Annotated in this window: 93 protein-coding genes, 2 other RNA genes and 1 pseudogene (2 of these 96 cut by a window edge); 55 read left to right on the top strand and 41 right to left on the bottom strand. The window is 57.6% G+C overall.

Annotated features, from left to right (window positions below; translation table 11 throughout):
• On the top strand, positions 1-1,050 hold the 3' portion of the coding sequence (locus KUF73_RS01010; protein WP_218436187.1) for a DEAD/DEAH box helicase. The gene continues 1,644 nt to the left of window position 1, outside the view; the window shows 1,050 of its 2,694 coding nt (coding positions 1,645-2,694); its start codon lies beyond the left edge, outside the window; the stop codon is at positions 1,048-1,050.
• 113 nt (positions 1,051-1,163) lie between these two features.
• Here the strand turns inward: KUF73_RS01010 and KUF73_RS01005 are convergent, their stop codons facing one another.
• The 3 genes from KUF73_RS01005 to psrA all read right to left on the bottom strand — a co-directional run bounded on the left by KUF73_RS01005 (position 1,164) and on the right by psrA (position 3,790).
• The gene (locus KUF73_RS01005) at positions 1,164-1,901 is read right to left on the bottom strand and encodes an S-methyl-5'-thioinosine phosphorylase (protein WP_218436186.1); all 738 of its coding nucleotides are present in this window, start codon (positions 1,899-1,901) and stop codon (positions 1,164-1,166) included.
• Between the two features lie 12 nt (positions 1,902-1,913).
• Positions 1,914-2,912: a beta-N-acetylhexosaminidase gene (gene nagZ, locus KUF73_RS01000; protein WP_218436826.1), complete on the bottom strand. Its 999-nt coding sequence runs from the start codon at positions 2,910-2,912 to the stop codon at positions 1,914-1,916.
• 170 nt (positions 2,913-3,082) lie between these two features.
• Positions 3,083-3,790, bottom strand: a complete 708-nt coding sequence (gene psrA, locus KUF73_RS00995; protein ID WP_218436185.1) for a transcriptional regulator PsrA — start codon at positions 3,788-3,790, stop codon at positions 3,083-3,085.
• 229 nt (positions 3,791-4,019) lie between these two features.
• On the opposite strand from psrA, the gene lexA reads away from it, so the two are divergent.
• A complete protein-coding gene (gene lexA / locus KUF73_RS00990) occupies positions 4,020-4,628 on the top strand; it encodes a transcriptional repressor LexA (protein WP_218436184.1) in 609 nt (202 codons plus the stop codon).
• A gap of 10 nt (positions 4,629-4,638) precedes the next feature.
• On the top strand, positions 4,639-5,112 hold the full coding sequence (gene sulA, locus KUF73_RS00985; protein ID WP_218436183.1) for an SOS-induced cell division inhibitor SulA: 474 nt from the start codon (positions 4,639-4,641) through the stop codon (positions 5,110-5,112).
• Positions 5,113-5,205: 93 nt separating this feature from the next.
• On the opposite strand, the gene KUF73_RS00980 is transcribed toward sulA, so the two are convergent.
• The 7 genes from KUF73_RS00980 to KUF73_RS00950 all read right to left on the bottom strand — a co-directional run bounded on the left by KUF73_RS00980 (position 5,206) and on the right by KUF73_RS00950 (position 13,885).
• Positions 5,206-5,439: a hypothetical protein gene (locus KUF73_RS00980; protein WP_218436825.1), complete on the bottom strand. Its 234-nt coding sequence runs from the start codon at positions 5,437-5,439 to the stop codon at positions 5,206-5,208.
• A 152-nt stretch (positions 5,440-5,591) separates the two neighbouring features.
• Positions 5,592-6,116, bottom strand: coding sequence for a DUF6586 family protein (locus KUF73_RS00975; protein ID WP_218436182.1), 525 nt, complete (start codon positions 6,114-6,116; stop codon positions 5,592-5,594).
• Positions 6,117-6,402: 286 nt separating this feature from the next.
• Positions 6,403-9,030, bottom strand: coding sequence for a type I DNA topoisomerase (gene topA / locus KUF73_RS00970; protein WP_218436181.1), 2,628 nt, complete (start codon positions 9,028-9,030; stop codon positions 6,403-6,405).
• A 114-nt stretch (positions 9,031-9,144) separates the two neighbouring features.
• Positions 9,145-9,381, bottom strand: coding sequence for a DUF1653 domain-containing protein (locus KUF73_RS00965; RefSeq protein WP_218436180.1), 237 nt, complete (start codon positions 9,379-9,381; stop codon positions 9,145-9,147).
• 99 nt (positions 9,382-9,480) lie between these two features.
• Positions 9,481-10,656 carry an acetyl-CoA C-acyltransferase FadA gene (gene fadA / locus KUF73_RS00960; protein WP_218436179.1) on the bottom strand — a complete coding sequence of 392 codons (1,176 nt, stop codon included), beginning with the start codon at positions 10,654-10,656 and terminating at the stop codon, positions 9,481-9,483.
• A gap of 29 nt (positions 10,657-10,685) precedes the next feature.
• Entirely contained in the window at positions 10,686-12,833 is a 2,148-nt protein-coding gene (gene fadB / locus KUF73_RS00955) for a fatty acid oxidation complex subunit alpha FadB (RefSeq protein WP_218436178.1), read from the bottom strand.
• A 614-nt stretch (positions 12,834-13,447) separates the two neighbouring features.
• On the bottom strand, positions 13,448-13,885 hold the full coding sequence (locus KUF73_RS00950; RefSeq protein WP_218436177.1) for a hypothetical protein: 438 nt from the start codon (positions 13,883-13,885) through the stop codon (positions 13,448-13,450).
• A 104-nt stretch (positions 13,886-13,989) separates the two neighbouring features.
• Between KUF73_RS00950 and KUF73_RS00945 the strand changes: the two genes are divergently transcribed.
• The gene (locus KUF73_RS00945; RefSeq protein WP_218436176.1) at positions 13,990-14,430 is read left to right on the top strand and encodes a universal stress protein; all 441 of its coding nucleotides are present in this window, start codon (positions 13,990-13,992) and stop codon (positions 14,428-14,430) included.
• Positions 14,431-14,576: 146 nt separating this feature from the next.
• On the opposite strand, the gene KUF73_RS00940 is transcribed toward KUF73_RS00945, so the two are convergent.
• A complete protein-coding gene (locus KUF73_RS00940; protein WP_218436175.1) occupies positions 14,577-16,496 on the bottom strand; it encodes an ATP-binding cassette domain-containing protein in 1,920 nt (639 codons plus the stop codon).
• A 213-nt stretch (positions 16,497-16,709) separates the two neighbouring features.
• On the opposite strand from KUF73_RS00940, the gene KUF73_RS00935 reads away from it, so the two are divergent.
• Positions 16,710-18,638 (top strand): transglycosylase SLT domain-containing protein, encoded by a 1,929-nt coding sequence (locus KUF73_RS00935; RefSeq protein WP_218436174.1) that lies wholly within the window; start codon positions 16,710-16,712, stop codon positions 18,636-18,638.
• Between the two features lie 99 nt (positions 18,639-18,737).
• On the opposite strand, the gene KUF73_RS00930 is transcribed toward KUF73_RS00935, so the two are convergent.
• On the bottom strand, positions 18,738-20,516 hold the full coding sequence (locus tag KUF73_RS00930) for an ABC transporter transmembrane domain-containing protein (RefSeq protein ID WP_218436173.1): 1,779 nt from the start codon (positions 20,514-20,516) through the stop codon (positions 18,738-18,740).
• Between the two features lie 255 nt (positions 20,517-20,771).
• Between KUF73_RS00930 and KUF73_RS00925 the strand changes: the two genes are divergently transcribed.
• A complete protein-coding gene (locus KUF73_RS00925) occupies positions 20,772-20,951 on the top strand; it encodes a PA1571 family protein (protein ID WP_218436172.1) in 180 nt (59 codons plus the stop codon).
• 75 nt (positions 20,952-21,026) lie between these two features.
• On the opposite strand, the gene pdxB is transcribed toward KUF73_RS00925, so the two are convergent.
• Positions 21,027-22,169 (bottom strand): 4-phosphoerythronate dehydrogenase PdxB, encoded by a 1,143-nt coding sequence (gene pdxB / locus KUF73_RS00920; protein WP_218436171.1) that lies wholly within the window; start codon positions 22,167-22,169, stop codon positions 21,027-21,029.
• Between the two features lie 334 nt (positions 22,170-22,503).
• On the opposite strand from pdxB, the gene KUF73_RS00915 reads away from it, so the two are divergent.
• Positions 22,504-23,907 (top strand): MATE family efflux transporter, encoded by a 1,404-nt coding sequence (locus tag KUF73_RS00915; protein ID WP_218436170.1) that lies wholly within the window; start codon positions 22,504-22,506, stop codon positions 23,905-23,907.
• A 107-nt stretch (positions 23,908-24,014) separates the two neighbouring features.
• Here KUF73_RS00915 and tusA read toward each other — a convergent pair whose 3' ends face one another.
• The gene (gene tusA / locus KUF73_RS00910; RefSeq protein WP_218436169.1) at positions 24,015-24,266 is read right to left on the bottom strand and encodes a sulfurtransferase TusA; all 252 of its coding nucleotides are present in this window, start codon (positions 24,264-24,266) and stop codon (positions 24,015-24,017) included.
• 170 nt (positions 24,267-24,436) lie between these two features.
• Positions 24,437-25,510, bottom strand: a complete 1,074-nt coding sequence (gene rlmM / locus KUF73_RS00905; protein WP_218436168.1) for a 23S rRNA (cytidine(2498)-2'-O)-methyltransferase RlmM — start codon at positions 25,508-25,510, stop codon at positions 24,437-24,439.
• Positions 25,511-25,732: 222 nt separating this feature from the next.
• Between rlmM and acnA the strand changes: the two genes are divergently transcribed.
• Both acnA and KUF73_RS00895 read left to right on the top strand, forming a co-directional pair.
• Positions 25,733-28,474, top strand: coding sequence for an aconitate hydratase AcnA (gene acnA, locus KUF73_RS00900; protein ID WP_218436167.1), 2,742 nt, complete (start codon positions 25,733-25,735; stop codon positions 28,472-28,474).
• Between the two features lie 304 nt (positions 28,475-28,778).
• The gene (locus tag KUF73_RS00895) at positions 28,779-30,344 is read left to right on the top strand and encodes a PAS domain-containing methyl-accepting chemotaxis protein (RefSeq protein ID WP_218436166.1); all 1,566 of its coding nucleotides are present in this window, start codon (positions 28,779-28,781) and stop codon (positions 30,342-30,344) included.
• Positions 30,345-30,441: 97 nt separating this feature from the next.
• Here the strand turns inward: KUF73_RS00895 and KUF73_RS00890 are convergent, their stop codons facing one another.
• Positions 30,442-31,116: an alpha/beta family hydrolase gene (locus KUF73_RS00890; RefSeq protein ID WP_218436165.1), complete on the bottom strand. Its 675-nt coding sequence runs from the start codon at positions 31,114-31,116 to the stop codon at positions 30,442-30,444.
• A gap of 93 nt (positions 31,117-31,209) precedes the next feature.
• Here KUF73_RS00890 and ccoN (KUF73_RS00885) point away from each other — a divergent pair, with 93 nt between their 5' ends.
• The 19 genes from ccoN (KUF73_RS00885) to KUF73_RS00795 all read left to right on the top strand — a co-directional run bounded on the left by ccoN (KUF73_RS00885) (position 31,210) and on the right by KUF73_RS00795 (position 48,763).
• On the top strand, positions 31,210-32,634 hold the full coding sequence (gene ccoN / locus KUF73_RS00885; protein WP_218436164.1) for a cytochrome-c oxidase, cbb3-type subunit I: 1,425 nt from the start codon (positions 31,210-31,212) through the stop codon (positions 32,632-32,634).
• A gap of 10 nt (positions 32,635-32,644) precedes the next feature.
• A complete protein-coding gene (ccoO, locus tag KUF73_RS00880; protein ID WP_218436163.1) occupies positions 32,645-33,253 on the top strand; it encodes a cytochrome-c oxidase, cbb3-type subunit II in 609 nt (202 codons plus the stop codon).
• A gap of 3 nt (positions 33,254-33,256) precedes the next feature.
• Positions 33,257-33,469 (top strand): cbb3-type cytochrome c oxidase subunit 3, encoded by a 213-nt coding sequence (locus tag KUF73_RS00875; protein WP_218436162.1) that lies wholly within the window; start codon positions 33,257-33,259, stop codon positions 33,467-33,469.
• Entirely contained in the window at positions 33,466-34,419 is a 954-nt protein-coding gene (gene ccoP / locus KUF73_RS00870) for a cytochrome-c oxidase, cbb3-type subunit III (protein WP_218436161.1), read from the top strand. Before KUF73_RS00875 ends, ccoP (KUF73_RS00870) begins: the two co-directional genes overlap by 4 nt.
• A gap of 482 nt (positions 34,420-34,901) precedes the next feature.
• On the top strand, positions 34,902-36,344 hold the full coding sequence (ccoN, locus tag KUF73_RS00865) for a cytochrome-c oxidase, cbb3-type subunit I (protein WP_218436160.1): 1,443 nt from the start codon (positions 34,902-34,904) through the stop codon (positions 36,342-36,344).
• Positions 36,344-36,952: a cytochrome-c oxidase, cbb3-type subunit II gene (gene ccoO, locus KUF73_RS00860; protein ID WP_123425668.1), complete on the top strand. Its 609-nt coding sequence runs from the start codon at positions 36,344-36,346 to the stop codon at positions 36,950-36,952. Before ccoN (KUF73_RS00865) ends, ccoO (KUF73_RS00860) begins: the two co-directional genes overlap by 1 nt.
• 5 nt (positions 36,953-36,957) lie before the next feature.
• The gene (locus KUF73_RS00855; RefSeq protein ID WP_003175465.1) at positions 36,958-37,143 is read left to right on the top strand and encodes a CcoQ/FixQ family Cbb3-type cytochrome c oxidase assembly chaperone; all 186 of its coding nucleotides are present in this window, start codon (positions 36,958-36,960) and stop codon (positions 37,141-37,143) included.
• A complete protein-coding gene (gene ccoP / locus KUF73_RS00850; RefSeq protein ID WP_218436159.1) occupies positions 37,140-38,123 on the top strand; it encodes a cytochrome-c oxidase, cbb3-type subunit III in 984 nt (327 codons plus the stop codon). The genes KUF73_RS00855 and ccoP (KUF73_RS00850) overlap by 4 nt, the downstream gene beginning before the upstream one ends.
• A 211-nt stretch (positions 38,124-38,334) precedes the next feature.
• Positions 38,335-39,336, top strand: coding sequence for a metallophosphoesterase (locus KUF73_RS00845; RefSeq protein WP_256345262.1), 1,002 nt, complete (start codon positions 38,335-38,337; stop codon positions 39,334-39,336).
• A 97-nt stretch (positions 39,337-39,433) separates the two neighbouring features.
• Positions 39,434-39,688 carry a type II toxin-antitoxin system Phd/YefM family antitoxin gene (locus KUF73_RS00840; protein ID WP_218436158.1) on the top strand — a complete coding sequence of 85 codons (255 nt, stop codon included), beginning with the start codon at positions 39,434-39,436 and terminating at the stop codon, positions 39,686-39,688.
• Positions 39,688-40,098 carry a type II toxin-antitoxin system VapC family toxin gene (locus KUF73_RS00835; protein ID WP_218436157.1) on the top strand — a complete coding sequence of 137 codons (411 nt, stop codon included), beginning with the start codon at positions 39,688-39,690 and terminating at the stop codon, positions 40,096-40,098. Before KUF73_RS00840 ends, KUF73_RS00835 begins: the two co-directional genes overlap by 1 nt.
• A gap of 206 nt (positions 40,099-40,304) precedes the next feature.
• Positions 40,305-41,720 (top strand): cytochrome c oxidase accessory protein CcoG, encoded by a 1,416-nt coding sequence (ccoG, locus tag KUF73_RS00830; RefSeq protein ID WP_218436156.1) that lies wholly within the window; start codon positions 40,305-40,307, stop codon positions 41,718-41,720.
• 11 nt (positions 41,721-41,731) lie between these two features.
• Positions 41,732-42,271 (top strand): FixH family protein, encoded by a 540-nt coding sequence (locus tag KUF73_RS00825; protein WP_218436155.1) that lies wholly within the window; start codon positions 41,732-41,734, stop codon positions 42,269-42,271.
• 136 nt (positions 42,272-42,407) lie between these two features.
• Positions 42,408-44,858: a heavy metal translocating P-type ATPase gene (locus KUF73_RS00820; RefSeq protein WP_218436154.1), complete on the top strand. Its 2,451-nt coding sequence runs from the start codon at positions 42,408-42,410 to the stop codon at positions 44,856-44,858.
• Positions 44,859-44,880: 22 nt separating this feature from the next.
• Positions 44,881-45,099 (top strand): cbb3-type cytochrome oxidase assembly protein CcoS, encoded by a 219-nt coding sequence (gene ccoS / locus KUF73_RS00815; protein WP_218436153.1) that lies wholly within the window; start codon positions 44,881-44,883, stop codon positions 45,097-45,099.
• On the top strand, positions 45,092-45,775 hold the full coding sequence (locus KUF73_RS00810; RefSeq protein ID WP_218436152.1) for a sulfite exporter TauE/SafE family protein: 684 nt from the start codon (positions 45,092-45,094) through the stop codon (positions 45,773-45,775). The genes ccoS and KUF73_RS00810 overlap by 8 nt, the downstream gene beginning before the upstream one ends.
• A gap of 150 nt (positions 45,776-45,925) precedes the next feature.
• On the top strand, positions 45,926-47,308 hold the full coding sequence (hemN, locus tag KUF73_RS00805) for an oxygen-independent coproporphyrinogen III oxidase (RefSeq protein WP_218436823.1): 1,383 nt from the start codon (positions 45,926-45,928) through the stop codon (positions 47,306-47,308).
• Between the two features lie 91 nt (positions 47,309-47,399).
• Positions 47,400-48,134, top strand: coding sequence for a fumarate/nitrate reduction transcriptional regulator Fnr (gene fnr, locus KUF73_RS00800; RefSeq protein ID WP_218436151.1), 735 nt, complete (start codon positions 47,400-47,402; stop codon positions 48,132-48,134).
• Positions 48,135-48,214: 80 nt separating this feature from the next.
• Entirely contained in the window at positions 48,215-48,763 is a 549-nt protein-coding gene (locus tag KUF73_RS00795) for an adenine phosphoribosyltransferase (protein WP_218436150.1), read from the top strand.
• 90 nt (positions 48,764-48,853) lie between these two features.
• Here KUF73_RS00795 and KUF73_RS00790 read toward each other — a convergent pair whose 3' ends face one another.
• From KUF73_RS00790 to dnaX, 5 genes are all read right to left on the bottom strand, one after another.
• A complete protein-coding gene (locus KUF73_RS00790) occupies positions 48,854-50,002 on the bottom strand; it encodes an acyl-CoA dehydrogenase family protein (RefSeq protein ID WP_218436149.1) in 1,149 nt (382 codons plus the stop codon).
• A 149-nt stretch (positions 50,003-50,151) separates the two neighbouring features.
• On the bottom strand, positions 50,152-50,754 hold the full coding sequence (gene recR, locus KUF73_RS00785) for a recombination mediator RecR (protein ID WP_218436148.1): 603 nt from the start codon (positions 50,752-50,754) through the stop codon (positions 50,152-50,154).
• Positions 50,755-50,820: 66 nt separating this feature from the next.
• Complete coding sequence (locus KUF73_RS00780; protein WP_218436147.1) at positions 50,821-51,855, bottom strand: NADP-dependent oxidoreductase; 1,035 nt, start codon at positions 51,853-51,855, stop codon at positions 50,821-50,823.
• A gap of 267 nt (positions 51,856-52,122) precedes the next feature.
• On the bottom strand, positions 52,123-52,461 hold the full coding sequence (locus KUF73_RS00775; RefSeq protein WP_218436146.1) for a YbaB/EbfC family nucleoid-associated protein: 339 nt from the start codon (positions 52,459-52,461) through the stop codon (positions 52,123-52,125).
• A gap of 67 nt (positions 52,462-52,528) precedes the next feature.
• Positions 52,529-54,616, bottom strand: coding sequence for a DNA polymerase III subunit gamma/tau (dnaX, locus tag KUF73_RS00770; protein WP_218436145.1), 2,088 nt, complete (start codon positions 54,614-54,616; stop codon positions 52,529-52,531).
• A 135-nt stretch (positions 54,617-54,751) separates the two neighbouring features.
• On the opposite strand from dnaX, the gene KUF73_RS00765 reads away from it, so the two are divergent.
• Positions 54,752-55,504: an ABC transporter substrate-binding protein gene (locus tag KUF73_RS00765; protein WP_218436144.1), complete on the top strand. Its 753-nt coding sequence runs from the start codon at positions 54,752-54,754 to the stop codon at positions 55,502-55,504.
• A 113-nt stretch (positions 55,505-55,617) separates the two neighbouring features.
• Here the strand turns inward: KUF73_RS00765 and KUF73_RS00760 are convergent, their stop codons facing one another.
• Complete coding sequence (locus tag KUF73_RS00760) at positions 55,618-57,318, bottom strand: bifunctional diguanylate cyclase/phosphodiesterase (protein ID WP_218436143.1); 1,701 nt, start codon at positions 57,316-57,318, stop codon at positions 55,618-55,620.
• 288 nt (positions 57,319-57,606) lie between these two features.
• Here KUF73_RS00760 and KUF73_RS00755 point away from each other — a divergent pair, with 288 nt between their 5' ends.
• Positions 57,607-57,921: a helix-turn-helix domain-containing protein gene (locus tag KUF73_RS00755; protein ID WP_218436142.1), complete on the top strand. Its 315-nt coding sequence runs from the start codon at positions 57,607-57,609 to the stop codon at positions 57,919-57,921.
• Positions 57,922-58,097: 176 nt separating this feature from the next.
• On the opposite strand, the gene ffs (KUF73_RS00750) is transcribed toward KUF73_RS00755, so the two are convergent.
• An RNA gene (gene ffs, locus KUF73_RS00750) (signal recognition particle sRNA small type) lies at positions 58,098-58,194 on the bottom strand.
• A 123-nt stretch (positions 58,195-58,317) separates the two neighbouring features.
• Between ffs (KUF73_RS00750) and KUF73_RS00745 the strand changes: the two genes are divergently transcribed.
• From KUF73_RS00745 to KUF73_RS00735, 3 genes are all read left to right on the top strand, one after another.
• A complete protein-coding gene (locus KUF73_RS00745; protein ID WP_218436141.1) occupies positions 58,318-59,685 on the top strand; it encodes a site-specific integrase in 1,368 nt (455 codons plus the stop codon).
• Between the two features lie 358 nt (positions 59,686-60,043).
• Positions 60,044-61,591, top strand: a complete 1,548-nt coding sequence (locus KUF73_RS00740) for a DEAD/DEAH box helicase (RefSeq protein WP_218436140.1) — start codon at positions 60,044-60,046, stop codon at positions 61,589-61,591.
• A gap of 1,203 nt (positions 61,592-62,794) precedes the next feature.
• Entirely contained in the window at positions 62,795-63,160 is a 366-nt protein-coding gene (locus KUF73_RS00735) for a hypothetical protein (RefSeq protein WP_218436139.1), read from the top strand.
• Positions 63,161-63,239: 79 nt separating this feature from the next.
• On the opposite strand, the gene KUF73_RS00730 is transcribed toward KUF73_RS00735, so the two are convergent.
• The gene (locus KUF73_RS00730; RefSeq protein WP_218436138.1) at positions 63,240-64,211 is read right to left on the bottom strand and encodes an HNH endonuclease signature motif containing protein; all 972 of its coding nucleotides are present in this window, start codon (positions 64,209-64,211) and stop codon (positions 63,240-63,242) included.
• Positions 64,212-64,393: 182 nt separating this feature from the next.
• Between KUF73_RS00730 and KUF73_RS00725 the strand changes: the two genes are divergently transcribed.
• The 3 genes from KUF73_RS00725 to KUF73_RS00715 all read left to right on the top strand — a co-directional run bounded on the left by KUF73_RS00725 (position 64,394) and on the right by KUF73_RS00715 (position 67,442).
• On the top strand, positions 64,394-64,963 hold the full coding sequence (locus KUF73_RS00725) for a recombinase family protein (RefSeq protein ID WP_218436137.1): 570 nt from the start codon (positions 64,394-64,396) through the stop codon (positions 64,961-64,963).
• 269 nt (positions 64,964-65,232) lie between these two features.
• Positions 65,233-66,108, top strand: a complete 876-nt coding sequence (locus tag KUF73_RS00720) for a hypothetical protein (protein ID WP_218436136.1) — start codon at positions 65,233-65,235, stop codon at positions 66,106-66,108.
• 572 nt (positions 66,109-66,680) lie between these two features.
• Positions 66,681-67,442 carry a TIR domain-containing protein gene (locus tag KUF73_RS00715; protein WP_218436135.1) on the top strand — a complete coding sequence of 254 codons (762 nt, stop codon included), beginning with the start codon at positions 66,681-66,683 and terminating at the stop codon, positions 67,440-67,442.
• Positions 67,443-68,180: 738 nt separating this feature from the next.
• On the opposite strand, the gene KUF73_RS00710 is transcribed toward KUF73_RS00715, so the two are convergent.
• From KUF73_RS00710 to KUF73_RS00700, 3 genes are all read right to left on the bottom strand, one after another.
• The gene (locus KUF73_RS00710; RefSeq protein WP_218436134.1) at positions 68,181-69,368 is read right to left on the bottom strand and encodes a hypothetical protein; all 1,188 of its coding nucleotides are present in this window, start codon (positions 69,366-69,368) and stop codon (positions 68,181-68,183) included.
• Entirely contained in the window at positions 69,356-69,742 is a 387-nt protein-coding gene (locus KUF73_RS00705) for a hypothetical protein (RefSeq protein ID WP_218436133.1), read from the bottom strand. Before KUF73_RS00705 ends, KUF73_RS00710 begins: the two co-directional genes overlap by 13 nt.
• 908 nt (positions 69,743-70,650) lie before the next feature.
• Complete coding sequence (locus KUF73_RS00700; RefSeq protein ID WP_218436132.1) at positions 70,651-70,938, bottom strand: DUF3892 domain-containing protein; 288 nt, start codon at positions 70,936-70,938, stop codon at positions 70,651-70,653.
• Between the two features lie 131 nt (positions 70,939-71,069).
• Between KUF73_RS00700 and KUF73_RS00695 the strand changes: the two genes are divergently transcribed.
• On the top strand, positions 71,070-71,432 hold the full coding sequence (locus KUF73_RS00695) for a helix-turn-helix domain-containing protein (protein WP_218436131.1): 363 nt from the start codon (positions 71,070-71,072) through the stop codon (positions 71,430-71,432).
• Positions 71,432-72,310 carry an ImmA/IrrE family metallo-endopeptidase gene (locus tag KUF73_RS00690; RefSeq protein ID WP_218436130.1) on the top strand — a complete coding sequence of 293 codons (879 nt, stop codon included), beginning with the start codon at positions 71,432-71,434 and terminating at the stop codon, positions 72,308-72,310. The genes KUF73_RS00695 and KUF73_RS00690 overlap by 1 nt, the downstream gene beginning before the upstream one ends.
• A gap of 203 nt (positions 72,311-72,513) precedes the next feature.
• Here the strand turns inward: KUF73_RS00690 and KUF73_RS00685 are convergent, their stop codons facing one another.
• The 4 genes from KUF73_RS00685 to KUF73_RS00670 form a co-directional block, all read right to left on the bottom strand.
• The gene (locus tag KUF73_RS00685; RefSeq protein ID WP_218436129.1) at positions 72,514-73,161 is read right to left on the bottom strand and encodes an Eco29kI family restriction endonuclease; all 648 of its coding nucleotides are present in this window, start codon (positions 73,159-73,161) and stop codon (positions 72,514-72,516) included.
• Positions 73,158-74,369, bottom strand: a complete 1,212-nt coding sequence (locus KUF73_RS00680; RefSeq protein WP_218436128.1) for a DNA cytosine methyltransferase — start codon at positions 74,367-74,369, stop codon at positions 73,158-73,160. Before KUF73_RS00680 ends, KUF73_RS00685 begins: the two co-directional genes overlap by 4 nt.
• A complete protein-coding gene (locus KUF73_RS00675; protein ID WP_218436127.1) occupies positions 74,366-74,785 on the bottom strand; it encodes a very short patch repair endonuclease in 420 nt (139 codons plus the stop codon). The genes KUF73_RS00680 and KUF73_RS00675 overlap by 4 nt, the downstream gene beginning before the upstream one ends.
• 337 nt (positions 74,786-75,122) lie before the next feature.
• A complete protein-coding gene (locus tag KUF73_RS00670; protein WP_009043509.1) occupies positions 75,123-75,503 on the bottom strand; it encodes a hypothetical protein in 381 nt (126 codons plus the stop codon).
• A gap of 253 nt (positions 75,504-75,756) precedes the next feature.
• Between KUF73_RS00670 and KUF73_RS00665 the strand changes: the two genes are divergently transcribed.
• Positions 75,757-75,975, top strand: a complete 219-nt coding sequence (locus KUF73_RS00665) for a hypothetical protein (protein ID WP_218436126.1) — start codon at positions 75,757-75,759, stop codon at positions 75,973-75,975.
• 188 nt (positions 75,976-76,163) lie between these two features.
• Here KUF73_RS00665 and ffs (KUF73_RS00660) read toward each other — a convergent pair.
• The 6 genes from ffs (KUF73_RS00660) to KUF73_RS00635 form a co-directional block, all read right to left on the bottom strand.
• Positions 76,164-76,260, bottom strand: an RNA gene (gene ffs, locus KUF73_RS00660) — signal recognition particle sRNA small type.
• Positions 76,261-76,489: 229 nt separating this feature from the next.
• The gene (locus KUF73_RS00655) at positions 76,490-77,656 is read right to left on the bottom strand and encodes a putative zinc-binding metallopeptidase (RefSeq protein WP_218436125.1); all 1,167 of its coding nucleotides are present in this window, start codon (positions 77,654-77,656) and stop codon (positions 76,490-76,492) included.
• Positions 77,657-77,822: 166 nt separating this feature from the next.
• Entirely contained in the window at positions 77,823-80,180 is a 2,358-nt protein-coding gene (gene ligA / locus KUF73_RS00650; protein WP_218436124.1) for an NAD-dependent DNA ligase LigA, read from the bottom strand.
• A 141-nt stretch (positions 80,181-80,321) separates the two neighbouring features.
• Complete coding sequence (gene zipA / locus KUF73_RS00645; protein ID WP_218436123.1) at positions 80,322-81,176, bottom strand: cell division protein ZipA; 855 nt, start codon at positions 81,174-81,176, stop codon at positions 80,322-80,324.
• Between the two features lie 280 nt (positions 81,177-81,456).
• Positions 81,457-84,945, bottom strand: a complete 3,489-nt coding sequence (gene smc, locus KUF73_RS00640; RefSeq protein WP_218436122.1) for a chromosome segregation protein SMC — start codon at positions 84,943-84,945, stop codon at positions 81,457-81,459.
• Between the two features lie 3 nt (positions 84,946-84,948).
• Entirely contained in the window at positions 84,949-85,608 is a 660-nt protein-coding gene (locus tag KUF73_RS00635; protein ID WP_218436822.1) for a GntR family transcriptional regulator, read from the bottom strand.
• Between the two features lie 266 nt (positions 85,609-85,874).
• On the opposite strand from KUF73_RS00635, the gene xdhA reads away from it, so the two are divergent.
• The 4 genes from xdhA (at position 85,875) to guaD (ending at position 91,996) form a co-directional block, all read left to right on the top strand.
• Entirely contained in the window at positions 85,875-87,329 is a 1,455-nt protein-coding gene (gene xdhA / locus KUF73_RS00630) for a xanthine dehydrogenase small subunit (protein ID WP_218436121.1), read from the top strand.
• Positions 87,322-89,721 carry a xanthine dehydrogenase molybdopterin binding subunit gene (xdhB, locus tag KUF73_RS00625; protein ID WP_218436120.1) on the top strand — a complete coding sequence of 800 codons (2,400 nt, stop codon included), beginning with the start codon at positions 87,322-87,324 and terminating at the stop codon, positions 89,719-89,721. Before xdhA ends, xdhB begins: the two co-directional genes overlap by 8 nt.
• A 119-nt stretch (positions 89,722-89,840) precedes the next feature.
• On the top strand, positions 89,841-90,683 hold the full coding sequence (xdhC, locus tag KUF73_RS00620) for a xanthine dehydrogenase accessory protein XdhC (protein WP_218436119.1): 843 nt from the start codon (positions 89,841-89,843) through the stop codon (positions 90,681-90,683).
• Positions 90,684-90,691: 8 nt separating this feature from the next.
• Positions 90,692-91,996 carry a guanine deaminase gene (gene guaD, locus KUF73_RS00615; RefSeq protein WP_218436118.1) on the top strand — a complete coding sequence of 435 codons (1,305 nt, stop codon included), beginning with the start codon at positions 90,692-90,694 and terminating at the stop codon, positions 91,994-91,996.
• Between the two features lie 165 nt (positions 91,997-92,161).
• Here the strand turns inward: guaD and KUF73_RS00610 are convergent, their stop codons facing one another.
• Positions 92,162-92,926, bottom strand: a complete 765-nt coding sequence (locus KUF73_RS00610) for a GntR family transcriptional regulator (protein WP_218436117.1) — start codon at positions 92,924-92,926, stop codon at positions 92,162-92,164.
• Between the two features lie 326 nt (positions 92,927-93,252).
• Between KUF73_RS00610 and KUF73_RS00605 the strand changes: the two genes are divergently transcribed.
• The 5 genes from KUF73_RS00605 to dacB all read left to right on the top strand — a co-directional run bounded on the left by KUF73_RS00605 (position 93,253) and on the right by dacB (position 99,451).
• Positions 93,253-94,443 carry a benzoate/H(+) symporter BenE family transporter gene (locus KUF73_RS00605; RefSeq protein WP_218436116.1) on the top strand — a complete coding sequence of 397 codons (1,191 nt, stop codon included), beginning with the start codon at positions 93,253-93,255 and terminating at the stop codon, positions 94,441-94,443.
• Between the two features lie 187 nt (positions 94,444-94,630).
• A complete protein-coding gene (locus KUF73_RS00600) occupies positions 94,631-95,911 on the top strand; it encodes an OprD family outer membrane porin (protein WP_218436115.1) in 1,281 nt (426 codons plus the stop codon).
• A gap of 140 nt (positions 95,912-96,051) precedes the next feature.
• Complete coding sequence (locus tag KUF73_RS00595; protein WP_256345256.1) at positions 96,052-97,257, top strand: amidohydrolase family protein; 1,206 nt, start codon at positions 96,052-96,054, stop codon at positions 97,255-97,257.
• Between the two features lie 84 nt (positions 97,258-97,341).
• On the top strand, positions 97,342-97,686 hold the full coding sequence (locus KUF73_RS00590; protein WP_007896965.1) for a YggL family protein: 345 nt from the start codon (positions 97,342-97,344) through the stop codon (positions 97,684-97,686).
• Between the two features lie 304 nt (positions 97,687-97,990).
• Positions 97,991-99,451: a D-alanyl-D-alanine carboxypeptidase/D-alanyl-D-alanine-endopeptidase gene (dacB, locus tag KUF73_RS00585; RefSeq protein ID WP_218436114.1), complete on the top strand. Its 1,461-nt coding sequence runs from the start codon at positions 97,991-97,993 to the stop codon at positions 99,449-99,451.
• A gap of 105 nt (positions 99,452-99,556) precedes the next feature.
• Here dacB and KUF73_RS00580 read toward each other — a convergent pair whose 3' ends face one another.
• Both KUF73_RS00580 and rlmKL read right to left on the bottom strand, forming a co-directional pair.
• A complete protein-coding gene (locus tag KUF73_RS00580; protein ID WP_218436113.1) occupies positions 99,557-101,956 on the bottom strand; it encodes a GGDEF domain-containing protein in 2,400 nt (799 codons plus the stop codon).
• 197 nt (positions 101,957-102,153) lie between these two features.
• Positions 102,154-104,424: a bifunctional 23S rRNA (guanine(2069)-N(7))-methyltransferase RlmK/23S rRNA (guanine(2445)-N(2))-methyltransferase RlmL gene (gene rlmKL / locus KUF73_RS00575; RefSeq protein ID WP_218436112.1), complete on the bottom strand. Its 2,271-nt coding sequence runs from the start codon at positions 104,422-104,424 to the stop codon at positions 102,154-102,156.
• A 532-nt stretch (positions 104,425-104,956) separates the two neighbouring features.
• On the opposite strand from rlmKL, the gene rmf reads away from it, so the two are divergent.
• On the top strand, positions 104,957-105,172 hold the full coding sequence (gene rmf, locus KUF73_RS00570; protein ID WP_128607102.1) for a ribosome modulation factor: 216 nt from the start codon (positions 104,957-104,959) through the stop codon (positions 105,170-105,172).
• Between the two features lie 258 nt (positions 105,173-105,430).
• On the opposite strand, the gene KUF73_RS00565 is transcribed toward rmf, so the two are convergent.
• Complete coding sequence (locus KUF73_RS00565; RefSeq protein WP_218436111.1) at positions 105,431-106,450, bottom strand: quinone-dependent dihydroorotate dehydrogenase; 1,020 nt, start codon at positions 106,448-106,450, stop codon at positions 105,431-105,433.
• A gap of 229 nt (positions 106,451-106,679) precedes the next feature.
• Here KUF73_RS00565 and KUF73_RS00560 point away from each other — a divergent pair, with 229 nt between their 5' ends.
• From KUF73_RS00560 to KUF73_RS00535, 6 genes and pseudogenes are all read left to right on the top strand, one after another.
• A complete protein-coding gene (locus KUF73_RS00560; protein WP_218436110.1) occupies positions 106,680-107,891 on the top strand; it encodes a CmpA/NrtA family ABC transporter substrate-binding protein in 1,212 nt (403 codons plus the stop codon).
• A gap of 15 nt (positions 107,892-107,906) precedes the next feature.
• Entirely contained in the window at positions 107,907-108,482 is a 576-nt protein-coding gene (locus tag KUF73_RS00555) for an ANTAR domain-containing response regulator (RefSeq protein ID WP_218436109.1), read from the top strand.
• Positions 108,483-108,798: 316 nt separating this feature from the next.
• Complete coding sequence (locus tag KUF73_RS00550) at positions 108,799-110,010, top strand: NarK/NasA family nitrate transporter (protein WP_218436108.1); 1,212 nt, start codon at positions 108,799-108,801, stop codon at positions 110,008-110,010.
• 7 nt (positions 110,011-110,017) lie between these two features.
• Positions 110,018-111,688: a bifunctional protein-serine/threonine kinase/phosphatase gene (locus KUF73_RS00545; RefSeq protein WP_218436107.1), complete on the top strand. Its 1,671-nt coding sequence runs from the start codon at positions 110,018-110,020 to the stop codon at positions 111,686-111,688.
• 357 nt (positions 111,689-112,045) lie between these two features.
• Positions 112,046-113,278: pseudogene (locus KUF73_RS00540) on the top strand (NAD(P)/FAD-dependent oxidoreductase); the annotation flags it as partial.
• 23 nt (positions 113,279-113,301) lie between these two features.
• Positions 113,302-115,343: the 5' portion of a nitrate reductase gene (locus KUF73_RS00535; RefSeq protein ID WP_218436106.1), read on the top strand. The gene runs 676 nt beyond the window's last position; only the first 2,042 of its 2,718 coding nucleotides appear in the window; its start codon is at positions 113,302-113,304; the stop codon falls past the right edge of the window.

The following is a 115,343-nucleotide window of genomic DNA, read 5'->3' as shown; positions in this document are numbered from 1 at the left end:
GATGAAGCGCAGTACATCAAGAATCCAAACAGCAAGGCCGCTCAGGCAGCCCGCGAACTGAATGCTCGCCAGCGCCTGTGCCTGAGCGGCACGCCACTGGAAAACCACTTGGGCGAGCTGTGGTCGCTGTTTCATTTCCTGCTGCCGGGCTGGCTTGGCGATGTGAAGAGTTTCAACCGTGATTACCGGGTGCCGATTGAAAAGCGCACCAGCGAAGTAAGACTTCAGCACCTCAATGGTCGGATCAAACCCTTCCTGCTGCGCCGCACCAAGGAACAGGTGGCCACCGAGTTGCCGCCGAAAACCGAAATCATTCATTGGGTCGAGCTCAACGAAGCCCAGCGCGATGTGTACGAAACCATGCGTCTGGCCATGGACAAGAAAGTCCGCGACGAAATCACCCGCAAGGGCGTGGCGCGTAGCCAGATCATCATCCTTGAGGCGCTGCTGAAATTGCGTCAGGTGTGCTGCGATCTACGTCTGGTCAATGATGCTGCCCTTCCGGCTCGGGGCAGCACATCGGGCAAGCTCGACAGCCTGATGGAAATGCTCGAAGAACTGTTTGAGGAAGGACGGCGGATTCTGCTGTTTTCGCAGTTCACTTCAATGCTGTCGCTGATCGAAGACGAATTGAAAAAACGCGGCGTGACTTACGCACTGCTGACGGGACAGACCCGCGACCGGCGTACGCCGGTGAAGGAATTCCAGAGCGGCAAGCGTCAGATCTTTCTGATCAGCCTGAAGGCGGGCGGCGTAGGTCTCAATCTGACAGAGGCGGACACGGTGATTCATTACGACCCCTGGTGGAACCCGGCGACGGAAAATCAGGCAACCGACCGTGCGTACCGTATCGGTCAGGAGAAGCCCGTGTTCGTTTATAAATTGATTGCGCGCGGCACGGTGGAAGAGAAGATTCAGCATCTGCAAAAGGAAAAATCCGACCTTGCGGCTGGCGTGCTGGACGGGCGTCAGACTGGGGACTGGAAGCTGCAGAACGATGATATTGAAGCGTTGTTTGCGCCTTTGCCGGATAAGCTCGAAAAGCGCTGAGACCTTCGGCGCCTGTCAAATCGCATCGCGGGCAAACCCGCTCCCACAGGGTAAACATCAAACTGTGGGAGCGTGTCTTGCCCGCGATAGAGTCAACTCGGTGTAATGACTGACTACCCCCTCAATACCCGCGCCAACGTCGACTTAACCTTACCCATCCCGTCATGCAACGCCTGCTCAATCTCAGCCATGGTAATCACCGCTGTCGATTTGCCTGCCGCCGGATTCACCACCAGTGCCAGGCAGGCGTAATCCAGTTCCAGCTCACGAGCCAGGGCTGCTTCCGGCATGCCGGTCATGCCGACGATGTCGCAACCGTCACGCTCCAATCGAGCGATCTCGGCTACGGTTTCCAGCCGCGGGCCTTGAGTGCAGGCATACACGCCATGGCTGCTGTAACCAACACCTTCAGCCGCCAGCGCCGCGATCAACTGCTGACGCAACGGTTCACTGTAGGGATAGCTGAAATCGATGTGCGTGACCTGTTCAAGGTCATCAGCAAAGTAGGTGTGCTCGCGACCGCTGGTGTAGTCGATCAACTGATGCGGCACGCAGAAATGCCCAGTGCCCATCGCCGCATGAATCCCACCCACGGCATTGACCGCAAGAATCGCCTCTGCTCCGGCCTGCTTCAACGCCCAGAGGTTCGCGCGATAGTTCACCTGATGCGGCGGGAAACGGTGCGGGTGGCCGTGACGGGCGAGGAACAGCACTTCCTTGCCGGCGTACTCACCGATCTGCACTTCAGCAGAAGGCGCGCCGTATGGGGTGTCGACCGCCAATGATTGACGAATGCTCAGGCCTTCGAGTTGAGTCAGGCCGGTACCACCGATAATCGCGTAAACCGTCATAACAAACAGTCCTTAATCAATCAATTGAGCTTCTTTAAGCGCGCCGACAGCTGCCAGCCAGCGCGGGGCCTGACGGTATTCGGTGTTCACGAACGACTGACCGCGCATCCGCGCGATGCGCGCCGACGGTTTGACCTTAAGACGTTGCGCGGCGCTCAGGGCCAGTTCGGCGGCTGCGCGATCGTTGCATACCAACCCCATGTCGCAACCAGCGGTGAGCGCCGCTTCAATGCGACTGGCGGCATCGCCCACCACGTGGGCACCGGCCATGGACAGGTCGTCGCTGAAGATCACGCCGTCAAATTGCAGTTCGCCGCGCAAGATGTCCTGCAACCAGCGACGGGAAAAGCCGGCAGGCTGGGAATCGACTTGTGGATAAATGACATGGGCCGGCATCACCGCGGCGAGCTGTTTGCTCAGTTTGGCGAACGGCACCAGGTCGCTGGCCCGAATCTCGTCAAGGCTGCGTTCATCATTCGGAATCGCAACATGAGAATCCGCCTCTGCCCAACCGTGGCCAGGGAAATGCTTGCCCGTAGCCGCCATGCCGGCGCAGTTCATGCCGCGAATGAATGCACCGGCCAACAGCGCTGCACGCTCGGGGTCGCCCTCGAAGGAACGGGTGCCGACCACTGCGCTGCGCTGGTAGTCGAGGTCCAGTACCGGGGCGAAACTGAGGTCCAGGCCAACAGCCAATACTTCGGTGGCCATGATCCAGCCACATTGCTCAGCCAGGTATTCAGCATTTGGATTATCAGCAATGGCGCGCATCGCCGGTAGCCGCACGAAGCCCTGACGCAAACGCTGGACCCGACCGCCTTCCTGATCCACCGCCAACAGCAAATCAGGACGAATGGCGCGAATCGCGGCGCTTAACTCGCGGACCTGGCGTGGATGTTCGATGTTGCGGGCGAAAATGATCAAGCCGCCCACTTCAGGTTGACGCAACAATTGGCGATCTTCAGCCGTCAGCCAGGTACCGGCGACGTCCACCATCAACGAGCCTTGCAGGCCAGCAGTCATAGAGATTCCTTGATAACGATAAACCCGGCTCGCACACGTTCGCCGCCATGGGCAGTGCCTGGCAGGTCGGCGATAGAAACAGGGAGCGGGTTCAGAACGAGAGTCGGCATGGGCGGCTAGCTTAGCGGATGTCAGCTGCCGCGCCCACCCGTGTGCGGTTAAACCTTGGCGGCAACCGCTGTCGATTTGCTACGCGGACGCAATTGCGCGCTGGCCATGGCGGTGTCAGTGACGCCGGTTTCTGCACGCATACCGGCTGCCAAGAACGGCACCATCAGACGCATGACTTGCTCGATCGAAGTGTTCACCCCGAAGTCGGTTTCGGCAATTGCGCGCAATGCCTTGATACCGGACATGCTGAACGCAGCCGCACCCAGCATGAAGTGCACGCGCCAGAACAGTTCGATCGGTGGAATACGCGGCGCGGCTTCGTTGACCAGCATCATGTAGCGGCGGAACACCTTGCCGTACATGTCTTCCAGGTAACGACGCAAATGGCCCTGGCTCTGACTGAAAGCCAGGCCCAGCAAACGCATGAAAATAGACAGATCATTGCCACTGCGCGGTTGCACCACCAGGGCTTGCTCGACGAGGATTTCCAGCAATTCTTCGAGCGTCGGCTTGTTCTCAGGCTTGGCCTGGCGTCGCTCCAGCTCTTTATCGAGGCTGATACAGAACGGCCCGAGAAAACGCGAGAAGACAGCCTGGATCAGCGCCTTTTTCGAACCGAAGTGATAGTTCACCGCCGCCAGATTGACCCCGGCCTTGCTGGTGATCAAGCGCAATGAGGTTTCAGCGAAACCTTTTTCCGCGAACAACTGCTCGGCAGCATCAAGAATGCGTTCAACGGTTTCCGACTGGGCCATGGCTACTCCGCCTGACAAACACTTGTTTGAAACATACGTTTCAGGTTGTGTATTGTCAAGTCTGGCAGTTCGTTTTGGGAATGGTCGGTCAGCCATTTAACCATACAACCGGAAAGCTTCAATCAGCGGACTGTTCGACCGTCCGGCGGCGGGCAAAAAAAGGGGCATTGCCAAGACCGTTTCACTGTATATAATCCCAGTCACTGTATAAAAAGACAGAGCGATCAATATGCTAAAGCTGACGCCACGCCAAGCAGAGATTCTGGCCTTCATCAAACGCTGCCTAGAAGACAACGGCTACCCGCCGACCCGCGCGGAAATCGCTCAGGAACTGGGTTTCAAATCGCCCAACGCGGCAGAAGAACACCTCAAGGCGCTCGCCCGCAAAGGCGCGATCGAAATGACACCGGGCGCTTCCCGCGGAATTCGCATCCCCGGTTTCGAAGCGAAACCCGACGACTCCACCCTGCCGATCATTGGCCGTGTCGCCGCGGGTGCCCCAATCCTCGCTCAACAACACGTTGAGGAGTCCTGCAATATCAATCCATCGTTCTTCCATCCTCGCGCCGACTATCTGCTGCGGGTCCATGGTATGAGCATGAAGGACGTAGGTATTTTCGACGGCGACCTGCTGGCAGTCCACACCACCCGCGAGGCCCGCAACGGCCAGATTGTGGTCGCACGGATCGGTGACGAAGTGACCGTCAAGCGCTTCAAGCGTGACGGCAGCAAAGTCTGGCTGATTGCCGAGAACCCTGAGTTCGCCCCTATCGAAGTGAACCTTAAAGATCAGGACCTGGTGATCGAAGGCTTGAGTGTCGGCGTTATTCGCCGCTAAAGGAGGCTTTATGCAGTTCCCACACACATCACAGCAAGCCCAACTGTCGCTGTTCGAGGCGTTCATGGCGCAGCCCTTGGCGCCGATCCTGAAGGAAGTGGTCGAGTCGCCCTGGAGCGCCGAACCCGAGGTCTTCAGTGAGTTGTCACTGCGTGGTGCGGCCGGGAACTGCCTGAACCTTCTAGCCCCCATTCTGAGGGAACTCAGCGACGATCAGGATGCGCGCTGGCTGACACTGATCGCCCCACCCGCCAGCGTGACCCAGGCCTGGTTGCGGGACGCCGGCCTTAACCGCGAACGCATTTTGCTATTGCAACCGCGTGGCACCCAGAGCGCTCAACAACTGACTTGCGAGGCCCTTCGTCTAGGCCGCAGCCACACGGTAGTCAGCTGGCTTAACCCGCTGAGTACAAATTCGCGACAACAGCTAATCAGCGCCGCCCGTACTGGGGACGCTCAAAGCCTGAACATTCGACTGGGTTAACTGATAAACATGGCGCGCCTCGAACGGCGCTGGGCCTCTCCAAGAACAGAGAAGCCGATCTGAATCGATAGCCGAAAAAAGCGACGGGCGGGATCAATGAAGAACCCGCGACCCCTCTTCTTTGTCGAGTTCGCCTTCAACCAGGCGTCCAGCCATCTGCACACCGACACTCAACATCGCCTTGGCAACCTCGACATGCTGGCCTTGCAAGAACGCTTTGGCGTCCTCGGAGAAATTCAAAGTAACCAGAGAACCCTCGTCCTCAGCCCTGCGCAGCTCGATACGGCCGTCTGGTAACTCGACAATTTCTAGAAAGGACGTTGGCATAAAGGTCTGTTCTCCACGAAAGGCGGGGATTATATAGGCATCGGCCAGGCTTCGCTCGGGATCTTGACCAGATGTCATCGCGAAGAAATATCTATTTGCACTCTTCCATGAGCGGATTGCTCTGAAAGCCATCCGTCATTCCGCTCAATCCTTCAGCACTCATTCAGGCCTTCGCGAAAACGGAGCGCCAGGCTTTTGAGGTTCTGCCGCCAGCTCTCTAGCTCTTCCCGGCTCAACTCCTCAGGCACCTCTTCTTCATCCAGGTTAACCGCCTGAATCAACGGCTGCGTCACGTCACCCTTAGGCTTGCGTGGTGCCCGTGGCGGTTGAAACAGCGCCTTGTGGGCTGCCAATAGCTTGGCCAGCCAGGTTTCCGGGTTATTGGCCAGCTCAATCATCTCGGCCAACTCAGGAATGGCGATGCTTTCCAGCACTTCGCGAGTCAGTAACGACTCGGCCCGAGAGGCATTGGCCTGGGGTAAGCGATAGAAACCGGCGATTTCATGACACAAGCCCAGCAGCGCACCGTAAAGATGAAACAACGCCGATTCGCGACCAGCCTGAACCAGCGCCGGGGAGTTCATTGCCCGCCCGTCCTCGGCTTTACCGAGCGCTTCCAGCGACAGGCCGGCGAAATAGATCTTCTGATTGGTACGGGTATAGAGTTCGTGGGCCATAACGGCAGTCTCCACAACGAAATAATTGCTTCAAGCAGGTCAGACAGTGTCGTGGATCACCCAAGCTTACCGCAAGCATTGTCTAACCCCGAAACAGACATACACATGTCCCTCTGTAGGAGCGAGCTTGCTCGCGATGGACTACAGAGCGCCGCGTATATCCAAAAAAGTTTGCGTTATCGTTAGCGACCATCGCGAGCAAGCTCGCTCCTACAAGGGACGAAAAAACAAAAAGGCCGCATGAAAACCCGAGGGTTCTCATGCGGCCTTTTCAGTACAGCGCCAGTTAAGACTTAGCCGCAGGACGCTTGTCTTCAACCGTCCACTTACCGCCGTCGTAATACGCCTTCCAACCAGTCGGCTTACCGTCGACTTCGGTCTGTACGTATTGCTCTTTGGTCTTGCGGCTATAACGGATCACCGCAGGGAGGCCGTCCGGATCTTTCTTCGGCGCTTCGCAAAGGAAGTGATACTTCGGATCGATTTCATCCTTGTGCGGCACAATTTCCATAACCAGCGGAGCACGGGTCTCGCGGTTTTTCGGGAATTGGCTGGCAGCCAGGAACAGACCGGAAGCACCGTCGCGCAGGATGTAAGTGTCGTTGACCTTTTCGCATTTCAGCTCAGGCATCTTCACCGGATCCATCTTCGGCGGCGCCGCGTCACCACTCTTCAGCAGTTTGCGGGTGTTTTTGCAGGTCGGATTGGTGCAACCGAAAAACTTGCCGAAACGGCCAGTCTTGAGTTGCATCTCACTGCCGCACTTGTCGCACTCAAGGCTCGGACCTTCATAACCCTTGATGCGATAGGTGCCCTCTTCGATTTCATAGCCTGCGCAATCCGGGTTGTTACCGCAGATATGCAGCTTGCGCTTCTCATCGAGCAGGTAAGCGTCCATCGCCGTGCTGCAGATTGGGCAGCGATGCTTGCCACGCAGTACCAGCGATTCCGACTCACCCTCGTCGTCCGCAGCGATTTCATCGCCGGGCACCAGGTTGACGGTCGCCTTGCAGCGCTCTTTCGGTGGCAGGCTGTAGCCCGAGCAACCCAGGAACACGCCAGTCGACGCGGTACGAATCTGCATCGGACGGCCGCAAGTCGTGCACGGAATATCGGTCATCACCGGCTGGTTGGCACGCATGCCGTTTTCCGGGCTTTCGGCTACTTCGAGTTTCTTCTTGAAATCACCGTAGAACTCGTCGAGCACGTTTTTCCAATCGCGCTCGCCCTGGGCGACGTCATCAAGGTGCTCTTCCATGCCAGCGGTGAAACCGTAGTCCATCAGGTTCGAGAAGCTCTCGGCCAGACGCTCGGTGACGATGTCGCCCATCTTTTCCGAGTAGAAACGACGGTTATGCAGCGCCACGTAACCGCGATCCTGGATAGTCGAAATGATCGCGGCATAGGTCGAAGGACGACCAATGCCGCGTTTTTCCATTTCTTTAACCAGGCTGGCTTCCGAATAACGCGCCGGCGGCTTGGTGAAGTGTTGGGTCGGATCAAGCTTGATCAGCTTCATCGCATCGCCCTGCGCCATGTCCGGCAGTACATCGTCATCGCCTGGTTTGGCGATTTGCGGCATAACGCGGGTGTAGCCGTCGAACTTCAGGATACGGCCCTTGGCGCGCAGTTCAAAGTCGCCGGCACCCACAGTGACGGTAGTCGACAGGTATTGCGCCGGCAGCATCTGGCAAGCGAGGAACTGGCGCCAGATCAACTCGTAGAGGCGCTCAGCGTCGCGCTCCATGCCCGACAGCTTGCTTGGCTCGGTATTGGCATCGGACGGGCGAATCGCTTCGTGAGCCTCTTGTGCGCCTTCCTTGCTGCTGTAGACGTTCGGGGTTTCCGGCAAGTATTTCTTGCCGAATTCGCCTTCAATATAGGCACGCGCCATCGTGACGGCGTCAACCGAGAGGTTGGTCGAGTCAGTACGCATATAAGTGATGTAGCCGGCTTCGTACAAACGCTGGGCCATCATCATGGTTTTCTTCACGCCGAAGCCCAGGCGGTTACTCGCGGCCTGCTGCAGGGTGGACGTGATGAACGGTGCCGACGGCTTGCTGCTGGTCGGTTTGTCTTCGCGCTTGACGATGCTGTAGCTGGAAGCCTTGAGCTTCTCCAGCGCGGCCATGGCCTGGGCTTCGTTGAGCGGCTTGAAGGCTTCGCCTTTCTCGCGAGCGACGTCAAAACGTACGGTTGCGCCCTTGGCTGTACCGAGGTCGGCGTGAACTTCCCAGTACTCTTCAGGGATGAACGCACGGATTTCGCGCTCACGCTCAACCACCAACTTCACGGCAACCGACTGCACGCGACCGGCGGACAGGCCACGGGCAATCTTGGCCCACAGCAGCGGCGAAACCATGTAACCCACGACGCGATCGAGGAAACGGCGCGCCTGCTGAGCATTGACACGATCGATATCCAACTCGCCCGGCTTGGAGAAGGCTTCTTGAATTGCCTTCTTGGTAATTTCGTTGAACACCACGCGCTTGTAGCGGCTGTCGTCGCCACCGATGGCTTCGCGCAGGTGCCAGGCAATGGCTTCCCCCTCGCGATCCAAGTCGGTTGCGAGATAGATGGTGTCAGCATCCTTGGCGAGCCGGCGCAGCTCTTCGATGACCTTTTCCTTGCCTGGAAGGATCTCGTACTTGGCTTTCCAGCCATGATCGGGATCGACACCCATGCGAGCGACCAGCTGTTTGCGCGCTTTTTCTTTCGGCGACAAGGCCGGCACTTCACCCGCAGCAGCCTTGCCGCGCTTGGCGGCTGGCTCTTTGCTGGCGCTAGCCGAACCGCTGGTGGGCAGGTCTCGGATATGGCCGATACTCGACTTCACCACGTATTCGTTGCCCAAATACTTGTTGATGGTCTTGGCCTTAGCCGGGGATTCCACAATGACCAGCGATTTGCCCATGGATCAGAAAATTCCTGAATTCTAGAAGTGAAAGGCGGTTGGCGCCTGACGCGGCACCGCTATATATAGTGGCTACGAGGTGAGGTCAAGCGCAGGGTCTTGCGCGAACTCAGCTTATGGCTTGGGAAAAACATTCGGTTCGGCCTGCACCAAAGCAAAGCGCGGCACCTGCTCGCCGTCAACTTCGACCGACTCCAGGAACATGCTCAAGGGACGTACCCAAAAGCCGTAATCGCCATACAGGGCTTGGTAGAAGACCACTTCTTCTTCGGTTTCCGAATGCCGCGCAATACTAAATACACGGTACTGCGGACCTTTGTAATGTTGGTAGAGCCCAGGTTGTATCGGCATGCTTCGGCCCTCACTCAAATTTTTTCAAAATAAAAGCAAAAATAAATTCAGAAAAACAAAAACCGGGGCACTTGGCCCCGGCTTCCGTCAACGGAACGCTTAAACGCGTTCGAAGACGGTGGAGATGCCTTGGCCGAGACCAATGCACATGGTGGCTACCCCAAAGGTGCCGCCATTTTGCTTCATCACATTCAGCAAAGTGCCCGAAATACGCGCACCGGAGCAACCAAACGGGTGACCCAGGGCGATCGCGCCGCCGTGCAGGTTAACCTTCTCGTTCATCTTGTCGAGTACTTTCAGATCTTTCAGCACTGGCAGGGCCTGTGCGGCGAAAGCTTCGTTGAGCTCGAAGAAGTCGATATCGGTAATGCCAAGGCCCGCGCGCTTCAGTGCTTTCTGTGTGGCCGGTACTGGACCATAGCCCATGATTGCCGGGTCCACACCTGCGACCGCCATCGAACGAATCACTGCCAGGGGTTGGATACCCAGGTCTTGTGCGCGCTGCGCCGACATCACGATCATGCACGAAGCACCATCGGTGATCTGCGACGAAGTACCGGCTGTCACGGTGCCGCCCTTTGGGTTAAACGCTGGCTTCAACGCCGCCAGGCTTTCCAGGGTGGTTTCCGGACGAATGGTTTCGTCGTAGTCGAACAGTTTCAGGAAACCGTTCTCGTCGTAGCCCTGCATCGGGATGATTTCGTCTTTGAATTTGCCTTCCACTGTCGCCTTGTGGGCGAGTTGGTGGGAGCGCACGCCGAAAGCGTCCTGTTGTTCGCGAGTGATGCCGTGCATTTTGCCCAGCATTTCAGCGGTCAGGCCCATCATGCCCGAGGCTTTCGCCGCGTACAGGGACATGTGCGGGTTCGGATCGACACCGTGCATCATGCTCACGTGGCCCATATGCTCGACGCCACCCACCACGAACACGTCACCGTTGCCGGTCATGATCGCTTGCGCGGCAGTGTGCAGGGCGCTCATCGACGAGCCACACAGACGGCTGACGGTCTGACCGGCCGAGGTGTGCGGGATCTGGGTCATCAGCGACGCCATGCGCGCAATGTTCCAGCCCTGCTCCAGGGTCTGGTTCACACAGCCCCAGATCACGTCTTCGACTTCGTTCGGGTCGACCTTGACGTTACGTTCCAGCAGTTTGCTGATCAGGTGCGCCGACATGTCTTCGGCACGGGTGTTGCGGTGCATGCCGCCCTTGGAGCGGCCCATCGGAGTACGACCGAAGTCGACAATCACGACGTCTCTAGGATTCAAGCTCATAAGTTCACTCTCACTCTAGTTGGGGGCGCTTAACCGAAGAAGCTCTGGCCGTTTTTGGCCATTTCACGCAGCTTCGCGGTCGGGTGGTACAGCGCGCCCAAATCAGCGTACTGGTCAGCCAGGGCAACGAACTCGGCAACACCGATCGAATCGATGTAGCGCAGCGCACCGCCACGGAATGGAGGGAAACCAATACCGTAAACCAGACCCATGTCGGCTTCGGCGGCGGTTTCTACGATGCCGTCTTCCAGGCAACGCACGGTTTCCAGGCACAGCGGGATCATCATCCAGTTGATGATGTCTTCGTCGGTGACTTCGCGCTGTTCATACACGATTGGCTTGAGCACTTCCAGAACCGACGGATCGGCCACTTTCTTCTGCTTGCCTTTCTTGTCGGTCTCATAGGCGTAGAAGCCCTTGCCGTTCTTCTGACCCAGGCGCTTGGCTTCGTAGAGCACGTCTACGGCCGAACGACGGTCGTCTTTCATACGGTCCGGGAAACCCTCAGCCATTACGTCACGGCCGTGGTGACCGGTGTCGATACCGACCACGTCCATCAGGTATGCCGGGCCCATCGGCCAGCCGAATTTTTCCATGATCTTGTCGATACGGACGAAGTCCACGCCGGCGCTGACCAGCTTGGCGAAACCGCCGAAGTACGGGAACAGCACGCGGTTGACCAGGAAGCCCGGGCAGTCGTTGACGACGATCGGGTTCTTGCCCATTTTCTTGGCGTAGGCAACGGTGGTGGCAACAGCCAGCTCGCTGGACTTCTCGCCACGGATCACTTCCACCAGCGGCATCATGTGCACCGGGTTGAAGAAGTGCATGCCGACGAAGTTTTCCGGACGCTTGAGGGCTTTGGCCAACAGGCTGATGGAAATGGTCGAGGTGTTGGACGCGAGGATGGTGTCCTCTTTGACCTTGTCTTCGACTTCTGCCAGCACAGCTTGCTTGACCTTAGGGTTCTCGACGACCGCTTCAACCACCAGGTCCACGTGACCGAAATCACCGTAGGACAGGGTCGGACGAATGCCGTTGAGCACTTCTGCCATTTTCGCGGCGGTCATGCGGCCTTTATCAACGCGGCCAACCAGCAGTTTGGCGGCTTCGGCCAGACCCTGCTCGATACCGTGCTCGTTGATGTCCTTCATCAGGATCGGCGTGCCTTTGGAAGCCGACTGATAGGCGATACCGCCACCCATGATGCCAGCGCCCAGTACGGCAGCCTGCTTCACGTCTTTGGCGATTTCATCGTAGGCCTTGGCCTTTTTCTTCAGTTCCTGATCGTTCAGGAACAAGCCGATCAAGCTCTGCGCGGCAGAGGTCTTGGCCAGTTTGACGAAACCGGCAGCTTCAATTTCCAGAGCCTTGTCGCGACCGAAGTTCGCGGCTTTCTGGATGGTCTTGATCGCTTCAACCGGCGCCGGGTAGTTCGGGCCAGCCTGGCCGGCCACGAAACCTTTGGCGGTTTCGAAAGCCATCATTTGTTCGATAGCGTTCAGCTTGAGTTTTTCAAGCTTCGGCTGGCGCTTGGCCTTGTAGTCGAACTCGCCGGAGATAGCGCGCTTGATCAGTTCCAGCGCAGCTTCCTGCAGCTTCTCAGGCGCTACTACTGCGTCCACTGCGCCAACTTTCAGCGCGTCTTCAGGACGGTTTTCCTTGCCGGCGGCAATCCATTCGATGGCGTTATCGGCACCGATCAGACGCGGCAGACGAACAGTACCGCCGAAGCCCGGGTAGATGCCCAGCTTGACTTCCGGCAGGCCGATCTTGGCCTTGGTGGACATGACGCGGTAGTCCGCCGCCAGGCACATTTCCAGACCGCCACCCAGAGCGATGCCGTTGATCGCGGCTACGGTCGGGACGTTGAGGTCTTCGAAATCGCTGAAAATCTTGTTGGCTTCGAGGTTGCCTGCAACAAGCTCTGCATCCGGCAGCTTGAAGTTGTCGACAAATTCGGTGATGTCGGCGCCGACGATGAATACGTCCTTGCCACTGCTGACGATCACACCCTTGATCGAAGCATCTGCCTTGATGGTGTCTACGGCCTGACGCAGTTCGTTCAGGGTTAGACGGTTGAACTTGTTGACGGACTCACCCTTGAGATCGAACTTCAGTTCGACGATGCCACTTTCAAGAGCCTTAACCGTGATGGCTTTACCTTCGTAAATCATCAACTGATCTCCACGATATGGAAGCTGAACAGTACACGTCGGACGCAGGAGGATGGCTGGGCAGGGACGTTATTCGTCGATGCTACGCCTATCCACCCAACACACCCGCCAACGCGATAGTCGGGATTCTGTAGGAGCGGTCTGAAATACAAACGCTCAATTCATACGCCCGTTTGATTTGGGTACGTCACCTTCACGGAATTTCCGACAATTGTCAATCGCCCAAAATACGGGTTGAAACGCGACTTTCCGGTCATATCCGTACCGCGAAGCCCCTCAACACGCCAATGCATGTGAGGTCATTCATAGGATCAATCATTAGAAAAGTCGCCCTAATTCCCGGCGCCCTGTGTTTAACAAGCTACGCTGGCGGGATCTCGGTAAAAATATGAACGCTTTTGGCGAATGCCCAGCGTAAGATCAGCCCACAAAGAATTACCGGCCTGCCTGGCCACCCCGCCCGATGATGTTGTCGGGCTTTTTATTGCCTGCGGGAATACGGGCTCATGTAGACGCTGCCGAAGGCTGCGATCTCTTGATCTTGTTTGTACAAAACCCAAGTGAAAAGATCGCAGCCTTCGGCAGTTCCTACAGGGAATTTCGTTGGATGGGATTCAGGCGAGCGCCTTGAGGGTGGCATCAATGTGCTGCAATACCTCGGCCTCGCCCTTCTCGCCCCAATACAAAGCGATCATCTGCTTGTCAGCCTCGACCTTGTAGACGTTGTCCGGCAATTTTTCGAAATGATTGAGCACCGCCCGATCTTCGCAGACCTCCTGCCACTGATTCACCCAAACACCCGGTGATTTCTGCCAGTAACTCCAACATGCCGGCTGAGTGCCGCGTCGAGGCCGGTGGTATTGCGCACAAGGGCTTGGCGGCTCCTGACTGAGCCAGTGTGGCCATTCCTGCGGTGCCAGTTGCATGGCCAACCCAATGCGTCGCGCCTCCATCCGCAGGGCCATGCGTCCGCTCTGATGGCGAGAGGGTCGTAACCATGCCAAGGGGCTAAGCACCACCAGCAGGATTGACACCACTATCCAGACCGTCATATCTGTACTCCCGATTCTTGATGAGCGCATTCAGTCACTTTGGAACCAATGCGCTTGAAACCAGCCATACTTACCAATATCGCAATCCTCAGGAGGAGCACCTCATGCCCTACAACCACATTCTGGTCGCTGTAGATCTAACCGAAGAGTGCGACCCTGTAATCCACCGTGCCCGCGAACTGTCGGTGAGCAACGGCGCGAAGCTTTCGCTGGTGCACATTGTCGAGCCAATGGCTATGGCCTTTGGCGGTGACGTGCCGATGGACCTGTCACAACTGCAACAACAACAGTTCGACCAGGCCAAGGAACGTCTCGACCGGTTGATCGTGAAATATCCGGAGCTTTCCAAGGAATACAGCCACCTGACCTACGGCCAGCCACGCCAGGAGATTCACCACCTGGCCAAAGAGCAAGGTTGTGACATGATCGTGGTAGGCAGTCACGGGCGGCATGGCCTGGCATTGCTGCTGGGCTCCACCGCCAATGATGTACTGCATGGCGCGCCTTGTGATGTGCTGGCGGTACGACTGCAAAATAAAAGCTGACAATACAAAACCCTGTAGGAGCTGCCGCAGGCTGCGATCTTTTGATTTTTTGAAAAACAAAGTCAAAAGATCGCAGCCTGCGGCAGCTCCTACAAAAAGCCCGGCGTTCACTTGAGTGAAGCCGGGCTTTTTTATTGCAGGTTCAATCAGGCATCCAGTTCAGCCCAACGCTCGACCATCACGTCGAGTTCAGCTTGCAATTGCTCAAGCTGTGCGATCACAGCAGCGGTTTCGGCAGCCGGGCGCTGGTAGAAGCCGGCATCGGCCATCTGCGCCTCAACGGCGGCGATCTGCTGTTCCATGGCTTCGATCTGCCCCGGCAACGCTTCCAGCTCACGCTGCAATTTGTAGCTGAGCTTTTTCTTCGCGACCGGCGCTTCAACTGCCGCAGCGACCGGCGCAGGCTCAGCCTTCACCACAGCGGAGTTCAAGTCTGCCTTGCCGGACTTGCTTTCGGTCACGCCCAGCAGGCGCGGCGAACCGCCCTGACGCAGCCAGTCCTGATAACCACCGACGTACTCGCGAACCTTGCCTTCACCTTCGAAGACCAGGGTGCTGGTGACCACGTTGTCGAGGAATGCCCGGTCGTGGCTGACCATCAGCACGGTGCCGTTGAAAGTCAGCAGAACCTCTTCGAGCAGTTCGAGGGTTTCGACGTCGAGGTCGTTGGTCGGTTCGTCGAGGACCAACAGGTTCGCCGGCTTGCTGAACAGCTTGGCCAGCAACAGACGGGCACGCTCGCCACCGGACAGCGCCTTGACCGGCGTGCGCGCACGCTGCGGACTGAACAGGAAGTCGCCGAGGTAGCTCAACACGTGGCGGCTCTGGCCGTCGATATCGATGAAGTCACGACCTTCGGCGACGTTGTCGATCACGGTTTTTTCCAGGTCCAGCTGATGACGCAACTGGTCGAAGTAGGCAACGTCAATCTTCGTGCCCTCTTCCACCTTGCCGCTGGTGGGCTGCAAGCCACTGAGCATCAGCTTCAGCAGCGTGGTCTTGCCGGTACCGTTGGAGCCCAGCAGACCGATACGGTCGCCGCGCTGCAGGACCATGGAGAAGTCCTTGATCAGGAACGGGCCGCCCGGGTGAGCGAAACTCACATTCTCGAGGACCATGACCTGCTTGCCGGACTTGTCGGCGGTGTCCAGTTGAATGTTGGCTTTGCCGGTACGCTCACGACGCTCGCTACGCTCGACGCGCAGGGCCTTGAGGGCGCGTACGCGACCTTCGTTACGGGTACGACGAGCCTTGATGCCCTGGCGAATCCACACTTCTTCCTGAGCCAGACGCTTGTCGAACAGCGCGTTAGCGGTGGCTTCGGCGGCCAGTTCGGCTTCTTTGTGCACCAGGAAACTGGCGTAGTCGCCGTTCCAGTCGATCAGGCCACCGCGATCCAGTTCGAGAATGCGGGTTGCGAGGTTTTGCAGGAAAGAACGGTCGTGCGTGATGAACAGCACGGCGCCCTGAAAATCCTTCAAGGCTTCTTCGAGCCAGGCAATCGCACCGATGTCCAGGTGGTTGGTTGGCTCGTCGAGCAGCAGCAAGTCCGGCTCGGAAACCAAGGCCTGGGCGAGCAGGACGCGACGACGCCAGCCGCCAGACAACTCGGCGAGGGTCTTGTCGGCTGGTAGCTGAAGGCGGCTCAGAGTGCTGTCGACCAGGGTCTGCAAGCGCCATCCATCACGGGCTTCGAGGTCATGCTGGACGTGCATCAGCTTGTCCAGGTCCTCGGCGGTGACGATGTTCTGGCTCAGGTGATGGTATTCGGCAAGCAGTGCGCCGACACCGTCAAGACCTTCGGCAACCACGTCGAACACCGTCCGCTCGTCGGCTACCGGCAATTCTTGCGGCAATTCGCCGATCTTGAGCCCGGGTGCGCGCCAAACGGAGCCCTCATCGGGCTTCTGGTCGCCCTTGACGAGCTTCATCATGCTGGACTTGCCAGTGCCATTGCGGCCGATGATGCACACCCGCTCTCCACGGGCGATCTGCCAGGACACCTTGTCCAACAACGGCATAGCGCCGAAAGCAAGGGACACATCGCTGAATTTGAGCAGGGTCATGAGCTTCTCCAAAAACCGGGCGCGCATTCTACCTGACTTGAGGCTTCAGAAGGCCGGCAATTTCACTGTCGAAGTACTCTGCACAACAAATGTTGCGAACTTATGCAGACAGGCCCGCAAAGCTTTCGCCCGCTGCTGGCAAAAGGCTAAGCTACAAACAATTCAGTGCGGGCATCGCCAGCACTTGTCATGATTTCTCTGCCCGGACGTCTCATGCGCAGTCGCCTTTTCAATCTTTTGTCGTGTTTTTTACTGTCTGCCGCTGCCGTTCAATCCGCCCAGGCGGTGGACCTGTCCACCCAACGCCAATATTACGATGAAGCCAAACGCGCCCTGGCCAAGGGCGACACCGGTCCCTATTTTCGTTACAGCCAGGCCCTCAGCGACTACCCGCTGGAGCCTTACCTTGCGTATGACGAGCTGACCGCGCGACTGAAAACCGCGAGCAATGAAGAAATCGAAAAATTTCTCGCTGAACATGGCGACCTGCCACAAGCCAACTGGATGAAATTGCGCTGGCTGCGCTGGCTGGCCGATCGCGGCGACTGGGCGACGTTCGTCAAATATTACGACCCCAAGATGAATTTCACTGAATTGGACTGCCTGAACGCGCAGTACCAGATCAGCCACAACCTCAAGACCGAGGGTTACGCCAACGCCAACAAACTCTGGCTGACCGGCAAATCACAACCCGAGGCATGTGACTCGTTGTTCGGCATGTGGGCCGCCGAAGGCCAGTTGACCGAGCAGAAACGCTGGGAGCGCGCCAAGCTTGCCGCCCAGACGCGTAACTACCCACTGGCCAACAGCCTGGTCAACGGCATGACCACCCTCGCCCCTCGCGGTCGCCTGTTGATCGACGTGGCGCAGAAACCCGAGCTGCTCAACCAGCCGTCACGCTTCACCCCAGCCGACGAGCCTATGTCGGATATCGTCAGCCTTGGCCTGCGTCGCCTGGCCCGCCAGGACCCGGACAAGGCCATGGATCTGTTGGACGGTTACGCCACGAGCATGCACTTTTCCCGTGATGAAAAAGTGGCGATCGCCCGGGAAATCGGCCTGACGCTCGCGCGCCGTTTTGACAGCCGCGCACTGGATGTGATGACCAAGTACGACCCGGAACTGCGCGACAACACTGTGTCCGAATGGCGTTTGCGTCTGTTGCTGCGTCTGGCCCGTTGGGACGACGCCTACCAGTTGACCCGCCGCCTGCCGCAAGACCTGGCGACCACCAACCGCTGGCGCTACTGGCAGGCCCGCAGCCTGGAACTGGCGCAACCGCAGAACCCGGAAGCGCAGACGCTCTATAAAAGCCTCGCCCGCGAACGCGATTTTTATGGCTTCCTCGCCGCCGATCGTTCGCAGTCGCCCTATTCGCTGCTGAACAAACCGCTGGTGCTGAGCCAGGCGACCATCAACAAGGTTCGCAATACACCCGGTGTGCGCCGCGCCCTGGAATTTCACGCCCGTGGGCAAGTCGTCGATGGTCGCCGCGAGTGGTACTACGTCAGCCGGCACTTCAACCGTGACGAAATGGTCGCCCAGGCAAAACTGGCTTACGACCTGAAATGGTATTTCCCGGCGATCCGCACCATCAGCCAGGCGCAGTATTGGGATGACCTGGACATCCGCTTCCCGATGGCTCACCGCGAAACCCTGGTCCGTGAAGCCAAAAACCGTGGCCTGCATTCGAGTTGGGTGTTCGCCATTACCCGCCAGGAAAGCGCCTTCATGGACGACGCCCGCTCCGGCGTCGGTGCCTCTGGCCTGATGCAACTGATGCCCGGCACCGCCAAGGAAACCGCACGCAAGTTCAGCATTCCGTATGCCTCGCCGCAGCAGTTGCTCGACCCGGACAAGAATATTCAACTCGGTGCCGCATACCTGAGTCAGGTCCACAGCCAGTTCAACGGTAACCGCGTCCTCGCCTCCGCCGCCTACAACGCCGGCCCAGGCCGCGTACGCCAGTGGTTGCGCGGCGCTGATCACCTGAGCTTCGACGTATGGGTGGAAAGCATCCCGTTCGACGAAACCCGTCAATACGTGCAGAACGTGCTGTCGTACTCGGTGATCTACGGCCAGAAACTCAACTCGCCGCAACCGCTAGTGGATTGGCATGAGCGGTACTTCGACGATCAATAACCGGTAACTCCAGTTATGTAGGAGCTGTCGAGAGAAACGAGGCTGCGATCTTTTGATTTTGGTTTTTTAAGATCACGATCAAAAGATCGCAGCCTCGTTTCACTCGACAGCTCCTACAGATTCAGTGTTGAACTGCAACGCCGCCAATCGCGCATACAGTGCGTTACTGGCGATGAGTTCCTGATGCGTCCCCACTGCCACTAGTTTTCCTTGGTCCATCACCGCGATGCGATCGGCGTTTTTCACCGTGGCCAGGCGATGGGCAATGACCAGGGTGGTGCGGTTTTTCATCAGGCTTGGCAGTGCTTGCTGGATCAGGTATTCGCTCTGGGCATCGAGGGCGCTGGTGGCTTCATCGAGCAGCAGGATCGGCGCGTCCACCAGCAGCGCCCGCGCGATAGCCAGGCGCTGGCGCTGGCCGCCGGACAAGCCAAGACCACCATCGCCCAGATGGGTCTGGTAACCGCTCGGCATCGCTTCGATAAAGTCGTGGGCGTAGGCGATTTTTGCCGCTTCCTGGACCTCTGCCAGTGTCGCCGTGGGGTTGCCATAGCGGATGTTCTCTTCGATGCTGCCGAAAAACAGCGCCGGGTTTTGTGAGACAAGCGCAAAACAGCGGCGCAGGTCCAGCGGATCGAGTCGGGTCAGGGGCACGCCATCGAGCAGGATGCGTCCTTCGGCGGGGTCGTAAAAACGCAACAGCAAGTCATACACCGTCGACTTGCCGGCACCGGACGGCCCGACCAGCGCTAGCGTTTCTCCGGCCTTGACGGTCAGACTCAAACCATCGACGGCGTAGCTTTCGGCTCGCGACGGGTAGGAAAAGCGCACGTCTTGCAACTGAATATCGCCCTTCACCCGCGCAGGCAACGTCACAAGATCGGTGGATGGCGGCTGAATGATATTTTCCGAACGAAGCAACTCGGCGATCCGTTCCGCCGCGCCTGCCGCGCGCTGCAATTCACCGACCACTTCACTCAAAGTGCCAAACGCACTGCCGACGATCAGGCTATAGAAGACAAACGCCGCCAGCTCTCCCCCGGAAATTCGCCCGGCAATCACGTCCATGCCACCGACCCAGAGCATGACGCCCACTGCGCCTAACACCAGCACGATCACCAGGGTAATCAACCAGGCCCGCTGAAAAATGCGTTTGCGCGCCGTGTCGAATGCATCTTCCACGGTCACGGCAAAACGTTGTTCGTCCTGGGGCTGGTGGTTGTAGGCCTGCACGGTTTTGATCTGACCAAGGGTTTCGGAGACGTAGCTACCGATATCAGCAATCCGGTCCTGACTCAGGCGCGACAGGCTGCGCACCCGACGACCGAAGATCAGGATGGGCGCGATCACCAGCGGCAAAGCGACCACTACTATGCTGGTGAGCTTGGGGTTGGTCACAAACAGCAGGACGATCCCGCCGATCACCATCAGCAAATTGCGCAAAAACAGCGACAACGAAGAGCCGATCACGGATTGCAGCAACGTGGTATCAGTGGTCAGTCGCGACTGAATCTCGGAGCTGCGGTTGTTTTCGTAGAACCCTGGATGCAGGTAAATCAGGTGATTGAACACTTGACGGCGGATGTCGGCGACGCAGCGCTCACCAATCCACGACACCAGGTAAAAACGCGCGAAGGTGCCGACCGCCAGGCCGATCACCAGCAGCATGAACAAGCCAATGGACTGATTGAGCAAGTGCGGTGATTGGGTCACAAAGCCTTGATCCACCAGCAGGCGGATGCCCTGGCCCATGGACAAGGTAATCGCCGCCGTGACGATCAATGCGAACAATGCACCGATAGCGTGCCAGCGGTAAGGCGCGATGAAACGGCTGGCCAGGCGAATGGCTCGGCGGTGACGAACAGAGAGCATTGGCATTATCCAGGACGGAGAAATTGATAAGGTCAGGCTACACAGCTCAAATGGGGGGGAACTTGGTAAATCACAATGAGTCAGGTTAATTATGACCGCCCTTACTAGACACTAGACGCTATTGGTCTAAGGTCCGGGTGGCAACCTCGTGGATTTTCTGGTGGACTGGTATTGCCGCCATGTAGAGATCGCAGGGAGTTGTCACAGCTTGGTCACCTGGTGGTTCTACAGTAAGCACACAACCTGATGAGGAGACAGGCCATGTCCTTGCAAAACAGCAGTGATGACAAGATTCAAGTGATCCGCACACAGCCAGACCAGTCTCTGGGTTGCTCGATTATCGACGCAGAAGGCCGTGAAGTACCGATCACTGAAGACATGATCCAGAAAGCGTGCAGCGAACTGGAAAAGCGATTGGTCAAGCCTGCCGAACAAAAGTGATATAGCCACCGTCTTCTTGACCCGGCCCTGATGGCCGGGTTTTTTGTGGCCGAAGTATCGCTTTCCTGCACGGGGTCAGATTGATGTTGAACCGAGGGCGGCCACAATTTTCTGCAGTTCAGGCGCATTCCCGTCGATCCGCACTTTCAAGGCATCGATCTCACGCCGAGCGGGATAGTTTTTGCGCAGCATGTCGAATGCCGCACGTTGCTCACTGACACTGCCTACAAGGCTACGGCGGAAATCCGCATCATCACGTCGCGGGTCGTACACGCCACGGCACAACATCGCCAGCGTCCAGGCGGGATCGCTTTCAGCGCTCAAAGTCACTTCGGACAACCACGGTGCTGGCAGCAAATCGCTCAAACTGACTTGGGGCGGTTGCCCAAGGAAGTCGCAGTACGCTTGATAAATCTGCGCCGTCCCACGTTGTTTGCCGTCCAGGCTGTAACCGGCAATGTGCGGTGTCGCCAGCACGCAGAGATCGGCCAGCGCCACATCGACCTCCGGCTCGCCCTCCCAGACATCGAGCACCGCTTGCAGGTCTTCGCGCTCCAGTAGTACATCACGCAACGCCGCGTTGTTCACCACCGGCCCACGGCTGGCATTGATCAGCCAGGTGCCGGGTTTGAGTTGGTTCAGACGGTCTTTATCAAACAGATGCCAGGTCGACTGCGCGCCCTGCTTGGTTAATGGCGTGTGCAGGCTGATCACGTCGCACGCTTCGATGATCTGCTCAAGGCTGACGTAGTCGCCGCCTTCTGCAGCCTGACGTGGCGGATCGCAAACCAGTACGTTCCAGCCTAGCCCCTTCAGGACGTTGGCCAGCCGGCCGCCCACTTCACCGGCCCCGACCACGCCGTAAGTACGCTGCTTCAGGTCGACGCCTTCGATCTCGGCCAGGGTCAACAGGCTACCGAGTACATAGTCAACCACGCCCCGTGCATTGCAGCCTGGTGCGCTGGACCAGGCAATGCCGGCGTGTTTGAAGTAATCCAGATCCAGGTGATCGGTGCCAATGGTGCAGGTGCCGACAAAACGTACCTTGCTGCCTTCGAGTAACGCGCGGTTGACGTTGGTCACCGAGCGCACCAGCAACACATCGGCCTGTTCGACGGTGGCGCGGTCGATGGAACGCCCCGGCACCCGGCGGATTTCACCGAAACCTTCAAAGAAGGCGTCAAGCAGGGGGATATTTTCGTCGGCAACAATCAGCATGGCAGGCTCCTTTGGCGGATCGGCAGTGTAGGCGTAGATGGTCCAGAACGCCTAGCCCACATCCCCTTAACCCCACGTCCGGTTCTTATGTAGGAGCTGTCGCAGGCTGCGGCAGCTCATACAGGGACCGCGTTTCCCTGTAGGAGCTGTCGAGTGAAACGAGGCTGCGATCTTTTGGGGTGACAAAAGATCAAAAGTTCGCAGCCTGCGGCAGCTCCTACACGGGGGATGCGGTGTATGTGATTACAAATCCGCAACAACGGTCTTTTCCTGACCGCTGCGTCAACGCGTAGAATGCGCGCCTGCGCATCAAAACCTTTTGGACGTTTCGCCCTTGAACTCTGTGACTGACCGCCCTGCCGCTAGTACTTTAAATCGCCCGGCCCGGGTTCGCCTGGAGCTGAAAAACCTGCTGGCCCTGGCGCTGCCGATCATGATCGCGCAACTGGCGACCACGGCGATGGGCTTCGTCGATGCGGTAATGGCCGGTCGGGTGGGGCCGCGCGACCTGGCGGCGGTGGCGCTGGGCAACTCGATCTGGGTGCCGGTATTCCTGCTGATGACCGGCACTCTGCTGGCCACCACGCCGAAAGTCGCCCAGCGTTTCGGTGCCGGCACTCACAGCGAAATCGGCCCGATCGTGCGTCAGGCATTGTGGCTGGCATTGGTGGTCGGCGTGATAGCGACCTGCTTGCTGTTCAGTGCCGAGCCGATCTTGCGCTTCATGAAGGTCGATCCCGAACTGATCGGCCCGTGCATGCAATACCTGCATGGCATCGCCAGCGGTTTGCCCGCCGTCGCCTTCTACCATGTGCTGCGCTGCTTCAGCGACGGCCTGGGCCGAACCCGCCCGGCGATGGTGCTGGGCCTGTGCGGTCTGGCGCTGAATATTCCGCTGAACTACATCTTCATTTATGGCCACTTCGGCGTACCGGCCATGGGCGGCGTCGGCTGCGGCTGGGCCACGGCGATCGTGATGTGGGTGATGGCGCTGGGCATGGCCGGTTGGGAACGCTGGGCGCCGGCGTATCAGTCGAGCCAATTGTTCAGCCGTTTCGATTGGCCGCAATGGTCGGTGATCAAGCGCCTGCTGGGCATCGGCTTGCCCATCGGCATAGCGGTATTCGCCGAGTCGAGCATTTTTGCCGTGATCGCCCTGCTGATCGGCAGCCTCGGTGCCACCGTGGTGGCCGGGCACCAGATCGCGCTGAACTTCAGCTCGCTGGTGTTCATGATTCCCTACTCTCTCGGCATGGCCGTAACCGTGCGGGTCGGCCAGGCACTCGGGCGTCAGGAACCGCGCACGGCACGCTTCGCGGCGGGTGTCGGCATGGGCACCGCGCTGGCGTATGCATGCATTTCCGCAAGCATGATGCTGTTGCTGCGCGAGCACATCGCCACGATCTACACGGCGGACCCGACGGTGATCAAAGTCGCGGCGATGCTGATCGTGTATTCGGCACTGTTCCAGTTTTCCGATGCGATCCAGGTCACCGCGGCCGGTGCGCTGCGGGGTTATCAGGACACCCGGGTGACGATGATCCTGACACTGTTCGCCTACTGGGGTATTGGTTTGCCGGTGGGTTACGCCCTTGGCCTGACCGACTGGCTCGGTGCGCCAAGCGGCCCGAGCGGGCTGTGGCAGGGTTTGATCGTGGGCTTGAGTTGCGCGGCGCTGATGCTGTCTATCCGCCTGACGCGCAGTGCACGCAAGCGTATCCGCAACGCCCGGATCTGACCCTGTGGGAGCCAGCCTGCTGGCGATTGCGGTGTTTCAGTCAACAATGATGTTGAGTTTGAATCAGCCATCGCCAGCAGGCTGGCTCCCACAGTAGTTTTTGAGGGTCAACCGGATTTTTTGCGGATCCAGTACAGGTAGGTGCCTGCATCTTCATGTTGCGCGACCAGTTCGTGGTCGAGAAACACGCAGAACTTGGGGATGTCGCGACGGGTCGACGGGTCGGTGGCGATCACCTTCAGCAGGCCGCCGGGTACCAGGTCACGGATGTGCTGGTGCAACATCATCACCGGTTCCGGGCAGTTGAGGCCGGTGGCGTCGAGGGTGCCGTCAACCGGCGTATCAATCATTTCACTCATGATTTGCTCCTGAAACTTGCCGGCATTGTCGCGCATTGCCGAAGCTCTTAACAAATTACCTGACACAACACCGCACCTGTAGGAGCTGCCGCAGGCTGCGATCTTTTGATCTTGACCTTAAAAAAAATCAAAGGATCGCAGCCTTCGGCAGCTCCTACATGGCCAATCAGCTAGCGAGATTTTGGTTTTTTCACGTCGAGCCGACGAAGATGGCAAGTCACTTCCTCGCGGTCGTGATACAGCTGCTTGCAGCCGATTTCGACCTTGATGCCCCGCGCCTTGAAGCCGTCGGCGATGCGTTCCAGCAGACGCTTCACTTCGGCGTAACGCTGTTTCATCGGCAACTTGAGGTTAACCACTGCTTCGCGGCAATGCCCCTCGCCGATCCACTCTTCCAACATCGCGGCATTGCGCGCCGGTTTCTCGACGATGTCGCACACCATCCAGTCCACCGGTTGCTTGGGCTTGAAGGTGAAACCGTCGGCCATCAAATGTTGCACCAGCCCCGTGTCCATCAGGCTTTCGGCCATCGGACCGTTGTCGATGGCGGTCACCAGCATGCCGCGGTTGACCAGTTGCCAGGTCCAGCCGCCAGGTGCAGCGCCCAGATCGACGCCGGTCATGTCGCTGTGCAGGCGCTCGTCCCACTGGTCGCGAGGGATGAAATGGTGCCAGGCCTCTTCCAGTTTCAGGGTCGAACGGCTTGGCGCCTCGCGGGGGAATTTCAAACGTGGAATGCCCATCGGCCACATCGCCGAGTTATTCGACTCCGCCAAGCCCATGAACACTTCACGGCCGCTTTTGAAGGTCAGCAGCAGGCGCGGCTTGTGGGCGTCTTCCACCAGTTTGCCGGCGGCGATCAGCGCCTTGCGCAAGTGGACTTCGAATTTCTTGCAGAAATTCGACAGTTCCTTGCCATCGTTGGTGTCGACCATTTCCAACCACAGGCTGCCGCACAGCGGAAAGTCCGCCATGTGGGCGAGGATCACGCTGATGCGGTCGGTTTCCGGCAAATCGATGAAAACACCACGCGCCCATTGGCGCGGGAAGATCAGTTGATCGAAACGCTGACCGCGCATCAGCCGTTCGGCGCCGCCTTCTTCGGTGCAGACAAATTCGGCGCAGGCGCTGGCGGTTTTGGCCTTGGCATAGCCGGACACGTTCAGCTGTGCGGCGAGGTCAGAAATCTCGGAACAGACTTCGCCTTCGAAGCCCGGCCGGCAATGCATAAAGAGGGTGTTCATTTTTACTCCTGGGCAGATGGCGAGACATTCAACCACTGCGCGATGCCCAGGCTTGCTCTTAAGCAAAGCCTGTCACGAAAACCGGCGCATGATAGCTGACTTCGGAACCCTGGACCTGCCCATAGAGTCCAGTTATTAGCCAGCTACTGAAAACAGGGCTAGGTTTAATGCTCTGCCCGTTCCCTCTGTCCGTAGCCGTGCGGACTCAAAGGAGTGACCGTAATGCCGTCCCTCGATAGCCTGAACACCCTTAAAACCCTGCAAGTCGACGACAAGACCTACCACTATTTCAGCCTGCCGGATGCCGCCAGAAGCCTGGGCGACCTGGACAAGCTACCCATGTCGTTGAAAGTGCTGCTGGAAAACCTGTTGCGCTGGGAAGACGAAAAAACCGTCACCGGCGCTGACCTCAAAGCGATTGCCGCCTGGCTCAAGGAACGCCGCTCCGATCGCGAAATCCAATACCGCCCGGCGCGGGTACTGATGCAAGACTTCACCGGCGTGCCCGCCGTGGTCGATCTGGCCGCCATGCGCGCGGCAATGGCCAAGGCCGGCGGCGACCCGCAGCGAATCAACCCACTGTCACCGGTGGACCTGGTGATCGACCACTCGGTGATGGTCGACAAATTCGCCAGCAGCAGCGCCTTCGAACAGAACGTCGACATCGAAATGCAGCGCAATGGCGAGCGTTATGCATTCCTGCGCTGGGGCCAGAGTGCTTTCGACAACTTCAGCGTGGTGCCACCAGGCACTGGCATCTGCCATCAGGTGAACCTGGAATACCTGGGCCGCACGGTCTGGACCAAGGACGAGGACGGCCGCACTTACGCCTTTCCCGACACCCTGGTGGGCACCGACTCCCACACCACCATGATCAATGGCCTCGGCGTGCTCGGTTGGGGCGTCGGCGGCATCGAAGCGGAAGCCGCGATGCTCGGCCAGCCGGTGTCGATGCTGATTCCGGAAGTGATCGGCTTCAAACTAACCGGCAAGCTCAAGGAAGGCATCACCGCCACCGACCTGGTGCTGACCGTTACCCAGATGCTGCGCAAGAAAGGCGTGGTCGGCAAATTCGTCGAGTTCTACGGCGATGGCCTGGCCGATCTGCCGCTGGCGGACCGCGCGACCATCGCCAACATGGCCCCGGAATACGGCGCCACCTGCGGTTTCTTCCCGGTGGACGACGTGACGCTGGAATACCTGCGCCTGTCCGGCCGCCCCGTCGCAACCGTAAAACTGGTCGAGGCCTATAGCAAAGCTCAGGGCTTGTGGCGCCTGCCGGGCAAGGAACCGGTGTTCACCGATAGCCTGGCGCTGGACATGGCCAGCGTCGAAGCCAGCCTTGCCGGACCGAAACGCCCACAGGACCGGGTTTCGTTGCCGAATGTCGCGCAAGCGTTCAGCGACTTCCTCGGCCTGACGCTCAAACCCACCAGCAAGGAAGTCGGTCGTCTGGAAAGCGAGGGCGGTGGTGGTGTAGCGGTCGGCAATGCGGACATGGCCGGCGAAGCGGACTACGACTTCGAAGGCCAGACTCATCGGCTGAAAAACGGCGCGGTGGTGATTGCCGCGATCACCTCCTGCACCAACACCTCCAACCCGAGCGTAATGATGGCCGCCGGGCTGGTGGCAAAGAAAGCGGTGGAAAAAGGCCTGCAACGCAAGCCTTGGGTGAAAACCTCGCTGGCTCCCGGCTCGAAAGTGGTTACCGACTACTACAAGGCTGCCGGCCTGACACAGTACCTCGACCAACTCGGTTTCGATCTGGTCGGTTATGGCTGCACCACCTGCATCGGCAACTCCGGCCCGTTGCCGGAGCCAATCGAAAAAGCCATCCAGCAAGCCGACCTGACGGTGGCCTCGGTGTTATCGGGTAACCGTAACTTTGAAGGCCGGGTTCACCCGCTGGTGAAAACCAACTGGTTGGCCTCGCCGCCGCTGGTGGTCGCGTATGCGCTGGCCGGCACCGTGCGCATCGACCTCAGCACCGAGCCGCTGGGCAGCGACCAGAATGGCAACCTGGTTTATCTGCGGGACATTTGGCCGAGCAGTAAGGAGATCGCCGAAGCGGTGGAGCGGGTCAACACGGCGATGTTCCACAAGGAATACGCCGAGGTATTTGCCGGCGACGAGCAGTGGCAAGCCATCGAAGTGCCGCAAGCCGCCACTTATGTCTGGCAGGCCGATTCGACCTACATCCAGCATCCGCCCTTCTTCGATGACATCGGTGGCCCGCCACCCGTGGTCAAGGACGTTGCAGGTGCGCGCGTCCTCGCGCTGCTGGGCGACTCGGTGACCACCGACCACATCTCCCCGGCCGGCAACATCAAGGCCGACAGCCCGGCGGGTCGCTACTTGCGCGAGAAAGGTGTGGAACCGCGGGACTTCAATTCCTACGGCTCACGCCGTGGCAACCACGAAGTGATGATGCGCGGCACCTTCGCCAACATCCGCATTCGCAACGAAATGCTCGGCGGTGAAGAAGGCGGCAACACCCTCTACATCCCGACCGGTGAGAAGCTGGCGATCTACGACGCGGCCATGCGTTATCAAGCGTCGGGCACGCCGCTGGTGGTAATCGCGGGGCAAGAATACGGCACTGGATCGAGCCGCGACTGGGCGGCCAAAGGCACCAATCTGCTGGGGGTCAAAGCGGTCATTGCCGAAAGTTTCGAACGGATTCACCGCTCCAACCTGGTGGGTATGGGCGTACTGCCGTTGCAGTTCAAACTCGATCAAAACCGCAAGAGCCTGAATCTGACCGGCAAGGAAACCGTGGACATTCTTGGCCTGACCGGTGTCGAGCTGACGCCACGGATGAACCTTACGCTTGTCATCAACCGTGAAAATGGTACGAGCGAGAAAGTCGAGGTGCTGTGCCGGATCGATACGCTAAATGAGGTGGAGTACTTCAAGTCGGGGGGGATTTTGCATTATGTGTTGCGGCAGTTGATTGCCTCTTGATCGCTTGATCACACAGACACCGCCTTCGGGCGGTGTTTTTTTGATTGGGCCCCAGACATCCCTGTGGGAGCGAGCCTGCTCGCGATAGCGGAGTGTCAGGCAACACTAATGTTGGATGTGATCCCCATCGCGAGCAGGCTTGCGCCTACAAAGGACTGTGGCGTTTCATTTGTTGATGTATCCGATGCTCGCGGGCTGACGCAAGGGTCGTTTTGCGACGCGCTGCTGATAATCGAAAAATAATCTCAACAAATGACTGTTGGTGCCGATACAGCACTTGAAAGCCTTGCGGATTAAATAAGCCATGCGTAACAACCAGCCAATTACACAACGCGAACGGACCTTCCCGGCTCAGCAACGGTTGATTTCGACTACCGATGCCAAGGGCATGATCACCTACTGCAACGACGATTTCGTCGAGATCAGCGGGTTTTCTCGTGAGGAGCTGATCCGTGCGCCGCATAATCTGGTGCGTCATCCTGACGTCCCGGCTGCGGTCTTCGCGCACATGTGGGGCACACTGAAACAAGGCTTGCCATGGATGGGTATCGTCAAGAATCGCTGCAAGAACGGTGATCACTATTGGGTTAACGCCTATGTGACACCGATCTTCGAAGGCAATCAGGTGATCGGTTACGAGTCGGTGCGGATCAAACCCACCGCCGAACAGATCCGCCGCGCCGAAGCGCTTTACCAACGCATCAACCAGGGCAAGTCGGCCATTCCTTCAACCGATAAATGGCTGCCGGTCCTGCAGGACTGGCTGCCGTTCATTCTGGTCAGCCAGCTGAGCTTCATGATCGGTGCGTCGCTTAACTCGCATTGGGGTTTTGCCTTGGCCGCCGGTCTTTCTGTGCCGCTGGGCCTAATGGGCCTGAGTTGGCAACAACGCGGTATCAAGCGCCTGCTGCATCTGGCCGGGCAGACCACGTCCGACCCGCTGATCGCGCAGATGTACACCGACAGCCGTGGTGCCCAGGCGCGTCTGGAGATGTCGATCCTCAGCCAGGAAGCACGCCTGAAAACCTGCCTGACCCGTTTGCAGGACACCGCCGAGCACCTGACCGATCAGGCGAAGCAGTCCGACGCCCTGGCGCACAACAGCTCCAGCGGCCTGGAGCGCCAGCGCGTCGAAACCGAGCAAGTGGCAACCGCCGTCAACCAGATGGCCGCCACCACTCAGGAAGTCGCCAGCCACGTGCAGCGCACCGCCGACGCCACCCAGGAAGCCAATCGCCTGACCGGTCGCGGTCGCGACATCGCCGGGGAAACCCGCGAAGCCATTCAGCGCCTGTCGGTGGTGGTTGGGGAAACCGGTCTGACCGTGACTCAACTGGCCAAGGACAGCGATGAAATCGGCGGCGTGGTCGATGTGATCAAAGGCATCGCCGACCAGACCAACCTGCTGGCGCTGAACGCGGCCATCGAAGCGGCCCGTGCCGGCGAGATGGGTCGTGGTTTTGCGGTAGTGGCCGACGAAGTCCGTCAACTGGCGCAACGCACCAGCGAATCCACCGGGCAGATCCACGCCTTGATCGCCAAGCTGCAGCAAACCGCCAGCACGGCGGTGCAGACCATGGAAGCCGGGCATCGTCAGGCCGAAGAAGGCGTGGCGCGGGTACTGGAAGCGGATCAGGCATTGGTGGGGATCAGCGAAGCGGTGGGCAACATCACCGACATGACCACCCAGATCGCTGCCGCGACCGAAGAGCAAAGCGCGGTCGCCGAAGAAATCAGCCGCAACATCAGCAACATCTCGCACCTGGCTGACCAGACCTCGGAACAGGCGCAGAATTCGGCGCTGTTGAGTGAAGAGCTGACCAGAACCGCGAATACCCAGTATTCGTTGGTGGAGCGGTTTAACCGCTAGCACCAAAGATCAAAAGATCGCAGGCTGCGCCAGCTCCTACATGGATCGCGTCTTCCTGTAGAAGCTGCCGAAGGCTGCGATCTCTTGATCTTGCTTCTTACAAAAATGCCGCCACCTTCGCCGCCGCAGCCGCCAGATGCTGCTCATGGCTAAACCCCGAAGCCTTCAACGGCTTCAAATCATGATCCCCCGCCACCAGCCAGAACACCTCGATATTCGGTGACAGGTCATAGCGCTCGACCGCTTCACGATTACCCAACGCATCCCGCTCGCCTTGCACGATCAACGTGCGGGTCTTCAGCCCAGCCAAATGCTCGACCCGCGGTTTCTCTGGTTTGCCCACGGCATAAAACGGATAACCCAAACACACCAGCGCGTCCGCGCCCAATTCATCTGCCAACAAACTGGCCATCCGCCCGCCCATGGACTTGCCGCCAATGGCCAGCGGCCCAGTGACATGGCGTCGCACGACGGCATACACCTGACGCCAGCATTCGAGCAATTTCGGCGCCGGGTTCGGTGGCCGCTTGCCGCCGTCGATACGCCGCTGCGCCATGTAGGGAAACTCGAAACGCAGCATGTTGACGCCTTGATCGGCGAGGCGTTGCGCCATGTCGCTCATCCAGGCGCTGTCCATCGGCGCACCTGCACCATGAGCCAGGATCAGCGTTGCCGAAGCCGGCGCTAAAGCCGCATTCCACAACCACCCATGATCCTGCACGCACTGCGCCCATTGATCCCCGTCAATACCGGCCTTGTGCTGTTTGTCCATGCTTGCCTCGCTTTTAGTCTGCCTATAACTCCAGGCGAAGGGACGCTGCCATGCACTGCGCGTCCACTTCGGCTGAACCGTGGATGGGGAACCATGAACACTTCTATCAGTACCGCCTACGACTACAAGGTGGTCCGCCAATTCGCCATTATGACGGTGGTGTGGGGCATCGTCGGCATGGGGCTCGGGGTTTTTCTCGCGGCCCAGTTGGTCTGGCCCGAACTCAACTTCAATTTGCCGTGGACCAGTTTCGGCCGGTTGCGCCCATTGCACACCAACGCGGTGATTTTCGCTTTTGGCGGCTGCGCGCTGTTCGCCAGTTCGTTCTATTCGGTGCAACGCACCTGTCAGACCCAATTGTTTGCGCCGAAAATTGCCGCGTTCTGCTTCTGGGGCTGGCAGCTTGTGATCCTGTTGGCAGCCATCAGCCTGCCGCTGGGTTACACCAGCTCCAAGGAGTACGCGGAGCTTGAATGGCCGATCGACATTCTGATCACCATTGTCTGGGTCGCCTACGCCATCGTGTTTTTCGGCACGATCATGCAGCGCAAGACCAAGCACATTTACGTGGGCAACTGGTTCTTCGGCGCCTTCATCATCACCGTGGCCATCCTGCACATCGTCAACAACCTTGAGTTGCCGGTGAGTTTCACCAAATCCTACTCGGTGTATTCCGGGGCCACCGACGCCATGGTGCAGTGGTGGTACGGGCATAACGCCGTAGGCTTTTTCCTCACCGCCGGCTTCCTCGGGATGATGTATTACTTCGTGCCGAAACAAGCCGAACGGCCGGTGTATTCCTATCGACTGTCGATCGTGCACTTCTGGGCGTTGATCACCTTGTACATCTGGGCCGGCCCGCACCACTTGCACTACACCGCACTGCCGGATTGGGCGCAGTCGTTGGGCATGGTCATGTCGTTGGTGCTGTTGGCGCCGAGCTGGGGCGGGATGATCAACGGCATGATGACGCTCTCGGGTGCCTGGCATAAATTGCGCAGCGACCCGATCTTGCGTTTCCTCGTGGTGTCCCTGGCGTTCTACGGCATGTCGACCTTTGAAGGGCCGATGATGGCGATCAAGACCGTCAACGCCCTTTCCCACTACACCGACTGGACCATCGGCCACGTGCACGCCGGCGCGCTCGGCTGGGTGGCGATGATTTCCATCGGCGCGCTGTACCACATGATTCCGAAAATTTTCGGCCGGCCACAGATGCACAGCATCGGCCTGATCAATGCGCATTTCTGGCTCGCTACCATCGGCACCGTGCTCTACATCGCCTCGATGTGGGTCAACGGCATCGCCCAGGGCCTGATGTGGCGCGCGATCAACGAGGACGGCACGCTGACCTACTCCTTCGTCGAAACCCTGGTGGCCAGCCACCCAGGCTTCATCGTGCGCCTGGTAGGCGGGGCGATCTTCCTCAGCGGCATGTTCCTGATGGCTTACAACACCTGGCGCACCGTGCGGGCCTCGCAGCCCGCCGAAGCTGCCGCTGCCGCGCAGATGGCCTGAGGAGTCCGCCATGAAACACGAAACAATCGAGAAAAACGTCGGTCTGCTGCTGTTGCTGATGGTCCTGTCCGTGAGCATCGGCGGGCTGACCCAGATCGTCCCGCTGTTCTTTCAGGACGTGACCAATAAACCGGTGGAAGGCATGAAGCCCTACACCGCATTGCAACTGGAAGGTCGCGATATTTACATCCGCGAAGGCTGTGTCGGTTGCCACTCGCAGATGATCCGCCCGTTTCGCGCCGAGACCGAACGCTACGGCCACTACTCGGTGGCCGGTGAAAGCGTCTGGGATCACCCGTTCCTGTGGGGGTCGAAACGTACCGGGCCGGACCTGGCGCGGGTCGGCGCGCGCTACTCGGATGACTGGCACCGCGCGCACTTGTACAACCCGCGCAACGTGGTGCCGGAATCGAAAATGCCCGCCTACCCGTGGCTGGTGGCCAACGCGCTCGACAGCAGCCACACCGAAACCAAGCTCCGCGCCATGCGCACCTTGGGCGTGCCGTACACCGACGAGGATATTGCTGGCAGTGTCGAGTCGCTCAAGGGCAAGTCTGAAATGGACGCGCTGGTCGCCTATCTGCAAGTGCTGGGCACTGCCATCAAGAGCAAGAGGTGAGCCATGCCCATGTCTTTTATTGAGAACGAAATGAGCAGTGGGATGATCCGTGGCCTGGGCACGGTCGTGGTGTTCGTGGCCTTCGTCGGCCTGACCCTGTGGGTGTTCAACAGCAAGCGCAATCAGGAATTCGCCGAAGCGCGAATGCTGCCGTTCGCCGATGAGCCACAACCCGATATCACCGAAGAACCTGTAACAAGGAGTACCCGGCCATGACCACCTTCTGGAGTACGTGGATTTGCGTCCTGACCATCGGCAGCCTGATCGGCCTGACCTGGCTGCTGGTCGGCACGCGCAAGGGCGAAACCAAGGGCAGCGTCGACCAGACCATGGGCCACAGCTTCGATGGCATCGAGGAATACGACAACCCGCTGCCACAGTGGTGGTTCATGTTGTTCGCCGGCACGTTGGTATTTGCCATCGGTTATCTGATCCTTTATCCCGGCCTTGGCAACTGGAAAGGCATCCTCCCCGGCTACAAAAACGGCTGGACCGGCGTGCACGAGTGGGAAAAGGAGATGGACAAGGCTGACGCCAGGTTCGGGCCGATCTTTGCCAAATTCGCTGCAATGACGGTGGAAGAAGTCGCCAAAGATCCGCAGGCGCTGAAAATGGGCGGCCGCCTGTTCGCCTCCAATTGTTCGGTGTGCCACGGCTCGGACGCCAAAGGCGCATTCGGTTTCCCTAATCTGGCGGACAGCGACTGGCGCTGGGGCGGTAGCGCCGAAACCATCAAGACCACGATCATGGGCGGGCGCATGGCGGCGATGCCGGCCTGGGGTGAAATCCTCGGCGAGAACGGTGTGAAAAACGTTGCGGCTTTTGTGCGTCATGAACTCGCCGGCCTGCCATTGCCGGCCGACAGCGGCGCCGACCTGCAGGCCGGACAGCAAGCGTTCAGCACCACCTGCGTAGCCTGTCATGGGGCAAACGGCCAAGGCACTGAAGCCATGGGTGCGCCGAACCTGACGCACCCGGCCGGTTTTATTTACGGTACAAGCCTGGCGCAACTGCAACAAACGATTCGTCATGGCCGCCAGGGCCATATGCCGGCGCAGAACGAACTGCTCGGCAACGATAAGGTGCAACTGCTGGCCGCGTATGTGTACAGCCTGTCTCACGCTGCCCGCGCCGAGCGTTTGCAGGCCGAAGGCCAAGCCGAGTAATAGCAGACCGCTCTAGTGCCGCATTCTCCCGAATGCGGCAACTTTCTGCCCCTTTGCGACCCATTGTCGCACCCTCATTCAGTCTTCCTTTCGGTTCGCCAGATTCGGGTCTAAGCTTCCCCCGATGCGGACTGGCAAGTACCGGTTCCAGGTCGACCCTAACCGATGTGTGCGACGAATCTGCTCGATGACAAGCCGCAAAGGCTGGTAGATACCGGCTGTCGCGCCAATTGCCATCCGTCACCCGATCGTTGCGTTTAAACACACCCCGTTACATCCGACCTGAACCCCTCGCCTTTTTAGTCCGCCGGGACATTTTGCCAGTAGGCAGTTTTGTCCTTACGCGGCGCATGGAAAGGCCGCAGAATCAGCATTTGAAAGCATTGACCCAGGTCATGGCGCGTTGCAATGACCCCCTGCTTTCTCCATACTTGCGGCCGATTTTTAATCCTAATAAAACACCCAAACCGTGGAACCTTAGAATGAGCACAGCAATCAGTCCGACTGCTTATAACTATAAGGTAGTCCGCCAGTTCGCCATCATGACGGTGGTCTGGGGGATCCTTGGCATGGGGCTCGGTGTCTTCATCGCCTCACAGCTCGTATGGCCGGAATTGAATCTCGGTCTGCCGTGGACGACTTTTGGACGCCTGCGCCCGTTGCACACCAACCTGGTGATTTTCGCCTTCGGTGGATGTGCACTGTTTGCCACTTCTTATTACGTCGTGCAGCGAACCTGCCAAACGCGACTGATTTCCGATAGCCTCGCGGCCTTCCACTTCTGGGGTTGGCAAGCGGTGATCATCGGCGCCATCGTTACCTTGCCGCTGGGTTACACCACCACCAAGGAATACGCTGAGCTGGAATGGCCGCTGGCTATTCTGCTGGCCATTGTCTGGGTCACTTACGGTCTGGTGTTCTTCGGCACCATCGTCAAGCGCAAGACCAAGCACATCTATGTCGGTAACTGGTTCTACGGTGCCTTCATTGTCGTGACGGCGATGCTGCACATCGTCAACCACGCGTCCCTGCCAGTCAGCTTCTTCAAGTCGTACTCGGCTTACTCAGGTGCGACGGACGCGATGATCCAGTGGTGGTACGGCCACAACGCCGTAGGTTTTTTCCTGACCACCGGCTTCCTGGGGATGATGTACTACTTCGTGCCTAAACAGGCCGAGCGTCCGATCTACTCCTATCGCCTGTCCATCGTGCACTTCTGGGCGCTGATCACCCTGTACATCTGGGCCGGTCCGCACCACTTGCACTACACCGCTCTGCCGGATTGGGCTCAGTCCCTGGGCATGGCGATGTCGATCATCCTGCTGGCTCCGAGCTGGGGCGGCATGATCAACGGCATGATGACCCTGTCGGGCGCCTGGCATAAGCTGCGCACCGACCCGATCCTGCGCTTCCTGGTCGTGTCCCTGGCGTTCTACGGCATGTCGACCTTCGAAGGCCCGATGATGGCCATCAAGACTGTGAACTCGCTGTCTCACTACACCGACTGGACCATTGGCCACGTACACGCCGGTGCCTTGGGCTGGGTAGCGATGATCTCGATCGGCGCGATCTACCACATGATCCCGAAACTGTTCGGTCGTGCGCAGATGCACAGCGTCGGCCTGATCAACACGCACTTCTGGCTCGCGACCATCGGTACCGTTCTGTACATCGCTTCGATGTGGGTCAACGGCATCACCCAGGGCCTGATGTGGCGTGCAATCAACGATGACGGCACCCTCACCTACTCGTTCGTTGAAGCGCTGCAAGCCAGCCATCCTGGTTTCATCGTTCGCGCACTGGGTGGTGCGTTCTTCGCCAGCGGCATGCTGTTCATGGCCTACAACGTATTCCGTACCGTACGCGCCTCGAACCCGGCTGAAGCTGAAGCCGCCGAACAGATTGCTGTAGTTGGAGCTCACTGATGAAGCATGAAGCAGTCGAGAAGAATATTGGCCTGCTGGCCTTCTTCATGGTTATCGCCGTCAGCGTCGGCGGCCTGACCCAGATCGTTCCGCTGTTTTTCCAGGACGTCACCAACAAGCCGGTCGAAGGCATGAAGCCTCGCCCTGCCCTTGAACTGGAAGGACGCGACATTTTCATCGCCAACGGTTGTGTCGGCTGCCACTCGCAGATGATCCGCCCGTTCCGCGCAGAAACCGAACGTTACGGCCACTACTCGGTTGCCGGTGAAAGCGTCTGGGATCACCCGTTCCTGTGGGGTTCCAAGCGTACTGGTCCGGACCTGGCCCGTGTCGGCGGTCGTTACTCCGATGACTGGCAGCGTGCGCACTTGTACAACCCGCGCAACGTAGTGCCTGAGTCGAAAATGCCGGCCTACCCGTTCCTCGTGGAAAACAAGCTCGACGGCAAAGACACCGCGAAGAAAATGGAAGTCTTGCGAACGCTCGGCGTCCCTTACACCGACGAAGACATTGCCGGTGCAAAAGATGCGGTAAAGGGCAAAACCGAAATGGACGCGCTGGTGGCCTATCTGCAAGGCCTGGGCACCATCATCAAAAGCAAACGGTGATCTAGATGGATATCGGGATGATTCGTGGCCTGGGCACCGTTGTTGTGATGGTGGCCTTCATCGGTCTGGCGTTGTGGGTATTCAGCCCCAAGCGCAAGTCGGAGTTTGAAGACGCGACCTTGCTGCCTTTCGCGGATGATCCCGAAGCCATCAAGCACGTCGAGCAAGCTTCTAGGAGTAACAAAGAATGACTACATTCTGGAGTCTGTACGTCACAGTCCTCAGTCTCGGTACGATCTTTTCCCTGACCTGGCTGCTGCTGTCGACCCGCAAGGGCCAGCGCAGCGAGTCTACCGAAGAGACGGTTGGACATTCCTTCGACGGGATCGAGGAGTACGACAACCCGCTGCCGAAATGGTGGTTCATGCTGTTCGTGGGCACCATCATTTTCGCCCTGGGCTACCTGGTGCTGTACCCGGGCCTGGGCAACTGGAAAGGCCTGCTGCCGGGTTACAACTACCTCGATAACGAGAAGCAGACCGCGTTCGCCAACGGCCAGACTGGCTGGACCGGCGTTCACGAGTGGGAAAAGGAAATGGCCAAGTCGGACGCCAAGTTCGGCCCGATCTTCGCCAAATTCGCTTCCATGCCAATTGAAGAGGTCGCCAAGGACCCGCAAGCCCTGAAGATGGGTGGCCGCCTGTTCGCCTCCAACTGCTCGGTTTGCCACGGTTCCGACGCCAAAGGCGCTTATGGTTTCCCTAACCTGACCGACGCCGACTGGCGCTGGGGCGGCGAGCCGGAAACCATCAAGACCACTATCATGGGCGGCCGTCATGCGGTCATGCCGGCGTGGGCTGAAGTGATCGGCGAGCAAGGTGTTGCTGACGTTGCTGCATTCGTGGTGACCAACCTCGACGGTCGCAAGCTACCGGAAGGCACCAAGGCTGACCCGGTTGCAGGACAGAAACTGTTCGCCGCCAACTGCGTGGCTTGCCACGGTCCAGAAGGCAAAGGCACCCCGGCGATGGGCGCACCTAACCTGACCCACCCTGCCGCGTTCATCTACGGTTCGAGCTTCGCTCAACTGCAGCAGACCATCCGTTACGGCCGTCAGGGCCAGATGCCTGCCCAAGAGCAAATGCAGGGCAACGACAAGGTTCACCTGCTGGCCGCTTACGTCTACAGCCTGTCTCACGGTGAGAAGGCTCCAGTGGCGGACGCCCAGTAAGGCAAGCGCTTGATGCAATAAAAAACGGCCCCGCCAATGAGAATTGGCGGGGCCGTTTTGGTTTCAGCTCGCAGAGTGTTCGAAAATAGCGGCCAGGAAACATGGCCTTTCAATCCTGCTTCCCTCGTCACTTGCCCCGCCAAAAACGACTGACATACAGTCAGGGCTGTCGCTGCACATACCTACCTTTTATCAATAGAAATGGATTTCTATGAAGCCTTCAACTTGCGTCAAATTTTTCACCCTGGTGATGCTCACCTGCGGTATGCCTCTGGTGCATGCATTTGCCGCTGATGCTGCGCCGAGTCACATCGTCTTTGCTTCGACACCGAAATTCCCCTCGAGTGAAAACTCTGAAAATGGACAAACTGAATCGAGTTCGGACAAGGAAAACCGCTCAAGGTGGTTAATCGATGCGCAGTATTCAAGCATTGCCGAATTGCGCAAATACTCAGGTGGCGCATCCGCCGTACCCGTCATGATCAACGGCAACATGACGGCGTCAGGACAGTCCGAAGAGCGCGCCTACATCAGCGCGATTTTGCAGAACAAACTGAGCAATCTCTATGACTACGGTCTTGGCAACCACGACTACGACTTCAACGTCGCCAGTTGCGCCAGTTGCGCCGCTGGAAGCATCAACGACCTGAAGGATCGTTACTGGGGCAAAGTCGCCAACATGGATCTCGCCACCCGCGCTGCCGGCCGGACGAAAACCTGGTACGGAAGCCTGGCTTATGCCAGGGACTACGGTGATGTGCATTTGGTGCAGCTGCACATTGACCCGACTTACTCCGCGAGCTTTTCCACTGGCTCGTTCATCAATACCACGGCCTACGAGATCACCGCTTCTCTCGACTGGCTGGAGCGTGACCTGAAACGGGCGCATGAACAGGGGAAGATCATTCTGCTGAACCTGAGTCAGCCGTTTCACTGGCCGGTCAGGGAAACCGAGATTTTCAGGTTCACAAAGATGATCGAGGACTACGCCGTGACGGCAGTGTTTTCCGCTAATGCCCATAAGCGAAGCGGCAAATACGAATCGAGCAACTACATCTATGGCGATATACCGTTGTTCATGGGTGGTTCGGCGGTTCAGCAAAGCTGGTTGTTTGTCACTTTCTCTGACGATAGAAAGCACCTGACGGTGAACGTCATCGCGAATAACGACTGGCGCAACCCCGTTGCCACCCACACGGTCCCGGTCAAATAACGACGGACGGTGCGCCCTTGTTCCTATAGTCAGGTTGCCGAAAAGCAAGCCAAGTAGTAACGTTTCTACATTGGCATTTCAAGGAGGCCTGACCAAGATGGCCATCACCACCATTTCCAGCCGCGAATTCAACCAGGACACAAGTGGTGCCAAAAAAGCCACGCGTCAGGGGCCGGTTTTCATCACCGATCGTGGCAAGCCTGCTCACGTACTGCTAAGCATTGAGGAGTACCAAAAACTGACTGGCATCAACGCCGACATCGTCGACCTGCTGGTGATGCCGGAAGCGGCAGACATCGAGTTCGAAACCGAGCGCGCCGTGATCACTCATCGCCCCGTGGACCTGTCCTGATGTATCTACTCGACACCAATGTGATTTCTGAACTGCGCAAACCCCAGGCTGACGCCAATGTGGTCGCCTGGGCCAAAAGTGTCATCGCTCCACGCATGTTTATTTCGGCCATCACCCTGAAGGAACTGGAGACAGGCGTTCTGCAAATGGAGCGTCGAGATCCAACCCAGGGAAAGGTATTGCGGACCTGGCTCAAGCGCCACGTCCTACCGGCCTTCGATGCCAGAATCCTGCCGGTCGATGCCGCCGTGGCGCTACGCTGCGCCAGTCTGCATGTTCCAGACCGCGCCAACGAAAGTGACGCCCTGATCGCCGCCACCGCTCTGGTTCATGGGCTCACGGTGGTGACCCGTAACACCAGCGATTTTCAATCCAGCGGCGTCGCATTGATCAACCCATGGGACGAATGAGCTCACTGCCCTCACAAAACCGTCCATAATTCACGAGTCAATTGATTCAAGTCATTACACCATCGATTAATTTCTCCCAACGTGACCAAAGGTCGCACCCTTGGGCTAGAGCGACAGGCGTATCATTGCGCCACTGCAACACCTCTTTTTGACCGTGGTCGGCATGTACTGACCGGGGCATTTTTCCACTGCCGTGGGATGCAATGATGAGCAACCAGATTCCGGTACACGACGTCACCCCGCCCAACAAAAACGCGAACAACAGCGTCGACCTCTACGCCTCTCGAGAAAAGATCTACACCCGTGCCTTCACCGGTCTGTTTCGCAATCTGCGAATGCTGGGCGGCGCCTTTTTGTTTCTGTTGTATTTCGGTACGGTCTGGTTGAACTGGGCAGGCCACCAGGCCGTCTGGTGGAACCTGCCGGAGCGCAAGTTCTTCATATTCGGCGCGACCTTCTGGCCACAGGATTTCATCCTGCTCTCGGGCATCCTGATCATCAGCGCCTTCGGCCTGTTCTTCATCACGGTCTATGCCGGTCGGGTCTGGTGCGGCTATACGTGCCCACAGAGCGTCTGGACCTGGATTTTCATGTGGTGCGAAAAGGTTACTGAAGGCGACCGTAACCAGCGCATCAAGCTCGACAAGGCGCCCATGAGCGCCAACAAGTTCCTGCGCAAATTCAGCAAGCACGCCATGTGGCTGTTGATCGGTTTCATAACCGGCATGACCTTTGTCGGCTACTTCTCGCCCATTCGCGAACTGGTGATCGACTTCTTCACTGGCGAAGCTGATGGCTGGTCGTATTTCTGGGTCGGTTTTTTCACCCTCGCCACTTACGGCAACGCTGGTTGGCTGCGCGAACAAGTGTGCATTTACATGTGCCCGTACGCACGTTTCCAGAGCGTGATGTTCGACAAGGACACACTGATCGTTTCCTACGACCCGCGCCGTGGCGAAGGTCGTGGCCCGCGCAAAAAAGGCGTCGATTACAAAGCTCAGGGCCTGGGCGATTGCATCGACTGCACCATGTGCGTCCAGGTCTGCCCGACCGGTATCGACATCCGCGACGGCCTGCAAATCGAGTGCATCGGTTGTGCTGCCTGCATCGATGCCTGCGACAGCATCATGGACAAAATGGAGTACCCGCGCGGGCTGATCAGCTATACCACCGAGCACAACCTGTCGGGGCAAAAAACCAATAAACTGCGTCCGCGCCTGATTGGCTATGCCGTGGTGCTGTTGGCCATGATCGCGCTGCTGGCGACTGCGTTCTTCATGCGCTCGCTGGTTGGCTTCGATGTCAGCAAGGACCGCGTGCTGTACCGCGAGAATGCCGAAGGCCGGATTGAAAACGTCTACAGCCTGAAAATCATGAACAAGGATCAGCGCGATCACACCTATGTGCTGGAAGCTGCTGGCTTGCCGGACCTCAAGTTGCAAGGCCGACGCGAGATCAAGGTCGCGGCCGGCGATATCGTCAGCCAGCCAGTCGAATTGTCCGTTGCGCCGGAAAAACTGCCATCGAGCACCAACGAGGTGAAATTCATCCTCAAGGATGCCGATGACGACAGCGTCCGCGTTGAAGCCAAGAGCCGATTCATCGGCCCTCAAAATCGTTGAGAGAAGTGAACATGCCCGCAGCAAACGCCGCAAGTCCCTGGTACAAGCACCTTTGGCCGTGGATCATCATCGGGATTCTGGCCTGCTCGGTGACCCTGACCTTGTCCATGGTGACCATCGCGGTAACCCACCCGGACAACCTGGTCAATGACAACTATTACGAGGCCGGCAAAGGCATCAACCGCTCCCTCGACCGCGAACTGCTGGCACAGACGCTGCTGATGCGTGCCAGCGTTCATCTGGATGACGTGACCGGCGAAGTCGACCTGCGCCTGAGCGGCAACAGTCAGCCGGCAACCATAGAGCTGAACCTGATCTCGCCGACCCAACCGGAGAAAGACCGCAAAATCATCCTCGCTCGCAGCGAAACCGAGCAGGGTCGATATATCGGCCAGTTGAACGACAAGATTGAAGGCCGTCGTTTTGTGGAATTGCTGGGGTCTCAGGACGATCACGTATGGCGTATGTTCGAAGAGGAACTGGTCAGCCATGACAAGGATCTGCTACTCGGTGACGAACCGCTGCAGGGTGCCGAAGACCTGAAAAAATAGGCCATCACCTGCAGGAGCTGCCGCAGGCTGCGATCTTTTGATCTTGCTTTTAAAAACAGGATCAAAAGATCGCAGCCTCGTTTCACTCGTCAGCTCCTACGGCGATGAGGCCTTTCCAGAAGACATAATCCAGACCATGACCACTCCAACTCCCTGCTACCACTGCGCCCTGCCCGTTCCGACCGGCAGCCGCTTCACTGCGGCGGTCCTGGGGCAAACCCGTGAATTCTGCTGTCCGGGTTGCCAGGCAGTGGCCGAGGCGATTGTCGCGGGTGGGCTGGAAAGTTATTACCAGCATCGCAGCGAAGCGTCAGCCAACCCCGAAGCGCTGCCGGTGCAACTGGTGGACGAGTTGGCGCTGTACGACCGCGCCGACGTGCAGCAACCCTTTGTGCGCCACGATGGCGATCTCGCCGAAACCACATTGCTGATGGAAGGCATCAGTTGCGCTGCCTGCGGCTGGTTGATCGAGAAACACCTGCGCACCTTGCCGGCAGTGGCCGAAGCTCGCCTGAATCTCTCCAACCACCGCCTGCACGTGCGCTGGGCCGACGCACAATTACCGCTGAGTCAGATGCTCGGCGAACTGCGCCACATCGGTTATGCCGCCCACCCCTACCAGGCTGATCGAGCCAGCGAACAACTGGCCAGCGAAAACCGCCTGGCCCTGCGCCAACTCGGGGTCGCCGGGCTGCTGTGGTTCCAGGCGATGATGGCGACCATGGCCACCTGGCCGGAATTCAACATCGACCTCAGCCCCGAACTGCACACGATCCTGCGCTGGGTCGCGTTATTCCTCACCACCCCAATCGTGTTCTACAGTTGCGCGCCCTTCTTCAAGGGCGCCATTCGCGACCTGCGGACCCGCCATCTGACCATGGACGTTTCGGTGTCGCTGGCAATTGGCAGCGCCTACGTTGCCGGAATCTGGACCTCGATCACCGGCGTCGGGGAATTGTATTTCGATGCGGTCGGCATGTTCGCGCTGTTCCTGTTGGCCGGGCGTTATCTGGAGCGCCGCGCCCGGGAACGCACCGCTGCCGCCACTGCGCAACTGGTTAACCTGCTGCCCGCCTCATGCCTGCGCCTGAGTGCCGACGGCCAGAGCGAACGCATTCTGCTCAGCGAGCTTCGCGTCGGCGATCAGGTGTTGGTGCATCCGGGCGCCATCCTGCCGGCTGACGGCAAAATCCTCGACGGCCATTCGAGCATCGATGAGTCGCTGCTGACTGGCGAATACCTGCCGCAATCCCGAACCCCAGGCGATGCGGTCACCGCCGGCACCCTGAACGTCGAGGGCGCACTGACCGTGCAAGTCCAGGCGCTCGGACAAGACACACGTCTCTCTGCCATCGTTCGCCTGCTGGATCGCGCCCAGACCGAAAAACCGCGACTGGCGGAAATCGCCGACCGCGCCGCGCAATGGTTCTTGCTGCTGTCGCTGATCGCTGCTGCCATCATCGGCCTGCTGTGGTGGGAACTGGACGCATCGCGAGCATTCTGGATTGTGCTGGCGATGCTCGTTGCGACCTGCCCGTGCGCGCTGTCTCTGGCCACGCCGACCGCACTGACCGCCGCCACGGGAACGCTGCACAAACTGGGACTGTTGTTGACGCGCGGTCATGTGCTGGAGGGCCTTAACCAGATCGACACGGTGATTTTCGACAAGACCGGCACCCTGACCGAAGGTCGCCTGGCGCTGCGCTCGATCCGCCCTCTCGGCGAGCTCGACAGCGATCAATGCCTGAGCCTCGCCGCCGCACTGGAAAACCGCTCCGAACACCCGATCGCGCGCGCATTTGGCCGCGCGCCCCTGGCCGCCGAAGAAGTGCACAGCACGCCGGGACTTGGTCTCGAAGGATTGGTCGGCGAACAACGCTTGCGTATTGGCCAGCCAGGATTTGTCTGCGAACTCAGTGGCTCAACAGCACCCGTGATGCCGGATGAAGCCGGGCAATGGCTGCTGCTCGGCGACACGGCTGGACCGCTGGCGTGGCTCGTTCTCGACGATCGTTTGCGCCCCGACGCCCCTGCCCTGCTCGCCGCCTGCAAAGCACGCGGCTGGCGCACGCTGCTGCTGTCCGGTGACAGCTCGCCGATGGTGGCCAGTGTTGCGGCAGAGCTCGGCATCGACGAGGCCCGTGGCGGCTTGCGTCCGGACGACAAGCTGCAAGTCCTGCAACAACTGCACAAGGAAGGTCGCAAGGTGTTGATGCTCGGTGACGGGGTCAACGATGTGCCAGTGCTGGCCGCCGCCGACATCAGCGTCGCCATGGGCTCGGCCACCGACCTGGCGAAAACCAGCGCCGACGCAGTATTGCTGTCCAACCGCCTCGACGCACTGGTACAGGCTTTCAGTCTGGCTCGACGCACCCGTCGGGTAATCATCGAAAACCTGCTGTGGGCCGGGCTGTACAATGGCCTCATGTTGCCGTTCGCCGCCCTCGGCTGGATCACACCGGTGTGGGCCGCTGTCGGCATGTCCATCAGTTCGTTGACCGTGGTGCTCAATGCGCTGCGCCTGACTCGCTTGCCGAGCGCGCCCGCAGCCAGCGCCACGCCACAAACCCGCCCGCTGCCGGCCTGAGCCGCGCGGGAATGGAGTCCAGATGCCAGCTCTTTATGTGATGATCCCGGCCGCGCTGCTGATCGTGGCCATCGCTATTTACATCTTCTTCTGGGCGGTCGACAGCGGTCAGTACGACGACCTCGACGGCCCGGCCCACAGCATCCTGTTCGACGACCAGGACCCGAACCACACCGCAGCCGTCGACGAAGCCAGCGGCCCTCCGGCCAAACCCGACGACAAGGCGCCACCCCATGTTTGAATTGGCACCGCTGCTGGTGTCGGCAGTCATCCTCGGTCTGCTCGGTGGCGGTCATTGCCTGGGGATGTGCGGCGGCTTGATGGGCGCGTTGACCCTGGCGATTCCCAAGGAACAGCGCAGCCGCCGCTTTCGGTTGCTGCTGGCCTACAACCTGGGTCGGATTCTCAGCTATGCCACCGCAGGCCTGCTGATCGGCCTCGCGGGCTGGGCGGTAGCCAACAGCCCCGCTGCGATGTTCATGCGGGTACTCGCCGGCCTGCTGCTGATCGCCATGGGCCTGTACCTGGCCGGATGGTGGAGCGGCCTGACCCGCATTGAAAGCCTGGGGCGCGGCCTGTGGCGGCATATCCAGCCGGTTGCCAATCGATTGCTGCCAGTGTCGAGCGTACCTCGCGCGTTGCTGTTGGGTGCACTCTGGGGCTGGTTGCCCTGCGGCCTGGTTTACAGCACGTTGCTGTGGTCGGCGAGCCAGGGTAATGCGCTGGACAGTGCGTTACTGATGCTCGCCTTTGGACTGGGCACTTGGCCGGTGCTGCTCGCCACCGGGTTGGCGGCCGAGCGGGTTACGGCGCTGTTGCGCAAGCGCAGTGTGCGTATGGCGGGCGGTTTTCTGGTGATGCTGTTCGGGATCTGGACCTTGCCGGGGCCGCATCAGCATTGGTTGATGGGGCATTGAATCGCAAAAATCAAAAGATCGCAGCCTGCGGCTGCTCCTACCTGAGCGATCTTTTGATCTTAAAACCTTTTGATGCAAATCAAGATCCACAAAAGTCCATCCCCCTAGACTGGCCAACACTGCCAGCCTATCCGGGGGAATGTCCGCATGTTGCTCGACGCCATTCGTTGGGACACCGATCTGATCCGCCGCTATGACCTGGCGGGACCGCGCTATACCTCCTACCCGACCGCCGTTCAATTCAACAGCCAGGTCGGCACCTTCGACCTTTTTCACGCCCTGCGCGACAGTCGCAAGGCTCAGCGCCCATTGTCGCTGTATGTACACGTGCCGTTCTGCGCCAACATTTGTTACTACTGCGCCTGTAACAAAGTCATCACCAAGGATCGCGGCCGGGCACTGCCCTACTTGCAGCGACTGGAACAGGAAATCCAGTTGATCGCCTGCCATCTCGACCCAGCGCAAAAAGTCGAGCAACTGCACTTCGGCGGCGGCACGCCGACTTTTCTCAGCCACGACGAACTGCGTCAGTTGATGGCGCACCTGCGCAAACACTTCAACTTGCTGGACGACGACTCCGGCGACTACGGCATCGAAATCGACCCGCGTGAAGCCGACTGGTCGACCATGGGTCTGCTGCGCGAATTGGGCTTCAACCGGGTCAGCATCGGCCTGCAAGACCTCGACCCGGCGGTGCAGCGCGCAGTCAATCGCCTGCAAAGCCTGGAGGAAACCCGAGCAGTCATCGACGCGGCCCGCACCCTGCAATTTCGCTCGATCAATATCGACCTGATCTACGGTTTGCCGAAACAGACCCCGGAGAACTTCGCCCGCACCGTCGAAGAGGTCATCACCTTGCAACCGGACCGGCTCTCGGTCTTCAACTACGCGCACTTGCCGGAACGTTTCATGCCGCAACGCCGCATCAACAGTAATGAGTTGCCGACGCCCGCGCAGAAACTGGAAATACTCCAGCACACTATCGAACAGCTGACCACCGCCGGTTACCGCTATATCGGAATGGACCACTTCGCCCTGCCCGACGATGAGCTGGCGATTGCCCAGGAAGAATCGACTTTGCAACGCAACTTCCAGGGCTACACCACCCACGGGCATTGCGATCTGATCGGCCTGGGCGTATCGGCCATCAGCCAGATCGGCGACTTGTACTGCCAGAACAGCAGCGACCTGGCTCAATACCAGAACGCCTTGGCGTCCGCACAATTGGCCACCAGTCGAGGCTTGCTATGCAACGCCGATGATCGTCTGCGGCGCACGGTGATTCAGCAATTGATCTGCAATTTCAGCCTCGAATTCGTCCCGATCGAACACGCCTTCAACATCGATTTCCAGGGCTATTTCGGCGAACTTTGGCCGCAGTTGCACGACATGGCCAAGGACGGCCTGATCGAACTCGACAGCGAAGGAATCACCGTATTGCCTGCCGGCCGTCTACTGGTACGCTCGGTGTGCATGGTTTTCGATGTGTACCTGGAACAACACAGTCGCCGACGGTTTTCCCGGGTCATCTAGGCCTGCGGCAAATCCGCCACGTGCTGGCCTCAATGTCCTTTGCTGGGTTACCCTTACATCTTATGTGTGTTTTCCTACAAGGATTGAAGAAATGTCCGAGCCAGTTAAATTGCGCGCTCATAATCAGGCCCATTGCAAGGATTGCAGCTTGGCCCCGCTGTGTTTGCCGCTTTCACTGAACCTGGAAGACATGGACGCGCTGGACGAAATCGTCAAGCGTGGTCGCCCGCTGAAAAAGGGCGAGTTTCTGTTTCGCCAAGGCGATACGTTCGACTCGGTTTACGCCGTACGCTCCGGTGCGCTGAAGACGTTCAACCTGAGCGATGCCGGCGAAGAACAGCTCACCGGTTTCCACTTGCCGAGTGAACTGGTCGGTCTGTCGGGCATGGACACCGAAAAGCACCCGGTGTCGGCGCAAGCGCTGGAAACCACATCGGTTTGCGAAATTCCCTTCGAGCGACTCGACGAACTGGCTCTGCAACTGCCGCAACTGCGCCGCCAGTTGATGCGGGTGATGAGTCGCGAGATCCGCGACGATCAACAGATGATGTTGCTGCTGTCGAAAAAAACCGCCGACGAGCGCATCGCCACTTTCCTGGTCAACCTGTCGGCACGTTTCCGCGCCCGGGGTTTCTCGGCCAATCAGTTCCGCCTGAGCATGTCACGCAACGAAATCGGCAACTACCTGGGCCTGGCAGTGGAAACCGTGTCACGGGTGTTCACGCGCTTCCAGCAAAACGAACTGATCGCCGCCGAAGGCAAGGAAATCCGGATACTGGACCCGATCCAGCTTTGTGCCCTGGCTGGCGGTTCGATCGAAAGCTGATTGGGTTGATCGCGGCTGAGCGAAACCGTTCGGCCGCCGTTATACTGCGACGTTTGCAGCCCTGCCAGGATTCTTCGACTATGGCTTTCGATGCCTTCGACATCAAATCCCTCATCCGCCCCGTGATCGACTTCCCCAAGCCGGGCGTGATTTTTCGCGACATCACCCCGCTATTCCAGTCGCCCACCGCCCTGCGCCTGGTGATGGACAGCTTCGCCCATCGTTACGTCGAGGCTGACTTCACCCACATCGGCGCCATGGATGCGCGTGGCTTCCTGATTGGCTCGGTGCTGGCCTATCAGTTGAACAAGCCGCTGGTGCTGTTCCGCAAACAAGGCAAGTTGCCGGCCGATGTATTGGCCGAAGGTTATGCGACCGAATACGGTGAAGCATTTCTCGAAGTCCACGCCGACAGTCTGTGTGAGGGTGATTCGGTAGTGATGTTCGATGACCTGATCGCTACCGGTGGCACCCTGATTGCGGCGGCGAACCTGATTCGTCGCATGGGTGCACGGGTGCATGAAGCGGCGGCGATCATCGACCTGCCGGAGTTGGGTGGTTCGCAGCGCCTGGAAGACATGGGTATCCCGACCTTTTGCCTGACGCAGTTTGCGTTGAGCGATAAGTAGCAGAAATCAAAAGATCGCAGACTTCGGCAGTTCCTACATTGGGATGACGTACACCCTGCAGGAGCTGCCGAAGGCTGCGATTTTTTGCCTCTAAAGCCCCATCTGCTTACTGATGATTTCGTTCATCACTTCCCGCGTACCGCCACCGATCGAAAGAATCCGGTTATCGCGGTACAGCCGCTCTACCAGACTCTCGCGCATATACCCCATACCACCCAATATCTGCACGGCATCCGTGGTGATCCGGTCTGCCGTATCGGTCGCGAAGTTCTTGGCCATGGAGATTTCCTTGATCACGCTCTGCCCCGCCGCCATTTTCGCCGCCTGCCGGTAGGTGAACTCCCGTGAAACCTCCAATGCTGTCGCCATCTCGGCGAGGCGGTGCTTGATCACCTGGAATTTGCCGATGGGTTTGCCGAATGCTTCACGCTGCCGTGCCCATTTCAGGCTTTCCTCCAGCGCTAGCTGCGCGGTCATGTTGGCCATCAGGGCCAGGGCAAGGCGTTCACTCTGAAAGTTGCCCATGATGCAGGCGAAGCCCATGTTCTCGCTGCCGATCAAATGGCCTACAGGCACCCGGCAATCATCGAAGAACAATTCGGCCGTGTCCGACGCCCACCAGCCCATTTTCTTCAATTGCCGCCCCACGGTGAAACCGGGCGTGCCCTTCTCGATCAACAACAAACTGATACCGGAAAAACCCGGCTCACCGGTACGCACGGCGACGGTATAGAAATCCGCACGCACGCCGCTGGTAATAAAGGTTTTACTGCCGCTGACCCGGTAGAAATCGCCGTCACGCACGGCGCGGGTTTGCAGGTTGGCGACGTCGGAGCCGCCGCCGGGCTCGGTGATGGCCAGGGCGCTGATTTTCTCGCCTGACAACACCTGCGGCACTACCCGGTCACGGACTTCAGGCCTGGCCCACTTGAGGATCGGCGGCAAGCCGATGTCCAGCGACCCAAGTCCCGCCACCAAGCCACCCGAGCCGCAGCGCATCAATTCTTCGCTGGCAGCCACTTTGGCGAACAGGTCACCTTCGTGGCTACCGCCGAACGCCTCCGGGTAACCGATGCCGAGAATCCCCGCCGCACCGGCCTTGAGGTAGAGCTCCCGGGGAAAGCTTTCAGCTTCTTCCCACTGGTCAATGTCCGGAAGTATCTCGCGCTCGACGAAACGTCTGACGCTGTCGCGGACCAATTGGTGGCTGGGGTCGAAGTATTCCTGAAAGGCAGGCATCGGCGAACTCCACTGAAGGGTTCAGCGAAGTTAACCGAGCGCTTGCTTGGTTTACAAGAGAGAAGACAGATCAAAAGATCGCAGCCTGCGGCAGCTCCTGCATGAGGATGGCGTACACCCTGCCGCAGGCTGCGATCTTTTGATTTTTATTACAGAGTGATCGGCTTACGCCCCGCAAACGAATGCGCCAGCGTCCCGCCATCCACTAACTCCAGCTCGCCACCCAACGGCACGCCGTGGGCAATGCGCGAGGCGATCAGGCCTTTGTTGCTGAGCAACTGGGCGATGTAGTGTGCGGTGGCTTCACCTTCCACGGTCGGGTTGGTGGCGAGGATGACTTCAGTGAACGTGCCCGCCTCTTCGATCCGCGTCATCAATTGCGGAATGCCGATGGCTTCCGGGCCTAGCCCGTCGAGCGGCGACAGGTGGCCCTTGAGTACGAAATAGCGACCGCGGAAACCGGTCTGCTCCACAGCGTAGACATCCATAGGCCCTTCCACCACGCAAAGCAAGGTGTCGTCGCGACGGGTATCGGCGCATTGCGGGCAGAGGTCATCTTCGGTCAGCGTACGGCATAAACGGCAATGACCGACGCCTTCCATGGCCTGGCTCAGGGCCAGCGCCAGTCGCGAGCCGCCGCTACGATCACGTTCGAGCAACTGCAACGCCATGCGCTGGGCGGTTTTCTGACCTACACCGGGCAAAATTCGCAGGGCATCGATCAGTTGGCGAATCAAAGGGCTGAAGCTCATGGGGAAAAAGTCCGACAAAACAACGAGACGCGGTTTATACCCGCGCCTCGTATGACCGTCAATTACTCAGTCTTTTGCAACCCGAACCACCAGTTTGCCGAAGTTGCGTCCTTCCAGCAGACCGATGAACGCCTCGGGCGCTTGCTCCAGGCCATCGACCACGTCTTCTCGAAACTTGACCTTGCCATCGCGCACCCAAGGCGCCATGGCGCTGACGAATTCCGGCTGACGATCACCGTAATCGTCGAACACGATGAAGCCCTGAATTCGCACACGCTTGGTCAACAGCGCGCGCTGCAATAACGGTAAGCGATCCGGCCCGCTTGGCGCCTCGGTGGCGTTGTAGGACGCAATCAGCCCACACAGTGGAATTCGCGCCTTGGGGTTGAGCAGCGGCACTACAGCGTCGAACACTTTGCCACCGACGTTTTCGTAATAGATGTCGATGCCTTTGGGGCAAGCCTGGGCGAGCTCATCAACAAAGTCCGGACTCTTGTGGTCGACGCAAGCATCGAAGCCCAACTCTTCGATCACATAGCGACATTTCTCCGCGCCGCCGGCCACGCCCACTACGCGCAGGCCTTTGATCCTGGCCACTTGCCCGACCACTGAACCCACCGCACCCGACGCGGCTGCGACCACAAGCGTCTCACCGGACTTCGGCTGGCCGATGTCCATCAAGCCCATGTAAGCGGTCATGCCCGGCATGCCGAGGACGCCGAGGGCCATTGACGGGCTTGGCAGACCTGAGGGCACCGGAATGATGCTGCGACCGTCATTGATGCTGTGGCTTTGCCAGCCCGTGGCGCCCACCACCAGATCACCTTCCTGGAATTTTGGATTGAGCGAGCGCTCGACGCGGCTGACAGCGCCACCGGTCATCACCTCACCGATTTGTACCGGTGCTGCGTAGGACGGCGCGTCACTCATGCGCCCGCGCATGTAGGGGTCCAGCGACAGATAGAGGGTTTTGAGCAGCACCTGACCGTCAGCCAGCTCGGGCAACGCGACCCGTTCCAGGCGGAAATTCTCCGGCGTCGGTGCGCCAACCGGGCGCGAGGCCAGGACGATACGTTGGTTGAGGATCAATGCGTCTGGCATGTGAGCGTCTCCTTTGATCGATGAATTGGGCGGTTTAGGGAGCAGACCGTGAGGGCGGTGGCGCGTTCGATGTTTCTTCCCGCAAGACTGGGTCGACCGTTTCGCGGGCAAGCCTCGCTCCTACAGGTTTATGGTGTGCCGAACATCCGCAAACAACCGAAACCTGTAGGAGCGAGGCTTGCCCGCGAAAACGATCTCGACCCGATACAAAAATGCCAGGCGCGATGCCTGGCATTTTTTGTAGCCCATCCAACACGCTTTAGCGAATCAGAACGGCAGTTTCATGCCCGGTGGCAGTTGCATGCCAGCGGTCATGCCGGACATTTTGTCCTGGCTGTTGGCTTCGATCTTGCGCACGGCGTCATTGACGGCCGCTGCGAACACCGCCTCCAGCATCTCTTTGTCATCTTCGCTCAGGCCTTCGACCAGGCTTGGGTCGATGGTCACGCGCTTGACGTCGTGACGACCGGTCATCACCACGGTGACCATATCGCCACCGGCTTTACCGATGACTTCGGCGTTGGCCAGCTCTTCCTGCATCTTGGCCATTTTTTCCTGCATTTGCTGCGCCTGCTTCATCAGGCCGGCCATGCCACCTTTCATCATGGTAATCACCTCAAAGTACTTGGATTAAAACAGCGCCCGGCCCTTTTGGCCGAACGCCTTCAGTTAACTAGCCCTGACTGACCAGGGCTTCGACAGGTTCAATAGTATCGTTACGGACCACCGCACCGAACTGCTGCATCATTTGCTGGATGAACGGATCACCGTGGATCGACTCCTCGGCTTCGCGCTGACGGTTGGCACGACGGCGAGATGCTGCCTGGGCCGGGGTTTCCTGCTCGGGCTTGATCAGCTCCATGGTCAGGGTCAGCGTGCGCCCGTGATACTGGTTCAACGCATCGTTGAGCCGACGTTGCTGGGTCGCGTTGAACAAGGCGCTGTGGGCCGGGTCCAGGTGCAACAGCCAGTTGTCGCCATCCACAGCGATTAGCGTGCAGTTGGCGGCGATGCTGCCGGTCATGCCGGAAATCGGCAGGTTCGGGAACAGCTCCAGCCATTGCAAGGCCAATCCCGTGGCTGGCGCGGCAGCAGGCTCGGGTTCCGGTTCTGCGGCTGGCTCGGCGGCGTGCTCGCTGGCCAGCTCATCGAGGTAGCTGTAGGCCGAGTCCATGTCTGGCTCGATATAGTCCTCGTCCAGCGGCGGCTCGTCGTCCTGATCCATGCCCGGCGTGGCAGCATCGACGTCGGCCACGGACGGCTCTGGAATCGGCGCGGCGGCCCACTCTGGCGCGTCCGGCACCGCGCTGTCCGGCGTTGGCAGCGGCATCGGTGGCAATTCGGGTTGTTCGCTGGCGGTTTCCAGTACCGGCTCGACCGCTGGCTGCTGGACAGGCGCAGGCTCGACCGGATCATTCCACGGCAAGTCGACCACTTCTTCGACCACGACCGCTTCGACGACCGCTTCAACCACGGCCTCGGGCACAACCGCCGGCACAACCGGCTCAGCCACAGGCGCTGGCATCGGAGCAACGAGCGGTACAGGCTCGACGGGGGCAGCTGCCGCAGCGACTACCGACGCAGCAACCGGCGTGGCAGCCACTGATTTGGCGGAATCAATCGTGGCCTGACTGATCCCCACTGGCTTTAGCGGGTGCCTCGGGGCATCCGCGGTGTCGGCGGGGCGGAACGCGAGCATCCGCAGCAGCACCATTTCGAAACCACCTCGCGGGTCTGGTGCCAGCGGCAAATCGCGGCGGCCGATCAGGCCCATCTGGTAGTAGAACTGCACATCTTCGGCCGGCAGCGCTTGGGCCAACGCCAATACCCGATCGCGGTCGCCGTGGCCGTTGTCGACGCCTTCAGGCAAGGCCTGGGCGATGGCGACACGATGCAAAACATTGAGAATTTCCGAGAGCACGCCGCTCCAGTCCGGGCCTTGTTCGGCCAGATGACGGACAGCTTCGAGCAACGCCTTGGCGTCACCTTCGATCAGCGCATGCAGGACGTCATAGACCTGACCATGATCGAGGGTCCCGAGCATCGCCCGCACATCGGCGGCCATGACCTTGCCTTCACCGAAGGCGATCGCCTGATCGGTCAGGCTCATCGCGTCGCGCATCGAACCATCGGCAGCGCGGCCCAGCAACCACAGCGCATCGTCTTCGAACGGCACCTTTTCGACGCCCAGCACGTGGGTCAAATGCTCGACGACACGCTCCGGGGTCATGTTCTTCAGAGAGAACTGCAGGCACCGCGACAGAATCGTTGCAGGAAGTTTCTGCGGGTCAGTGGTGGCCAGGATGAACTTGACGTAGGGTGGCGGCTCTTCGAGGGTTTTCAGCAGCGCATTGAAGGAATGGCTGGAAAGCATGTGCACTTCGTCGATCAGGTAGACCTTGAAGCGCCCACGGCTCGGCGCGTACTGCACGTTATCGAGCAGCTCGCGGGTGTCCTCGACCTTGGTGCGGCTCGCGGCGTCGATCTCGATCAGGTCGACGAAACGGCCCTCATCGATCTCGCGGCACACCGAACACTCGCCACAAGGCGTTGAAGTGATACCTGTTTCACAGTTCAGGCATTTGGCGATGATCCGCGCGATGGTGGTCTTGCCGACCCCGCGCGTACCGGTGAACAGGTAGGCGTGGTGCAGCCGCTGGCTGTCCAAGGCATTGATCAGAGCCTTGAGCACATGGGTCTGGCCGACCATTTCGCGGAACGAGCGCGGACGCCATTTACGTGCAAGAACCTGATAACTCATCGAAAACCGTCGCCACGAAGGAAGCTGAAGCGGCTAATGCTAGCGGAGCAAGGCCAAAATTGCATCCGGTGTGCTCGCCTAATCTGGCTAAGCTGCATTTTGGGGGCTTTTAGTTTCAAAAATAGCGGAGCGTTTATGCGGTTGGCCTTGGGGGCACTGCTGTTGATCAGCTTGGACGGCACCGCAGCTGGCGCGCCGTTGCGCTTTGTAGTGCCCGACAGTTGGGCGATGCCGATGGTGCAGCTGGAACGAGGCCGGCCGACTCAAGGCATCCTGTACGACGTGATGCTGAGCCTGGCGACCCAGGTCGGCGTACCGGCGGAGTTCCATGTATTGCCTCGGGCACGGGTGCAAAACGCGATGGAGCATGGCGAGGTTGATGTCCGCTGCTACGCCGCACAATCCTGGATGCCGAACCAGTCAGGTGATTACATCTGGAGTATCCCGCTCTGGTCCCAACCGGACATGCTGATCAGCCGCCCCGCCCCGTCTGCCACCATTATTCCGGCGAACTTGACGCCCCAATCCATCGGTACCGTGCTTGGTTACAGCTACCCGACCCTGCAACCGCTGTTCGACAGCAACCGGTTGCACCGCGACGACGCCCGCAATCAGGAGCAGGTGCTGGAAAAACTCCAGGCCGGGCGCAATCGCTATGCCGTCAGCAATCAATGGACGCTGGACTGGTTCAATCAGCGCCTGATGCCCGAGCAGCAATTGCAGAGTGTGGCGGTGCTGCAGGAGCAAAACGTTGGTTGCTATGTGCGCAACGACCCCGGCGTGCCGGTGCAGCGGATCCTGCGCACGTTGCTGCGGATGAAAATGTCTGGGGAAATTGATGACATCATTCGGCTCTACATCGGCGGCAAGACTGAAACCAACCCATAGCCTGTGGGAGCGAGCCTGCTCGCGATAGCAGTTTTTCAGTCCAGTTGATGCTGAATGTGCTGCAGCCTTCGCGAACAGGCTCGCGCCTGCAAGGTGAAGTGTTGATTTAACAATCAAGCCGTTTCATCCAGCACCCTCCACTGCACCGGCGCAACAAAACCGGCCACCCAATCCGGTACCTCCGCTGCCGGCATCGGCCGCGCAATGAAATAGCCCTGCGCCACCTCACAGCCCAGTTGCAGCAACAACTCACCGTGCTCGACACTCTCCAGCCCCTCGGCAATCACCTGACGGTCAAACGCACGGGCCAGGCCGATCACTGCCGTCGTCAGAGCAAGGTCGTCGCGGTCATGAAGAATGTCGCGCACGAAAGACTTATCGATCTTGATGGTTTGGGTGCGCAACCGTTTGAGGTAACTCAGTGACGAGTAACCGGTGCCAAAATCCCCCAATGAAAACTGCACACCCAGCGCCTGGCAAGCCTGCAAACAATCGCTGACGTGCTGAATGTTCTCAATGGCAACCGACTCGACGATCTCCAGGTCCAGCCTTTGCGGTGCAACCTGTGAATGCCGCGCCAGCACATCTCCCAGGCGATCGACAAAGTCTGCACGCTGAAAATGCCGCGCCGCAATATTGATACTCACCGGCCAGTCATGCCCGGCCTGTCGCCACTGATCCAACTGCGACAGCACCTGCTCCATGACCCATTCACCAATATCAATGATCAGGTCCGTCTCTTCTACCAACGGCAAAAACTCCCGGGCGGCGACCATGCCATCCTGCGGATGCGCCCAACGCAACAGCGCTTCGAAACCGACGACCTGGCCACGCCGCATGTTGACCTTGGGCTGAAAATGCAGACGCAACTCATCGGCCGCCAGCGCCTGGCGCACCCGCTCAACCGTCTGATGAGTGGCCTTGACCTCGCGATCCCGGGATACATCGAATAAATGAAAGCGTTTGCGACCACTTTGCTTGGCCACATACATGGCCTGATCAGCGTGACGCAGCAGGGTTTCGGCATCTTCGTTATCGTGGGGAAACAGCGTCACGCCGATGCTGGCGTACACATGGATGTCTTTGCCGTGCAGTGAGTACGGCGCCGAGATGGTTGCCAGCACCCGGTTCAGCGCCGCACGCAGTTCCGGCAAGTCGCGCACATAACGCAACACCAGCACGAACTCGTCGCCGGCCAGTCGCGCGACTACGTCCTCACCGCGAACGATACCGCGCAGGCGCTTGGCCACTTCCACCAGCAACAAATCGCCACTGGCATGCCCGTAACCATCGTTGACGGCCTTGAAGCCGTCGAGGTCGAGCATGCACACCGCCAGCGGAATACTTTCCTGGCGCGAGAACTCCAGCGCCTGATCCAGCAAATCCGATAGAAACGCCCGGTTTGGCAGCCCGGTCAGCACGTCATGCCCGACCCGCCATTGCAGGGAGTGCAGAAGCTGGCGTTTTTCACTGATGTCGAAACGAATCGATAAATAGCGCTCGACTCGCCCGTTGGCGTTATCGAGTACCGGCACCATGGTGCTTTCAACCCAATACAAGCTGCCGTCTTTGGCGCGATTGCAGATCTCGCCCTTCCATACATTGCCCAAGGCGATGGTGCGCCACATCCCGGCGAAAAATTCTGCGGAATGCATGCCGGAATTAAGCATACGATGGTTCTGCCCGAGCAGTTCCTCACGGCTGTAGCCGGACACTGCGCAGAACTGATCATTGACGTGGGTGATCCGGCCGGCCAGGTCGGTCTCGGAAAAAATCGCGGCGGCATCCACTGCCCTGCGGTACTTCTCATCCATGAGTCAGGCTCGCTGTCGCTGGCGGTGGAACCGTTTAAGGCAGCAACACCACTAATGGTAAATTCGGGAGGTTTTCAGAGCCAACCAGGCGCGCTCGCAACCGTGCGAGAAAGTGCAGCCATGGCCGTTTAACATCACTCAAACTTCTGAGAACAGGTGACTAAAAGCCCCGTTTGGGCGGCGATTCTACGAAATGCATCACATTTTGCAAAGCAAGGTGATGAATCATGCCGTTGTCTAATGCAAAAATCTATCGTTAAGTTCTTGATTGTAAATGGGAATTGAGCAATGCAAATTTCAAGTTTGGGTCCGGCCATCCGGCGCTACCGAAAGGTCGCGGGGCTTACTCAGGCTGAACTTGGCGAAAGAACCGGTTTTGACCCTAAAACCATCAGCCGCTTCGAAACCGGCACCTATACCCCCAGCGTGGACGTACTCTTCCTGCTTGCCGATGTGCTGGGCGTGAAGCTGAAAGCCTTTTTTGCCGACCTCGGCGATGAAGACGAACAGCGGGCGTATCTGTTCGATGTCATTCATAAAGCCACCCCGAAGGATCTGGGAAAGCTGATTGCAGCGGTTGACCAGGCCTTGTCCAAGCCTTAGTGCCAGAAAAGAAAAAGGAGGCCGACTTGTCGCACTCGACAGGTCGGCCTCCTTTTTATGCGTCACACAAATCGAAGACGAAAAAAAACCGCGATGGATGAAATCCATGGCAGTGCAATAGAAGTGTTTTTGATCAGATAACGCGAGTGAGGACTCGCGGTGCGTTATGGAGGCAACCCCACCAGCCACACCCCGGCACACAATGTTCCCGCTGTGGCTGCTTCCTTCCGGATCTGACCAGGTTCACGGGTAATCGTTGCGGGGGGACCGATGGGGTCAGGGTTTCAGGCTCTTTGGGTTGCAATATTTCTACCGTGCAAACTCGCTGCACGGGCAGTCAGAAAACGGGGTGTAGTCAGCACTGTACAACTTTGCTGTACAACACAGGTGTACAACATGGCCTACATAACCCGCCGTGGACCCGTCTATTACCTGAATCTCAGGCTACCCGAGCATCTCTTCCCGAGGTGTCACACCTTGCGTTTGAGCCTGAACATTCGGCATCGTCAACACGCACTCTTCCTGGCGACCTCACTCGCCCAGCAAGTCCACAGCCACTTGAACGCCCACCCCATGGCTGACCTTCAGACGCTGCGTAGGCTGTGTTCGGAGTGGCGAGACTCTGCCCCCTCACCAACGATCCCACCTGCTGTACGGAAAACGCCAACCAATGCCGTGATGCGGAACAGTGACGGCCCTACGCTCGCCAACTTGTCCAAGCTCTATATAGAAGAGGGAAAACGTGGTGGCACGTGGCGTGAGGTCAGCACCCACGAAGTTGAACGCTCAATACGAGATTTGTTCGAACTGATGGGCGACATGCCCGTTGAAGCATTCGACGTACAGCAAGCCCGACTATTGAAAGATCGTCTCTGTCGCTGTCCACAGTACTTCGGCCTACGCCCCGAATATGAAGGCAAGACCCTGAAGCAGGTCGTTGAGTCAGGCGCCACTTACAAGACCATCACCGCCGTTACCGTGAACAACCGCTTACGTAAGCTCTCGGCATTCATGAACTGGTGCAAGACAAATGGATATGTAGCGGACAACCCATTGCTGGGACTCAAGGTCATGACCGGGCCTGCCAAGGAAGCCCGGTTGTCATTTGATCGACAGGATCTGACCATCCTACTGGATCTGGCGGAACTCAAAGCAGAAGCCCGCAAGCATCCATGGCGTTACTGGCTGCCGCTGCTTGGGCGAGCCACCGGGGCAAGACTGGAAGAACTCTGCCAACTGCGTGTGGATGACTTCATTGAACAACAGGGCATTCAATGCATCCGCATTGATGACAACAGCGAAGGCCAGAACCTCAAGAACGCCAGCAGTCGCCGTTTGCTACCCATCCACCCTACCCTGATCGAACTGGGTCTTCTGGGCCACGTTGAGTCAGTCAGGGGCACCGGGGCAGATCGCCTATTTCATGGACTTGAACCAATACGGGGAAAGCTGGGCCATGCGCCGTCGAAGTGGTTCGGACGTTACAAGAAAAAACGCGGAATTACTGACCCCAGGAAAACATTCCACAGTTTTCGACATACGCTCATCGATGATCTTCGGGACTCCGGGGTTCAAGACTCTCTAATTAAGCGAATTGCAGGACACGAGGACGGTGCAGTGACGTTCAGCATCTACGGCAGTCGCAGCCCGTTGAAGGCTATGGTAGACGCACTGCGACACATTGAACTGGGACCTCAAGTCCAAGTAGCCGAGCTTTGCCATACAAACCAAACATCCATGGATACGGAGACCAACGATGACTGACATCAGCTTGCTGGTCGACATGATCCCAGGAAAATAAAAAACGTGCCTGCGGAACTTTACAACCCCACGAAGGCACCCAAAACAATTACATCAAATTAAAAAACACAGAACTAACACCACCCCACAATATCAACAAAACAGCCGCCATAACGATTTAATCAAATCCATATTTGATACAAACAACATAACCATACCTAACCCCCTAAAAGTTTAACAAAAAGCAAATATTCATCCAAAATCTGTTTAGGACTTCTCGATCATGGTGTACGCTGCTCTCAAATCGAAAGCAGCCGACTGAAAGAGATGGACACCCATCACTTTTAGCAGGCTTTTATCCGCCAAAAAAAGGTAAGTTTTAATGAACAAAAAAATCATTTACACAGCAATCGCAATACCCGGAAGCGGCAAAACAAAAGCGGCTCTTGCAGCAATCCCTGGGATGCTTAGCCTTGGAAAGAAAGTCCTTTTTGTTGCACCTACATTTGCACTTGCCGATCAGGTTTTTGATGATATCAGCAACATCAGTAGCTCCATTAAACCAATCAAAGTTGATTCACGGAACGGGGTAATGGCAGAAGCCACATTGAATAAAATGCTAAATCCCAAAGAAAGCAAATATTTTATTATCTGCCAACATGCAAGCTTCCAAAAGTGTTCAACCACGTATTTAGGAAGCTGGACTATTATCATTGATGAGTTGCCAATGCCAATTAACCTTAGACATGCCACGTTCGATAACACACAGCTTAGGCGACTGGAACTTGTCGAAAACATTGGGGGCCAGCTGCAAATTAAAAATAACATGCAAGAACCAATCAAAAATGAGATCAACACTTTCAACAAAGACAATGGCATGTACAACAATAAAATTAACAGTACTCTGGCGGCATCCACGCACGACATCTATAAAGCGATTGTCAATAAAACCCCTGTCTTTGTTGACACCACACAAAACAAAAACGGGGAGTCTAACTCCAACAAGGACAATCCAAAAACGATAATTCGCATTATCGAAGAATATGGATTCTTTGAACGATTCCATGCTGCGCGAGAGGTACATCTACTTTCAGCCACTCTTGATGGATCACTATTTGATTGGTTTGCACGTGCAAACGGCTTCACTTATGAAAAGTCGTCCTTTGCCCCAAACAATGTCAAAAATTGCAAAGATGTAACTATCTACCCCATGCTATCCGACGACAATTACTGTTCCCGAGGGGTTTTGGACTCAGTGGATGCTACATCTGATGAAGGTCACAAAACCTTGTATTCGATTACGAAATTGATAGATAGTCATTTAGGTGATGAGCAAAAATGTTTGATGTTCTCGTATAACTGGGGACAACAAGCACATGGAAATAAATTCACACAATGCAAAATTGATAGCCGTGGCCTTAATAATTTTAGCCACACACATAACGCATTCATGATATTCCATGGCAACCCGACACCAATTGCCCGCAGGTCTCTTGAATTCATTGCCCAAAAATACAATGGATCAATTGCAGAACTGGAAAGGGCTTGGAAATTCACACATAAACTGGAAATGACCTTGCAGAATGCATTTCGTACTTCACTGCGAAACAAAGAAACTAACGAACCTGTTAACTTGTATGTCCAAGACAGCGAAACAGCACAGTTTTTTCAAAACACATATCTTCCGGATGCAATTCTCGACGATAGCCTGGCCAAAACCTACAAGGTGAAGAAGATTCCAGGACCCGCCCCCCATCCTGCAAAGGATCGAGCTCTTGAACTGCTCAAAGCAGGTATGAAACAGGTTGATGTAGCAAGAATAACTGGACTGAACAAAATGACCATCTCCAATTATGCGAAAACCCTTCGTCCAACTATTACTTCGACATCCAACTCAAAATCGTTAAACACCCTTGAGGAATGGTTGTAAACCCGAACCTGACTACTCTAAAAAGTAAACAGTTCCCTTAAAGATCTATAAGGCATCCATTTACAAATCACAGCTAAAAGCGTTCAAGCTCATTCTAGAACCAGAACAGCTATTCCAATAACAAAGACAAACGGAATGCCGCAGGCATGACGTCGCGAAGCGACCAACAACCCTATTTGGACAGCGCAATACATCTAGATTTCAAGACTACTAGAACCATCAGTTTTCAGACGCTGGCTTGGTTCTTCCAATGCTACCAGCAGTACCAAAAACATTTATAACCTAAAAATTATAATCGGTTCATATGGGTCTACCCGACCCTACGGGTGCACTCGCAGCGCTCGTGCATATCCAACTAAACCTCACAGAACTCCATCTGTTTATTACAACGCTTTTAACGGTATATAGTTCCGAGAAGAAAATCCGTTCTAGACGCCGACGGCGCTCTTTCGGATGTTTCTACGGCCGCCATGGAATTCAAAAAACTTAGATGTAGGTTGAGCATAATCGTACCCATGCAAGCACCATCGCTTTAAAATTACCCCTTCAAAGTGTTTAGATTGGAGTAAGCCATTCTGTAAAATTGAATGTATACCACCCTCAAAAATGCGAAACTTCTGGCTTTCCGCTGGGGTGGTCGCATCCGTGGTAGATGATTTTATAAAATTCAAAAACGCTATTTCTCCGTGTCTGTCCTTCGGCTTAATCAAGCTCGACTTGCAAACAACAAAACACCTCCAAGCCCGCGCCTGTCGGACGTTGGTTATATTCTGTGGACGGACAGTTAATACTTTTTCGTATCGACTACAATGCAATTGAAAATCAGACTGCATGACATCTTGGTTATTAATATTCAAGGTAGTCTTTAACGCCCCCAACCAGGCAATGGATTAGACATAGGAAATCTATCATGTTAAATAACATATGTACTTCCAGGATCGATTTATGGGAGATTCAGTCAAGGGTGATCCTTCATACCCGTCGACACCTAATACTAAAGAGCGCCAAACCATGAATACAATACAACCTTCAATGATCATCTACTCAATCACCGGCGGAATGATCTTATTCAATGCTTTGCGTTATCTATCATTCATTTGACCAAATCGAAAATAAATCTTGAATCTCTTGTGCATTAACCCATTCATGCAAAGATTCAGACAACCAACGCAATCACAACTCACACCAAACTTGGAATTAGACATGACATTAGATGAACTAGATATAGAATACGCACTGGAATATCAGCGATACATACTGCAGAGCCAAGCAGAGCAAGACCTGCATCAGTTGGAATCAGAAAAACAAAAATTTGAATCGAAAGCAGAAGAACTTCTATCTGAATTAGAAGATCAAAAGCACGCTCTTAAGCGCCACCAACAGATACTTAAAGAACTAGAACTCCAGCATCAGGACCTGGAATACGAAATCGATGAACTTTCAAATCACATAAACAAACTAAACCAGTCAATACATGGCGAAACGTCTGCATTAGATGAGCTTCTACGACAACAACAATCATACGGAAAATTATTTAGACTTTCGGACAAATTTGTTAGTATCTCGTGACAGGTCTGACCTTCCGCCCCTAGTTTTTGAGTTCGAGCCAGCGCTAATTACCAAACAAATTGACTGGCTCCAGAAAATCTCAATTGTGACGTTTCATCTTCGCAGCGACAACTTCCAAGCAGCGCTCCCGCAACTGATCACGTTCTGCACCGAAATGGGCTTGTCGATGTGCATTCGCAGACAAGGCTATGACGTTCTCAACCGTGTCGGGGCCGCCCTCAGATAGTGGGATGATGTGGTGGGTCTCTAGATAGACACCACCATTCGCCATCCGAAAGCCGGGGACCTCTGTTAGTTCACAGCCCCCTTCAGAACGCTCCAGTACCTGCCGACGAACGCTTGGATCACGATAACGTTGTACGCCTTTATACGTATATGTATCAGGCCGTTCATCGGTAGCAAACTGATCTGCAACGACTACATCGCTGACGATGCCCAAACCCGACTGAGTGGGGAACCCCTCAGTATCTATCTTTCCGAGACTGACATTCCCTTGGTCGCGATTGCCTCGAACCAAAACGAAAGCCCCAGTGTCATCATCAAACGACTCGACAAACCATTCCAGGTCATCCAGTTGTCGCCCAATCGCACGGTCGAACTCATCTCCCTCATCTTCCTTTTCACGGACAGGCCCAGACACGATTACCACTCGCATAGGGGCCGAGTTCAAGTGGGCAAGCTGGACAGTAGCGTTGAAATGCTGCGCACGGCTGATACGTGGGTCTTTGATCGTTCGATTTCTGTTTTTTGGGTCTTTTTCAAGCTGTCGGATCAACGCGTCGGCATACGCCCTCAGATTTCCAACGAAACACACACGTCCTTGGCTATCGACACCTATTTCTTCGAACCAAACGCAGGACAGCAATATGCTTCCATCGACACTTCGGAAAGACCATTCATAGCAATACCCGCCATTTGATTGAGGTCGGGTGACTGGCTGACCATCTTTTTTCCTGAAGCCCCACGCTCGGACGTCAATACCCGCGCTTTGCACACACTCTATGATCATCCGCTTCCTGATCGGTCTTAAATCCTCTAGTGCAATACCCACTTCTCACTCCTTATCGATTCCATCCGTGTTTGGGTTCGATGATAACAGCGCATCACCAAACGACCGTTTTTTGAGCCCAAGATTTACCGTTTCCGTGCGATACAACAAAATAGCTCTTGATAGTATTTGATACCACGCTAGAGTGATACTACCTTTTATGATCCTTTCCTCAGGGTAATCTCATGTCGCGTACATTTCTTTACTGCCGAGTGAGCACCGCGAACCAGTTCACTGAAAACCAAGTGCTAGAAGTGAAATCTGCAGGTTTTGATATCCAATCAAACCGAGTGGTCGAAGAAACTATTTCAGGCAGCATTGCTGCGTCAGAACGACCTGGGTTTCAGAAGCTACGTGACCGAATGGAATCGGGTGACGTTTTGATCGTTACCAAGCTAGACCGCTTGGGTCGAAACGCAATGGACGTATGTCTCACGGTTGAGACATTGGCAAACGAAGGCATCCGAGTGCACTGTTTGGCCTTGGGTGGCGTTGATCTAACCTCTGCGGCCGGGAAGATGACAATGCAAGTCCTTGGCGCAGTCGCGGAGTTTGAGCGTGATCTACTAATCGAGCGCACCCAGCAAGGTTTAAAACGTGCGCAAGCAGAAGGAAAGAAGCTAGGTCGCCCTGTTGCGGTGAAAACGACCGAAAGCGTTCAAAAGCTTAAGAGCCAGGGATACGTACAGACCCAAGTCGCATCAGAGTTAGGGATTGGCATTGCAACCGTGAAACGCCACTGGAATACAATCTAGTAGGATTCCGCCGGGGGGGGTAATTTCATCACCACCCTATTTTCGGCCTAAACATCATTCTGGGTCCCCTTGGTTAAACATTATGAATTCCAGGGCTAGGTGCACAAGTAACTGGCCGTACAAGCCTACACCCCTCGACGGGCTTAGGCGTTCAGCTCAACTCAAACGATAGCCATCCTAAAATGTCTCGAAAACGCCCCACTCCTTCGCAAGAACGCCGCCTGCTGGAAGCAAACGCTAATCGTTGCTGTGTCTGCAAAAGGTATGGCATGGGTCTAAACCTGCATCACATCGACGGTGATCCCTCTAACACGGTTGACGCGAACATGGCGGTTCTCTGTGTTGAACATCATGATCTGCATCACCGCCCATCCAAATATACGCCGGTATCTAAGCACCTTGAACTGGACAGTGCCAAACTACTTTCCTCCAAGGCTTCTTGGGAGGCATTTATATGTGAAGCAAGAAAACCAGCCCCTGAAATACTAGCCACCATCACCGGATACGGAACCTTCGAACTCATTCATTCGATAGAACTGGTAATGCAATGGAATGACGAAAGAATTGAATTCGTCAGGGCTTTCCATCTTCGCGATGGAACCCTTGATCAGTTGACAGATGAGGTCATTAACGAAGTATCACAAATAGGGAAAAATATTAAACTAGCGCTAATCGACGAGCCACAGCCAGTGGAACATTGCCCTTGTTGCGGACGGGGTTCTAGCCTCACAATTAAGTCCGCTGTAGCCTCGCGACTTACGAATCCCGATTGGAAAACTAAATCCATTTGTTCAATCTACATTAACCCGAATAGGGCATCGCTCGCTTTCGACTTCAGCTTAGGCGACGTGACGTTATTTACGGGCAGCCTTCATTTGTGTAACGGTCAATACCTACACTACAAAAGCGATGGGATAGATGATCCCATCGAACTGAAACCCCGACCAAGTGTGCGAACCCAGGCGGCACGCATCGTGGACAGCTTACTGAATGAATGGAAGCCTGCTCACGTATTCATGGGTACTGGCGAAATAGATACTCCTACGCTTATTCAAACGCTTCAGTTACCAGCAGTATGGGAGCAAAGAGCGACAAACACCTCACATCGGCGAAAAAGCCATACTAAAGCCAAGTCACCCCACTGAATTGGACATACCCCCAAAGGTGAGCCAATCGTCCCGGTCAAAGGGTGATTATGCAAAGGCCACATAATGTCGGCATCCATTATGTGCGCACCTTTGTCCCCCTTTTTTGAAATGTATTCACCTTCCACTTTGATGAACTGGGTCGAAAGACTTGGTGCTCGCTCACGAAGATAAGTCGCAGCGTCGTCACCAATGTCCTGTGCTTTCTCTGGCCGCTCGCTACACATTCAATAACAGAGCTACGAAGACCGCTTTTCAAGGTATTCATAGAATGACACAGACTTTGCACCATTTTTTGGGCCGGGTGTGTGGAAGTCGTGACTGAGTGACTTATTTCTCCCCAAGCTTCAACCGCAACCGAATGATTCTCAGTACGAAGACTTGTTGGGCTGCATCCCACCCCATCCTGAGGAATCATGGCAATTCCCGGACAATTTTGAATACCCGTAAACGTGACCTCGTTTGATGTGGACATTGCACCTGCGCAGCCCTAATGTTCGGCTGCATCAGTGCGAATTGGCGCATGAAAGCCCATTGATCCAAAGCAGCCAGCACATACACGGAGCGGTACCATGAAAGAGTTCAAAGGCAGTTTTGACGAGCTTCAGCAAAAAATCGAAGAAATTGGATGCGTTGGTCTGTGGACAGATATAGAACACGGTAAGCAATTCAAATCCAACGAGGGCGGCATCATGAACTGGTACTCGGGTTCTGGCCGCATCATGTATCAAGGTGCCGCTGCTGCCAGGGCTAAACTTGAAGCCCAGCTTGGAGTGGAACCTGGTGCTACAGCGCCTGTAGGTGCATTTGCCGCTGCTGCTCAAACGCACACTGCAACCCCGCCGACAGCCAAGGCAAAGGATAAAGTCTTTGTCGTTCATGGTCACGATGCGGTGGCAAGGGAACAGCTAGAACTCGTCTTACACAAACTGGGCCTTGATCCTTTCGTCCTCGCTAACACTGGTGGTAGAGGCCTCACCATCATCGAATCGCTAGAAGGCGAAATAGGCGGAAACGCCGATGCAGCAAGATTCGGGATTGTCTTGATGACCCCTGATGACATGGGATATTCAAAGCGGGACGGAGACGCGAAAGTGGAACCGCGCGCACGCCAGAATGTGGTGCTTGAAATGGGGATGTTAATTTCTGCTCTTGGTCGCCCACACGTAGCAATCTTGAAAAAAGGGCACTTAGAGGTCCCTTCTGATGCCGACGGTATCTTGTACATCGGATTTAACGACCATGTAAAAGAGACTGTCCCAAGGTTGGTCGAGCGACTCACACAAGCAGGTTTTATCATTGATGGCGGTGCGATTGCTCGAGCAGCATCATGACTCATCAACGCTATTGATCCGAAAATGGCCGCTACCACAGACTTAGTCCAAGATCAGTGCAGCGACCATCTTCGTTGTTATCACTTTTTTACCCAGTGGTCCCGTCGAGTCGATCTGTCAGCGTGTCTACCGACGTGGGCACGTTTACGCTATTCATGCCTTAGCTTGCCTCACACTGTTGAAACGCAAATCTTGAGGCAAATACTTGGCAGATCGGGTTTGCACATTCGATGCCTACCTTGCCGTACCCGACGGCGTTCGCACACTCTGCAATGAACCCAAGCAAGTGCCGTCCTAATCCCTTTCGCCGAACTTTGAAGCCTATCCGCGCGATGACCAGTGTAGAGCCATCCCATAAGTCTCCCTTCGGTGGCATGCCCCTGAAGTAAAGATCATATTTTGTCGTGCTAGCACAGACGGTCGGAACAATCCACACATTCAAGTTCGTCCGTTTGTAACCAAATTGCTGAGTGAGATACAGCGTCAACAGCTCTGCGAACCGAATTGCCAAAGATTATTTTCAGAAAGCTACGTCTTTCATTCAGCCCCTTTGCACTTGGTTAAGCCCCCCGAGCAAAGGCGACAGGTTATATTCCCCAACCAGTAACCACCCGCAAACACCCGGACCTGGGGGAACCCATTGATCAAGCAATACAAGCCTGCGACATGACATTTCAATGGGTTCGTGATCTCAATGGCAACTTCAATTGCAATGTCTTTCGGTTTTTCCAGATGAAGCTAGTCACTCCCTTTAGTAAAACCAAACATCTTTGAACTTTGATCAACAAAGTAATCGTGTGTAAAAGAAATGATATCAACGTAATCTGAGTAGACTATATGAAGTTGATTACTGTAGTGCTCAGACCTAGGAAAAACCCTCCAATGAGCGGGCTCCCCAGGAAAGGTTTCAATTTCACCATCACTTCGAAGCACAATGATCTTATCGCTCATTTCAAGAACAGTACCAAATGGAGCAGTACCGGTTGCTATCGGCTCTTCATTGATATGCAGAACCTGCTCACCCTTCTTCTCAAACTTCGCATTACTTCCAGCAAAACCCTTGGTGCCCGCGTAGTTTAGGACCGATATCACACCGTCGGATATTTTATATATTTTTTCGCGACTTCCCCAAAAACTTTCAGGTCGCTGGCTTTCGCTTTCTCCAAAAATTTCTTCTTGGTCTATAACGCGATCGAACACTCTGAATTTTTTATTTGATCCAGGTTCACGCTCTTCTCTAAAGCTTGCCATAAAACCGTGGTCTTGGCTCCAACCCATCACACTCTGAAAAGCCCAGTCACAGGCATTGCAAGCGTTCGTGGCTAACTGGCGTCCATCACCAAGGATCTTTCCAGCACTTTGACTAGTAAAGCGGGGAACGTTGAAATCAAACAGCCCGTCTACTCCAGCGGCCGTTGCTATGGCACTGAATCGGTCCGAGGCTTTTACCTGGAAGACACTGGCGTCATGATGCTTCTGGAGTTCGGATTTTTTGTGTTTCCCAGTTCTTGGGAACGAGAACAAACCCTCTTCCCCACCCCCAAAAAATTGGTTGTAATAAACTTCCGTATCAGTAGGAAGAAAATCAAATGGGCTGTCACTTGTAGACCAATAATCCTTGGATTTAAGTCTCTCGGCAGCCTCGAGCGAAAAATCCGCAAGTGAGAAAAGCTGTGACTTGATCGGAGTTTCAACATGCGGATCTCGGAGTATCTTTCTCACTTTAGGATTGTAAAATAGATCGCTATCCGAGAAAGCTACCCGTATTGCTGTTTGCATTGCTAAATTTTCAAGCGCAACCCTATCTATGAAAGCGCCCCAGTCCACCCGATGTAACTCACCCTCATCCCCAAGAAGCAACAACTCTCCCGAGTATATTTGGGAGTCCCAGAATGAACCTGGTATTCTGATTTTCACAGAGCGCATTTTTTACCCCTAACAATACGGGCCATCTGCACTTTTGATATATAACCCCCATCTTTCCATACGCTAAGTATAGATTGCGCCGGTCTGTCCCAGGGGGAAATCCAGTGGGCTACTGGATAGCCGTGCCAGTTCAAATGGGAATCGCCCACAAACTTTGCAAAGTGGGCGTTGCAGCTATCTGGCGGGGGAGCAGTACCAAGCGGCAGGATGGTGCCATCATTAACCTTGATACCCCAGTAGCAATCTTTCGCGAACCAATGAGCGTTGGCCGCATCCTCGAAACAGGTTATTTCGTCGATCACCGGCACAGTCCACTGGGACTTGATCCCGGCATAGGCTCTGTTGCGATGCTGTGGGTTAGGGGTATACGGCAAGGCTCCCTCCTGGCTATGGTTCGCTATAAACGCGCTGCCAAGCTTGGCGCTTTTGATCGTGTAATGTCAACGTACCATCATGTGAACCCGTTTTTCATCGGAAGCCTATAGGCTTACCAGCTTTGCCAGCATGCTAATTTGACGCAAATGCGCCCATGGGAAAAAGCATTCACCAACTAGCACTTGAAACATTGCGTGAGGCTAAGACCAAGAGGTTAAAACCAGGAACGTTCAACACTATGGGTTAAATCGCCCCATGTTGACGAACCAGCTTGGACGGGGCTACGCGAAGGGGGTGACATGGGGGCACCCGACTACGTGCTATCAGAAAGGGCTAAAGGGGCTAAATGGGTCCACTTTATTGGCATGGTCCGATCAAAAAAAAGCCGCCAATATTTTTTTGCATCCCAGAGGTTTTCTGGCTGCGAATTTACGTACAACACCTACGTACAACGCAGAAACGAAAAACCCGCAAAACTTGATCCACGGGGATTTTTTATGATTACAGATACGGATAAGCGTTGCAGCCGAATTGGGCATTGGCATCGCCACGGCTAAACGTCACCGGAACAAGTAAGTCTGAAAACATTCCCGCCGTCCTGGCTCACGCCCATCGCAAGCCTGATCAATCTTTGGCTTTGGAAATCAAACGACAAAAAAATGGGCGGCGTAGCCGCCCGTGGGAAGGGTACATAACTTATCGCTTGCTGTTAGGTGTTACTTTTACCGGAACCCAGGCGTGACCGGGTTTCGTTGTTGGGGGAAGCTGGCGGTTGTCTGGCACGGTTGTGTAGTTCGGCAGCTTACCCCCACGGGGGCCGACCTCTTGATAAATCCCGCCGTTGTCACCAGTGCTTTCACCTGGTTTTTTGTTTGTAGTCATAATTTTATCCTCGATTATGTCGACATCATTTCAGTGGGCATTGGTTCAGAGACAGCAAGTTGTTATTCCAGCGTCCATCTGCATAGGTGCGCACATACGGCGCCTTCCCTGTCTCCCTGACAACGCCGATGTAGGCACGTTGTCCATTGGCCGAATCCATCACGTAGAACGTGTTGGTTTTGGCGTCGATGCTTTGAATCACCTGCTCGCGAGTCCACATCCAATTCCCGCCCGGGTTGCCCAGATGCGTGATGTGTTCATGTGTGCTTTGGGTGTTGGGTTTGGTGATGCAAGTCACTTGTACGTCAGCCATAGCAATTGCCTTCCTTCTTGCATACGCAAGTATCGTCATCTATAGTTTGACGAATTCGTCATGACCCCAGCCAAAATAAAAGGCCGAGAGGGCCATGACGAAACAGTCAACTAAAACTATACGGTTCCGTCATGTCACAGTCAACCCCACCACCTCCATCTCCTTCCGAGGTCTTTCCTAACCGATTGCGTACCGCACGTGAGTATCGCGGCCTAAATCAAGCAGAGCTGGCCAAAAATGCCGGTATGCAGCCTTCCGCAATCTCCCACTTTGAAACTGGTACTCGAAAACCGTCTTTCGACAATCTTCGCATCCTTGCTGATAGCCTCGATGTCACTACCGACTACCTTTTGGGTCGCGTTGAAGAGTTCAAAGACCTTGCTGGCGCTGATCGTTTGCACCGCCACTATGAGTCACTTGATGGGTCCGACCGAAAAATGGCCGATGACCTCATAACGATGCTAGCCAAACGTGCACAGGAGAAAGATAAGTAATGACCAAAAGCGACCCCTATGCCTTTGCCTCAATCGCTGCTGAGCAAATAATCAAAGGGATGGGGGTTGTCAGCTTGCCCATCGACCCCAAAGCAATCGCTCGCGGACGAGGCATCGAGGTCGTAGCAAAGCCCATGCAAAGCGAGGGGGTCTCGGGAATGCTGGTTCGTTTTGGTAACGACTTCGCCATTGCCTACGCCACCCACCTTCAAAACGAGGGTTTTGAGAACTTCAGTGTCGGCCATGAACTGGGACATTACTTCCTGCCCGGCCACGCTGATGCTGTCATAACGGGTGATACCGGCTCGCATCTATCACGCGCAGGGTTTTCGTCCGGCAATAAATATGAAGCCGAAGCGGACCGCTTTGCCGCAAGTTTTCTGATGCCCCGGCATCTGTTTTACCCGGCGATTCAACAGGCGGGGAGCGGCTTGGCAGCAATCGAAAACCTCGCGGCGCTGTGCAAGACCTCGCTGCATGCAACCGCTATACGGTACACGCAATGCACCCGCGATCCAGTTGCCATCATCATCAGCCGTGGCGGCACCATCGACCATTGTTTCATGTCAGCGACGCTAAAGAACATTGACGGGATTGATTGGCTAAAGAAACGGGAAGGGGTACCACGTAACACGGCAACCTACGCGTTCAACCAAGTCGTAGACAATGTTTTGCATGGTGTGCGGGTCGAGGCAACCTCCAACTTTCAGGATTGGTTCGGCGGACGGCGTAGCATCGAGATCAGCGAAGATGTGGTTGGCCTTGGTCGCTACGGTAAAACACTAACCGTGCTGTATGACATCAACGTCCCCGAGCCAGAGGACGAGGAAGACGAGGAAGCTCTTATTGAATCTTGGACGCCACGCTTCAAGCATTAACCATATCGAGTCACGTGGGATGCTTGCCGATAGATACGCCGACACGGTGTGACTTTCAGCCCGACCTTTCCGAATAAGCACCGATAGCAACAACGCACACGCCGAGATTATTGGCGGCGTATGTGATAACCCTAGATAAAAAGGGATCAGGTTTTGAGCTGATCCCCCTTGTGACGATTGATAGACCCGCCCTTCCCTAGCAGCTATTCGCCTTCTGCTTTGATGAACTGGGTCGAGAGGCTTGGGGCTCGTTCACGAAGGTAAGTCGCAGCGTCATCGGCAATGTCCTTCGCTTTCTCGGGCCGCTCAGCAAGATTCATTGCCCATGATCGACCTGGATGCAATACGTCCCAGCGCGGACGCATGCCGGCGTGACGCCCCTTTCCTGGGTTATGGTTGCCGAAGCCATCAATCAGCGAATTCCATACCGGTGTAAATCTGGCGATGATTAGCGATTCACCCAACGGAATCCAAATGTCGTCCACCACCAAAAAACGGCAATGGAAATCATCGATATTCAGGTTCTCAGCCGCACGAATGCTGTCAGCATGTTCCTTCAACCTCTTTTGAAGAACTTTCCCCGGTGAACCTAAATCAGCCCCCATTCGGGCGCCAGCAGGAACAGCTTTGCCTACATAAATCGGCAACATGAACTGCCCACTTTGATTCAATGACGCTAAACGCGCATATGCAGGAAAGTCACCGGTGTAGTAAATCGCGTACACCCCTGCCCCATCAAACGCAGGTAATGCACTGAGTGGGTGTACCTCCTTGGACAGCAACGCTTCGGCAACGCTGGCACCTAGATTTTTCTTGTCTAACGGATTGAATGGAATGACTTTGCCCGTCATGCGACGTTTACCACCTTCTTGACGGTTTTCTGAATGCGGATGATTTCAGCAATTGCCAATTTTTCCGCAACACTCGAAGCGACTTGCTGCGCCAGTAATACCGGTACTGCATTACCAAGCTGTCGCATCGTTTCGGACCAACTTCCGTGGAACCGGAAACCGTCTGGGAAGGTTTGAATGCGAGCGCTTTCACGGACAGTGAAATAACGCACATCGCCATTTGCCTTGACCAACATGTTTTCGCCGCCCGGTACGCCATGGTCACCAGCTTTCAGAGTTTTGGCTGGTAAATCCAACGGGCTCCCCGTGTGACCTGGGTATGAGCGAGCACCGCCCTGAAATGTATGGTTAGGCACTTTCAGTGCTGCCTTGGTTTCAGGATCAGGAAGATCGGCAATCGCATCACGAACCGTTCTCCATGGCGCTTTATCCATGGGAAGCAGATCGTTCTTCAGCTTACGGACACGTGACAAAAGCTTGGTAGGAACTTCTGGCATTTTGAGACCATGTCGAGCCCAGTATTCACCGGTAACCCACTGTGAATGCAGCAAGGCATCGTAGCTGTGAGTTTCTTCCGGAAAGGACCATTCAACTCCGAGGTCATCCCTAAAACCAACGATGAAGACCCGCTCCCGTTTCTGTGGCACGCCATAATCAGCAGCGTTCACAAGGGTTGGTACCACGTTGTAGGTATGACCTTTACCTTTGCGCTTACCCGAGGTTCGCTCGGTTTGCAGGCGCATCAAATGATCATGCCAACCCTCGTCCTTTCGACGTGGTAATTCTGGGAACTCAAGTTGGAGCAAAATGTACTGGTAGTAATTTGCGAAAGCAGCCCGTGTCAGACCCTTTACGTTTTCTACGATGAACGCTTTTGGCTTTAATTTGCGGATGATTTCAACTGTCGCGGGGAACATGTCACGACTGTCATCGTAGGCACCATGTTTACCGCCAATGGAAAACGGTTGGCACGGAGGACCACCGGCAAGCAACTCAATGCCTTCCGGAACACTGCTCCAGTCAAAACCACGCACATCACCTTCGTGCAGCTTCCAGTGCTGCACCAGGGGATAGCCACGCTTCTGGTTTTCACGAACGGTATCGCAAGCCCACTTATCCCACTCGACGACAGCCAAGTGTGAAAACCCAGCTATTTCACACCCCATAGCAAGGCCGCCCGCACCCGCGAATAGCTCAACGGATTTCATTGCGTGTTCCCCCGACCAAGAAAGCCATTCAGCATTTTCTCTAATAGATTCAAATCTTTAAGCTCACATTCCCAAATCACAAAAGCATCCCACCCCAGTGATTTTAGCTGAAGCAGCTTGCGTGCATCGCGCTCTCTGTTGCCTTCCAATTTTGGAATCCAGAAGTCCAGCCGCGATTTAGGCAACCTTGCAAGCGCACAGCCGTCGTGTCGATGCCAAAAGCATCCGTGAACGAAAATGGCTTTTTTCTTACGCTTGAAAACGATGTCCGGACTACCTGGAAGGCTACGGTCGTGAAGCTGATAGCGATAGCCGAGCGAAAAAAGTAGCCGACGCACCACCATTTCCGGACGGGTGCCCTTTGACTTCACCCTGGCCATTCGACGGCTTCGTTCAGAGGGGGTCAGCGTATCCATGAATCTTACCAGCCACACGGAATTCATTCATTACTAAAAACTCCGAACGGTGTGCCGGATAGATCAATGCAAGCGCAAAGAAGAGGCATCAAACCCGCCAAATCCGTCCACATCAATCATATCGTCTCTCATCACCACCACCCAGTGGATTAACTGTATGCGCATACAGCAAACCTGACAATGAGATCGTTTGAGGCTATGACAATTAGGCTGCAGAATGCATTCAATGATGAGCTTTTGTAAGCGCGCCCTAAACCCCATCTGCACATGAAGCGCCGATTCAAGGATGCTGAGCTCCCATTTCTCGCTCGGATCGACCGATCCGCCGGACGGTCTGTTAGTCGTTACGTGTCTGTTCAAGCCGCTTATCAAGCTCGCTTGGCGGCAAGTTCGGCGTCGAGTGAAGCGTCAGCCAGACGGCCCGCAGAATGTTGATCGCGGCCATGTTCAGGTGTTGTTCGGCGGCGTGCAGGGCCAGTTCGGCTGCCAGGCGCTTATCGGCAGCACTGAGGTGCGCCGTTTTGTGGGTCATGTCCGCATCGACGTTGGCCAACAGCCCCTGGAGTTCCTGCACCGCCTGATCCGATGCCTGACGCATGTCCGCCAGCAGGCGGCTGGCTTCGGCAGGCGTCATGGCCAAGGCGCGGACGCTGCGAAAAGTCAGGCGGGCGGGCAAGGTGGCCAAACTGAAACCCGTCGAAATTAACTTGCCAATCATGCGAACAACTCCTGTAAACGAGTGTTTCAGCAGCCTATCAGAGCAAATCGCAAAAAAATGTCTGCTCATCGCTTGCCAGAATCAACTCTCCGCCTCTTTTTGGCATCAAGCTGTTGCCGCTGGTCGAATCCGATCCAAAGGACTGGTCAGGTCGAATGCAAACAATGTGGCAGGCCTGTGCAATTATCTCCCAGCCCCAGCCAGCAGCGAGATGGGCTAGGATTCCCGCACCACCCACTCAAGGACGATAGCCATGTCAGATAACCCAGAAGCCAAGATCGCCACTGCGGATGCATTGACTTTGCTCCTGCATAACCAGCACGCCTTAGGTGCTGCCATAGAAGAGATCACCAAGTGGCTCTCAGAAAATGGAGTGGGAAGTATCGCTGCTAATGCGATGGCGGCCATGGAAACACTCGACACGAATGCACAAGCCATCACAGACGCGATCATGCGGCTACGGCAATCGTAGGAGCCAGTAGCACGTTGCCGCCAGTTGCAGCTACAGGTGGTTGGCAAGGGGAAGGGTTGGAGAAACGATAGGCAGACGATAACATGCCGCTTACGGTGCACCACTTAGGTGTACCTAAACGCTGTCACACTTCGAATTTTTTTGCTGATAAATCCTTGTAGAATCAAGGACTTAGAGATAGGAGGCAACCCCACCAGCCACACCCCGGCACACAATGTTCCCGCTGTGGCTGCTGCCTTCCGGCTCTGACCAGGTTCACGGGTAATCGTTGCGGGGGGACCGATGGGGTCACCATAACGACGCTCACCTGACGGTGAGCCGCGCCATTGTACCTATCTGAGACGAAGTTACAACCGTTCGGGGGTATTAAAAAACATGAGGCCGTTCAAAGACATGCGCTAATGATAAAAATCAGCCTATGCAGGAGCGAGCTTGCTCGCGAAGGACATTAACAATAACGCGTGCTGCCTGGATAAACGCGTCGCTCTCACGCTCATCGCGAGCAAGCTCGCTCCTACAGGTCTTGCAACACTTCGTCTGCCTTGCCGCCCTCACGCTGGATCACCAGATGAATGAAATGCAGCTTGGCGATCACTGCGGGCGGCAGCACGAAGGGATAAAAATCCGGCTGTCCCATGCTGCGCGACAGCTCGTTGAGCATGCCGGCCAGTTCGATCCACGCATTGACGAACGACAGAAACACCGCGCCGCCGGGATGTTGTGGATCGTAAAGGGTGCTTGAAGGAAACGGCTGATAATCGAAATCCATTTCCCGGGCACTCATGCCAAACCCCAGTGCGGTATCCACCGCGTCCATCATATGTAGATAGTGCGCCCAGGTTTCGGCCCAGTCCTCCCAAGGGTGCATGGTGGCGTAGGCACTGACGTAATGCTGCTGCCAGACGAGCGGTGCACCCTGTTGATAATGCCGCTCCAAAGCTTCGACGTAGCTCGCGCGCTCATCGCCGAACAGGCCCCGGAACGGTTCAAGCCAGTCGCTGTTGGCGATCAAACGGTCCCAGTAGTAGTGCCCGACTTCGTGTCGAAAATGCCCGAGCAAGGTGCGATAGGGCTCGCGCATTTGCACCCGTATTTGCTCACGATGGGCGTCATCGGCTTCTTTGATATCGAGAGTGATCAAGCCATTGGCGTGACCGGTGGTCGGTGGCTTGCCTTCGAGATCGACGCCGATGAAATCGAAAGCCAGACCCGTCTCTTCGTCGACGGTCTTCGGGATAACCTGCAAGCCAAGGCTGACCAGTTGTGCGACCAGACGACGCTTGGCCGTCTCGACCTTGCGCCAACGTTCAGGGTTCTCGGGAATTGAAAGATCAGGGATGGTGTGATTCAGGCTACAGGCGATGCACAACGTATCGTCAACCTTGGCAGGCAATAGCCAGTTGCACGCGGCAGGGGAATCGAGGTTGGCACAGCGACGAAACAAGCCCGCTTCGGGATCGACATCAAGTGACCAGGTGTTCGATTGCTCACCCGGCTGCAGCGAGGACAGGCGACTGCGCTCTGGCTGATAGCCCAACGCTGCCGAACAGGCTAAACACTGACTGTTGCGAAAAAACAGCGACTGCCCGCATCGACAGGGCCAGACTTTGCTGTTGCGCGAGCTTTCGCCCATGAAGGGTGCGGCGATGCGCGAGCTGAGCTGTTCGAAGAAACGGTACATGGCGATCTCTCCCTGGGGCTTGCCAAGACTAGATCATTAGTGCGCCGTGATCGTTCCCGCGTTTTTGTATGGGGTAAATCAAAAGATCGCAGCCTTCGGCAGCTCCTACATTGACCGTGCAGGAGCTGCCGCAGGCTGCGATCTTTTGATCTTGATTTTCGAGGTGTCAAACAGTAATGCCGTACCCTTTCAAAAACGCCACAAACGCCTCTTCATCCAGCACCTTCAACCCCAGCTCGTTGGCCTTGGTCAACTTCGAACCTGCCCCCGGCCCGGCAACCACACAATGGGTCTTGGCCGACACGGAACCCGCCACTTTAGCGCCAAGGCTTTCCAGCTTGTCCTTGGCCACGTCGCGACTCATCAACTCCAGCGAGCCGGTCAGCACCCAGGTCTGACCCGCCAGCGGCAAGCCTTCGATGACTTTTTTCTCGCTCTGCCAATGCATGCCGAAATCAGCCAGCTGCTTTTCGGCCGCCTCGGCCAGTTGCCGATGCTCATCGACCGCAAAAAATTCACGAACCGAATTGGCCTGTTTCTCCGGCAATGCCTGACGCATGTCCAGCCAGTCGGCGCTGATCACCGCTTGCAGCGAACCGAACTTCTCAGCGAGCTTTTGCGCCCCACCCGGCCCGACCGAAGGAATGTGCAGCTTGTCGAGAAAACCACCCAACGTGGTACTGGCGGCAAACTCGGCACCCAGTTCGCCCTGATCCTGAATCTGCAAACCATGCTTGAGCAGATCCGCAATCACCTGCTGGTTATGCGCGTCTTCGAAAAAGCTGTGAATCTCGTGCGCCACTTCCAGCCCGACATCCGGCAAGTACGTCAGCACCTGCGGCAAGGCCTTTTGCACCCGCTCCAGGGAACCCAGGGAGCGCGCCAGGACCTTGGCCGTCTCTTCGCCGACATCAGGGATCCCGAGGGCATAGATGAAGCGTGCCAGGCCAGGTTTTTTGCTGTCTTCAATGGCGCCGAGCAGGTTCTTGCTCGACAGCTCGGCGAAGCCTTCCAGATCCACGATCTGCTCGAACGTCAGGGCGTACAGATCGGCTGGCGAACTGACCAAACCCTCATCCACCAATTGCTCGACGCTCTTCTCGCCCAGGCCTTCGATGTCCATCGCCCGGCGCGAAACAAAGTGAATGATGGCTTGTTTGAGTTGGGCACCACAGGCCAGTCGACCGACGCAGCGATACACCGCGCCTTCGCTGACGGTCTCGCGGCCCTTGCTGCGTTTGACCAGTTGCGTACGTTCGACGTGGGAGCCGCAGACCGGGCACTTTTCTGGAATCTGCACAGGTCGTGCGTCATCCGGACGACGCTCAAGTACCACTTGCACCACTTGCGGAATCACATCGCCGGCACGGCGGATGATCACCGTATCGCCGATCATCAGTCCCAGGCGCGCCACTTCGTCCATGTTGTGCAAGGTCGCATTGGCCACGGTGACACCCGCGACCTTGACCGGTTTTAGACGCGCTACTGGCGTGACAGCACCCGTGCGACCGACCTGGAATTCCACGTCGAGCAACTCAGTGAGTTCTTCCATGGCCGGGAATTTATGAGCGATGGCCCAACGCGGCTCGCGGGCACGGAAACCCAATTCACGCTGGGAGGCAATGCTATTGACCTTGAACACCACGCCGTCGATTTCATAGGGCAGCGCGTTACGGCGCTCACCGATGTCGCGGTAGTAATCCAGGCATTCGGAGATGCCTTTCGCCAGTTTCAGCTCATGACTGATTGGCATGCCCCAAGCCTGCAACTGCTTGAGGTTACCGATATGGGTTTCAGCGATATCGCTGGACACCTGACCGATGCCATAGCAGCAGAATTCCAGCGGACGGTTGGCAGTGATTTTCGAATCCAGCTGACGCAAGCTGCCCGCCGCAGCGTTGCGCGGGTTGGCGAAAGTCTTGCCGCCGACTTCCAGTTGCGAGGCATTAAGCCGTTCGAAACCAGCCTTGGACATGAACACTTCGCCGCGCACTTCCAGGATTGCCGGCCAACCGGTGCCGTGCAATTTGAGTGGAATGTTGCGCACGGTACGCACGTTGACACTGATGTCTTCGCCGGTGGTGCCGTCGCCCCGCGTCGCACCGCGCACCAGCACCCCGTCCTGATACAACAAGCTGACCGCCAGGCCATCGAGCTTCGGTTCGCAGCTGTATTCCACCGCCGCGCCGCCGCCGAACAGATCACCGGCCGGCAGGTCCAGACCCTCGGTCACCCGGCGGTCGAACTCGCGCATGTCGGTCTCTTCGAAGGCGTTGCCGAGGCTGAGCATGGGCACTTCATGGCGCACCTGGGTGAACGCCGACAGCGCCGCGCTGCCCACTCGCTGAGTCGGCGAGTCGCTGGTGATCAGTTCCGGGTTGGCGGCTTCGAGAGCCTTGAGCTCGTTGAACAACCGATCGTACTCGGCGTCCGGAATGCTCGGCTCATCCAGCACGTGATAGCGATAGTTGTGCTGATCCAGCTCGGCACGCAGTTCTAGAATGCGGTTTTTGGCGGCAGTCATGGGTGTTCTCTCGTAAAGCAAAAGAGCAGCCGAGGCTGCTCCTATTTTATTCAATCAAGATCAAGAGATCGCAGCCTCGTTTCACTCGACAGCTCCTACAGGGATCGAAATTTCCTGTAGGAGCTCTGCGATCTTTTGACTTCAGCGTTTCTGGGTCAACGCGCGGCGCTCAAACTCGACGATGCGCTGACGGTAATGCTCAATCGTCTGCGCGGTCAGCACGCTGCGCTGATCATCCTTCAGTTCGCCGTTCAGCTCCTGGGACAGCTTGCGCGCGGCAGCCACCATCACGTCAAAGGCTTGCTTGGGATGACGCGGACCTGGCAAGCCGAGGAAGAAGCTCACCGCCGGGGTGCTGAAGTGGTCGATGTCGTCCAGATCGAAGACACCCGGCTTCACCGCGTTGGCCATGGAGAACAGGACTTCGCCATTACCCGCCATGCTTTCGTGGCGGTGGAAGATGTCCATTTCGCCAAAACGCAGGCCGCTTTCCAGAATGTTCTGCAACAGCGCCGGGCCTTTGAAGCCGGCCGCATCACGGCAGATCACGCTGATCACCAGCACTTCTTCAGCCTGTGGCTGCTCTTTTTCGCTGACCGATGGCGAAGGTTTGGTGTCTTCAACAAAATCGTCGTCACGGCTGCTGAAGCTCGGGCCGCCATCCAGATCCAGGCTGAGGTTCATGTCGCCCTGTGACGGCTCACCATGACCACGCTTGCCGCGCTTGGAACCCGATTCACGGGGTTCACGGGCGGGCATGCTCACCGACGGCAGATCATGCTCGTCCAGTTGCGGTTCCTGTTGGTCGTCCAGCACGCGAGACGGGCCCAACAGCTCGGCGCTGGTGTCCTCGTCCGGCAAATTGGACAGACTTCGATCAAGGCGGAATTTCAGTTTTCCCTTGCCGCCGCGCATACGGCGCCAGCCATCAAAAAGAATACCGGCAATGACAATAATGCCGATGACGATCAGCCACTCGCGCAGACCGATTTCCATGTAATCCCGTGCCTCTATAAAAAATGCTGAAAAATAAGGGGTTTACAACCTGTAAACCGCTTTAAAACGTGACGCCAACTCTATGTTCTGACAGGCGTTTTGCTCACGTATACGAAAAATTGACATTAAACTAGCACGACCAAAGGCAACTTTACACCGTCTGTCAAAATGGACGCGCAAATTATGTCATTTCGCCAGCCTGAGCCCGACGTAGCGCCAGGATCAAAAGATCGCAGCCTTCGGCAGCTCCTACATTGATTGGCGGAGGCTGCGCCTGCAATCAGGCGTCCACCATCGCCATTGCCTCCTCTACATCCACGGCCACCAGACGCGAACAACCGGGCTCGTGCATCGTTACTCCCATCAGTTGATCGGCCATTTCCATGGCGATCTTGTTGTGGGTGATATAGATGAACTGCACCGTCTGCGACATCTCTTTGACCAATCGTGCGTAGCGTCCAACGTTAGCGTCATCCAAGGGTGCGTCAACTTCATCGAGCATGCAGAACGGCGCCGGGTTCAACTTGAAGATCGCAAAAACCAGAGCCAGTGCAGTCAGGGCTTTTTCGCCGCCGGAGAGCAAATGGATGGTGCTGTTTTTCTTTCCTGGCGGCTGCGCCATGATCGTTACCCCTGTATCGAGTAGATCTTCGCCCGTCAGTTCCAAATACGCGCGACCGCCACCGAAAACTTTTGGGAAAAGCGCCTGTAAACCGCCATTGATCTGATCAAAGGTATCTTTGAAACGGTTTCGGGTTTCCTTGTCGATCTTGCGAATCACGTTCTCCAGCGTGTCGAGCGCTTCGACCAAATCGTCGTTCTGCGCATCCAGATAACGTTTACGCTCGGATTGTTGCTGGTATTCATCGATGGCCGCGAGGTTGATCGCGCCGAGGCGCGCAATCCGCGCGGCGATGCGCTCAAGTTCTTCCTCGGCGGCTTTCTCGCTGGCCTCGGCGGTCAACGTGGCGAGCACACCGTGCAGGTCATAGCCGTCTTCGAGCAACTGATCCTGCAACGCTTTGCGGCGCACAGTCAGGGCCTGCCACTCCATGCGCTGCTGTTCGAGCTGACCCCGGATCAATTGCGATTGCTGTTCGGCCTGGTTGCGACGTTTCTCGGCATCACGCAGTTCGCGGTCGGCATCTTCAAGGGCGATCTGCGCGGTCTTGAGTTCTTCGTCGACGGTCATGCGCTTGTCGAGCAGCTCTTCGAGTTTCAGGCGCAGCTCTTCCAGCGGTGCCTCGCCCTCCTCCAGATTGAGGCTCAGTTGTTCGCGCTTTTCGGTCAGGCGTTCGGACTGCATTTCCAGACGCTCCAGCGCCTGGCGCGTCGAATCGTGCTGCGCCTTGAGCGAGCCCAACCGCACCGCCAATTGATGGGCGTGATCCTTGTGCTGCCGGGCTTCCTGACGCACTCGATCAAGACGCTCGCGCAAGCTGTCGCGCTGGGCCAGCAGCAGTTCGCGCTGCTCGGTATCGAGGGCCATGCTGTCGAGGGCTTCCTGCAATTGCAGGCGTGCTTCGCCAATGCTTTCGTGCTCCAGAGCACGCTGTTCACCCAGCTCGGTGATTTCTTCATCGAGGCGGGTACGACGCAAGGTCAATTGCTCGGCCTTGGCTTTGCCGGCCGACAATTGAGCTTTCAATTCGCCTTGCTGACGGGCCTCGTCTTGCAGCAGCCGTCGCAAATGTTCGCGGCCATTTTCCTGCTGACGCTGTTGCGCCCGCAGGTTTTGCAATTCGGTTTCCAGGGTGTCGACGGCGGCTTCGCGTTCTTCGCGCTCATGTCCCAGCTTCTGGATTTCCTGACCACGGGCGAGCATGCCGCTTTCCGCTTCGCTGGCGCGACGCACACGCAGAAAATGCCGGCCAACCCAGTAACCGTCACGACTGATCAGGCTCTGGCCGGCGGCCAATTGACCGCGCAAGGCCAAGGCCTGTTCAAGACTGTCGACCGGTTTGACCTGACCCAGCCACGGCGAGAGATCGATCTGTGCTTCGACCTTGTCTAGCAGGCTGCCCGGCACCCGCGCGCCATCGCTGGCCGGGCTGAGCAAACGCAGATCGCCCTGGCTAAACCCGGACAAATCGAAATCATTGAAATCATCCACCAGAACAGCTTGAAGATCGGCACCGAGCACGGTTTCCACCGCCAGCTCCCAACCGGCTTCAACCTTCAGGCCTTCCGCCAGACGCGGACGATCCGCCAGATGTTGTTCACGCAGCCATTCGGCGGTGCCGGTACCGGGATCGAGCGCCGCTTGTTGCAAAGCTTCCAGTGAGGCCAACCGACCGTTGAGCCGCTGCAAATCGCCTTGCGCCGTTTGTTGTGCCGTCAGCGCCTGCTGCAATTGCTGGCGCAGCTGCTCAAGCTTTTCTACCTGCGCTTCTTCGCTGGTTTGCAAATCCTCAAGCGTCGCTTCGGATTCAGCGAGCTGCTCGTTGAGTTCCATGATTGCCGCGTCTTCCGGGTCAGCCGAAAGCAAGGCTCTCTCTTCGCCAAGACGCTTCTGTCGATCAGCCAAACGCTCCAGGCTGGTTTCCAGCTGCTGGATTCGCGACTGCTGAACTTCAGCCTGACGCCGCGGCTCGGCAGCCGTCAGGTTGAACGTGTCCCACTGCTCCTGCCAGCCGTGCATGGTGGTTTCGGATTCTTCCAGCGCGGCGGCGGCCTCTTCGGCGGCGGCGCTGGTGACTTCCTGCTCAGGCGTGAGCATGCCCAGTTCTTCGCCGAGGGTCAGCAGCAACGTGCGATCGTGGCCCAAGTGCGATTCGGTTTCCAGGCGCGCGCGTTCGGCTTCCTTCAGATCGTCCTGCAACTGACGCAAACGCTGCTGACCATGCTGAATGCTCTGCTCGACCCTGGCGATGTCGCCGCCGACCGAATAGAAGCGCCCCTGCACCAGATTGAAGCGCTCGGAGAGATCGTGGTGCCCGTCACGCAACCGTTCGATGCTGGCATCGGCATTGCGCTGCTCGGCTACCAGGGCTTCGAAACTGATTTCTTGCGTGCCGATGACCGCTTCACGCTGGCCGACCTGTTCGTTCAGGTCCTGCCAGCGCAAGGCTGACAGTTGCGCCTTGAGCTGACGCTCTTCGCTTTTATATTCCTGATACTTCTTGGCCGCTTCGGCCTGACGGTGCAAGCGTTCAAGCTGACGCTCGAGTTCTTCGCGCAGGTCGGTCAAGCGGGCCAGGTTTTCGTGGGTGCGGCGGATACGGTTTTCGGTCTCGCGGCGGCGCTCCTTGTACTTGGAGATGCCCGCTGCTTCTTCGATGAAGTTACGCAAGTCTTCGGGCTTGGACTCGATCAGCTTGGAGATCATCCCCTGCTCGATGATCGAATAGCTGCGCGGGCCCAGGCCGGTGCCGAGGAAGATATCAGTGATATCGCGACGGCGGCATTTGGTGCCGTTGAGGTAATAGGTAGTCTGGCTGTCGCGGGTCACTTTGCGGCGAATGGAAATCTCCGCGTAAGCCGCATATTCGCCAAGCAGCGTACCGTCGGAGTTGTCGAAAACCAGTTCGATGCTCGCCTGGCTGACTGGTTTGCGGCTAGTGGAGCCGTTGAAGATGACGTCGGTCATCGACTCGCCGCGCAGGTTCTTGGCCGAGCTCTCGCCCATTACCCAACGCACGGCATCGATGATGTTCGACTTGCCGCAACCATTGGGCCCGACCACTGCCGCCATGTTACTGGGGAAGTTCACCGTGGTGGGATCGACGAAGGACTTGAACCCCGCCAGCTTGATGCACTTGAGCCGCACCCGTTAGGCGTCCTTCAAGGCGGAGACCACCAGATCGCAACTGCGCTGGCCATAGGCGGTCAGCACCTCACGGATCTGCGGGAAATCACGGGCAATAACGGCGGCGAGCAGGCGTTCGAACAAATCCAGGTACTCGCTCATCGAGGCCTTGCGCTGGTCCAGGGCAAGAAAATACGCACGGCTCATGGCCGGCTGCAGGTTCTCGACGGTTTCCTGCAAGTACGGGTTGTTGGCAAACCCATACGTAGCACGCATCACATTGAAACTGTCGTCGACAAAGGCATGGATATCCTGGCGCTCGAAGCTGGCGGCCAGGCGCTGCTGAATCTGCACGAACGGCGCCAGGTCGGCCTGGACTTTCCAGCCACTGGCCACGGCGTTGGCCAGCAGGATGTACATCTCGCTCATCAGCGTGCACAGGCTCTGCACCTTGTGCGCGGTGAGCTCGGTGACATGAGCACCACGTCGCGGCAGGATCGCGATCAAGTGGCGGCGTTCGAGGATCAGCAAGGCTTCACGGACCGAGCCGCGACTGACATTGAGGGCCAGCGTGACCTTCTGTTCCTGGATGCGCTCCCCGGGCTTCATTTCGCCGCGAATGATGCGTTCGGCGAGGTGGTGAGCGATTTGCTCGGCGAGGCTGTCCGGCGCCTTGAACGTCATGGTTGTCCCTTCAAACTCTTCGATCTGCACAGGCGGCGCAGTGTAGCGCAATTGGTACGTCATGGCGCAGGGCCTGCCCGGTGGTTTTTGGCACGATTCAAGCAAAAAGCAGGCTATCCCATGAGGGTCAATAATGAAGGAACAGGTTGTTGATCGACAAAATGCAATTTCCTGACCTTTAAGTCAGAAAATCATTGACCGAAAAGTCAGACCTGCTAAATTCGGTTGCATCGGTTAACAACAATAATGAGTCTGCGAGGCCTTCCGTGATCCAGTTTTTACTAAACCAGGAACTCCGTAGCGAGCACGCCCTGGACCCGAACCTGACCGTGCTCAATTATCTGCGCGACCATGTGGGCAAACCCGGCACCAAAGAAGGCTGCGCCAGCGGTGACTGTGGCGCGTGCACCGTGGTGGTTGGCGAGTTGCAGACGGATGATGATGGCCGCGAACACATTCGCTATCGCAGCCTCAACTCGTGCCTGACGTTTGTTTCGTCATTGCACGGCAAACAACTGATCAGCGTTGAAGACCTCAAGCACAAAGGCGAGCTGCACAGCGTGCAGAAAGCCATGGTCGAGTGCCACGGTTCGCAGTGCGGCTTTTGCACACCAGGTTTCGTCATGTCGCTGTTCGCCCTGCAAAAGAACAGCGACGAGCCGGATTCCCACAAGGCCCACGAAGCCTTGGCCGGCAACCTCTGCCGCTGCACCGGCTATCGACCGATCCTGGAAGCGGCCCAGCAGTCTTGCTGCGGCAAGCAACCGGATCAGTTCGATGCTCGCGAAGCCGAAACCATTGCCCGACTGAAATCCATTGCCCCTACCGATATCGGCGAACTCAACAGTGGCGACAAGCGCTGCCTGGTCCCGTTGACCGTGGCCGATCTGGCCGATCTTTACGACGCTTATCCACAGGCCCGCCTGCTGGCCGGCGGCACCGATCTGGCACTGGAAGTCACGCAGTTTCACCGCACTTTGCCGGTGATGATCTATGTCGGCAACGTCGCCGAAATGAAGCGCATCGAACGCTTCGACGATCGCCTGGAAATCGGCGCCGCCACCGCCCTCTCCGATTGCTACGAAGCCTTGAACGCTGAATACCCGGACTTTGGTGAATTGTTGCACCGCTTCGCATCCCTGCAGATCCGCAACCAGGGCACCCTCGGTGGCAACATCGGCAACGCCTCGCCAATCGGCGACTCACCGCCACTGCTGATTGCCTTGGGCGCACAGATCGTCCTGTGTAAAGGCGAGACCCGCCGCACCCTGGCGCTGGAAGATTACTTCATCGATTACCGCGTCACGGCGCGTCAGGAAAGCGAGTTCATCGAAAAGATCATTGTGCCGCGCGCCAGTGCCGAACAACTGTTCCGCGCCTACAAGGTTTCCAAGCGTCTGGACGATGATATTTCGGCCGTCTGCGCTGCCTTTAACATCCGCCTGGAAAACGGCGTGGTTGCCGACGCCCGCGTCGCCTTTGGCGGCATGGCGGCAATTCCGAAACGTGCCAGCGCCTGCGAAACCGTCTTGCTCGGTGCGCCATTCAACAGCGCCACCGTCGAACGCGCCGCCGCTGCCCTGGCCGAAGATTTCACCCCGCTCTCGGACTTCCGCGCCAGCAAGGAATATCGCCTGCTCAGCGCGCAGAACCTGCTGCGCAAATACTTCATCGAACTGCAAACACCGCACATCGAGACTCGGGTGACCGCTTATGTCTAATCATCACGCCGTAGAGAAGACCCAGGCCGAACTGGCTGAACTGTTCGCCAAGGACCTGACCACCGGTGTCGGCCGCAGCGTCAAGCACGACAGCGCCGCCAAGCATGTGTCCGGTGAAGCGCAGTACATCGACGATCGCCTGGAGTTTCCGAACCAGCTGCACGTATACGCACGCCTGTCGGACCGCGCCCACGCGAAAATCATCAGCATCGACACCAAGCCGTGCTACGCCTTTGAAGGCGTGCGCATCGCCATCACCCACGCAGACGTGCCGGGCCTGAAAGACATCGGCCCGTTGCTGCCGGGCGATCCGCTGCTGGCGATTGATGACGTGCAGTTCGTCGGCCAACCGGTGCTCGCCGTCGCCGCAAAAGACCTGGAAACCGCCCGCAAAGCGGCGATGGCCGCGATCATCGAATACGAAGATCTGGAGCCGGTGCTGGACGTGGTCGAAGCCCTGCGCAAACGCCACTTTGTGCTCGATAGCCATACCCATCAGCGCGGCGATTCGGCCACCGCATTGGCGACTGCCGAACATCGCATTCAGGGCACGCTGCACATCGGCGGCCAGGAACATTTCTACCTGGAAACGCAGATTTCTTCGGTGATGCCAACCGAAGACGGCGGCATGATCGTTTACTGCTCCACGCAAAACCCCACCGAAGTGCAGAAACTGGTGGCCGAAGTACTGGACGTGTCGATGAACAAAATCGTCGTCGACATGCGCCGGATGGGCGGTGGTTTCGGTGGCAAGGAAACGCAAGCGGCGAGCCCGGCGTGCCTGTGCGCGGTGATCGCACACATCACCGGCCAGCCGACCAAAATGCGCCTGCCGCGGGTCGAAGACATGCTGATGACCGGCAAGCGTCACCCGTTCTACGTCGAGTATGACGTCGGCTTTGACAACACCGGGCGCCTGCACGGTATCGCTCTGGAACTGGCCGGCAACTGCGGTTGCTCGCCGGATCTGTCGGCCTCGATTGTCGACCGGGCGATGTTCCACTCCGACAACTCGTACTACCTGGGCGACGCGACCATCAACGGTCACCGTTGCAAGACCAACACCGCGTCGAACACCGCTTACCGTGGCTTCGGCGGTCCGCAAGGCATGGTCGCCATCGAAGAAGTGATGGACGCCATCGCCCGTCATTTGGCCCTTGATCCGCTGGTCGTGCGCAAGGCCAACTACTACGGCAAGACCGAGCGCAACGTCACCCATTACTACCAGACCGTCGAGCACAACATGCTCGAAGAAATGACCGCCGAACTGGAAGAAAGCAGTCAGTACTTCGAACGCCGCGAAGCGATCCGTCGCTACAACGCCAACAGCCCGATCCTGAAAAAAGGCCTGGCGCTGACCCCAGTCAAATTCGGTATTTCCTTCACCGCCAGTTTCCTCAACCAGGCCGGTGCCTTGGTGCACGTCTACACCGACGGCAGCATCCACCTGAACCATGGCGGCACCGAAATGGGCCAGGGCCTGAACACCAAAGTCGCGCAGGTCGTGGCCGAAGTGTTCCAGGTGGAAATGGACCGCGTGCAGATCACCGCGACCAACACCGACAAAGTACCGAACACTTCGCCGACTGCGGCCTCCAGCGGTGCTGACCTGAACGGTAAAGCCGCGCAGAACGCTGCGGAAATCATCAAGAAGCGCTTGGTGGAATTCGCGGCGCGCCAGTACAAGGTCAGCGAAGAAGACGTGGAGTTCCACAACGGTCACGTGCGGGTTCGCGATCACATCCTGACCTTTGAAGCGCTGATCCAGCAGGCGTACTTCGCCCAAGTCTCGCTGTCGAGCACCGGCTTCTACAAGACCCCGAAAATTTTCTACGACCGCAGCAAGGCCCGTGGCCGTCCGTTCTACTACTTTGCCTTCGGCGCAGCGTGCTGCGAAGTGCTGGTCGACACCCTGACCGGCGAATACAAGATGCTGCGCACCGACATCCTCCACGACGTCGGCGCCTCGTTGAACCCGGCCATCGACATCGGTCAGGTCGAGGGTGGTTTCATTCAGGGCATGGGCTGGCTGACCATGGAAGAACTTGTCTGGAATGCCAAGGGGAAACTGATGACCAATGGCCCGGCCAGCTACAAGATTCCGGCCGTGGCGGACATGCCGCTGGACCTGCGGGTGAAGTTGGTGGAAAACCGCAAGAACCCCGAAGACACGGTGTTCCACTCCAAGGCTGTGGGCGAGCCACCCTTCATGCTCGGCATCGCCGCGTGGTGCGCGATCAAGGACGCCGTGGCAAGTCTGGGCGACTACAAGCATCAACCGAAAATCGACGCACCGGCGACTCCGGAGCGGGTGTTGTGGGGCTGTGAGCAGATGCGCCAATTGAAGGTGGCGAAGGCGGTCCAGACTGAGACCGAGTTGGCTCCGCTCTAAAGACCGAGGTGCGGCCTTCGCGGGCAAGCCTCGCTCCTACAAGGATTGTGCGTACCTGTAGGAGCGAGGCTTGCCCGCGAAGAGGCCCGAACAGACAACAAAGTTGTAGGGGTGAAAACATGTACAACTGGATCGACGCCCTCGCCGACCTGCAGGAACGGGGTGAACCCTGCGTGTTGGTGACCATCATCGAAGAGCTCGGCTCGACGCCGCGCAATGCTGGCTCGAAGATGGTCATCAGCGCCCACCAGGCCTTCGACACCATCGGTGGCGGGCATCTGGAATACAAAGCCATGCAGATCGCTCGCGAGATGCTCGCCAGCGGCAAGCAGGACACGCATCTGGAACGCTTCAGCCTCGGCGCCAGTCTTGGCCAATGCTGCGGCGGCGCGACCGTATTGCTGTTCGAACCGATGGGCCAGGTCCAGGCGCAGATCGCCGTGTTCGGCGCCGGTCACGTCGGCCGCGCACTGGTGCCGCTGCTGGCCAGCCTGCCTTGCCGCGTGCGCTGGATCGACTCCCGGGAAGAAGAATTCCCTGAACAGATCCCACACGGCGTGCGCAAGATTGTCAGCGAAGAACCGGTGGATGAAATCGATGACCTGCCCGTTGGCAGTTACTGCATCGTCATGACCCACAACCACCAGCTCGACCTCGAACTCACTGCGGCGATCCTCAAGCGCAACGACTTCGCCTACTTCGGCCTGATTGGCTCGAAGACCAAACGGGTGAAGTTTGAACACCGTCTGCGTGATCGCGGTTTCGACAGCAGCGTCGTGCAACGCATGCGCTGCCCGATGGGCATCGGCGAAGTCAAAGGCAAATTGCCTGTGGAAATCGCCATTTCCATCGCCGGCGAAATCATCGCCACCTACAACGCGAATTTCGGCCAGCACACCGCCAGCGCCGAACCAATTGCCAAACTGCTGCCCGTTTCGCGCCGCAGCCAAGCCTCTAATTGAGAACGCCCATGCCTCTGACTCGCAAAGCCTACCGCGCCGCCCTCCTGCACAGCATTGCCGACCCCGCCGAAGTGGGCATCGAAGCCTCGTTTGAATATTTCGAAGACGGCTTGCTGGTGATCGAAAACGGCAAGATCAGCGCCATCGGCCACGCCAGCGAATTGCTGCCAACGCTGCCGACAGACATCGAGATTACCCATTACCAGGATGCGCTGATCACACCGGGTTTCATCGACACGCATATCCACTTGCCGCAAACCGGCATGGTTGGTGCCTATGGCGAGCAACTGCTGGACTGGCTCAACACCTACACGTTCCCATGTGAAAGCCAGTTCGCCGACAAGGCTCACGCCGACGAAGTCGCGGACATTTTCATCAAGGAACTGCTGCGTAACGGCACCACCACCGCACTGGTTTTCGGTAGCGTGCACCCGCAATCGGTGAATTCGTTCTTCGAGGCAGCGGAGCAACTCGACCTGCGGATGATCGCCGGCAAAGTGATGATGGACCGCAACGCCCCGGACTATCTGACCGACACCGCCGAATCGAGCTACGTGGAAAGCAAGGCGCTGATCGAGCGCTGGCACGGCAAGGCTCGCCTGCACTATGCGGTGACCCCACGCTTCGCACCGACCAGCACCCCGGAGCAACTGACCCTGGCTGGGCAGTTGCTGAGCGAATTCCCTGATCTGTACATGCAGACCCACATCAGCGAAAACCTCAAGGAAATCGAGTGGGTCAAGGAACTGTTCCCGGAGCGCAAGGGTTACCTGGACGTCTACGACCACTACCAATTACTCGGCGAGCGCTCGGTGTTCGCCCACGGTGTGCACTTGTGCGACGACGAGTGCGCGCGCCTGGCTGAAACCGGCTCGGCGATCGCCTTCTGCCCGACTTCGAACTTCTTCCTCGGCAGCGGGCTGTTCAATTTGCCGATGGCCGAGAAGCACAAGTTGAACGTCGGCATCGGCACCGACGTGGGTGGCGGCACCAGTTTCTCGCTGCTGCAAACCCTCAACGAAGCCTACAAAGTGATGCAACTGCAAGGTGCGCGACTGAGCCCGTTCAAATCGCTGTACCTGGCCACCCTCGGCGGCGCCCGCGCGCTGCGGCTGGAAGACAAGATCGGCAATCTGCAACCGGGCACCGACGCTGACTTCCTGGTACTGGACTACAACGCCACGCCGCTGCTGAGCTATCGCTTGAAGCAGGCCAACAACATTGCCGAGACGTTGTTTGTGTTGATGACGCTGGGTGATGACCGGACGGTGCTGCAGACGTATGCGGCGGGGAATCTGGTGCATCAGCGTTAAGGCTTTTCGGGCATAAAAAAATCCCCCGTTGCTTTTCAGCCCGGGGGATTTTTTTGTCTGCCGGAAAGATCAAAGGATCGCAGCCTCGTTGCACTCGACAGCTCCTACATTGAAATGCGATCCCTGTAGGAGCTGTCGAGTGAAACGAGGCTGCGATCTTTTCTATCAGAGTTTGGCGCTCGACCGTCCTGGCTTCTTGGTCTGCAACAAATGCGAAAACACCGCATGCAAATCGTCCGACGCGCTTTCTTCGTCGAGGTTGAGTTTGCTGTCGATGTGATCCATGTGATGCATCATCAGGTCCACGGCCAACTCAGCGTTGCGCGCTTCAATGGCGTCGATCAATTGGGTGTGTTCGTCGTAGGAACAGTGGGAACGGTTGCCGCTTTCGTACTGGGCGATGATCAGCGAAGTCTGGGACACCAGGCTGCGCTGGAAGCTGATCAACGGCGCGTTTTTCGCCGCTTCGGCCAGTTTCAGGTGGAATTCGCCCGACAGGCGGATACCGGCACCACGATCGCCACGGGAGAAGCTGTCGCGCTCGTCATTGACCATCTGGCGCAACTCGGCGATCTGCTCGGCAGTGGCGTGTTGAACCGCCAGTTCGGTGATCGCGCGCTCTACCAGACGACGAGCCATGAACACCTGACGCGCCTCTTCGACGCTCGGGCTGGCAACGACGGCACCACGGTTCGGACGCAGCAGCACCACGCCTTCATGGGCCAGGCGTGACAGCGCGCGACGAATGATGGTGCGGCTGACCCCGAAAATTTCCCCCAGCGCTTCTTCGCTCAACTTGGTGCCGGGCGCCAGGCGCTGTTCGAGGATGGCCTCGAAGATATGCGCATAGACAATATCGTCCTGGGTACCGCTGCGGCCGGCTTTGCCTGCTCGCGGTTGTTTCTTGAGGGGTTGCAACTGTTCGTTCATGGGCACTCGAGTCGGGAGAACTGCGGCGAATTGACCGTGACTGTAATACGGCACAGTGGGTCGCTGGCAAGTATCGCGTAAAAAACACTGCGATTGTACACAATAGGTAGTGGCAACACGACTGTACGGCTGTATGTCGCTTCTGCTGTATCGCAACGTTTGCTTGCTTTTGAGTTTAGGCTTTAACCCGGAATCCTGTAGGAGCTGTCGAGTGAAACGAGGCTGCGATCTTTTGATGTTGTTTTTTTAAGATCAAAAGATCGCAGCCTCGTTTCACTCGGCAGCTCCTACAAGACATCTTCAAATGTATAAGGATCATCGCCGTCATGAACGACGCCACGCACACGCAACTCCGTCCACTGGCCGATACATCGCCCTCGGCCATCGTCGCCGGGTTCATCGCGATGATGACCGGTTACACCAGTTCCCTGGTGCTGATGTTCCAGGCCGGGCAAGCGGCGGGCCTGACCAGCGGGCAGATCTCGTCGTGGATCTGGGCGATTTCCATTGGCATGGCGGTGTGTTCCATCGGGCTGTCTTTGCGCTATCGCACGCCGATTACCATTGCCTGGTCGACGCCCGGTGCCGCGTTGTTGATCACCAGCCTTGGCGGCGTAAGTTATGGCGAAGCCATTGGTGCCTATATTACGTGCGCGGTGCTGGTGACGATTTGCGGCCTGACCGGCAGCTTCGAACGGTTGGTGAAAAAGATCCCGGCGTCGTTGGCCGCCGCGTTACTGGCGGGCATTCTGTTCAAGATCGGCAGCGAGATTTTCGTCGCCGCCCAGCATCGAACGGCCCTGGTGCTGGGCATGTTCTTCACCTACCTGGTGGTCAAGCGACTGTCCCCTCGCTATGCGGTACTGGCAGCGCTGCTGATCGGGACTGCCTTGTCGGGCTTCATGGGGCTGCTGGATTTCAGCGGCTTCCATCTGGAAGTAGCGACACCGGTCTGGACCACCCCGCACTTCTCCCTGGCCGCGACCATCAGTATCGGCATTCCGCTGTTCGTGGTGGCGATGACATCGCAAAACATGCCGGGCATCGCCGTGTTGCGTGCCGACGGCTACACGGTGCCGGCCTCGCCGCTGATCACCACCACCGGCATCGCTTCGCTGCTGTTGGCGCCGTTCGGTTCCCACGGGATCAACCTGGCGGCCATCAGCGCGGCGATCTGCACCGGGCCGCATGCCCATGAGGATCGCAACAAGCGCTACACCGCCGCGGTCTGGTGCGGGATTTTCTACGGCATCGCCGGGGTGTTCGGCGCAACGCTGGCGGCGTTGTTTGCCGCGCTGCCCAAGGAGTTGGTGCTGTCGATTGCCGCGCTGGCGTTGTTCGGCTCGATCATCAATGGCCTGAGCATTGCCATGAGCGAAGTGAAGGAACGCGAAGCGGCGCTGATCACTTTTATGGTCACGGCATCGGGGTTGACCCTGTTTTCCATTGGGTCGGCGTTCTGGGGGATTGTGGCGGGGGTGGTGACGTTGCTGATTTTGAATTGGCGTAAAGCGTAGGATCAAAAGATCGCAGCCTCGTTTCACGTGTAGGAGCTGTCGAGTGCAACGAGGCTGCGATCTTTTATTTCCTATGCGCTACTGACATAGGATTAATGCAGATACATCACTGTAAATTCAGAGGGCCGGGGCACATTCTTGGAGGCGCTTTTATAAAACAATAAGAAACAAAGCCCCGAGGCCTCAAATGAAAAATCGCCCATGGTTGGGACTTTTTGCACTTTCGATGTCCGCAAGTTCTCTGCAAGCCCAGGCTGACGAAGCCCCAGAAGGTTTTATCGAAGGCAGCTCCGCCAAACTCATTGCACGCAATATGTATTTCAATCGCAACTCACTGTCCGACTATCCCGATGCACGAGGATGGGGACAGGGCTTCCTGATGGACTATCAATCCGGTTTCACTCAAGGCGATATCGGATTCGGAGTTGATTCAAGTGTCTACACCGCTTACAAGCTGGATGGTGGACGCGGCACGGTGGGCACGGGCATGTTCCCCGCCGAGGGCGACGGTGAAAGAACTGAGTCATCGACACTCAACGCCTCGGTAAAAATGAAATGGTCAAACACGGTTATCAAGTACGGCGATCTCCGTCCTTACAACCCTGTGTTTGCAACGCCCGACTTACGATTGATGCCAATGACCACAAGAGGCATTCAACTTTTAAGTGATGACATCGACAAGGTCAGTATCGATATCGGCCATTTTTATTCCTCCCGAGGTTATACGACGACAAACCACGACGAAGGGTTTGAAGCCGGGTATGCCGGGGTAGACGCCGGCGACGTGGACTACGCCGGTTTCACCTGGCTGCCCGTCGAGGAAGGTGGCGTCGGTTTCTATGTGTCTCGCGCAGAAGATCTGTGGCGGCAGTTCTACGTTAACGCCAATTACAGCTTGCCCCTGGCAACAGAACAGACACTGAGTTTCGATTTCAATCTTTATCGCTCGCTCGATGAAGGCCAGGCCAATGCCGGCCCCATAAACGTCACCGCCTGGTCGTTGGCGACTGCTTATGGCCACGGCCCGCATACTTTTACGTTGTCCTATCAAAAGGTGCATGGCAGCCAACCGTTCGACTACTTGATGTCGTCCGATGGCACTTACATGGACTCTATCTATTTGGCCAACTCTTCGCAGTATGGAGATTTCAACGGTCCCGGCGAACAGTCGATCGGACTTGGCTACGCCTATGACTTTGGCAGCACAGGCTATTTGCACACAACGCTCGCGCTTCGTTATGTCTATGGGTTCGATATCGATAACGAGAAAGTTGATCCGGATGGCCTGTACGCTTACTTCGCTCTTTCGGACAAACAAATTGAACGCGATATCGACCTGAAAACCATTGTAGTCAGTGGCGCACTGAAAAACCTGTCAGTACGCGTGCGTTATGCCGCGCACGCATTCACCGGCGACAGCGTGAAGCAACTCCGAATAATTACCGAATACCCGCTCGATCTTTTTTGATGTGCACATCTGGGTACTCTAAAAACAAGAGGTTTCACATGAAGAACTTTCCGATCAAGTGTATTGCGCTGGCTGTAACACTCTCCGCGATGGCTTTATCCGCACACGCAGATACCGTATATGTCCACGCCGGACATTTAGTGGATGTCGAAAAAGGCAAGGTACTGAGCAATCAGCGCATCAAGATTGAAGATGATCGCATCGTCGCCGTGGAACCGTGGAGTGCGCCACCGGCCAATAGCACAGTGATTGATTGGTCCGCCAAGACCGTGTTGCCCGGCCTGATCGATATGCACACGCACATCTCCGACTGGGACATGACTAATAACGTGGCCGAACCCCTGCTGCATTCTCCGCAAGACGTGGCGCTGATGGGCGCCAAACATGCGTATCAAACCTTGCGTGCGGGTTTTACAACGGTGCATGACCTTGGCACCTATCGAGCGTTTACCGATGTCGCGCTGCGTGATGCGATCAACGCCAACCGCGTGCTGGGACCAAGAATGAACGTAGTGGGCGCGTACATCACCGTCGCGGGCGGTGGCGGCGAAGTCACGGGATTTGCGCCGGGGGTAGAGATTCCGGCGGATATGCGGGTCGGCGTCTATCGCGATGCCAATGACGCGAAGTTGAAGACTCGCTACCTGTTCCAGCACGGCGTGGACACCATCAAAATGATGGGAACCGGTTCGGTACTGGCCGAAGGCACTGAACCGGGGCAAATGGAAATGACCGAAGAAGAAATGCGCGCGGTGGTCGAGGAAGCCAAGGTGCACAAAAGCTACGCCACCGTCCACGCCCATGGCGCTGAGGGAATCAAGGCCGCTATCCGCGCCGGCGTCAAATCGGTAGAGCATGCTTCGCTGCTGGATGACGAAGGCATCAAACTGGCGAAAGACAACGGCACCTATCTTGTGATGGATATCTATAACGGCGATTACATCGATGAAGTCGGTCACAAGGAAAACTGGCCTGAGAGTTACTTGCGCAAGAACACCGAAACCACTGACGTACAGCGCCAGGCCTTTCGCAAAGCGGTCAAGGCCGGGGTGAAGATTGCCTTTGGCACCGACGCGGGTGTCTATCCAATCGGCACCAATGCCAAGCAATTCGCCTACATGGTGAAGTTCGGCATGACGCCGATGCAGGCGATCCAGTCCGCCACAGTGGTCGCCGCAGACTTGCTCAATTGGCAGCAGGATGTCGGCGCCGTCAGTACGGGTCGTTTTGCCGACATGATCGCGGTCGACGGCGATCCGATTGCCGACATTTCGATTCTTGAGAAAACCCCTGTGGTGATGAAAGGCGGGGCGATTGTGCCGCCGAATGTGTTACCCGGTCTGTAAAAGCGCAAAAAGCCGGGGGTTCTGGAGCAGGGAGGTCTCTTAGCTGGTAAGATGCGCCGCGATATTACTTAAGAGGAATGTTTCATGGCCACTAACCGCTCCCAGCGTCTGCGCAAAAAGCTCTGTGTAGACGAGTTCCAGGAATTGGGCTTCGAATTGAACCTGGACTTCAAGGAAGACCTGGCTGACGAGGCAATCGACGCATTCCTCGACGCGTTCCTGAAAGAAGCCATGGAAGCCAACGGTCTGGGCTATGTTGGCGGCGACGACTTCGGTCTGGTTTGCCTGCAGAAGCGTGGCTCGGTGTCCGAAGAGCAGCGTGCTGCCGTTGAAGCCTGGCTCAAGGGCCGCAGCGAACTGACCGAAGCAACCGTCAGCCCGCTGATCGACGTCTGGTACCCGGAAAAGCCGATCAATCCGGTAGCTTGATGTTCAACAGGGCCATCCATTGTGATGGCCCTGTTTGTTTATGGCCCGACAATATGTGTACCCCCCTCCTGGCGCCCTCCGCCTTACTGAAATCTGTCAGTTGCTCCCCCTGCTACAAAACCTGTCGAGTCGGTCTCAAACCTCCGCGCAGCGTACCGTCGGTAAAAAAATAGCGGATTAGAAGGCCAAGGCACGGCACAAGCCGCAACAGCTTGGGGCATAATGCCGACACTTTCACGACCGCTGAGGGCTTTCATTTTCATGCCCTCGTCTTTTCCCCCTCGGCTGTAGGGTTTTATTTCACATGATTAAATCGTTGCGTCCATTGCTGCTGGCCAGCCTTCTCCTTCCGCTGGCCCTCCCCGTTTCCGCTGATCCGATCAATACCGCGCTATCGCCCAACGTTGAAAAAGCCCTCAAGGCCAGCAAGTTGCAGGATAACGCCCTGTCGCTGGTGATGATCCCGCTGACCGGTCCCGGCACACCGACCATTTTCAACGCCGACGTGTCGGTCAACCCGGCCTCGACCATGAAGCTGGTCACCACCTACGCGGCCCTGGAAATGCTCGGCCCGAACCACCAGTGGAAAACCGAGTTCTACACCGATGGCACCCTCAGTGGCGGCATCCTCAACGGCAACCTCTACCTCAAGGGTGGCGGTGATCCGAAGCTGAACATGGAAAAACTCTGGCTGCTGATGCGCGATTTGCGCGCCAACGGTGTGACCCAGGTCACCGGCGACCTGGTGCTGGATAAAGGCTTCTTCGTGCAACCACAATTGCCGGAGTTCAACGACGACGGCAACGACGAGAACAAACCGTTCCTGGTCAAACCCGATTCGCTGCTGGTCAACCTCAAGGCCCTGCGCTTCGTTGCGCGCAACGACTCGGGCAAGGTGTTGGTCTCGGTAGAGCCGCCAATTGCCAGCATCCGCATCGACAATCAAGTCAAGGCGATCAACTCCAAGCAGTGCACCGGCGGCGTGCGCTACAACCCGGTGCCACAGGCCGATGGCAGCGTGACCGTGACCGTTGGCGGCCAGTTGGGCGAAGGTTGCAGCTCGCAGACTTACCTGTCGCTGCTCGACCACGCGACCTACACCGCCGGCGCCGTGCGCGCGATCTGGAAGGAGTTGGGTGGCAGCATTCAGGGCAAGGATGTGCTCGCGCCAACGCCTAAAGACGCCAAGGTGCTGGCACGGGCGTTCTCGCCGGACCTGGCGGAAATCATCCGCGACATCAACAAATACAGTAACAACACCATGGCCCAGCAGCTGTTCCTGAGCCTCGGCCAGAAATTCCGTACCGATGCCGATGCCGACGACGCCAAGGCTGCACAGCGTGTGGTGCGTCAGTGGCTGGCGAAGAAAGGCATCACCGCGCCGCACCTGGTGATGGAGAACGGCTCCGGGCTGTCCCGCGCCGAACGTGTCAGTGCACGGGAGATGGCTTCGATGCTGCAAGCCGCGTGGCATAGCCCGTACTCCGCCGAGTACATCAGCTCGCTGCCGATTGCCGGCACTGACGGCACCATGCGCAAACGCCTGAAGACCACCGCGATGCGCGGTGAAGCGCATGTCAAGACTGGCACCCTCAACACCGTGCGTGCCATCGCCGGTTTCAGCCGCGACGTCAACGGCAACACTTGGGCGGTGGTGGCGATCCTCAACGACAAAGCTCCGTTTGGCGCCTCGTCGGTGCTCGATCAGGTGCTGCTGGACTTGTATCGCCAGCCGAAATTGGCGCAGACAGCTTCGGTGTTGTAAGGCTTTTTAAAGGCAAAAGATCGCAGCCTCGTTGCACTCGACAGCTCCTACATTGGAATGCGATTCCCTGTAGGAGCTGTCGAGTGCAACGAGGCTTCGATCTTTTCAATCCGCCTCGCCCTGCACCCGATCCCTGCCCTCCTGCTTCGCCGCATAAACCCCCGAGTCTGCACGCAACAACAGCGCATCCGCGCCCTCGCCGACCCGCCAACTGGCGATGCCGAAACTGGCGGTGACGACCCCGACTTCATCGATTGGGGCACTGCGCAAGCTTTGCCATAACTCCAGCGCCAGCAAGTGGGCCTGCTCGCCGCCGATGTCCGGGCACAGCACCATGAACTCTTCGCCGCCCAGGCGACAAAACACGTCCGTGCGGCGCAGGCGCTGGCCGATGCGCTCGCATACCGCCTGCAACACCCGATCGCCTACCGCGTGGCCGTACTGGTCGTTGATGCGTTTGAAGTGGTCGATGTCGAGCATGATCACCGACAACTCGCCACCGCCGCGTTCGACACGGGCCATTTCAGTGGTCAGGCGTTCCTGGAAGTAGCGGCGGTTGTGGATACCGGTCAGGGAATCAGTGACCGACAATGCGCGCAGTTCTTCTTCCACCCGTTTCATATCGGAAATATCCGAAATGTAGCCATGCCAAAGCACGCCGCCACCGGGCAGTTCCTCCGGGGTTGCTTCACCGCGCACCCAGCGCAGGCCTCGCTGCGGCAGCTGTACGCGGTACTCCTCGCGCCAGTGATTGAGGGTATTGGCCGAGGCACGGATCGAAGCGCGGACGCGCGTCGTGTCCTGGGGATGAATCCGCGTGAAAATGGCTTCGGCATTAAGTAGCAGCACATCCGGATCGAGTTCGTAGATCTCGCGAATACCATCACTGGCATAGATCACACTGAAGCGACCGTCGAACTCCATCTTGAACTGGTATATCCCGCCGGGCACATGGGCGCTGAGCTTTTTCAGCAACAGGTCTCGGGCGGCCAACGCCTCGTGCACGCGCTTGCGCTCGGTAATGTCGATGCACACCGCGAGGTGCCCGACCCACAGTCCTTGCTCGTCAAGGACCGGAGTTGCCAGCATGTTGACGATCAAATGGCTGCCATCGCCACGCACCAACGTCCACTCGCGCGCTTCATGACCGCCCTCGACGCTGCCCTCGACCAACATCGCGTGGCAGGTAGGCACCGGCTTGCCGTAACGCGCACTCAATTCCGCTGAACGCGCAGCGAGTTCCCGTGGCAGGTGGAGGTTTTCCAGGGTCATGTGACCCAACACCTCAGCACTTTTGTAGCCGAGCATCTGTTCAGCGCCGGCATTGAAGGTGCTGATGACCCCGCGCAGGTCCGTGGCGATGATCGCCACCTGGGTCGCCGCATTCAGCACACCGCGCAGCTGGCCGTGAGTACCGCGCAACTCCTGTTCGCGCGCGCGCAGCTCCTCGGTCCGCTGATCAACCATCTTCAGCGCCCGTTGTCGCTGGCTGACCAGCACGTATAGCAAGGCGCTGAGCAATACACTTAGCAAACCACCGAGCACCACCAGCGTGGTCACCGACGAATGGTTGGCCTGCAGAAACGCCTCGCTGGGCTGGATGTCGACCTGATAATCATGATCGGCCAGACGCAACAGACGGGTCGCGGACAAATCACTGATGGCCGCCGCATTCGGCGATTCAAACAGCACTTCGTGCTGATCGTCTGTGGATAAGTCGAGGATGCGCACCGAAAGAAAGTCACGCTCAGCCTCGGGCAATCCGTCCGCCAGCAGCTGGCGCATGCTGATCACCGCCATGACGTAGCCGAACGGTTTTTTCTTCGCCGCATTCGGGTCATCGCGCAACATCACCGGCGCGACCAGCAGCACACCCCGCGCATACGCCGGTTCGATACTGACCAGATGCATCGGTTGCGACACCGCCATGCCTCGATGCTGATCCGCCCGCTCCAGGGTCGCACGACGCAACGGCTGGGCCAGCAAGTCGTAGCCAAGCGGTGAACCAAGTTTGCTTTGCGTCTGGCTGTACAGCACCACCACGTACTCATCCCGCTCCGCAGCCAGTTGCAGTTGGCCGCCGGCGTTGAGTTCGCGCACGGTGAAATCGCTCAGGCCCTCATTCTGCGTGCGACGTTCAAACGCCGCTCGTTGGTCGCCGCTGACCCGTTCGGCGAACGAATAAGCCTGGGTGCGATGCAGTAGAGGTTGGGTATATCCATCGAATTCCTCACGGGACACCGTGTCGGAATTGGCGAAGAACCGGCGCAGACCATCGAGGCGCTGCTCCTGATCTTCGAAACGTTCTTCGATTCGGCTGTAACGCTCACTGGCCAGCAGTTGGAAGCGTTGCCGCAATTGATGGTGAAACAGATTGAGTGTCGACCAGGCCAGCAATCCCGTAAGAATTCCGCCGACGAGCAATACCAGCAGCGCGACCAGCCAGGCCGAGACATCTTCGCTGATAAAACCCAGGATCTTTGGGCGCACGGCGTGCAACGACATAAATACAACTCAAAACGCCAGGTGCGGGAAAGCCCTTTGGCCCTGAGTTGAGTTATAGCTATTAGCCACTAATTTGACCAGCACTGTAGGAGTGAGCTTGCTCGCGAAGGACTTGAGGACGCCGTGTTCATCCAGGCAGCCCTCGTCATCGTTAACGTCCATCGCGAGCAAGCTCGCTCCTAAAGTGAGTCGACGTATCAGCGGGCCGTGATTTTCCAGGCGCGGTGGATCTTGCCGTTACGGGCAAAATCCGGATCGATGGTCTGGGCCGTGATCTCTTCGACCGCATAACGCTCGCTGAGATTGGGCTCCAGTTCGAACTTGCGGAAGTTGTTGGAGAAGTACAACACCCCGCCGGTTGCCAGGCGCGCCATGGCCAGGTCGATCAATTGCACCTGGTCACGTTGCACGTCGAAGATACCTTCCATGCGCTTGGAGTTGGAGAAGGTCGGCGGGTCGATGAAGATCAGGTCGAACTCGTCACGGCTAGCCTCAAGCCAGACCATCACATCGCTCTGCTCCAGACGGTTCTTGTCGGAGAAACCGTTCAGCGACAGGTTGCGACGCGCCCAGTCCAGATAGGTTTTCGACAGGTCGACGCTGGTGGTGCTGCGCGCACCGCCCTTGGCGGCATGGACACTGGCAGTGGCGGTGTAGCAATACAGGTTGAGGAAGCGCTTGCCGGCGGCCTCTTTCTGAATCCGCATGCGCATCGGCCGGTGGTCGAGGAACAGGCCGGTATCAAGGTAATCGGTGAGATTGACCAGCAGCTTCACGCCACCTTCATTGACCTCGACAAACTTGCCCTGCGCAGCCTGACGCTCGTACTGCTTGGTGCCGCTCTGACGCTCGCGACGTTTGACCACCACGCGGCTCTTGTCGATGTTCAAGGCCTGCGGGATCGCCGCCAGGGCATCGAACATGCGCGCCGAAGCTTTTGCCGGGTCGATGGATTTCGGTGCGGCGTATTCCTGGACGTGGACCCAATCGTGATACAGATCGATGGCCATGGAGTATTCCGGCATGTCGGCATCGTAGACACGGTAGCAATCGATGCCTTCACGCTTGACCCACTTGCCCAACGCCTTGAGGTTTTTTTGCAGGCGGTTGGCAAACATCTGCCCGCCTTCGCTCAGGCGCGGCAACTCGATTACCGGCGCGGGTGCAGGTGCCGGTTTGATCGGATTGCCGTTTTTATTGTACTGACGCTCTTGTGGCTCGCTCGGTGCCTGGTCATAGACCGCTTGCTCACGCTCGGCCTGACGCTGTTCCGGCGTACGACGCTCGCCAGTGACAAACTGGTCCGGCAGCACTTTGATCAGCAGCAGTTTGCACGGCAAGGCGCCGTTCCAGAACGAATACTGCTTATGGCTGCGGATGCCCATGCGCTTGCCCAGGTCCGGAGCGCCGGTGAACACCGCCGCTTCCCAGTTCAGGCAGGCCTGACGCAGGCGTTCGCCAAGGTTCTGGTAGAGGTAGAGCAAGCTCGCCTCGTCGCCCAGACGCTCGCCGTACGGAGGGTTGCAGATCACCAGGCCTTTCTGGTTCTGGTCCGGGCGCGGCTCGAACGTCGCGACTTCGCCTTGGTAGATTTTGATCCATTCGCTCAGGCCGGCACGCTCGACGTTGTTGCGGCCCGGTTGAATCAGGCGCGGGTCGGCTTCGTAACCGCGAATCCACAGCGGTGGCTTGGCCAGACCGGCCTCGGCGCGCTCGACCGCTTCTTCATGCAGCTTTTTCCACAGCGCGGGCACGTGACCGAGCCACGCGGTGAAGCCCCATTGCTCACGGCGCAGGTTCGGTGCCATATCGGCAGCGATCATTGCCGCTTCGACGAGGAACGTACCAACACCGCACATCGGGTCGGCCAGCGCGCCGCCTTCGGCTGCAATACGTGGCCAGCCGGAACGGATCAGGATCGCAGCCGCGAGGTTTTCCTTCAGCGGCGCCGCACCCTGCTGCAGGCGATAGCCGCGCTGGTGCAGGCTGTGACCGGACAGGTCGAGGGAGAGAATCGCTTCGCCGCGATCCAGGCGCAGGTGAATGCGCAGGTCCGGATTGAGCTTGTCGATGGACGGCCGGTCGCCTTGCGGGGTGCGCAGTTTGTCGACGATCGCGTCCTTGACCTTCAAGGCGCCGAAGTGCGTGTTGTCGATGCCCGAGCCGTGACCGCTGAATTCAACGGCCAGGGTGCCGTCATTGAGCATGTGGTCTTGCCACTCGATGTCGAGCACGCCGTGATAGAGGTCTTCGGCGTCTTTCATCGGGAAACGCTTGAGCACCAGCAGCACCCGGTTCGCCAGACGCGACCACAGGCACAGGCGATAAGCAGTTTCCATGGTGGCCATGCCGCGCACGGCAGAGGTGTGCTCACGTGCTTCTTCAAGGCCAAGCCCGACGGCTTCCTCGATGAGCAGGCCTTCGAGGCCTTTGGGGCAAGTGAGGAAGAGTTCGAAACGATCGGACATGGGAGTACCAGAGCCTTTAGCTGAGTGGACCGGCAACGCATTGCCGGCCCGGTTTTCAATCAGGCGCTTTTCTCGAAGAGCGCCCGCGTGGCACGAAGGTGTGCCGTTCCACCCCTGCTGCTCGGGTTAAATGAGCTTAGATGCAAGGACAGATAAAAAGGTTGATGCAACAAAATGACATAAGTCGACCCTTCGTCGAATAGTGCGCCCAAGCAACAGGAGCCATTCTCACTAAAGGATTAAACCCGTCATTCGTCGCGGGGGCCGATCATACCGGGGTTTGACCAATAAATACGGAGTAAACACCGTGTTACTTAGTGCCATAGCACATTAATAGTTACGTCCTTATGACAAAACGATCATTCCCTCGATGTGACGCATTGGTTAGAACTCAATACAGGTTGGCGCCACAACGGACGTCAACACCTTGGCTCGCCACGCCGGCAGCGAGCCGCCAACGGCAGAGTTTTTCTGCCTGACCTCGATTGAGGTCGACGCGATAAATACAGTCAACAAGTGAGGGCTACACCCTATGAGAAGACTTAAGCGTGATCCGTTGGAAAAAGCTTTTTTGCGCGGATATCAATATGGCGTTGGTGGCAAATCCCGTGAGCTTTGCCCATTTACTCTACCGTCGGTACGTCAAGCCTGGATTAACGGCTGGCGAGAAGGACGCGGCGACAACTGGGACGGTATGACCGGCACTGCGGGAATCCATAGACTCAACGAACTTCACGCCGTCGGCTAACACAGGGCACACATTCCGACACGACAATCTGACTACGTAACGAATTAACCACGCACGTCCCATCCGGACGGCGGGCTCCGGCCCAGGGGCTCCTTTAAAGGAGCCCTTTTTTATACCTGAAGCAAACGCAAACCCCCATGTAGGAGCTGCCGCAGGCTGCGATCTTCTGATCTTGCTTTTATAAAGATCAAGATCAAAAGATCGCAGCCTGCGGCAGCTTCTACATTGATCGATATACGACGCGATTTAACGTGGGTGTTATCGAAGGGCGGCGATCGCGTCTACCGATTCACGAATCAATGCCGGGCCTTTATAGATGAAGCCCGAGTAGATTTGTACCAGGCTTGCCCCAGCCGTGATTTTCTCCGCCGCGTGCTTGCCTTCGGTGATGCCGCCCGCCGCGATGATCGGCAAGCGCCCCGCCAGTTCCGCCGCCAGTACCTTTACGGTGTTAGTGCTCTTGTCACGAACCGGCGCGCCGGACAGACCGCCCGCCTCGTCACCATGCTCCATGCCTTCGACGCCCACGCGGCTGAGAGTCGTGTTGGTAGCGATGACCGCGTCCATCCCGGTTTCGATCAACGCTTGCGCAACCTGCGCGGTTTCCTCGTCGGTCATGTCCGGGGCGATCTTGATTGCCAGCGGCACGTGCTTGCCGTGTCGCAGCGCCAGTTCCGCCCGGCGCGTGGCCAGATCGGCCAGCAATTGCTTCAGCGAATCGCCGAACTGCAGGCTGCGCAGGCCCGGGGTGTTCGGCGAGCTGACGTTGACCGTCACGTAGCTGGCGTGGGCATAGACCTTGTCCAGACAGATCAGGTAATCATCCACCGCGCGCTCGACCGGGGTATCGAAATTCTTGCCGATATTAATGCCCAGCACGCCCTTGTACTTCGCCGCAGCGACGCGGGCCAGCAGGTTATCGACGCCAAGGTTGTTGAAGCCCATGCGATTGATGATCGCCTCGGCTTCTGGCAGACGGAACAGCCGTGGCTTCGGATTGCCCGGCTGCGGACGCGGGGTGATGGTGCCGATTTCGACAAAACCGAAGCCCAGTTGCCCAAAGCCATCAATCGCCGCGCCATTCTTGTCCAGGCCTGCTGCCAGCCCCACCGGGTTCGGGAAATCCAGGCCCATGACATTCACCGGCACTTTCGCCGGCGCCTTGCACAGCAAGCCGTTAAGGCCCAAGCGTCCGCCCGCGCCGATCAGGTCCAAAGACAGATCGTGGGAAGTTTCCGGGGAAAGTTTGAACAACAGCTGACGGGCCAGGGTGTACATGGGCGGGATTGACTCTGGGCGATTAAAAGTGGCGCCGATTATAGCCGGGCACGGGGGGCACAGGCGAGGCGCGCGATAAAATCAGCGAGCGATGGCATATGCCTTGCACCCGTGTAGGCATCAGTACTCATGCCAACGGCGGGATGAGTGCCAGGACAACGGCGTCGTCATCCGACCTTGCTCGCGCAGGGACCGGGAACGACGCTTTTTTTTCGAAGGTGTAAAAGCGATGAACGAACCATCAATCGGCCCATTGGCCTGGGTCAATGGCAGCGATGCCCCGGAAAAGACCGAAATCAACCTCGGCTTCATGGCTCTGAGCGACTGCGCCTCGGTGGTGGTCGCCGCCACCCAGGGCTTCGCCCAGCCCTACGGCCTGACGCTGAATCTCAAGCGCCAGTCGTCCTGGGCCAACCTGCGGGACAAACTGGTCAGCGGCGAACTCGACGCCGCTCACAGCCTGTACGGCTTGATCTACGCTGTGCATCTGGGCATCGGCGGCGTCGCGCCAACGGACATGTCGGTACTGATGGGCCTGAATCAGAACGGCCAGAGCATCAACCTGTCCCCCGGCTTGCAGGCGCTGGGCGTGACCGGTCCTGAAGCACTTAACCGGCACGTGCACCAAACTCGCCCAAAACTCACCTTCGCCCAAACGTTTCCCACCGGCACCCACGCGATGTGGCTGTATTACTGGCTCGCCAGTCAGGGGATTCATCCGTTGCTCGATGTCGAAAGCGTCGTTGTCCCTCCACCGCAAATGGTCGCGCACCTGCAAGCGGGGCGCATCGACGGTTTTTGCGTCGGCGAACCCTGGTCCGCCGCCGCCGTGCAACAGAATCTCGGTTTTACCCTGGCGACCACCCAGACCATCTGGCCCGATCATCCGGAAAAAGTGCTCGGCTGCACCCGCGCCTTTGTCGATCAATACCCCAACACCGCACGAGCGTTGGTGATGACGATTCTGGAAGCCAGCCGCTTCATCGAGGAAAGCACCGAGAACCGCCGCAGTACCGCGCAACTGCTCAGCGCACCGCAATACCTCGACGCGCCGCTGGAGTGTGTCGAGCCGCGCCTGCTGGGCGACTATCTCGACGGTCTTGGCAATCGCTGGCAAGACCCGCACGCACTGCGCTTTCACGCTGAAGGTGAGGTCAATCTGCCGTACCTCTCCGATGGCATGTGGTTCATGACCCAGTTCCGCCGCTGGGGTTTGTTGCACGACGATCCCGACTACCTCGCGGTGGCCCGCCAGGTGCAACAACTAGACTTGTACCGTGAGGCCGCCAGCGCCGTCGGTGTTGCGGCCCTCGGCAAAGAGATGCGCAGCAGCCAGTTGATCGACGGCAAGGTCTGGGACGGTTCGGACCCGGCCGGCTACGCCCGCGGTTTCAGACTGCACGCCATGAACGACAGTTCGTCCTTACTCGCCAGCCGCTGACAGGAGATTGCGAATATGTTGCGTATCCTGCTGATCAACGACACCGCGAAAAAAGTCGGGCGCCTGAAAGCGGCGCTGACCGAAGCCGGCTTCGAGGTGATCGACGAGTCGGGCCTGACCATCGACCTGCCCGAGCGCGTCGAAACGGTGCGTCCGGATGTGATTCTGATCGATACCGAGTCACCGAGCCGCGATGTGATGGAGCAAGTGGTGCTGGTGAGTCGCGACCAGCCACGGCCGATCGTAATGTTTACCGATGAACACGACCCCGACGTGATGCGTCAGGCAATCAAGTCCGGGGTCAGTGCCTACATCGTCGAGGGCATTCACGCACAACGCTTGCAGCCGATTCTCGACGTGGCCATGGCGCGCTTCGAAAGCGATCAGGCCCTGCGCGCCCAACTGCACGCCCGTGACCAGCAACTGGCTGAACGCAAGCGCATCGAGCTGGCCAAAGGGCTGTTGATGAAGATGAAGGACTGCAATGAAGAACAGGCCTACACCCTGATGCGCCGCCAGGCCATGAGTCGCCAGCAGAAGCTGATTCAGGTGGCTGAACAGATTATTGCCATGAGTGAATTGTTGGGTTGAACAGCAAAAGATCGCAGCCTTCTGCAGCTCCTACCTGGTAATACTTACCCCTGTAGGAGCTTCCGAAGGCTGCGATCTCTTTCCGGCCTCACCACAAACCCAACATGTGGCACAAATCTGGCAATGCATACACCACAGGTAACCAACGGCGGTTGCCCCACCTACGACAAAGACGTCGCTCACCCCATTCGCCCCTTGGCGAATCGGGTGGCGGCGTTTTTTCGTTTTGGCCCCATTGCCCGGGGCCGGTGGTGCGGCCGTTGCGGCGCCCCACCTCATGACCCCCGTTCGAGACTCCTATCAGCTGAGGTGCGCGATGAATTCAAGCTTCTGGAAATCCGGCCATACCCCGACCCTGTTCGCAGCCTTCCTCTATTTCGATCTGAGCTTCATGGTCTGGTACCTGCTCGGCCCGTTGGCCGTGCAAATTGCCGGCGACCTGCACCTGACCACCCAACAACGCGGGCTGGTCGTGGCCACGCCGATTCTGGCAGGGGCTGTATTGCGCTTCATGATGGGGATGCTGGCTGATCGCTTGTCGCCGAAAACCGCTGGCATCATCGGTCAGGTGATCGTTATCTGCGCGTTGTTCGGCGCCTGGAAACTCGGCATTCACAGCTACGAGCAAGCGCTGGTGCTGGGCCTGTTTCTCGGCATGGCCGGTGCGTCTTTCGCCGTGGCCCTGCCCCTCGCGTCGCAATGGTATCCACCGCAGCATCAAGGTAAAGCCATGGGCATCGCGGGTGCGGGCAACTCGGGCACTGTGCTGGCGGCGTTGATTGCCCCCGTACTGGCGGCCGCGTTCGGCTGGAGCAATGTGTTCGGCTTCGCCCTGATCCCGCTGATCCTGACCCTGATCGTCTTCGCCTCGCTGGCCAGGAACGCCCCCGAGCGGCCGAAAGCCAAATCCATGGCCGACTACTTCAAGGCCCTGGGCGACCGCGACAGCTGGTGGTTTATGTTCTTCTACAGCGTGACGTTCGGCGGCTTCATTGGCCTGGCCAGCGCCCTGCCCGGCTACTTCAACGACCAATACGGCCTCAGCCCGGTGACTGCTGGTTACTACACGGCCGCGTGCGTATTCGGTGGCAGTTTGATGCGCCCATTGGGCGGTGCGCTGGCTGACCGTTTCGGGGGCATCCGGACATTGCTGGCGATGTACACCGTGGCCGCGATCTGCATCGCCGCCGTCGGTTTCAACCTGCCGAATTCCTACGCGGCACTGGCGCTTTTCGTCTGCACCATGCTCGGTCTGGGCGCGGGCAACGGTGCGGTTTTTCAACTGGTGCCACAGCGTTTTCGTCGGGAGATCGGCGTAATGACCGGCCTGATCGGCATGGCCGGCGGCATGGGTGGTTTTGCCTTGGCAGCGGGCATGGGCGCGATCAAGCAAAGCACCGGCAGCTACCAGATGGCGCTGTGGTTGTTCGCCAGTCTCGGCGTCCTCGCCTGGTTCGGCCTGCATGCGGTGAAGCGTCGCTGGAGAACCACCTGGGGTTCGGCTGCCGTAACCGCTGCGCGGGTTTGATACTTCAATGAGCCTGCAACTGAGTTTCGCCGAAGCCAGCGCCATTGGCCCACGCGATGAAAATCAGGACGCCCTGCGCCTGGTCACACCGGCACCGGCGCTGGCGGCAAGCAAGGGTTACCTGTTCGCCATCGCCGACGGCGTCAGCCAGTGCGCCGATGGTGGGCTGGCCGCGCGTTCGACCTTGCAGGCGCTGGCGCTGGACTACTACGCGACCCCGGAAACCTGGGGCGTCGCCCAGGCACTGGATCGCCTGCTGCTGGCGCAGAACCGCTGGTTGCAGGCCAATGGCGGCGGGCAACCGCTGCTGACCACGGTCAGCGCTTTAGTTATGCGCGGCAAGCGTTTTACGCTGGCCCATGTCGGCGATTGCCGGGTGTACCGCTGGCACGCCGATCAGTTGCAACGCATCAGCGAGGATCACGTCTGGGACCAGCCGGGCATGCAACACGTGCTCAAACGGGCACTCGGCCTTGATCAACATCTGGTGCTGGACTTTCTCGACGGCGAATTGCGCGTCGATGAGAGCTTCGTGCTGCTTAGCGACGGGATCTGGGCCGTTCTCGGTGATACCGCGATTGCCGCCATCCTGCGCGATCAACCGGACCTGCACAGCGCGGCGCAAACCCTGGTGAATGCCGCGCATTTAGCCGGTAGCCAGGACAATGCCAGCGCCCTGTTGGTGCGGGTCGACGCCCTCGGCGAAACCAGCATTGGCGATGCGTTGATTCATTTGCAGCAATGGCCGCTGCCGCCGGCACTGAAACCGGGCCAGAATTTTGAAGGCTGGCAGGTCGAAGGAATACTCGGCCAAAGCCAGCAATCGTTGCTCTATCGGGTCCACGACAGTCAGCTGCAACCCTGGCTGCTGAAAACCCTGCCCGGTCGCCTGCACGACGACCCTCAGGCCGGGCAAGCACTGCTGTCGGAAGAATGGTTTCTCAAGCGCGTGGCCGGGCGGCATTTTCCTGAAGTCCATGCCGCCAGTCAGCGTCAGCATTTGTACTACGTGATGCGCGAATATTCCGGGTCGACCCTGGCGCAACTGCATGAGCAGGTCGGCCCTTTGCCGCTGGCGCAATGGCAGGACCTGGCCGAACGCCTGCTACGGGCAGTCGGCATGCTGCATCGACGGCAAATCCTGCATCGCGATATCAAGCCGGAAAACCTGCTGCTGGGGGACGACGGCGAGTTGCGCCTGCTGGATTTCGGCCTCGCCTACTGCCCCGGTCTATCCGAAGACCAAGCCTCCACGCTGCCCGGAACGCCCAGCTACATTGCCCCGGAAGCGTTTCGCGGCGACGAACCGACACCGCGACAGGATTTGTACGCGGTCGGCGTGACGCTCTATTTCTTGCTCACCGGGCATTTTCCCTACGGCGAAATCGAAGCTTTCCAGCGTCCGCGGTTCGGAGTTCCGGTAAGCGCCAGCCGCTATCGCCCCGACCTGCCGGAATGGCTGACGCAAAGCCTAGAGCGCGCAGTGGCTGCCGATCCGGGTCAACGCTTTGAAACGGCGGAGGAATGGCTGCTGCTGATCGAACAGGGCGAACGGCGCAGCTTGAGCGTGCGCCCTCGCCCATTGCTGGAGCGCGAGCCGTTGAAGGTGTGGCGGACCTTGGCGCTGGTGTCATTGGTGGTGAATCTGGTGCTGCTGTTTTTAGTCTTGCAGGGTTAAAAGATCAAAAGATCGCAGCCTTCGGCAGCTCCTACATTGAATGCGTACCCCTGTAGGAGCTGCCGAAGGCTGCGATCTTTTGATCTTGCGCCTCAAAAATGCGCACCGCGCATTGAATCGGTGCACTGATACATCCACTCAATCTCCATAAACCTCACTAATCCGCGCTCCCCAAGACTTGGCACAACCACTGCATTACTCTTTTCAGCACACATAAAGCGCAGGCTTCAACGACGAAGACTGCGCTTCCCGAGAGAACGGGAACGGACAAAGGCGTCCTCGTCAGGTAACTGGCGGGACGCCTTTTTTGTTTGCACGAAATATGTCGAGCACGACCCGCGCTCCCCGGAGAACCTGATGAAAAAACTAAAACTGGTGATGATCGGCAACGGCATGGCCGGGGTTCGGACCCTCGAAGAGCTGCTCAAATTGAGCAACGAGCTGTACGACATCACGGTCTTCGGCGCCGAGCCCCATACCAACTACAACCGCATCCTGCTGTCGCCGGTATTGGCAGGCGAACAGACACTCGAAGAGATCGTGCTCAACGACCTCGACTGGTACCTCGACAACGACATCAAGCTGCTGCTCAACCGCAAGGTCGTCGAGATCGACCGGGTCAAACGGCGGGTCATCGCCGAGGACGGTACCGTGGCCGAATACGATCGCCTGCTGATCGCCACCGGTTCGAGTCCGTTCGTCCTGCCGATTCCCGGCAACAACCTGCAGGGTGTGATTGGCTACCGCGACATCGCCGACACCATGACCATGATCAACACCGCGAAAACTCATAAACATGCGGTGGTGATCGGTGGCGGCCTGCTCGGCCTGGAAGCCGCCAACGGCCTGATGCTGCGGGGCATGCACGTCACGGTGGTGCATAACGGTGAGTGGTTGCTGGAGCGGCAACTGGATAACAACAGCGGCCAGTTGCTGCAAACCGCGCTTGAAGCACGCGGCCTGCACTTTCGCCTGCGCGAACACACCCAGGCCCTGCACGATGCCGGCAATGGCCGTGTCGGCTCGGTCGAATTCAAGAACGGCGAGGTCATCCCTGCCGATCTGGTGGTGATGGCTGCCGGCATCCGCCCCAACATCAAACTCGCGGAACAATCCGGCCTTCCTTGCAGCCGGGGGATTCTGGTCAACGATACGTTGCAAACCTACGATCCACGGGTCTACGCCATCGGCGAATGCGCCAGTCATCGTGGCATCGCCTATGGCCTGGTGGCGCCGTTGTTCGAACAGGCCAAGGTCTGTGCCAATCACCTCGCCCAACTGGGTTTCGCCACCTACAAAGGTTCGGTGACCTCGACCAAATTGAAGGTCACCGGCATCGACCTGTTTTCCGCCGGCGACTTCATGGGCGGCGAAGGCACCGAAACCATCACCCTTTCCGACCCGATCGATGGGGTCTACAAAAAACTGGTGATCAAGGATGACGTGCTGGTCGGCGCCTGCCTGTATGGTGATACGGCTGATGGCGGTTGGTATTTTCGGCAAATCCTTGAGCATCACGCCATCGGCAAAATCCGTGATCACCTGATGTTCGGCCACGCCTTTACCCTGGAACAGGGTTTGAGCGACGTTGAACCGGCTCGGGAAGTCGCCTGATGAACCGCCAGATTACGGCCTCTACCTGCTGTTATTGCGGGGTCGGCTGCGGTGTGCTGATCGAGCACGATCGCGAGCGCATTCTTGGCGTCAGCGGCGATCCGACTCACCCCGCCAACTTCGGCAAACTGTGCAGCAAGGGCGCGACTCTGCACCTGACCGGCGACCTCACCGCGCGGGCGTTGTACCCGGAGTTGCGGCTGGGCAAAGGCCTCGCTCGCAGTCGCATCGATTGGGACACCGCCCTCGATCACGCCACCAGCGTATTCGCGCAAACCATCGCCGAACACGGCCCGGACAGTGTCGCGTTTTACATTTCCGGGCAGTTGTTGACCGAGGATTACTACGCCTTCAACAAACTGGCGCGAGCGCTGGTAGGCACCAATAACATCGACAGCAATTCTCGACTGTGCATGTCGTCAGCCGTAGTCGGCTACAAGCGCAGCCTCGGTGCCGATGCGCCGCCGTGCAGCTACGAAGACCTGGAGTCGAGCGACTGCGTGATGATCGTCGGCAGCAACATGGCCTACGCCCATCCGGTACTTTTTCGTCGCTTGGAACAAGCCAGATCCCGTCGTCCGCAAATGAAAGTCATCGTCATCGACCCGCGTCGTACAGATACCTGCGACTTGGCCGACCTCCACTTGGCGATTCTTCCTGGCACCGATGTCGCCTTGTTCCATGGGATTTTGCACCTGCTGCTGTGGGAAGGCTGGATCGACCGCGATTTCATCGCAGCGCACACCCAAGGCCTGACCGAGCTGAAAGGCCTGGTTCACGACTACACGCCGCAACTGACTGCGCAGTTGTGCGGGATCAGCGTCGAACAGTTGCAGCAATGTGCGCAGTGGATCGGTCAGTCACCAAGTTTTCTATCGCTGTGGTGCATGGGCCTGAATCAGTCCACCGCGGGCAGCGCCAAAAACAGCGCACTGATCAACCTGCACCTGGCCACCGGGCAAATTGGTCGCCCCGGCGCCGGACCTTTCTCCCTGACCGGTCAGCCAAATGCCATGGGCGGTCGGGAAACCGGCAGTTTGTCGAACCTCCTGCCCGGCCACCGTGAAGCCGCCAATGCCCAACACCGCGCCGAAGTCGCGGCCTATTGGGGCGTCGAACAACTTCCGGCGAACACCGGGCTGACCGCCATCGAATTGTTCGAACAAGTGCGCAGCGGCAGGATCAAGGCGTTGTGGATCGCTTGCACCAACCCGGCACAATCAATGCCTGACCAGAACGCCGTGCGTGCGGCGCTGGAGGCCTGCCCGTTCGTGGTATTGCAGGAAGCGTTTCGTACCACCGAAACCGCCGCATTCGCCGACTTGCTGCTACCCGCTGCCAGCTGGGGCGAAAAGGACGGCATGGTGACCAACTCCGAACGGCGCATTTCCCACGTCCGCCAAGCCATCGTCGCACCGGGTGAAGCACGGCCCGACTGGGCAATCACCGTAGATTTCGCACAACGCCTGGAAAAATATCTGCGCCCTGGGCAAACGAGCCTGTTTGCCTTTGAAACCCCGGCACAGGTCTTCGATGAATACAAACGACTGACCTGTGGCCGTGACCTGGACTTGTCGGGCGTCAGCCATGACTTGATCGACCGGCTCGGCCCGCAACAATGGCCTTTCCCTGCCGACGCCCGCGAAGGCACCGCTCGCCTGTATGGGGACGGCATCTTCCCGACCGCCAATGGCCGCGCGCAATTCGTTGCCGATCCGTTTCGAGCTGCCCAGGAGCAGCGCGATATACAGTTTCCGCTGACGCTGATCACCGGCCGCCTGCGTGATCAATGGCACGGCATGAGTCGTACCGGCACTGCTGCGCAACTCTTCGGTCACGTCAGCGAGGCGGTGCTGAGCCTGCACCCGGATGAACTGCGCCGCCATGATCTGCAACCGGGCGACCTGGTCAGCCTGAAAAGCCGCCGCGGAGCAGTGATTGTGCCGGTCAGCGGCGACGACAACGTACGCCCCGGTCAGGCATTCTTGCCTATGCATTGGGGTGATCGCTTTCTCAAGGGCGGCGTAAACAGCCTCACCCT

Source organism: Pseudomonas sp. PD9R, from assembly GCF_019200975.1.
GTDB lineage: Bacteria > Pseudomonadota > Gammaproteobacteria > Pseudomonadales > Pseudomonadaceae > Aquipseudomonas.
Note: the sequence above shows the minus strand (reverse complement) of the source record. Positions and strands in the feature narration are given on the sequence as shown.

Bases quoted from the DNA above. Each gene is read 5' to 3' on its own strand.
- KUF73_RS01005 (WP_218436186.1), bottom strand. From the start codon at position 1,901: ATGACGGTTTACGCGATTATCGGTGGTACCGGCCTGACTCAACTCGAA.
- psrA (WP_218436185.1), bottom strand. From the start codon at position 3,790: ATGGCCCAGTCGGAAACCGTTGAACGCATTCTTGATGCTGCCGAGCAG.
- lexA (WP_218436184.1), top strand. From the start codon at position 4,020: ATGCTAAAGCTGACGCCACGCCAAGCAGAGATTCTGGCCTTCATCAAA.
- sulA (WP_218436183.1), top strand. From the start codon at position 4,639: ATGCAGTTCCCACACACATCACAGCAAGCCCAACTGTCGCTGTTCGAG.
- KUF73_RS00980 (WP_218436825.1), bottom strand. From the start codon at position 5,439: ATGCCAACGTCCTTTCTAGAAATTGTCGAGTTACCAGACGGCCGTATC.
- KUF73_RS00975 (WP_218436182.1), bottom strand. From the start codon at position 6,116: ATGGCCCACGAACTCTATACCCGTACCAATCAGAAGATCTATTTCGCC.
- topA (WP_218436181.1), bottom strand. From the start codon at position 9,030: ATGGGCAAATCGCTGGTCATTGTGGAATCCCCGGCTAAGGCCAAGACC.
- KUF73_RS00965 (WP_218436180.1), bottom strand. From the start codon at position 9,381: ATGCCGATACAACCTGGGCTCTACCAACATTACAAAGGTCCGCAGTAC.
- fadA (WP_218436179.1), bottom strand. From the start codon at position 10,656: ATGAGCTTGAATCCTAGAGACGTCGTGATTGTCGACTTCGGTCGTACT.
- fadB (WP_218436178.1), bottom strand. From the start codon at position 12,833: ATGATTTACGAAGGTAAAGCCATCACGGTTAAGGCTCTTGAAAGTGGC.
- KUF73_RS00950 (WP_218436177.1), bottom strand. From the start codon at position 13,885: ATGACGGTCTGGATAGTGGTGTCAATCCTGCTGGTGGTGCTTAGCCCC.
- KUF73_RS00945 (WP_218436176.1), top strand. From the start codon at position 13,990: ATGCCCTACAACCACATTCTGGTCGCTGTAGATCTAACCGAAGAGTGC.
- KUF73_RS00940 (WP_218436175.1), bottom strand. From the start codon at position 16,496: ATGACCCTGCTCAAATTCAGCGATGTGTCCCTTGCTTTCGGCGCTATG.
- KUF73_RS00935 (WP_218436174.1), top strand. From the start codon at position 16,710: ATGCGCAGTCGCCTTTTCAATCTTTTGTCGTGTTTTTTACTGTCTGCC.
- KUF73_RS00930 (WP_218436173.1), bottom strand. From the start codon at position 20,516: ATGCCAATGCTCTCTGTTCGTCACCGCCGAGCCATTCGCCTGGCCAGC.
- KUF73_RS00925 (WP_218436172.1), top strand. From the start codon at position 20,772: ATGTCCTTGCAAAACAGCAGTGATGACAAGATTCAAGTGATCCGCACA.
- pdxB (WP_218436171.1), bottom strand. From the start codon at position 22,169: ATGCTGATTGTTGCCGACGAAAATATCCCCCTGCTTGACGCCTTCTTT.
- tusA (WP_218436169.1), bottom strand. From the start codon at position 24,266: ATGAGTGAAATGATTGATACGCCGGTTGACGGCACCCTCGACGCCACC.
- rlmM (WP_218436168.1), bottom strand. From the start codon at position 25,510: ATGAACACCCTCTTTATGCATTGCCGGCCGGGCTTCGAAGGCGAAGTC.
- acnA (WP_218436167.1), top strand. From the start codon at position 25,733: ATGCCGTCCCTCGATAGCCTGAACACCCTTAAAACCCTGCAAGTCGAC.
- KUF73_RS00895 (WP_218436166.1), top strand. From the start codon at position 28,779: ATGCGTAACAACCAGCCAATTACACAACGCGAACGGACCTTCCCGGCT.
- KUF73_RS00890 (WP_218436165.1), bottom strand. From the start codon at position 31,116: ATGGACAAACAGCACAAGGCCGGTATTGACGGGGATCAATGGGCGCAG.
- ccoN (WP_218436164.1), top strand. From the start codon at position 31,210: ATGAACACTTCTATCAGTACCGCCTACGACTACAAGGTGGTCCGCCAA.
- ccoO (WP_218436163.1), top strand. From the start codon at position 32,645: ATGAAACACGAAACAATCGAGAAAAACGTCGGTCTGCTGCTGTTGCTG.
- KUF73_RS00875 (WP_218436162.1), top strand. From the start codon at position 33,257: ATGCCCATGTCTTTTATTGAGAACGAAATGAGCAGTGGGATGATCCGT.
- ccoP (WP_218436161.1), top strand. From the start codon at position 33,466: ATGACCACCTTCTGGAGTACGTGGATTTGCGTCCTGACCATCGGCAGC.
- ccoN (WP_218436160.1), top strand. From the start codon at position 34,902: ATGAGCACAGCAATCAGTCCGACTGCTTATAACTATAAGGTAGTCCGC.
- ccoO (WP_123425668.1), top strand. From the start codon at position 36,344: ATGAAGCATGAAGCAGTCGAGAAGAATATTGGCCTGCTGGCCTTCTTC.
- KUF73_RS00855 (WP_003175465.1), top strand. From the start codon at position 36,958: ATGGATATCGGGATGATTCGTGGCCTGGGCACCGTTGTTGTGATGGTG.
- ccoP (WP_218436159.1), top strand. From the start codon at position 37,140: ATGACTACATTCTGGAGTCTGTACGTCACAGTCCTCAGTCTCGGTACG.
- KUF73_RS00845 (WP_256345262.1), top strand. From the start codon at position 38,335: ATGAAGCCTTCAACTTGCGTCAAATTTTTCACCCTGGTGATGCTCACC.
- KUF73_RS00840 (WP_218436158.1), top strand. From the start codon at position 39,434: ATGGCCATCACCACCATTTCCAGCCGCGAATTCAACCAGGACACAAGT.
- KUF73_RS00835 (WP_218436157.1), top strand. From the start codon at position 39,688: ATGTATCTACTCGACACCAATGTGATTTCTGAACTGCGCAAACCCCAG.
- ccoG (WP_218436156.1), top strand. From the start codon at position 40,305: ATGAGCAACCAGATTCCGGTACACGACGTCACCCCGCCCAACAAAAAC.
- KUF73_RS00825 (WP_218436155.1), top strand. From the start codon at position 41,732: ATGCCCGCAGCAAACGCCGCAAGTCCCTGGTACAAGCACCTTTGGCCG.
- KUF73_RS00820 (WP_218436154.1), top strand. From the start codon at position 42,408: ATGACCACTCCAACTCCCTGCTACCACTGCGCCCTGCCCGTTCCGACC.
- ccoS (WP_218436153.1), top strand. From the start codon at position 44,881: ATGCCAGCTCTTTATGTGATGATCCCGGCCGCGCTGCTGATCGTGGCC.
- KUF73_RS00810 (WP_218436152.1), top strand. From the start codon at position 45,092: ATGTTTGAATTGGCACCGCTGCTGGTGTCGGCAGTCATCCTCGGTCTG.
- fnr (WP_218436151.1), top strand. From the start codon at position 47,400: ATGTCCGAGCCAGTTAAATTGCGCGCTCATAATCAGGCCCATTGCAAG.
- KUF73_RS00795 (WP_218436150.1), top strand. From the start codon at position 48,215: ATGGCTTTCGATGCCTTCGACATCAAATCCCTCATCCGCCCCGTGATC.
- KUF73_RS00790 (WP_218436149.1), bottom strand. From the start codon at position 50,002: ATGCCTGCCTTTCAGGAATACTTCGACCCCAGCCACCAATTGGTCCGC.
- recR (WP_218436148.1), bottom strand. From the start codon at position 50,754: ATGAGCTTCAGCCCTTTGATTCGCCAACTGATCGATGCCCTGCGAATT.
- KUF73_RS00780 (WP_218436147.1), bottom strand. From the start codon at position 51,855: ATGCCAGACGCATTGATCCTCAACCAACGTATCGTCCTGGCCTCGCGC.
- KUF73_RS00775 (WP_218436146.1), bottom strand. From the start codon at position 52,461: ATGATGAAAGGTGGCATGGCCGGCCTGATGAAGCAGGCGCAGCAAATG.
- dnaX (WP_218436145.1), bottom strand. From the start codon at position 54,616: ATGAGTTATCAGGTTCTTGCACGTAAATGGCGTCCGCGCTCGTTCCGC.
- KUF73_RS00765 (WP_218436144.1), top strand. From the start codon at position 54,752: ATGCGGTTGGCCTTGGGGGCACTGCTGTTGATCAGCTTGGACGGCACC.
- KUF73_RS00760 (WP_218436143.1), bottom strand. From the start codon at position 57,318: ATGGATGAGAAGTACCGCAGGGCAGTGGATGCCGCCGCGATTTTTTCC.
- KUF73_RS00755 (WP_218436142.1), top strand. From the start codon at position 57,607: ATGCAAATTTCAAGTTTGGGTCCGGCCATCCGGCGCTACCGAAAGGTC.
- KUF73_RS00745 (WP_218436141.1), top strand. From the start codon at position 58,318: ATGGCCTACATAACCCGCCGTGGACCCGTCTATTACCTGAATCTCAGG.
- KUF73_RS00740 (WP_218436140.1), top strand. From the start codon at position 60,044: ATGAACAAAAAAATCATTTACACAGCAATCGCAATACCCGGAAGCGGC.
- KUF73_RS00735 (WP_218436139.1), top strand. From the start codon at position 62,795: ATGACATTAGATGAACTAGATATAGAATACGCACTGGAATATCAGCGA.
- KUF73_RS00725 (WP_218436137.1), top strand. From the start codon at position 64,394: ATGTCGCGTACATTTCTTTACTGCCGAGTGAGCACCGCGAACCAGTTC.
- KUF73_RS00720 (WP_218436136.1), top strand. From the start codon at position 65,233: ATGGGTCTAAACCTGCATCACATCGACGGTGATCCCTCTAACACGGTT.
- KUF73_RS00715 (WP_218436135.1), top strand. From the start codon at position 66,681: ATGAAAGAGTTCAAAGGCAGTTTTGACGAGCTTCAGCAAAAAATCGAA.
- KUF73_RS00710 (WP_218436134.1), bottom strand. From the start codon at position 69,368: ATGCGCTCTGTGAAAATCAGAATACCAGGTTCATTCTGGGACTCCCAA.
- KUF73_RS00700 (WP_218436132.1), bottom strand. From the start codon at position 70,938: ATGGCTGACGTACAAGTGACTTGCATCACCAAACCCAACACCCAAAGC.
- KUF73_RS00695 (WP_218436131.1), top strand. From the start codon at position 71,070: ATGTCACAGTCAACCCCACCACCTCCATCTCCTTCCGAGGTCTTTCCT.
- KUF73_RS00690 (WP_218436130.1), top strand. From the start codon at position 71,432: ATGACCAAAAGCGACCCCTATGCCTTTGCCTCAATCGCTGCTGAGCAA.
- KUF73_RS00685 (WP_218436129.1), bottom strand. From the start codon at position 73,161: ATGACGGGCAAAGTCATTCCATTCAATCCGTTAGACAAGAAAAATCTA.
- KUF73_RS00680 (WP_218436128.1), bottom strand. From the start codon at position 74,369: ATGAAATCCGTTGAGCTATTCGCGGGTGCGGGCGGCCTTGCTATGGGG.
- KUF73_RS00675 (WP_218436127.1), bottom strand. From the start codon at position 74,785: ATGGATACGCTGACCCCCTCTGAACGAAGCCGTCGAATGGCCAGGGTG.
- KUF73_RS00670 (WP_009043509.1), bottom strand. From the start codon at position 75,503: ATGATTGGCAAGTTAATTTCGACGGGTTTCAGTTTGGCCACCTTGCCC.
- KUF73_RS00665 (WP_218436126.1), top strand. From the start codon at position 75,757: ATGTCAGATAACCCAGAAGCCAAGATCGCCACTGCGGATGCATTGACT.
- KUF73_RS00655 (WP_218436125.1), bottom strand. From the start codon at position 77,656: ATGTACCGTTTCTTCGAACAGCTCAGCTCGCGCATCGCCGCACCCTTC.
- ligA (WP_218436124.1), bottom strand. From the start codon at position 80,180: ATGACTGCCGCCAAAAACCGCATTCTAGAACTGCGTGCCGAGCTGGAT.
- zipA (WP_218436123.1), bottom strand. From the start codon at position 81,176: ATGGAAATCGGTCTGCGCGAGTGGCTGATCGTCATCGGCATTATTGTC.
- KUF73_RS00635 (WP_218436822.1), bottom strand. From the start codon at position 85,608: ATGACGTTCAAGGCGCCGGACAGCCTCGCCGAGCAAATCGCTCACCAC.
- xdhB (WP_218436120.1), top strand. From the start codon at position 87,322: ATGTCTAATCATCACGCCGTAGAGAAGACCCAGGCCGAACTGGCTGAA.
- xdhC (WP_218436119.1), top strand. From the start codon at position 89,841: ATGTACAACTGGATCGACGCCCTCGCCGACCTGCAGGAACGGGGTGAA.
- guaD (WP_218436118.1), top strand. From the start codon at position 90,692: ATGCCTCTGACTCGCAAAGCCTACCGCGCCGCCCTCCTGCACAGCATT.
- KUF73_RS00610 (WP_218436117.1), bottom strand. From the start codon at position 92,926: ATGAACGAACAGTTGCAACCCCTCAAGAAACAACCGCGAGCAGGCAAA.
- KUF73_RS00605 (WP_218436116.1), top strand. From the start codon at position 93,253: ATGAACGACGCCACGCACACGCAACTCCGTCCACTGGCCGATACATCG.
- KUF73_RS00600 (WP_218436115.1), top strand. From the start codon at position 94,631: ATGAAAAATCGCCCATGGTTGGGACTTTTTGCACTTTCGATGTCCGCA.
- KUF73_RS00590 (WP_007896965.1), top strand. From the start codon at position 97,342: ATGGCCACTAACCGCTCCCAGCGTCTGCGCAAAAAGCTCTGTGTAGAC.
- dacB (WP_218436114.1), top strand. From the start codon at position 97,991: ATGATTAAATCGTTGCGTCCATTGCTGCTGGCCAGCCTTCTCCTTCCG.
- KUF73_RS00580 (WP_218436113.1), bottom strand. From the start codon at position 101,956: ATGTCGTTGCACGCCGTGCGCCCAAAGATCCTGGGTTTTATCAGCGAA.
- rlmKL (WP_218436112.1), bottom strand. From the start codon at position 104,424: ATGTCCGATCGTTTCGAACTCTTCCTCACTTGCCCCAAAGGCCTCGAA.
- rmf (WP_128607102.1), top strand. From the start codon at position 104,957: ATGAGAAGACTTAAGCGTGATCCGTTGGAAAAAGCTTTTTTGCGCGGA.
- KUF73_RS00565 (WP_218436111.1), bottom strand. From the start codon at position 106,450: ATGTACACCCTGGCCCGTCAGCTGTTGTTCAAACTTTCCCCGGAAACT.
- KUF73_RS00560 (WP_218436110.1), top strand. From the start codon at position 106,680: ATGAACGAACCATCAATCGGCCCATTGGCCTGGGTCAATGGCAGCGAT.
- KUF73_RS00555 (WP_218436109.1), top strand. From the start codon at position 107,907: ATGTTGCGTATCCTGCTGATCAACGACACCGCGAAAAAAGTCGGGCGC.
- KUF73_RS00550 (WP_218436108.1), top strand. From the start codon at position 108,799: ATGAATTCAAGCTTCTGGAAATCCGGCCATACCCCGACCCTGTTCGCA.
- KUF73_RS00545 (WP_218436107.1), top strand. From the start codon at position 110,018: ATGAGCCTGCAACTGAGTTTCGCCGAAGCCAGCGCCATTGGCCCACGC.